The sequence below is a fragment of the Paenibacillus xylanexedens genome, from assembly GCF_001908275.1.
Taxonomy (GTDB): Bacteria; Bacillota; Bacilli; order Paenibacillales; family Paenibacillaceae; genus Paenibacillus; species Paenibacillus xylanexedens_A.
In genome coordinates this window covers 115,343-230,685 of sequence record NZ_CP018620.1, presented here as the reverse complement: position 1 = coordinate 230,685, position 115,343 = coordinate 115,343, and the positions used below count along the sequence as shown (strand labels likewise).

Annotated in this window: 80 protein-coding genes (2 of these 80 running past the window's edge); 60 read left to right on the top strand and 20 right to left on the bottom strand. The window is 47.9% G+C overall.

From position 1 onward, the window contains the following. On the bottom strand, positions 1 to 86 hold the start of the coding sequence (locus BS614_RS00835) for an FAD-dependent oxidoreductase (protein ID WP_074092613.1). Its footprint begins 1,459 nt before the window's first position; 86 of the gene's 1,545 nt are visible here — the first part of the coding sequence; it begins with the start codon at positions 84 to 86; its stop codon lies off the left edge, out of view. A gap of 369 nt (positions 87 to 455) precedes the next feature. Here BS614_RS00835 and BS614_RS00830 point away from each other — a divergent pair, with 369 nt between their 5' ends. Beyond that, positions 456 to 3,278, top strand: coding sequence for a glycoside hydrolase family 3 C-terminal domain-containing protein (locus BS614_RS00830; protein WP_074092612.1), 2,823 nt, complete (start codon positions 456 to 458; stop codon positions 3,276 to 3,278). A gap of 99 nt (positions 3,279 to 3,377) precedes the next feature. On the opposite strand, the gene BS614_RS00825 is transcribed toward BS614_RS00830, so the two are convergent. The 4 genes from BS614_RS00825 to BS614_RS00810 form a co-directional block, all read right to left on the bottom strand. Beyond that, on the bottom strand, positions 3,378 to 4,937 hold the full coding sequence (locus BS614_RS00825) for an IS1182 family transposase (protein WP_074092611.1): 1,560 nt from the start codon (positions 4,935 to 4,937) through the stop codon (positions 3,378 to 3,380). A gap of 176 nt (positions 4,938 to 5,113) precedes the next feature. Next, positions 5,114 to 5,953, bottom strand: coding sequence for a methyl-accepting chemotaxis protein (locus BS614_RS00820; RefSeq protein WP_074092610.1), 840 nt, complete (start codon positions 5,951 to 5,953; stop codon positions 5,114 to 5,116). Positions 5,954 to 6,169: 216 nt separating this feature from the next. Continuing rightward, on the bottom strand, positions 6,170 to 6,679 hold the full coding sequence (nrdG, locus tag BS614_RS00815) for an anaerobic ribonucleoside-triphosphate reductase activating protein (RefSeq protein ID WP_074092609.1): 510 nt from the start codon (positions 6,677 to 6,679) through the stop codon (positions 6,170 to 6,172). Beyond that, positions 6,676 to 8,637, bottom strand: a complete 1,962-nt coding sequence (locus BS614_RS00810) for an anaerobic ribonucleoside triphosphate reductase (protein WP_074092608.1) — start codon at positions 8,635 to 8,637, stop codon at positions 6,676 to 6,678. The genes nrdG and BS614_RS00810 overlap by 4 nt, the downstream gene beginning before the upstream one ends. 481 nt (positions 8,638 to 9,118) lie before the next feature. Here BS614_RS00810 and BS614_RS00805 point away from each other — a divergent pair, with 481 nt between their 5' ends. Together BS614_RS00805 and BS614_RS00800 are read left to right on the top strand one after the other, a co-directional pair. Then, positions 9,119 to 10,756: an ATP-binding response regulator gene (locus BS614_RS00805; RefSeq protein WP_074092607.1), complete on the top strand. Its 1,638-nt coding sequence runs from the start codon at positions 9,119 to 9,121 to the stop codon at positions 10,754 to 10,756. Between the two features lie 153 nt (positions 10,757 to 10,909). Further along, the gene (locus tag BS614_RS00800) at positions 10,910 to 11,848 is read left to right on the top strand and encodes an aldo/keto reductase family protein (protein ID WP_047840782.1); all 939 of its coding nucleotides are present in this window, start codon (positions 10,910 to 10,912) and stop codon (positions 11,846 to 11,848) included. A gap of 141 nt (positions 11,849 to 11,989) precedes the next feature. Here BS614_RS00800 and BS614_RS00795 read toward each other — a convergent pair whose 3' ends face one another. Beyond that, positions 11,990 to 13,102: a GGDEF domain-containing protein gene (locus tag BS614_RS00795; protein ID WP_074092606.1), complete on the bottom strand. Its 1,113-nt coding sequence runs from the start codon at positions 13,100 to 13,102 to the stop codon at positions 11,990 to 11,992. A gap of 272 nt (positions 13,103 to 13,374) precedes the next feature. Here BS614_RS00795 and BS614_RS00790 point away from each other — a divergent pair, with 272 nt between their 5' ends. The 21 genes from BS614_RS00790 to BS614_RS00695 all read left to right on the top strand — a co-directional run bounded on the left by BS614_RS00790 (position 13,375) and on the right by BS614_RS00695 (position 35,398). Beyond that, positions 13,375 to 13,770 (top strand): Fur family transcriptional regulator, encoded by a 396-nt coding sequence (locus BS614_RS00790; protein WP_036612807.1) that lies wholly within the window; start codon positions 13,375 to 13,377, stop codon positions 13,768 to 13,770. Next, positions 13,746 to 14,552: a winged helix-turn-helix transcriptional regulator gene (locus BS614_RS00785; protein ID WP_036612804.1), complete on the top strand. Its 807-nt coding sequence runs from the start codon at positions 13,746 to 13,748 to the stop codon at positions 14,550 to 14,552. Before BS614_RS00790 ends, BS614_RS00785 begins: the two co-directional genes overlap by 25 nt. A gap of 294 nt (positions 14,553 to 14,846) precedes the next feature. Beyond that, complete coding sequence (locus tag BS614_RS00780; protein ID WP_074092605.1) at positions 14,847 to 16,310, top strand: catalase; 1,464 nt, start codon at positions 14,847 to 14,849, stop codon at positions 16,308 to 16,310. Between the two features lie 208 nt (positions 16,311 to 16,518). Beyond that, entirely contained in the window at positions 16,519 to 16,935 is a 417-nt protein-coding gene (locus BS614_RS00775) for a BlaI/MecI/CopY family transcriptional regulator (RefSeq protein WP_036612800.1), read from the top strand. Between the two features lies 1 nt (position 16,936). Continuing rightward, positions 16,937 to 17,797, top strand: coding sequence for a M56 family metallopeptidase (locus BS614_RS00770; protein WP_074092604.1), 861 nt, complete (start codon positions 16,937 to 16,939; stop codon positions 17,795 to 17,797). Positions 17,798 to 17,847: 50 nt separating this feature from the next. Beyond that, complete coding sequence (locus BS614_RS00765; protein WP_210436958.1) at positions 17,848 to 18,261, top strand: DoxX family protein; 414 nt, start codon at positions 17,848 to 17,850, stop codon at positions 18,259 to 18,261. A gap of 198 nt (positions 18,262 to 18,459) precedes the next feature. Then, on the top strand, positions 18,460 to 19,161 hold the full coding sequence (locus BS614_RS00760; protein ID WP_074092602.1) for a pirin family protein: 702 nt from the start codon (positions 18,460 to 18,462) through the stop codon (positions 19,159 to 19,161). 44 nt (positions 19,162 to 19,205) lie between these two features. After that, entirely contained in the window at positions 19,206 to 19,541 is a 336-nt protein-coding gene (locus BS614_RS00755) for a hypothetical protein (RefSeq protein WP_036612792.1), read from the top strand. Between the two features lie 176 nt (positions 19,542 to 19,717). After that, positions 19,718 to 21,313 carry a spore germination protein gene (locus BS614_RS00750; protein WP_074092601.1) on the top strand — a complete coding sequence of 532 codons (1,596 nt, stop codon included), beginning with the start codon at positions 19,718 to 19,720 and terminating at the stop codon, positions 21,311 to 21,313. 4 nt (positions 21,314 to 21,317) lie between these two features. Beyond that, the gene (locus BS614_RS00745; protein WP_074092600.1) at positions 21,318 to 22,517 is read left to right on the top strand and encodes a Ger(x)C family spore germination protein; all 1,200 of its coding nucleotides are present in this window, start codon (positions 21,318 to 21,320) and stop codon (positions 22,515 to 22,517) included. Beyond that, complete coding sequence (locus BS614_RS00740; protein ID WP_017691831.1) at positions 22,510 to 22,731, top strand: hypothetical protein; 222 nt, start codon at positions 22,510 to 22,512, stop codon at positions 22,729 to 22,731. Before BS614_RS00745 ends, BS614_RS00740 begins: the two co-directional genes overlap by 8 nt. Positions 22,732 to 22,786: 55 nt before the next feature. Continuing rightward, a complete protein-coding gene (locus tag BS614_RS00735; protein WP_074092599.1) occupies positions 22,787 to 23,989 on the top strand; it encodes a GerAB/ArcD/ProY family transporter in 1,203 nt (400 codons plus the stop codon). Between the two features lie 130 nt (positions 23,990 to 24,119). Further along, positions 24,120 to 24,950, top strand: a complete 831-nt coding sequence (locus BS614_RS00730) for a uroporphyrinogen-III synthase (RefSeq protein WP_074092598.1) — start codon at positions 24,120 to 24,122, stop codon at positions 24,948 to 24,950. 205 nt (positions 24,951 to 25,155) lie between these two features. Further along, positions 25,156 to 26,655, top strand: coding sequence for a cobyrinic acid a,c-diamide synthase CobB (locus BS614_RS00725; RefSeq protein ID WP_244898242.1), 1,500 nt, complete (start codon positions 25,156 to 25,158; stop codon positions 26,653 to 26,655). A 178-nt stretch (positions 26,656 to 26,833) separates the two neighbouring features. Beyond that, complete coding sequence (locus BS614_RS00720; RefSeq protein WP_235193706.1) at positions 26,834 to 27,556, top strand: SDR family oxidoreductase; 723 nt, start codon at positions 26,834 to 26,836, stop codon at positions 27,554 to 27,556. Positions 27,557 to 27,598: 42 nt separating this feature from the next. Beyond that, entirely contained in the window at positions 27,599 to 28,237 is a 639-nt protein-coding gene (locus BS614_RS00715; RefSeq protein WP_074092596.1) for a ThuA domain-containing protein, read from the top strand. Positions 28,238 to 28,309: 72 nt separating this feature from the next. Beyond that, complete coding sequence (locus BS614_RS00710) at positions 28,310 to 28,690, top strand: phasin family protein (RefSeq protein WP_074092595.1); 381 nt, start codon at positions 28,310 to 28,312, stop codon at positions 28,688 to 28,690. Then, complete coding sequence (locus tag BS614_RS00705) at positions 28,691 to 30,361, top strand: ABC1 kinase family protein (RefSeq protein WP_074092594.1); 1,671 nt, start codon at positions 28,691 to 28,693, stop codon at positions 30,359 to 30,361. A 229-nt stretch (positions 30,362 to 30,590) separates the two neighbouring features. Continuing rightward, positions 30,591 to 30,719, top strand: coding sequence for a hypothetical protein (locus BS614_RS32315; RefSeq protein ID WP_280523081.1), 129 nt, complete (start codon positions 30,591 to 30,593; stop codon positions 30,717 to 30,719). Between the two features lie 157 nt (positions 30,720 to 30,876). Beyond that, the gene (locus tag BS614_RS00700) at positions 30,877 to 32,328 is read left to right on the top strand and encodes a SulP family inorganic anion transporter (RefSeq protein ID WP_074092593.1); all 1,452 of its coding nucleotides are present in this window, start codon (positions 30,877 to 30,879) and stop codon (positions 32,326 to 32,328) included. Between the two features lie 1,462 nt (positions 32,329 to 33,790). Then, a complete protein-coding gene (locus BS614_RS00695; protein WP_074092592.1) occupies positions 33,791 to 35,398 on the top strand; it encodes a DEAD/DEAH box helicase in 1,608 nt (535 codons plus the stop codon). Between the two features lie 492 nt (positions 35,399 to 35,890). Here the strand turns inward: BS614_RS00695 and BS614_RS00690 are convergent, their stop codons facing one another. Then, positions 35,891 to 36,823, bottom strand: a complete 933-nt coding sequence (locus BS614_RS00690; RefSeq protein ID WP_074092591.1) for a hypothetical protein — start codon at positions 36,821 to 36,823, stop codon at positions 35,891 to 35,893. Between the two features lie 408 nt (positions 36,824 to 37,231). Between BS614_RS00690 and BS614_RS00685 the strand changes: the two genes are divergently transcribed. The 10 genes from BS614_RS00685 (at position 37,232) to BS614_RS00640 (ending at position 55,701) form a co-directional block, all read left to right on the top strand. Next, positions 37,232 to 39,025 (top strand): vWA domain-containing protein, encoded by a 1,794-nt coding sequence (locus BS614_RS00685; RefSeq protein ID WP_074092590.1) that lies wholly within the window; start codon positions 37,232 to 37,234, stop codon positions 39,023 to 39,025. 298 nt (positions 39,026 to 39,323) lie between these two features. After that, positions 39,324 to 42,713, top strand: a complete 3,390-nt coding sequence (locus tag BS614_RS00680; RefSeq protein ID WP_074092589.1) for a tubulin-like doman-containing protein — start codon at positions 39,324 to 39,326, stop codon at positions 42,711 to 42,713. 1 nt (position 42,714) lies between these two features. Beyond that, positions 42,715 to 45,162, top strand: coding sequence for a transcription initiation factor TFIID (locus tag BS614_RS00675; RefSeq protein WP_084174343.1), 2,448 nt, complete (start codon positions 42,715 to 42,717; stop codon positions 45,160 to 45,162). 86 nt (positions 45,163 to 45,248) lie between these two features. Beyond that, on the top strand, positions 45,249 to 46,532 hold the full coding sequence (locus BS614_RS00670) for a vWA domain-containing protein (protein WP_074092588.1): 1,284 nt from the start codon (positions 45,249 to 45,251) through the stop codon (positions 46,530 to 46,532). 19 nt (positions 46,533 to 46,551) lie between these two features. Next, positions 46,552 to 47,199 carry a beta-mannanase gene (locus tag BS614_RS00665; protein WP_074092587.1) on the top strand — a complete coding sequence of 216 codons (648 nt, stop codon included), beginning with the start codon at positions 46,552 to 46,554 and terminating at the stop codon, positions 47,197 to 47,199. 90 nt (positions 47,200 to 47,289) lie between these two features. Beyond that, positions 47,290 to 48,549: a TRAFAC clade GTPase domain-containing protein gene (locus BS614_RS00660; protein WP_024632789.1), complete on the top strand. Its 1,260-nt coding sequence runs from the start codon at positions 47,290 to 47,292 to the stop codon at positions 48,547 to 48,549. Next, positions 48,546 to 51,758 carry a GAP1-N2 domain-containing protein gene (locus BS614_RS00655; RefSeq protein WP_157115997.1) on the top strand — a complete coding sequence of 1,071 codons (3,213 nt, stop codon included), beginning with the start codon at positions 48,546 to 48,548 and terminating at the stop codon, positions 51,756 to 51,758. Before BS614_RS00660 ends, BS614_RS00655 begins: the two co-directional genes overlap by 4 nt. Positions 51,759 to 52,250: 492 nt before the next feature. Further along, positions 52,251 to 53,135, top strand: a complete 885-nt coding sequence (locus BS614_RS00650; RefSeq protein ID WP_036667819.1) for an ABC transporter ATP-binding protein — start codon at positions 52,251 to 52,253, stop codon at positions 53,133 to 53,135. A gap of 239 nt (positions 53,136 to 53,374) precedes the next feature. Further along, entirely contained in the window at positions 53,375 to 53,854 is a 480-nt protein-coding gene (locus tag BS614_RS00645) for a glutathione peroxidase (RefSeq protein ID WP_047840764.1), read from the top strand. Between the two features lie 485 nt (positions 53,855 to 54,339). Next, positions 54,340 to 55,701 carry an FAD-dependent oxidoreductase gene (locus tag BS614_RS00640; RefSeq protein WP_074092585.1) on the top strand — a complete coding sequence of 454 codons (1,362 nt, stop codon included), beginning with the start codon at positions 54,340 to 54,342 and terminating at the stop codon, positions 55,699 to 55,701. A 268-nt stretch (positions 55,702 to 55,969) separates the two neighbouring features. Here BS614_RS00640 and BS614_RS00635 read toward each other — a convergent pair whose 3' ends face one another. Continuing rightward, positions 55,970 to 61,531, bottom strand: coding sequence for an S-layer homology domain-containing protein (locus BS614_RS00635; protein WP_074092584.1), 5,562 nt, complete (start codon positions 61,529 to 61,531; stop codon positions 55,970 to 55,972). A 378-nt stretch (positions 61,532 to 61,909) separates the two neighbouring features. Between BS614_RS00635 and BS614_RS00630 the strand changes: the two genes are divergently transcribed. From BS614_RS00630 to BS614_RS00585, 10 genes are all read left to right on the top strand, one after another. Next, positions 61,910 to 62,761: a formate/nitrite transporter family protein gene (locus tag BS614_RS00630; RefSeq protein WP_074092583.1), complete on the top strand. Its 852-nt coding sequence runs from the start codon at positions 61,910 to 61,912 to the stop codon at positions 62,759 to 62,761. A 425-nt stretch (positions 62,762 to 63,186) separates the two neighbouring features. After that, positions 63,187 to 65,250 carry a molybdopterin-containing oxidoreductase family protein gene (locus BS614_RS00625; RefSeq protein WP_157115996.1) on the top strand — a complete coding sequence of 688 codons (2,064 nt, stop codon included), beginning with the start codon at positions 63,187 to 63,189 and terminating at the stop codon, positions 65,248 to 65,250. 192 nt (positions 65,251 to 65,442) lie between these two features. Next, positions 65,443 to 66,666 carry an MFS transporter gene (locus tag BS614_RS00620; protein ID WP_036667966.1) on the top strand — a complete coding sequence of 408 codons (1,224 nt, stop codon included), beginning with the start codon at positions 65,443 to 65,445 and terminating at the stop codon, positions 66,664 to 66,666. Positions 66,667 to 66,951: 285 nt separating this feature from the next. Continuing rightward, on the top strand, positions 66,952 to 68,499 hold the full coding sequence (locus BS614_RS00615; protein ID WP_074092581.1) for a response regulator: 1,548 nt from the start codon (positions 66,952 to 66,954) through the stop codon (positions 68,497 to 68,499). Positions 68,500 to 68,831: 332 nt separating this feature from the next. Continuing rightward, the gene (locus BS614_RS00610; RefSeq protein ID WP_235193717.1) at positions 68,832 to 69,692 is read left to right on the top strand and encodes an ABC transporter permease; all 861 of its coding nucleotides are present in this window, start codon (positions 68,832 to 68,834) and stop codon (positions 69,690 to 69,692) included. 15 nt (positions 69,693 to 69,707) lie between these two features. After that, positions 69,708 to 70,577 carry a carbohydrate ABC transporter permease gene (locus BS614_RS00605; protein ID WP_074092580.1) on the top strand — a complete coding sequence of 290 codons (870 nt, stop codon included), beginning with the start codon at positions 69,708 to 69,710 and terminating at the stop codon, positions 70,575 to 70,577. Positions 70,578 to 70,604: 27 nt separating this feature from the next. Next, the gene (locus BS614_RS00600; RefSeq protein WP_074092579.1) at positions 70,605 to 72,254 is read left to right on the top strand and encodes a type 2 periplasmic-binding domain-containing protein; all 1,650 of its coding nucleotides are present in this window, start codon (positions 70,605 to 70,607) and stop codon (positions 72,252 to 72,254) included. Positions 72,255 to 72,346: 92 nt separating this feature from the next. Continuing rightward, positions 72,347 to 74,122 carry a sensor histidine kinase gene (locus tag BS614_RS00595; protein ID WP_074092578.1) on the top strand — a complete coding sequence of 592 codons (1,776 nt, stop codon included), beginning with the start codon at positions 72,347 to 72,349 and terminating at the stop codon, positions 74,120 to 74,122. Further along, positions 74,101 to 75,393 carry an ABC transporter substrate-binding protein gene (locus BS614_RS00590; protein WP_074092577.1) on the top strand — a complete coding sequence of 431 codons (1,293 nt, stop codon included), beginning with the start codon at positions 74,101 to 74,103 and terminating at the stop codon, positions 75,391 to 75,393. Before BS614_RS00595 ends, BS614_RS00590 begins: the two co-directional genes overlap by 22 nt. 196 nt (positions 75,394 to 75,589) lie before the next feature. Then, on the top strand, positions 75,590 to 77,170 hold the full coding sequence (locus tag BS614_RS00585; RefSeq protein WP_074092576.1) for a hypothetical protein: 1,581 nt from the start codon (positions 75,590 to 75,592) through the stop codon (positions 77,168 to 77,170). A 52-nt stretch (positions 77,171 to 77,222) separates the two neighbouring features. On the opposite strand, the gene BS614_RS00580 is transcribed toward BS614_RS00585, so the two are convergent. The 3 genes from BS614_RS00580 to BS614_RS00570 form a co-directional block, all read right to left on the bottom strand. Further along, on the bottom strand, positions 77,223 to 78,935 hold the full coding sequence (locus BS614_RS00580; RefSeq protein ID WP_074092575.1) for an ABC transporter ATP-binding protein: 1,713 nt from the start codon (positions 78,933 to 78,935) through the stop codon (positions 77,223 to 77,225). Positions 78,936 to 79,013: 78 nt separating this feature from the next. Then, positions 79,014 to 80,042 carry an ABC transporter substrate-binding protein gene (locus tag BS614_RS00575; protein WP_074092574.1) on the bottom strand — a complete coding sequence of 343 codons (1,029 nt, stop codon included), beginning with the start codon at positions 80,040 to 80,042 and terminating at the stop codon, positions 79,014 to 79,016. A gap of 110 nt (positions 80,043 to 80,152) precedes the next feature. Next, positions 80,153 to 81,799, bottom strand: a complete 1,647-nt coding sequence (locus tag BS614_RS00570; RefSeq protein ID WP_074092573.1) for an AraC family transcriptional regulator — start codon at positions 81,797 to 81,799, stop codon at positions 80,153 to 80,155. A gap of 720 nt (positions 81,800 to 82,519) precedes the next feature. Between BS614_RS00570 and BS614_RS00565 the strand changes: the two genes are divergently transcribed. Both BS614_RS00565 and BS614_RS00560 read left to right on the top strand, forming a co-directional pair. Further along, positions 82,520 to 83,509, top strand: coding sequence for a LacI family DNA-binding transcriptional regulator (locus tag BS614_RS00565; RefSeq protein ID WP_074092572.1), 990 nt, complete (start codon positions 82,520 to 82,522; stop codon positions 83,507 to 83,509). A 161-nt stretch (positions 83,510 to 83,670) separates the two neighbouring features. Then, positions 83,671 to 87,063, top strand: coding sequence for a GH36-type glycosyl hydrolase domain-containing protein (locus tag BS614_RS00560; protein ID WP_074092571.1), 3,393 nt, complete (start codon positions 83,671 to 83,673; stop codon positions 87,061 to 87,063). Between the two features lie 79 nt (positions 87,064 to 87,142). Here BS614_RS00560 and BS614_RS00555 read toward each other — a convergent pair whose 3' ends face one another. Further along, positions 87,143 to 88,342 carry a methyltransferase domain-containing protein gene (locus tag BS614_RS00555; RefSeq protein WP_074092570.1) on the bottom strand — a complete coding sequence of 400 codons (1,200 nt, stop codon included), beginning with the start codon at positions 88,340 to 88,342 and terminating at the stop codon, positions 87,143 to 87,145. A gap of 265 nt (positions 88,343 to 88,607) precedes the next feature. Here BS614_RS00555 and BS614_RS00550 point away from each other — a divergent pair, with 265 nt between their 5' ends. Beyond that, positions 88,608 to 89,108 (top strand): GNAT family N-acetyltransferase, encoded by a 501-nt coding sequence (locus BS614_RS00550; protein WP_074092569.1) that lies wholly within the window; start codon positions 88,608 to 88,610, stop codon positions 89,106 to 89,108. A gap of 27 nt (positions 89,109 to 89,135) precedes the next feature. After that, a complete protein-coding gene (locus BS614_RS00545) occupies positions 89,136 to 89,924 on the top strand; it encodes an SDR family oxidoreductase (RefSeq protein WP_074092568.1) in 789 nt (262 codons plus the stop codon). 113 nt (positions 89,925 to 90,037) lie between these two features. Here the strand turns inward: BS614_RS00545 and BS614_RS00540 are convergent, their stop codons facing one another. Together BS614_RS00540 and BS614_RS00535 are read right to left on the bottom strand one after the other, a co-directional pair. Continuing rightward, positions 90,038 to 90,586, bottom strand: a complete 549-nt coding sequence (locus BS614_RS00540) for a GNAT family N-acetyltransferase (protein WP_036612698.1) — start codon at positions 90,584 to 90,586, stop codon at positions 90,038 to 90,040. A 46-nt stretch (positions 90,587 to 90,632) separates the two neighbouring features. Continuing rightward, positions 90,633 to 90,839 carry a DUF2164 domain-containing protein gene (locus BS614_RS00535; RefSeq protein ID WP_235193716.1) on the bottom strand — a complete coding sequence of 69 codons (207 nt, stop codon included), beginning with the start codon at positions 90,837 to 90,839 and terminating at the stop codon, positions 90,633 to 90,635. Between the two features lie 499 nt (positions 90,840 to 91,338). Between BS614_RS00535 and BS614_RS00530 the strand changes: the two genes are divergently transcribed. Continuing rightward, positions 91,339 to 93,072 carry a glutamine--tRNA ligase/YqeY domain fusion protein gene (locus tag BS614_RS00530; RefSeq protein WP_074092566.1) on the top strand — a complete coding sequence of 578 codons (1,734 nt, stop codon included), beginning with the start codon at positions 91,339 to 91,341 and terminating at the stop codon, positions 93,070 to 93,072. A gap of 677 nt (positions 93,073 to 93,749) precedes the next feature. On the opposite strand, the gene BS614_RS00525 is transcribed toward BS614_RS00530, so the two are convergent. Next, positions 93,750 to 94,943: an MFS transporter gene (locus BS614_RS00525; RefSeq protein WP_036667790.1), complete on the bottom strand. Its 1,194-nt coding sequence runs from the start codon at positions 94,941 to 94,943 to the stop codon at positions 93,750 to 93,752. A 162-nt stretch (positions 94,944 to 95,105) separates the two neighbouring features. Here BS614_RS00525 and mobA point away from each other — a divergent pair, with 162 nt between their 5' ends. Beyond that, positions 95,106 to 95,735: a molybdenum cofactor guanylyltransferase gene (gene mobA / locus BS614_RS00520; RefSeq protein WP_167544359.1), complete on the top strand. Its 630-nt coding sequence runs from the start codon at positions 95,106 to 95,108 to the stop codon at positions 95,733 to 95,735. Here mobA and BS614_RS00515 read toward each other — a convergent pair. Next, positions 95,705 to 96,679: a helix-turn-helix domain-containing protein gene (locus tag BS614_RS00515; protein WP_342351884.1), complete on the bottom strand. Its 975-nt coding sequence runs from the start codon at positions 96,677 to 96,679 to the stop codon at positions 95,705 to 95,707. The two genes, mobA and BS614_RS00515, sit on opposite strands and share 31 nt — an antisense overlap. A gap of 245 nt (positions 96,680 to 96,924) precedes the next feature. Between BS614_RS00515 and BS614_RS00510 the strand changes: the two genes are divergently transcribed. The 6 genes from BS614_RS00510 to BS614_RS00485 all read left to right on the top strand — a co-directional run bounded on the left by BS614_RS00510 (position 96,925) and on the right by BS614_RS00485 (position 105,487). Next, positions 96,925 to 98,928 carry a beta-galactosidase gene (locus BS614_RS00510; protein ID WP_074092563.1) on the top strand — a complete coding sequence of 668 codons (2,004 nt, stop codon included), beginning with the start codon at positions 96,925 to 96,927 and terminating at the stop codon, positions 98,926 to 98,928. Between the two features lie 346 nt (positions 98,929 to 99,274). After that, positions 99,275 to 101,065, top strand: a complete 1,791-nt coding sequence (locus BS614_RS00505) for a sensor histidine kinase (protein ID WP_074092562.1) — start codon at positions 99,275 to 99,277, stop codon at positions 101,063 to 101,065. Then, on the top strand, positions 101,062 to 102,171 hold the full coding sequence (locus BS614_RS00500; RefSeq protein WP_244898241.1) for a response regulator: 1,110 nt from the start codon (positions 101,062 to 101,064) through the stop codon (positions 102,169 to 102,171). The genes BS614_RS00505 and BS614_RS00500 overlap by 4 nt, the downstream gene beginning before the upstream one ends. A gap of 147 nt (positions 102,172 to 102,318) precedes the next feature. Then, the gene (locus tag BS614_RS00495; protein WP_074092561.1) at positions 102,319 to 103,599 is read left to right on the top strand and encodes an ABC transporter substrate-binding protein; all 1,281 of its coding nucleotides are present in this window, start codon (positions 102,319 to 102,321) and stop codon (positions 103,597 to 103,599) included. Positions 103,600 to 103,778: 179 nt separating this feature from the next. After that, a complete protein-coding gene (locus tag BS614_RS00490; RefSeq protein ID WP_047840741.1) occupies positions 103,779 to 104,663 on the top strand; it encodes a carbohydrate ABC transporter permease in 885 nt (294 codons plus the stop codon). Then, a complete protein-coding gene (locus BS614_RS00485; protein ID WP_062836914.1) occupies positions 104,660 to 105,487 on the top strand; it encodes a carbohydrate ABC transporter permease in 828 nt (275 codons plus the stop codon). Before BS614_RS00490 ends, BS614_RS00485 begins: the two co-directional genes overlap by 4 nt. A gap of 159 nt (positions 105,488 to 105,646) precedes the next feature. On the opposite strand, the gene BS614_RS00480 is transcribed toward BS614_RS00485, so the two are convergent. Next, positions 105,647 to 107,140: an aminotransferase-like domain-containing protein gene (locus BS614_RS00480; protein WP_074092560.1), complete on the bottom strand. Its 1,494-nt coding sequence runs from the start codon at positions 107,138 to 107,140 to the stop codon at positions 105,647 to 105,649. 135 nt (positions 107,141 to 107,275) lie between these two features. On the opposite strand from BS614_RS00480, the gene BS614_RS00475 reads away from it, so the two are divergent. After that, positions 107,276 to 107,884, top strand: a complete 609-nt coding sequence (locus BS614_RS00475) for a LysE/ArgO family amino acid transporter (protein ID WP_074092559.1) — start codon at positions 107,276 to 107,278, stop codon at positions 107,882 to 107,884. A 213-nt stretch (positions 107,885 to 108,097) separates the two neighbouring features. On the opposite strand, the gene BS614_RS32310 is transcribed toward BS614_RS00475, so the two are convergent. From BS614_RS32310 to BS614_RS00460, 3 genes are all read right to left on the bottom strand, one after another. Further along, positions 108,098 to 108,934 carry a methyl-accepting chemotaxis protein gene (locus BS614_RS32310; protein WP_036612668.1) on the bottom strand — a complete coding sequence of 279 codons (837 nt, stop codon included), beginning with the start codon at positions 108,932 to 108,934 and terminating at the stop codon, positions 108,098 to 108,100. Positions 108,935 to 109,310: 376 nt separating this feature from the next. Further along, on the bottom strand, positions 109,311 to 110,312 hold the full coding sequence (moaA, locus tag BS614_RS00465) for a GTP 3',8-cyclase MoaA (RefSeq protein WP_074092558.1): 1,002 nt from the start codon (positions 110,310 to 110,312) through the stop codon (positions 109,311 to 109,313). 119 nt (positions 110,313 to 110,431) lie between these two features. Next, positions 110,432 to 112,657: a methyl-accepting chemotaxis protein gene (locus tag BS614_RS00460; RefSeq protein WP_342351883.1), complete on the bottom strand. Its 2,226-nt coding sequence runs from the start codon at positions 112,655 to 112,657 to the stop codon at positions 110,432 to 110,434. A 524-nt stretch (positions 112,658 to 113,181) separates the two neighbouring features. On the opposite strand from BS614_RS00460, the gene BS614_RS00455 reads away from it, so the two are divergent. The 3 genes in view from BS614_RS00455 to BS614_RS00445 are tightly spaced (each overlapping or abutting the next) and all read left to right on the top strand, a layout consistent with a single transcriptional unit that may run on beyond the window. Then, positions 113,182 to 114,006, top strand: coding sequence for an ABC transporter ATP-binding protein (locus tag BS614_RS00455; protein ID WP_074092556.1), 825 nt, complete (start codon positions 113,182 to 113,184; stop codon positions 114,004 to 114,006). Continuing rightward, complete coding sequence (locus tag BS614_RS00450) at positions 113,987 to 114,799, top strand: ABC transporter permease (RefSeq protein WP_074092555.1); 813 nt, start codon at positions 113,987 to 113,989, stop codon at positions 114,797 to 114,799. The genes BS614_RS00455 and BS614_RS00450 overlap by 20 nt, the downstream gene beginning before the upstream one ends. Beyond that, a protein-coding gene (locus BS614_RS00445; protein WP_244898240.1) for an ABC transporter permease crosses the window boundary here: on the top strand, positions 114,796 to 115,343 show its 5' portion. 391 nt of this gene lie beyond the right edge of the window; 548 of the gene's 939 nt are visible here — the first part of the coding sequence; its start codon is at positions 114,796 to 114,798; the stop codon falls past the right edge of the window. The genes BS614_RS00450 and BS614_RS00445 overlap by 4 nt, the downstream gene beginning before the upstream one ends.

Genomic DNA, 115,343 nt, shown 5'->3' with positions numbered 1-115,343 from the left:
GGATAGGCATCGAATTGATGCGTAGCACGCCACAGCGATTCGGGGACCGGGGGCAGACCCGTCTTGGGCTGCTGATTGTCGCTCATTTTTTTTCCTCCTTGATTATCTTCAATCTATCGCATGGAATGTTATTCAGCGCACATCGTTGTACTCTTATTCATGATTGCCAGACTATGCCAGGAAAAAACGGTGTTGTTCAGATTTTGCAGGGGGGATGTTCACAATTTCCTGCACAGAACCTCTATTTTTTTTGTTAAACATGCTATATGATAGGATTACCGAAATCGTTTTAGGTTTTGAAAAGGAGATCAAGTTTTACACCTGTAAACGTTTATTATAAAAGGATTAATTGATCCATCGGAAGAAAAATTTTATCCGAATTAACCCTCGTTTTTTCTTGAGATATGTATTCGCTATCATTTTAATTTACTACCGATAACCAAAGGAGATTCGATATGACGACCAACCAAACGAAATATCCGTTTCAAGATACAGCACTAGAATTAGACACCCGGGTGAAGGACCTTGTATCCCGCTTGAAGGAAGATGAAAAAATTGAATCCATGCTGCAATATCAGCCGGCAGTAGACCGCCTGGGTGTGCCTGCATATAAACATGGAACAGAAGCGGCACACGGCTTGGCCTGGCTTGGAGAAGCAACATCCTTCCCACAACCGGTGGGGCTTGCATGCACATGGGATGCGGATCTGATGAAAGAGATTGGCTCCGTGCTCGGAGACGAGGCGCGTGTATTTTATAAACGAAATCCGGCAGTGAACGGTCTTACGCTGTGGGCACCTACAGTGGATATGGAACGTGACCCGCGCTGGGGAAGGAATGAAGAGGCGTATGGTGAAGACCCGGAACTGACAGCCGAGCTGACAACAGCATTGGTCAAAGGAATTCAGGGCGACCATCCAAAGTATTACAAAGCGGTCGCTACCTTGAAGCATTTCCTCGCCAATAATAACGAAGTGGATCGCGGAAGTGGTTCGTCCAGCATTGATCCGCGCAATATGCGTGAATATTATCTGAAAGCGTTCGAGAAGCCGTTCAAAGAAGGCGGCGCACAGTCGATGATGACGGCGTACAACTCCATTAATGGTACACCAGCGTTGTTGCATCCTTTTGTGAACGAGATTGTCAAAGGTGAATGGGGCATGGATGGTTTCATTGTCAGTGATGCAGGCGATGTAATGGGCATCAAGAACGATCATAAATACTATGATTCCCACACACCAGGTACGGTAGAATCTGTGAAGGCAGGAATTGATAGCATCACCGATGATGCTGAGCTGTCCAAACAGGCACTACGTGAAGGATTGGCACAAGGCACACTCACGATGGATGACATCGACAAAGCGTTGTTTAATACGTTCCGTGTGCGTTTCCGTCTGGGCGAGTTCGATCCGGAAGAAGGCAACCCGTACGCTGCTATTGGTGAAGAGTCCATGATGACAGAGAAAGCAAAAGAACTGTCGCTCAGAGCCGCAAGAGAACAAGTGGTGTTGCTCAAAAACGACAAATACACGCTCCCGCTGGACAAAACAAGAGCTGGTAAAGTGGCTGTGATTGGTCAATTGGGCGGAACCGTCTATCGTGACTGGTATGCAGGCACCATGCCGTATAACGTATCCCCACTTGAGGCGATCCGTGGCAAAGTAGGCAGCGACAAAGTGGCGTTCAAGGATGGTAATGATCGCATTACGTTAACTTCCGTAGCCAATGGGAAGAAGATTGGACTGGCGGAAGGTGAGAAATCACCTGTCATTGCTTCGGGAGAAGCGGAGACATTTATGGTTTCCGACTGGGGCTTCGGAAGTTATACCTTGCAGGCGGAAAGCAACGGCAAATATCTGACCACAGATGAAGAGACCGTAACGGCTTCCGCTGATGAAGTATACGGCTGGTTCGTGAAGGAAGTATTCCACTTGTTGCCACAACAGGACGGAAGTGTAGGTCTGACCACTTGGAATGGCAAAACGGTGACTGCACCTAATGGTGGAAACGATGCATTCGTAGTGTCCGAAGAACTGAAGTCTTTCGGTGCTACAGAGACATTCAAGCAGGATATCATTGTAAATGGACTTGAGGAAGCGGTAGCAGCTGCCAAGGCTGCGGAAACGGCAATTGTCTTTGTTGGTAATAATCCGCTTGTAAATGGTAAAGAAGAAATTGACCGTCCAAGTCTGGATCTGGCTGAATCGCAGCAACGTCTGGTTGAGGCGGTCTATGCCGCGAACCCGAACACGGTTGTGGTCATCGTGGGTAGTTATCCGTTCACATCGAATTGGGTTCAGGAGAACATCCCGGCGGTATTGTATACTTCGCACGCAGGACAGGAACTGGGTAACGCAGTGGCTGACGTTTTGTATGGCGACTATGCGCCAGCAGGCCGTTTGAACATGACATGGGTACAATCGGCAGATCAACTGACCGACATCAAAGATTACGATATCATTCAATCCGGTCGCACGTATCAATATTTTGAAGGTAATGTATTGTATCCGTTTGGACATGGTCTGACGTATGCAACGTTTAAATACAGCAATTTGCAACTTAGCCCAACTCAAGTGGGTACAGAGGGCAACGTTACGGTAACTGTGGATGTGACTAATACCGGTTCAATGGCTAGCGACGAGGTTGTACAGTTGTATGTTCGTGCAGGCAAATCCCGGGTGAAACGTCCACTCAAAACGTTAAAAGGATTCCGTCGTCTTCATATCGAAGCGGGAGCTACAGCGAAAGTCAGCTTCACCTTGCCTGTTCAGGAACTGGCAATCTGGGATGTAACTCGTGATCGGTATGTCGTGGAAAGTGGAACTTACTCCATCATGGTTGCCAAGTCATCCTCTGATGTCCAACTGGTTGCAGACCTGACGGTAGAAGGAGAGACGATCCCTGCCCGTAATCTGGGTGTGGCTACTCGTGCCGAGAATTATGATGCTTACCTGGGTGTTGACCTGGATGAGAGCAAAGAGGGCGGAAGTGCTGTCCGTGTAGTTGGTGAGCAAGGATGGATTGCCTTTAAGGATGCCGATCTGGGTAGTGGGGCAGCAGCAATTGAAGCTCGTGTATCCGCAGAAAAAGCAGGCGCTGTGTTGGAAGTTCGACTCGGTTCACCAGACGGTACGCTCGCAGGTCGTGTGGAACTGGCACAAGGTGAAGCCCAGCAGTGGTCTACCGTGAAGGCGGAACTCACAGGTGCATCAGGTGCGCAGGATGTATACATTGTGCTGTCAGCAGGTGTGCGCATCAGTCACTTCGAGATCCGTTAGTCAAATAGCTCATGACAAGGGGCTGTCTCAAAAGCCCTTAAAAGCGTATCGGCAAAAAGAAATAACACTCGTAGGTTCAAAAAAGGACAAAGCAGAGGTTTATCTTGCTTTGTCCTTTTTGCGTTTTTCCGTCATTGCGGCTTTTTTAAGCAGATTGTGGGCAAGGCAAAGCCACCCGACCTCCAGACTTACTTTTTGCAAGCCACGAAGCAGGAATCTTCGGAATCCCCGGTTGTTTTTGATTTGTCCAAACACACTCTCTGGCTCCGTCATGCGCTGAACAGAAAGAGTGTATCCTTCCTCGCTCCGCAGTCGTTCTCGCATCTCGTTTTTTTGCCGCATATAGGTCAGACTGATCGCGATCTCCCGATTGCCTTTGGCTTTGGTGCATGTTGCTTTCAGAGGACATGCACTACAATCTTCACTTCGATAATGGCGGGTACGAATCGTGTAACCACTTTCCGTAATCGTCTCGCTTTCGTACCGAAAACGTAATATCTTCCCAGCCGCACAGGTCCATGTATCTTCCGTTTCGTTGTAGCTCCAGTTATCCACTTTGTTAATCGCTTGCTGAAAGGCCCTCGTTTTCTCCTTGTGGTACGTCCCATATTTGACGATCGCTTGGATGTTTTTCTCTTCGAAATAGCTGTAATTTTCTTCGCTTCCATATCCTGCATCCGCAATGACGGTCTTCGGTCTTTTGCCGAGCGTTTCTTCCAAATGATCGAGATGGGGCTTCAGACATTTCGTGTCTGTGGGTCGCTGGTGCACCGTGTAACCCAAAACAAACTGGTTTTCCGTTCCAATCTGCACATTGTACCCAGGCTTCAATTGACCATTTCGCATATGATCTTCTTTCATTCGCATGAACGTTGCGTCCGGATCGGTTTTGCTATAGCTATTCCGCTCCCCTGCGGTTTGGATTTGGTACTCATACTTTTGCAGCCGCGGTAGCAAGTCTTTGCGTAACTGGCGTACGGCTTTCTTTACGATTTTGTTTTTCGGTTTTTCTTGTAAAGATTTCTCCAGTTGCTGAACCGCTTTCTCCAACTTTTCTGCCGTGAGTGCGGAAGCTTCCCCGAGCTCAGGGAGGTCTGTACCCGAGTGGAGTGCATCTTCTTCACTTTCGGCCGCTTCGATGGCTTGGAACAGGGTATGTACTTTTTCTTGCAGTTTGGCCTGGTACTTGACGACAGCCTTTTTCCAGACGAAGGTGTACCGATTCGCATTCGCTTCAAGCTTGGTTCCGTCCAGAAAGTAGTGTTCCAAGGATACGTATTGCTCCTGAACAAGCAACTCCAGCACATGGGTAAACACCGTTTCCAGTACGTCTTTCATCCGCTCGGAACGGAAGCGATTGATGGTACGGAAATCCGGTTGTTGCCGCCCAGCGAGCCACATGAACATGATGTTTTCCCGAGCGGCCTTGGCGATTTTCCGGGAAGAATAGATGCGCTGAGTGTAGGCGTAGATGATGATTTTGGTGAGCATTTTGGGATGATAGCTATGGCGGCCTCCGCCAGGATACGCCGAGTAGAAAATGGAATCGCTCAGGCGATTGACTGCGTCATTTACAACACGAACGAGGTGATTTTCGGGGATATCTGTCTCCAAATCCATTGGCAAGAAAAGTTGATCCATGGTATATTGAATGTACAAAAGAAGCCCTCCTTAGAAATGGTTGCTCGACACTTTCATTTTACCAAGGAAAGGCTTCTTTTTGTTTTACAATTTGGAAAACAGGTCTGTCCCTAGCCATTTTTATGACTTATGAGACAGCCCCTTTGTTTGTTGTTTACTATGAGCCGTGCTTGTATTGTCCATTAAACGTATTTTTATTTACCGTCAAACGTAATCATTTTTTGCACAAATTGCTTCAATTGTTTGTTGGTTTCATTCAGTTGCTCAATTGTGCTCATAAAATTGTTCACGAGTTCAGCCTGCTCTTGGGAGCTTGCAGTGATCTCACCAAGTTCATTCTCCATGCCTTGAATGGATTGCCGAACCGAGAGAAGAGAATCTTCAATACGGGCCGTTGCTTCTTTGGTATCCACAGACAGTTTGCGAATTTCTTTGGCTACTACGCCGAAACCTGCACCTGCTTCACCTACACGAGCCGCTTCAATGGCTGCATTCAAGCCGAGCAGATTGGTTTGTTCGGAGATTTCACGAATGAAACTGGCGACCTGAGTGACATTGCCTGATTTCTGTACGGCTTGTTTGGAATTGTTCCGGATCTCTTCGGTTGTGGCACTGAGTTCCTCGGAGTGTGCAGCTACATGCTGTACACTGTCAATTAACTGGTTGGTCAGATTTTCGGTAGCATCCATGAGCTGTTGCAGCTGGTCCTGGTCATCCATACTGTAGAGCAGATTAAACAGGGCGATGACTTCACCTTGTTCATTTTTAATGGGAATAAAAGCCACGTCAAAAGGAACACCGAATAAATCTTTAGGGTAGTGATCGAATCGTTTGACTGTACCGCCGTTGAGATCAGCAAAATTTCGATTCCCATCCAATAGAGGGTCGCCGGGTTGATAATTCAGTTGCTTTAGCGATTCCCCTGCTGAGAAATATAGGAATTTCTCATGATCAATAACGGAGAGGGTTACATCCTGACGAATCGTATCTCGAAAGAAAGGCATACATGTAATTAATGCTTGAACAATATCCATATAAAAGATGATTCCTCCCTGGTTACCTTATGTAAACGGTTAAATTTTAAATGCTAATTTAATAACTACCTATATTATATATCGTCATGCAATAGAGAAGAAAATAGAGAGAATGGATAAAACCTATTTCTTAAAGAAGACCGCTATACGCCAACAAGACACGAGTCCGCTGGGGACCCGTGCCTTGTTAGTTGGTGAGGGGAATACAACCAATGTTTACAGCATACTGAGCTGCATTTTAACGATGGTTCGAGTGGCTAGTGTTGCACTGACATCAATCAAACGCTGATTCCGGCTGCCGCGGAAGGGAAGGGAGACATCACGCTCCGCTTCAACGTATCGACCGTCAATAATCACATCGCACAACCGGGCAAGCTCCGCTCTCGCAGGGTCGGTAATCAGTTCTTCATATTCGAATCCCGTGTAGGCCCATACCGTCAGATCAGGACGTGCAGCGCGGAGCTGCTGGACCCAAGACGTACATTCTGCTGCCGAGAAAAAGGGATCACCACCACACAACGTAACGCCATCCAGCAACGGATGGGTCGTCACTTCATGCAGAATCTGCTGCTGCCGCTCCTCTGTAAAGGGCTCACCCGCTCGAAAGCTCCATGAATCCGGACTGAAGCAGCCCGGACAGGCGTGACGACATCCGCTGATGAACAACACAGCACGCAGGCCTGTCCCTTCATTCACCGATTCCGGGATGTAACCATATAGATTCACCGATGCTTCACCCGATCCCGTACTTCGGCCTGCTTCGCAGCATTGAAGCGTACTTTGTAATCTCCGGTCAGATAGCCAGTTACGCGGCGTAACCGCTGGAAGTGTACATGATTCTCGTGGGCTTCACAGCCTGGGCATACATCCCCAATGACGCCTTCATAACCACATGCAGGGCAGCGATCAATCGGATGATTAATGGAGAAATAACCGATATCCTGCGCCAGTGCATACTGTACAATTCGCAGGAAAGCTGCGGTGTTGGCCCGAACGTTTCCGTCAAGCTCCACATAGGAGATTGCACCCGCATTACATAACGTGTGGAAAGGAGCCTCCAGTTCAATCTTCCGATATGCTGGAAGCGTGTGGTATACCGGGATATGGAATGAGTTCGTATAATACTCACGATCATTAACCCCGGCAATGAGGCCGTATCGTTCCCTGTCAATCTTCGTGAATTTGCCGGACAACCCTTCAGCAGGTGTGGCAAACAGTGTGATATTCAAGTTATGCTGCTCACTCATCCGATCACAGAACTCTCTCATGGTCCGAATAATGTTGAGCGCTTCGCGGTGTACATGAGGGTCCTGCCCATGATGGCGCCCATAGAGAGCTGTCATACATTCCGCGAGACCGATAAAACCAAGAGATAATGTTCCATGCTTTAAAAGCTCGGCAACCGGCTCGTTCGGGCCAAGCTGTTCTCCACCTTCCCATACACCCTCCCGCATCATGAAGTCCGATGCCTTGGCAGGCTGCAATGTCTGGATTCGGTAGCGGTGCAGCAGGCCGGAAGCGGCATTATGCATAACCGACTCCAAAGCAGTATAGAATCCGGCCCGGTCAGCGACAGCTCTGGCACCTTGGCAGATGCCAAACCGGATGCCGAGCTTAACGAGGTTAATGGTGTTGAAGGACAGGTTACCTTTACCACTTTGACGATTGCGACCAAATCGGTCAGCCAGTGTACGTGTGCGGCATCCCATAGTTGCGATGATTGTATCCGGATCTTCCGGATGATAGAAAGGCAGATTGAAAGAGGCATCCACATTGACAAAGTTAGGATACATCCGCCGGGATGAACAGGTGACTGCGAGCCGGAACAGATCATAGTTCGGCTCTCCTTGAGCCTGATTGATCCCCTGTTTACATTGGAAAATATGTTGAGGGAACACGGGAGTCTCCCCGTTGCCCAGGCCACGAATGGTTGCTTCCAGCAACGAGCGTGATACCAACCGTCCTTCCGCAGAAGTACATAATCCATAGTTCAGTGAAGTGAATGGAATCTGACCACCTGCCCGGCTGCTCATTGTATTCAAGTTATGAATCAGTGATTCAGCAGCTTGTCCTGTCTCCAGCTCAGTCTCTTCATAGGCGAAGGCATATGCGCGCGGGCACTGATTTTTCGCTTCGATGCTGTCCAGATAAAGCTGTTCATCCTCAAGCAGGGCATGCTCACCAAAGAGGCGTTGCCCTTTGCGGTAATGTTTGCGGAACGATCGTTGTACATAAGGGGCCAAATCCCAGTCAATCTTATTGGCCGATACACCGCCATATTGACTGTTCTGCTGGGATTGGAAGATGATCGCAACCAAGGCCATTGCAGACATGATCGTCTGAGGTGTGCGAACCGATCCGTTGCCTGTATTGAAACCCGCAGCAAGAAGACGGTCAAACGGGATAAAGATGCAGTTGGTTGTTCCAAGCGCATACTGATCCAGATCGTGTACATACAGATCCCCGTTCTCCACAGCTTGGGCAAGCTCTTCCGGCAACACATGACGCAGAGCATGCCACTTGGCGGTCTCCGAACCGAGCCTGCTCATCTTACCACTGAAGGAATCCCCGTTCAGATTCGCATTTTCCCTCAGCGTATCGGCGTCTTCTGCGCCAATAATTCGTCTTCCCAGGTCGGATAATGGATCGGATGCCGGTGGGGTGGCATACTCAAGCATGTTCATGTAAGGTTCCTCCTAAAATGATTTTGGTTATCATTCAATTCACGTTAGATACTATATGTAGATTCGTATTATCCATTTATAAACTATATGTGGTTTTTTGGGTGTGATAATGATCACACAGCTTACTGAACAAAATGGACTTTCCTTTAATTGCTGCGGATAAAGGTTCCCAAAGTCTGAGCGGAAGCGTATAATTTCTAGTTATTCTGCAAGTATAATATCCGAAGTCGGACAAGACGGACTTTAATCAAGCTGAAAAGGCGAGTTGCAATGAATTCGCGGTCGTTAAACCATCCGTTTAAGACCTGCTTTTGTCCGCAAATGGGCAATAGGCAGGGAGTATGATTCTCTTATACTTCTACGGTGTTAATCATATAAGTATAGATTGTGACAGCTATTCGGATTTTTGATGACCCCTGTACGTGATTAAACATTCTGAAATACAGATTTGAAAGTGCAGCTAAGATAAGAGGGGTGAATCATGGGGACGGCAGAAGGCATTACAAGAGGCTTCTATGAAGATATAAAGGAAGCTGCGGCCCATATCGTAGACGTATTAAGCGGTATATTGAAGGTCAATACCATCTTTGTTGCCACGAATGACGGGGTGACCAATGTCATTTTGGAGGCCTTTAATCGTACGGAAGAGTTAGTTGTTAAAGGCAGTGCACTTCCATTTACGGATTCATATTGCAGCCTGGTATTAAGAGACAACGGTAACGTGCTTACGATCCCGGATACATGTGAACATCCGATGACACGATCCATGGGCGTTACGAGCGGACTTGGCAATCGCTTCTTCGTGGGCGTGCCTATTATGAGAAGATCGGGCGAAACATTTGGTACCATCTGTCTGATGGATGATCCTGGTTATGTAATCAGCGAAACAGATATGAAGACACTGAAGGCAATGGCTGTATTCCTGGGTTATGTTGTTGATCTGGAAAGCACATTGCATGTTCAGGAGCTGAAATTGAGTGATTCGGAACAAATGCAAGAACAGCTCCAGGCAGAGAAAGAACGTGCCGAATCTGAGGCCATGACCAAAACACAGATGTTGAAATTGATGAATCACGAGATTCGCAATCCCTTGAACGGTATTTTGGGACTGACAGATCTGATACGCACACCAGATATGCCCGAGGAGCAGTCCGAATATGTGAATATGATTGAGACAAGCGGCAATATTCTGCTTTCCTTGCTGAATAATATGATGAATTTCAATATTAATGAAGCAGGTAAAACGGTTATACATGATGATCCGTTTGATCTGGTAGGTACCATTGAGAATACCGTGTATCTCTATACCGGGATTGCGACGGGCAAGAACATTGAGCTGGGATTAAATCTTGAACTGAATGTATCTCAAGTGTTCGTTGGTGATGAAGTCAAGATTGGACAGTTGCTTGCACACGTCATTCAGTATGCTCTCGATTCAACGCGTGAAGGTTCGGTTCTGATCACAGCAGTAGTGAACGGAGAAGAATTGGAGGAGACCGGTACACTTCTGCTCAAGGTGAAGTACACGGGTCAGATGTTATCGGACAAGAAGACACAAACCTTTAACAGCCAAGATGAAAATTTGAATATCCAAAAACTGATTGGAAGCAATCTGGGTTTAGCTGTAAGCCAGAATCTTGCCATTCTCATGCATGGCCGTATTCAGGTGAGCAGTGTGAAGGAAAATGAGACGGAATTCAACATCTCCCTTCCGTTGCGCAGATACTGGGAGTTACCTCAACTCGCAAGTGTTCAGCAGCGGTTAAAAGGGAAAAAGGTGTTGCTTGCCAAGGACCCTGACATTTTGCAAGGCGTCTCTTCCCTGATGCGTAGGTGGGAGATGGATGTACACATGACCTCAGGTCTGACAGTAGCGCATGATTGGATTAAGGAAGGATTCATGCCGGATGTAGCCGTGGTGGATATGGGGTTACTGGAAGGCGGTGCGGTCGATTTTGTACATGAACTGAAACAGCGACTGCAGAATTTGCCCGTCATTGTTCTTGTTCCTTATGGTATGCACATTGAATTGCATGAAGCAGAAGCCTTTGATGCTGTTCTGACCAAGCCGGTCAGACAGGCTGATCTGTTGAATGCATTGAGCATTACTTTGCCTTAAATCATGATCATAGATAAATCTTTATTCGGCGCACCTTATAGGTGCGCTTCTTTTCATTTTCCATTTTCTGAGCCAAAGCCCTTTTATTCCGAGCTGGTTACGTTACAATAGAAAGTGAACTTCATCTTTATAACCGACAGAGGAGGATGTACATTGGATTATCGCAGATTAGGTGGAAGCGGACTGAAAGTAAGCGAGATCAGCCTGGGAAGCTGGCTGACGTACGGAGGGTATGTGGAACGTGAGAATGCGGTGAAATCAATTGAAACTGCATTTGATGAAGGCATTAACTTTTTTGATACAGCGAATGTATACGAACGGGGTGCAGCAGAAGAACTGCTTGGGCAGACGCTCAAAGCATATTCCCGTGATTCTTATGTACTTGCAACCAAAGTATTTGGCAAAATGGGTGATGGTCCGAATGACCAGGGGTTGTCTCGCAAACATATCAAGGAGCAATGTGAAGCCAGCTTGAAGCGCCTGGGCGTTGAATATGTGGATATCTATTACTGCCATCGTTATCATACCGAAACACCAATTGAAGAAACACTCCGCGCGCTCGATGATCTGGTACGCCAAGGCAAGGTGTTATATGTAGGTGTCAGCCAGTGGACAGCGGCTCAGATGGAAGCTGCGTTGGGTACAGCAGATCGTCTGCTTCTGGATCGTATCGTGGTCAATCAGCCGGTGTACAACATGTTTGACCGTTATATCGAAAATGAGATTATCCCGCTCGGCGAGCGTAAAGGCATCGGACAAGTCGTATATTCCCCGCTTGCTCAAGGTCTATTGACCGGGAAATATACGTCCGTTTCCGATATCCCAGAGAATAGCCGTGCTGCCAAGCTAGGATGGGACGAAGGAAAGATCAATGCGGATCGTATCGGGAAAGTTCGTCAACTGATTGAAGTGGCGGACAAGCTGGATCTGAAGGTTGGTCAACTGGCCCTTGCCTGGATTCTGCGCCAGAACAATGTATCCAGTGCACTTGTAGGGGCGAGTCGTCCCGAGCAGGTAAAAGAGAACGCGGCTGCATCTGGCGTGAAGCTGGATGCTGCCATTGTCGAGGAGATTGAGAGCATCCTTGCTTAATCTCCTGTCAGCACACAAGCTGAGATGATATGTAATGATCCATAAAGCAAGGGATGTCCTGTGCGCCTGAATGGGCGAACGAGACATCCCTTTTTTTGGAGAACGTTGAGAGGTTAGGTTATTGAAAGGTTAGATCTTACTTTAAAGTGTAAGAGGCAAGGAACGAAAAGTTAAGGCGCACACACGATTACGCCCTGTATTCTTGGCTTCATATAAAGCACGGTCGGCCTGTTCGAAGAAATCATCATCGTCATGATCATCACAATGATCGGGATATACGGCTACACCAATGGAGATGGTTAGACGTGTCGTGTGCCCGTCGGGCAGAGCAAAATGGTATTTCTCTACAGCCTGCCGTATAGATTCGGCGGTAGCTACGGCCTGACGGTGTCCACAGTCGAGCAAGAGAATGGCGAATTCTTCCCCACCGTTTCGTGACACGATATCAGCAGAACGTGCATGCTCAACGAGCAGTTGTCCAAGTTGCTTCAGGACCGCATCGCCAGCGGAATGACCATAGGTGTCGTTTACCTTTTTGAATCGGTCAATATCAATGGCAAGCAAGGAAAGCTTCTGTTGGTAATCCCGCGCACGCTGGAGTTCCAGTTGAAGTGATTTTTCGAACTGTCGTCGATTGCTCAGGTTGGTAAGATGATCGGTAGATGCTCTTTTTTCCAATAGAAATAACATTTCATTGGATTTATTAATGAATTCTGCGATGAAATAGATAAATAATCCACCGGCAAAGGAAATGGCCATTTGTAACGGATATATCTTCATTAATGAATTCATGCTGTCCGTATTCAACATAAGGATGATAAAGATTAATGTCATGCCAAGCAGATTCATTGTAATTATTTTGGTCAGTCTGGACCAGGGAGCATAGGCGAAGTATACACCGGACAGTCCGATCAGAGTCATGACAAATCCTGCATCTATGGCAGAGGATGATATGCCGAACATCAAAATACGAAGGACCGAGATCAAGAGTCCCGTAACGACCGAAGCCAATCCTCCCATATATACCGCTGCGGTAACGATGGCCAGATGCCGTAGATCTACAATCGTAGTTTCGTTCAGAGGGAATGAATAGTTCATGAGTACTGTGCCATATATACCGAACAATAAGCCGCCGATCAACTGAACACGTAACGAGGGAAAAGGCAATCGGATACTATAGAACTTTGCGATGATCCCGGACACATACATAAACGTAATCATGACACAGATATTAATGAAAAAAGTGCTAAACAACCGACATTCCCCCTTTTTACGCACATCCCTATATTTTATCTGAAAAGTGGTGCTGTAGCGAACCATATTATCCCAAATTTATGAGGTGATTGCTGGGAAAGATGTTTTATTTGCATATACAGGATGTTAGAGTGATATTGACTTCAATATGCAATGAGATTTATACTTAATCTAAATCAAAATATATTCCTTCTTTTTGGGAAGACCATCATAAGTAGAAGATCAGTGTCTGATTTCATATAAAATGGATCAATAATAAAGGAGAAATGGTTGTGAGAACTTTAAATCTGACGATACAACGGCAAGCGGTCTATGATGTGGTGCGCCATTCAGAGGATCACCCGACAGCTGCTGATGTTATGAATCGACTCGTGGAACAAGGATATAATCTTGCTTATGGTACGGTGTATAATTCTCTTCGTTATCTGACGGACAAAGAATTGATACGGGAACTTAAACTCGGAGAGACAGCAAGCCGGTACGATGCCCGTATGGATGATCATCAGCACATTATGTGTGAAGTGTGTGGCAAAGTGGACGAGGTGATGACAGAGGTTCCTCCACAATGGATGAAACAGGTAGCTGAAGAAACCGGATATGCAATTGATCATGCTCATGTGGTCTTTGGAGGTGTCTGCGGGGAATGCAGAAACAAACGGATCAAGTAAAAATAAAACTGCCTGGCCGCCGTTTACCCCTAAGAGTTAAACCAGCCTTGTCTGACTCAACACCCCTTGTGGACAATTGTCCTGTTACACGGCGTGTTATTCTGATCAGCCCGATGCCGGGGCAGGTTCATGAACTGGTAAAGGCCTTAACGGATAGCTGCTTTGATGTACTGGTCTTCCATCGCTGGGAACCGGATCTGCATGAGCGTCTTGTCTTTGATCTGTTGATCTATGATCTGTCTGTGGCCGGAACTATCGATGCATTTGCCGGCATTAGCAGCCGATTGAATCGTGAGGCTGAGCATACAACCCCTTGTCTGTATCTGGTCGGTGAGAAGATGATTGGCAGTGCAAGTGGACCGATGCTTCAGGAGGAGTTGCTGGTGTGGCCTGCACGCCCGCAGGAAGCACTTTACCGAGTGCAGCGCATGATTGGCAACAGCCCTGCTCTGCCCAACCGTGGTTTTTTGCCTGAGGAAGGGCACCGTATCGGATTTAAAGATCTGTGGCTCGACCGTGAACGGATGAGTGTACAGCGCGATAATAACCGGATTCATCTAACCAAGACCGAATATGATCTGTTACTCAAGCTGATTGATGCCAAAGGTGCAGTCATTTCCCGTGAGGAAATGCTCAGCGATATCTGGGAGACGGACTTTACAGGTGGAAGTAATGTGGTCGATGTTCATATCAAAAGCTTGCGCAAAAAATTGGGCGATAATGCGTCTTCGCCGCAATATATTGTAACAGTAAGAGGAGTGGGCTACCGCCTGGCGGATTAGTCCGCTTTTTTTTTTTTTTTGCCCAAATTTTATCTTTCACTTCATGCTTTTTCGGGTACTACCTAATAGATAGGCAGATCAGAGTCATTCCCTAAAACATGTTCATAGTTCATTCATGAATGTTGAAGAACCTCATCTTAATCTCATGTGAACCTCATGCAAGAGCAGAGTGGGACATGTTAGAATCAATTTAACAGTTAGATCAAGTCTAAATGTATATTTAAACCGAAGCCGAATATGATTTTAATAGTAGATATATAACAGCCGTGAGACCCATTAGAGGAGGACGACATGATGACAGAACGTATGACAACCAATCAGGGAGCACCTGTAGGTGACAACCAGAATTCCCGCACAGCAGGCAGAAGAGGGCCGACACTGCTCGAAGACTACCATCTCATTGAGAAAATAGCCCACTTTGACCGTGAACGTATTCCAGAACGGGTGGTTCATGCAAGAGGAGCAGGTGCACATGGCGTATTCACGCTAGAGCAGAGTATGAAGGAGTATACAACAGCCGACTTCCTGCAAGATCCGGGGACGGAGACGGATGTGCTGGTTCGTTTTTCAACCGTTATTCATGGTACGGGATCACCAGAGACTGCAAGAGATCCACGTGGATTTTCCGTCAAATTTTACACACGGGAAGGCAACTATGATATTGTCGGTAATCATCTGCCCGTTTTCTTCATTCGTGATGCGTTGAAGTTCCCTGATATGGTGCATTCCTTGAAGCCGGCTCCGGATACAAATATTCAGGAACCTGCCCGATATTGGGACTTTATGACCCTCTCACCGGAATCAACACATATGATGACCTGGTTGTTCTCTGATCTGGGCACACCAGCAAGTTATCGGGAGATGGATGGTTTCAGCGTACATGCTTTCAAATGGATTAATGCACAGGGACAGGTCCACTATGTGAAATACAAATGGGAGTCTGCACAAGGCGTGCGAGGCTTCTCTCGTCAGGAAGCTGCTGAGGTACAAGGACAGGACTTTAATCATGCTACCCGGGACCTGCATGAACATATCAAGAACGGGCAATACCCGCAGTGGAAGTTACAGGTACAGCTCTTGAAGCCGGAGCAAATGGATGATTTTGCTTTTGATCCTCTCGATCCAACCAAAACATGGCCTGAAGATGTATTGCCGTTCCATACGGTGGGCACCATGACCCTGAATCGGAATCCGCAAAACTTCTTTGCTGAAGTGGAGCAGGCGGCCTTTTCTCCTAGTGCGCTTGTACCCGGAATTGAGCCTTCCGAAGACAAATTGTTGCAAGGACGCCTATTCTCCTATCCAGATACACAGCGTCACCGGCTTGGACCGAACTATTTGCAAATTCCGGTGAATTGCCCGTACGCACCCGTTCGTAATCATCAGCGTGATGGACTCATGAATGTGAATCAGGACCCATCTCCGGTGAACTATGAACCCAACAGTTCCGGAAACAGCCCGCAAGAAGATCCGGCATACCGGGACAGTCAGGTTCCGTTGCAAGGGCATGTTACACGCGAGAAAATCGAGAAGACGGATGATTATACGCAGTCAGGGGAGCTGTTCCGTTCATTTACTCCTGTAGAGCAGCAGCACTTGCTTGATAATCTGATCAATGACCTTAAGGGCGTATCTGTTGATATTCAAATGCGCGCCCTGTGCCACTTCTTCCGAGCGGATGGACAGCTTGGCGGACGTTTGGCTCATGGACTCGGCGTGGATATTTCTGCACATATGCCGTCACAGGATGGAAAATAAAGTACAGTTTGACCATGTTCTACAACATCATACGGACTGATATTCGTTGAAGACCGGGCAGAACCGCGAACGTGCGGAACTCCCGGTCTTTGGCCTTTTTTACTGAAATGGAAAACAAATTTACAAATCATTTACATAAAATAGCTGACATAGAGGTTGACTTCTCATTTGATGGCACTACAATGGGTAGTGTGAGGGGTGTCAGAAAATGAGAATACACAATTTCAAAGTGGGTGAGCGTGGGCTCAACCGATTTTTCGGTCCGCTGGAAGCCAAGATTATGGACATTTTATGGGCTCATCCTGGCAGTAGCATCCGTGAAGTGCAGACCGCACTTGAACAAGACAAAGACGTCAATTTTAATACAGTCATGACCGTGATGAACCGGCTCGTAGACAAGGGACTTCTCGGAAAGTCACAAAAGGGCAGAACATCTTTGTACCAACCGGTACAGAGCAAGGAGGAGTTTATGAACGACCAATCCAAGGAACTGTCACATGAGTTGGTGGATGAATTCGGAGCTTTGGCATTGAATCATATGCTGGATGCGCTGGACGAAGCAGATGCGGGTCTGATTGAACGCTTGGAACAGAAGATCAAACAATGGAAAAAGGATAGCGATTAAGATGTGGAAGACCCGCTCGAAACTTTTGTTTACCGTCGGGTTTGGCATTCCGTTACTCGTGTTCATGCAGATGTTCATGTACGCGATGTACAAAATTTTTGGCTGGGATATCCCGTTTAACCTGCTCTGGCTCTGCAATCATTGGATGAGTCGACTGGGTTGGTTATCCGTTGGACATTTCCTGCTGGCACTGGTATTGCTGACCTTTGCAGGAACAGGCTGGTTGCTAACGGTTCGTATGATGAAAACCAGAGCAGCCGTACGTAAGCTTCGCTCCATGGAAGTGCGTGCATTGTCTCGCGAACTGGAATCCAAGTATCACCATCTCGGACAGCCGGGATTCATTGTGGTGGACAAGCATTCTCCGGTTGCATTTACAATTGGTTTATGGAGGCCTTGTATCGTACTCTCCACGGGGCTTCTGACGATGCTGGATGCAGAAGAGGAGACTGCAGTTGTGTATCACGAAGTCCATCATCTGTGGCACCGTGACCCACTGAAGACGACACTGTTATCGGTATTTGCAATCATGATGCCGTATATTCCCGTATTGAAGCATACTTCGAAACATTACAATATCGTTAGAGAAATTTTGGCAGACAATGAGGCCATTGAGCGTACAGGTAATGTGGCAGGCATTGGCAGTGCTTTGCTCAAGCTGCTCCGTGCTTGTCCTGAACCTTGGGGGGCCAAAGAACTGACCGTTCAATCCTCATTTGCGGATACGTCGGTGAATGTCCGAATTTCACGTCTGCTGGACCCGGAACAGGACGTGACACTGAGGTTGCCACGTTATGCTGTTCTGATGTCGGCTACTGTTTTCCTGTTGCTGTCTATCTTGTTTGTTTGGTCCATCGGATAGATTAATTGGGCTAAATGTGAAGTCGAATATAATGAGGAAGGAAGATGAACATGAATAATAAAAGTGTAGAGATTGGATTATTTTTCTCAAGGATTATGATTGGTTTGATCTTTGTATTGCACGGCTGGAGTAAATTCGAAGGTGGAATCAGCGGTACGGTAGGTTTTTTCGAAAGCATTGGTATTCCCGGATTTCTTGCATCCGTTGTAGCCATCATTGAGTTGGTAGGTGGTGCAGCGATGATTCTGGGTCTGGGAACACGTGTGTTTGCTGCCCTGTTTGCCATCGTGATGGTTGGCGTTCTGTTTACAGCCAAAGTGGGTGAGCCGTTCCTGAGTGGTACCGAGTTAGATTACCTGCTACTTGCGGGTTCCCTGACACTGCTCTTCACAGGAAGCCGCCTCCTGGCCGTGGATTATCTGTTCTCCAGACAGGGGAACGCTCGCCAGAATGTGAGTGCTTGATTTAACTAACGATTGCTAAAAATAATGAAGTGCAGGATTAGTCCTGTAATGAGGTTCTTTATTGGCCAGGCCGGTTCGGGAATTGATTTGCGAACCGGGCTGATCAGTAGAGAACTTTTTTCGTTTGGACGACATGCCTATGGTTTGTTACAATGAGAATAAGTATGCTACTAAGAAAAAATAAGGAGGATGCATTTTATGATTAACGTCATTCCATCCGATGCCCGCTCCAGCTTCGATCGAGGCTGGCTCCGTGGTAGTCACAGCTTTTCTTTCGGAGAATACCAAGACCCGGAGAATACGGCGTTTGGACCGATGCGGGTAGCGAACGACGATGTGATTGCGCCTGGTCGCGGTTTTGGAGCTCACCCGCATAGTGATATGGAGATTGTATCGATCGTACTGAACGGCAAGTTGCGACATGAAGATAATCTGGGCAATGTAGCCGTTACAGGCTTTGGTGGTATCCAGCGGATGTCAGCAGGCAGTGGCATGATTCATACCGAACATAATGCATCCGATACCGAAGAAGTACGTTTGCTTCAGCTCTGGTTCATGCCACAGACAAGAGGGTTGGAGCCCTCCTATGAGACGACATCATTTGATCCAGCGGCATTGGCAGGAGCACTCGTGCCGATTGTATCCCCAGATGGGGGACCAAGAGTTGCGACCATTCATCAGGATATGACGATCTACCTTGGCCGATTAGCCAAAGACGAAACGTTAACCTTTAATCAGGATGCAGGCCGCCGAATGTACATTTTCTCCATCGAAGGCAAGCTGGGATTGGATGGAGAGTACCTGTTGAACGAAGGCGACACGGCTCGTGTGGAACAGCGGGATTCAATCGAACTGCAAGGAAACGAAGATACGTTCTATATGATTATTGATTTGCCGTAGATGGCTGATGAAATGAACTCCAAGATGAAGGAGGATATACACGTATGGCGCAACAGGAATGGTTTATGGTTAAACATGCGGTGACCGGACGAGGATTAGCTAATAGCAAAACAGATTCCCTGTCCTATCGGTTCCAACAGGAGGGTACAAGTTTCATATTTACCGTTACGGGTCTGGACGAGCAGATTGTGGAACAGATTATGGAGCTTAGACAGGAACTGAATGTATTTCGATTCGTCCAACGCAAGGATCAGCCCCTTTTGAAACACTGGTACTACGTAGATGGTGAACGGGTAGTATACGACAGGGAGAGCCACACGCTAAGCATCTATGCGAAGTCGGAGATTCGTTATGTGCCTGAAGATTATTTTGCGGATTAACTAAAAAATAGGTTGAACAGGATTTGGAATATTCAGGAAGGTCTCTGTTAAATACAGAGGCCTTTTTGCTGTCTGAACTCAGAGAATTTAATCGTAATTTTGCAAAAAAGACCACATAATTTCCAGCTGTCTGGCACAAGCTACCTTGTATAAAAACAAGAACGGAGGGGCGGCATATGGCGGACAAAACATCTGGGAAAGACAAGTCCCGACAACCCGAACGAGCTCCAGAAGAAAAAAAACATATCCCTCTGGGATTGCCGTCCCCACCTTTTATTCGGCAACCCATCAGCACAATACATGAAACTCAGATTAAAGCAGTGAAAGAGATCTTCTCCGATTGTTCTGATGTGGTTTTCCGCAACGTCATGATTACGCCGGAAGTCAAAGGACTTCTGGTTTATATTGAAGGCATTGTTAACTCGGCTGATATCCAGGAGCATATGCTGCGTCCGATTATTCGAGGTCTGGTGCAGCAGCGCACAGATGAACCTGATGTTCCACTGGATGATACAACCGTTGAGCTGACGCAGGTGAAGCGGGTTAAAACCTGGGCTGCTGCGACAGAAGGGGTACTGGCATCTTCCGCACTTCTGGTGGTCGATGGAAGAGATGAAGCTTGGATGTTCAACGTTAAAGGCGGCGTCAGACGTGGGGTGGAGGAGCCACAAACGGAGTCTGTGATTCGGGGACCACGGGAAGGATTCACCGAAACACTCCGTGTCAATACAGCTTTATTGCGATTCAAGCTCAAAACCCCCTCTCTCAAGATGGTGAGTATGACCCTCGGCACAGAAACCAAGACAGATATCGTTCTGACTTATATGGAGGATATTGCTGATCCGAAGTTGATCCGGGATGTGAAGAAACGCCTGGAAAAAATCAAAATCGATGGCATTCTGGAGTCAGGTTATATCGAGGAACTGATTGAAGACCACCCGTATTCTCCATTCCCGCAGATGCACTATTCCGAGCGTCCGGATACGGTGGCGGGCAATCTGCTGGAAGGGCGGTTTGCCATTATGGTAGACGGTACTCCCTTTGCGCTGATTGCTCCAGTCACGATGTGGCAGATGCTGCAGGCCAGTGAGGACTACTATGAACGATTCTTCATCAGTAATCTGGTGCGCTGGATTCGCTTTTTATTCGTAGCCATTGCTCTATTTCTACCAGCGCTATACATCTCGATAACGACATTTCATCAGGATATGTTACCTACCACGCTGATTCTGAGTATTGCCGGTGCACGGGAAGCGATCCCTTTTCCGGCTTTGGTGGAAGCCCTCATCATGGAGTTATCGTTCGAAGCCCTCCGTGAAGCGGGGGTCAGGTTACCGAAAACGGTAGGTCAGGCAGTTAGTATTCTCGGTGCGCTCGTGATCGGGCAGGCCGCAGTTCAGGCAGGGATTGTGTCCGCACCAATGGTTATTATCGTATCCATGACAGGTATAGCTTCCTTTACAATTCCGCGTTTTAACTTTGCGATCACCGTACGCCTATTGCGATTTCCGATCATGTTACTGGCGGGCATGCTCGGACTATACGGGATTGTAATCGGTTTGGTCCTGATTTCGGTGCATCTGACACAGATGACTTCGTTCGGGGTGCCTTACCTCTCCGGTCTTAGCCCGTACAGTAAAACAGATACCAAAGATATTCTCATTCGTGTGCCGTGGTGGAAAATGATCCATCGTCCTTCTACGGTTCAGGATAACCAGAAACGGATGAATGACAAGATCAATGGTTCGCCTGAAGCTGAGGAAGGATGGTGAACACATGTTTCTTATTCGTAAATTCCGCGCTGTGTTGATGTTACTGCTGTGTACCCTTTTCATAGCAGGATGCTGGGATCGTAAGGAGATTAATGATATTGCCTTTGTAATTGGAATTGCCATTGATAAGGAAGGGGAGAACTACAGATCCAGTCTGCAGATTGCGCTTCCCGGTCAATCCGGTTCTTCTGGCAGTACGGGAGGCGGCGGAGGTACAAGCGGGGACAAATCATGGTTCATGTTGTCCAACACGGCGAAGACGCTACGGGGGACTACACTTGAGGGCCAAAAAGCGCTATCTCGCAAGATTTATTATGCGCACCGCCGTACCATGCTCATTGGGGAAGATCTTGCCCGGGACGGCGTTGCCTCCATGCTCGATTTGTTTACACGTTACCCGCTTAACCGATTCTCAGCATTGCCAGTCGTCACAAAAGGTGAGGCATACGCCGTGATGGATACGGATGCACCTATAGAAAAATTCCCATCCGAGATGGTGAGAGAGCTGTGCTTTCTAAATATGCGTAATCCACGTTCACTCAAAACGTTTATAGATGCCATTCTTAGTGATGGTGTAGATCCGTTCCTGCCGGTTGCTTCGAAAGTGGAAAATGTCCCAAAAGATTGGAAGGATGCCAAAACAAATATCAAGCTGGATGGATTGGCTGTGTTCAAGAAAGACAAGCTGGTTGGCATGATTGACAAGGCTCCCGCCGATGCCCTGATCCTCGCTATGGGGGAAGCCAATGCGCCGGAAGTTATGGTCAAGGCTCCGCGAGGAGAAGGAGATATATTCATCAAGCTGAATGAGAACAATTCTTCGTTGCACCCCAGTGTCAAGAATGACAAGGTTACTGTGACCGTTCAATTGTACGCCAAAGGCGTGGTTGTAGATAACGAATCAAATTACGGTGATTTGCGTGAAAAAGAGATTTTAAAATTAAATGACGCGATCCACAAAAAAATAAAAGAGGATATCGTTGAAGGGGTTCGATTAATACAGCGAAAATATCATGCAGATATTCTCGGGATTGGTCGGTCGATCCATCAACACTTGCCTAAAGAGTGGGACAAAATGAAGGATCGATGGGATGACATCTATCCTGATGTTGAGGTGAACGTTATCCCCCACGTCATTATTGAAAATGTAGGGGTAGTCAATAAACCGATCGGTGTCGTTGAGGAGGATATCGTACATGATTAAACCACTTTTGTTCACCTATCTGGGGATGGTCATCGTTGTAATTGTGATGGACTTCAGACATCTGAAGCAGGCGGCGGTCATTAATCGCTGGTTATCCTATGGCCTCATTGCATTAGGGACAGGCCTATGGCTCTATGTAACCCATTTAAGTAAAACCTTTTTTGTAGCGGTATGGATCAGCCATGTCATCCAGCGATTCTTGCCGCTACCATAGATACGGGCTAGAAATGGTGCGGAGTACAGTTTGAATGATGGAAAGGAGGTATTGTATGAATCAAAGTGTGACTTCTCGACAGATTGTACTACTCGTGCTGCTACTCAGTATTACGGGCACGTTGATTCAACCCCATGCACAGGCCATTTTTTATGCGGAACAGCACGCTTATCTCTCGTATGTGCCAGTTATTTTCGTGATGATTATATCCATGTGGATGGTAAGTCGGATTCAGCGGAGATTTCCGAATCAGGATCTGTTTGAGGCCCTTGCTGACCGGTTCCCCTTTATGGGAAGGCTCGCAGGCGTGATGTACATTTTGTTTTTTTTCTTCATATTCGCAAGAGATATCCGATTAATTGGTGACTATGTAAGTATAACCTTGCTAGAGACAACGCCGATATCCATTGTGGTATTGTCACTCATGATTATGGCGGTATTTATCGTCAGAGGCGGGCTTGGTTCGTTGATCGGAATGTCAGAACTATATGTTACCCTGTTCCTGTTGAACTCTATCATTGTGCCTTTCATGCTTATTCAGCAGTTGAATATGGATAATCTGATGCCCTATTTTCATGTCGATACGGCAGGTGTAGGCAAAGGGAGTTGGTACATATTTTCTTTTTATGGGGAGATGATCGCCTTACCTTTTGTCGTTAAGGGCAGTGATTTTCGCTTCAAGCCTGTGTTATGGGGCATCATTATCTCGGGATTGGTGATGATGCTGATTATGGTGGAAACCATCACGTCGATTGGTGTGCCCATTGCCTCCAGACTAGTATACCCTTCGTATGAACTCGCAAGGCAGTTGCAAATTAGTGATTTTCTGGACCGGTTTGACCTGGCGCTTGCAGCGGCAACCTTGCCTACCATGATTACCAAAATTGCATTTGATCTGTACTTTGTCTGTTGGGGACTGAAGCGAATGATTCCGAAAGTTTCGGGAAAGGTCATGACAGGTCCGGTTGCATTGTTAGGCTTTGTTTGTGCATTCTGGTTTTTCAGAAACGCCATTCAGCTTTATCGATTTACCCGGGAATGGACATGGATCGCCATTGTATTTGAAGTGATGTTCCCTATTGTGCTGTTTCTTTTCCTTCGTCCTCGCAAAAAGGATAAAAAAGAATCTACCCAACAGAGATCGGGAGACCAGTCAAAGAAAGAGAAACCTGAGCCGGAACAAAAATCGGCTGATTTGGAGAAGGACGGAGAGAAAAGACGGAAAGATTCTCATGGCGGAGAACTCCAGCCTTCCTGATGCATTCCATCAAAAATCCTTATAGATGAACGGGCAAAAAGAGGGAAAGCACAGTTTCCCTTCACAGAAGTACCCTGTATACTGTAGTCAGACTGATGAACATTCGGCTGAACTAACGGGGGGAACATGAATGGCTCAACATTTGGCAGGTGTGCGTGTAGCATTGACAGGACCACGAAAATCGAAAGAAATGTCCATACTGGTTGAAAAAATGGGTGGAATCCCGCTTGTGCGACCGGCACAGGGGACCGTATTCCTGGATGATCGGAGTATCAGAGATGGGCTGGTATCCTGGATCTCAGACCCGCCAGACTGGACGGTTTTAACTACGGGTATGGGATTGGATGCATTGTTTGAAATGGCTGAGGATATGGAAGTGGCAGGCCAATTGTTGGATGTATTATCGGAATCCTCAATTGCGGCAAGGGGATACAAGACAGTGAATGCGCTCAAAAAGCGCAAGTTAACACCGCTGGTACGAGATGATGACGGTAGCACGGACGGGCTTATTCGAGAATTCGCCCCACATGATCTCGCAGGGAAAAAGGTTATGTTGCAGCTTCATGGGGAGACAGCTCCCAAACTCGTTGCATGGTTGGAAGAACAAGGTGCAATCGTCAGACAAGTGCTTCCTTACCGCCATGTACCGCCAGAAGAGGAAGAACTGGAACAGTTATTGAATGAAATTCTAAATTTCGAAGTAGATGCTGTTGCGTTCACAAGTGGGCCGCAGGTTAGATTTCTGACGCAATATGCGGCCTCCCAGGACAAGCTTGAGCCGATGCTTGCAGCCTTCAGACAAGGTGTAATTCCTGCGTCTGTAGGTAAAGTTACCGCAAACTCCATGCGTGAAGAAGGCATTGAGGCACTGGTCATTCCGGAGGAAGAGAAGATGGGAGCACTCATCGTTGAGCTTGGACGTTACTTTGCAGCAGGGCATGCGGCCAAGATTAGAGATTAGTGGCCTGCTTTTAGATCAGTTCGACAAAAGCTTTTGGCGTCGCTTCATGAATAAAGAGTGTGCATTAATCTTAACCGCATCGCTATATGATGCGGTTTTGTTTAGATTATAGAATTTATACGTTATAACTAAAACACGAATGTACATCCTTGATAGTGCTTCGATCAGAAGCTTTTCTTATCTAGAAGTAAAGGTGGATATGACGATGACCATTGCAGATCGTAACGCCAGACCCCGACTTATCATTGCAGGCACCGGAAGTGGTGCAGGAAAAACGACAGTAACCTTGGGGCTAATGAGAGCACTTGCTCAGCGTGGCTTGAGTGTACAAGGGTTCAAATGTGGCCCGGACTATATTGATCCGACATACCATACCGCCGTCACGGGCAGACCGTCACGTAATCTGGATGCATGGATGACATCGCCTGAATACGTGAGAGATACGTTCGAGAAGGCATCGGCGGGACATGATATTTCCATTATTGAAGGCGTTATGGGTCTCTACGATGGCAAAGATCCGCTCAGCAATACAGGCTCAACTGCAGAGATTGCTCTGGTCACGCAGACCCCTGTGATTCTGGTTGTGGACGTACGCAGCATGGCTCGCAGTGCGGCCGCGATTGTCCTGGGTTTTCAACAGCTGGAGCCTGAATTAAATATTGCCGGAGTGATCGTCAACCGGTGTGGAAGTGCGGGTCATTATACGATTGTGAAAAAAGCCATTGAGCAGATGTGCGGCATTCCGGTGGTTGGCTGGCTGAAGCGTGACGAGGACATGTCCATTCCGGAGAGACATTTGGGGCTGGTACCTGCCATTGAGCGTGGTGAACTGGAGCCGTTATTTCAGAGGGCTGCCGATGTGCTGATGGAAGGCACCGATCTGGATCTTCTTCTGGCTCTGGCGGCAAGCGCCCCGCCTTTGAATGCAGAAGAAGTGAGTCCTGCGGCTACTGCCCACGCTGATCCTGCTAATGCTGAATTAGGCCAAAGTTACGAGTCACTTTCCAACTCAGTGATCCACGTTAATAATCGACATGTATCATATGCGATGCAGCCTGTCATTGCCGTTGCGCGCGATGCGGCATTTAATTTCTATTATCCTGATAATCTGGAATTGCTCGAAGTAGCCGGGGCTCAATTACAATACTTCAGTCCGCTCGCTGGTGAAGGTATTCCAACAGATGTAGATAGCGTCTATTTGGGCGGCGGGTTTCCAGAGGAATTTGCAGCAGAGATTGCCGGTAACCAAAAGTTCTTGGAAGGACTTCGACGGGCAGCACAATCCAACATGCCTTTATTTGCCGAGTGTGGTGGTTACATGGTGCTTGGAGAAACGTTGACCGACCGAGAGGGAGTTACTTTCGACATGGCGGGCATTATCCCCGCACAGGTGCAGATGCAGAAGAAGCGCGCTGCGCTTGGCTACCGTGAAGCAAGTAGCGTTCGGGATTCCTTTTTGCTGAAAAAGGGTGAAGTACTTAGGGGTCATGAATTTCATTATTCGACAATGACCTATCGTGATGAAGAAACGATCCCTTATGCGTATGAGACCAAGGGGTTAAGTGGCTTGAAGCAAGAGGGATATGCCGCAGGCAACATCGTGGCGGGGTATACGCACGTTCATCTGGGCTCTTATCCGGCAGCCGCTCGAAGATGGGTGGAACATTGTTCAGCCTATCGGCAGGAGCGATATATACAGAGATAATAGCAGCTATTTATAGCTTGAATAGATAGCTGAATTCAATAAGCAAAATGGCTCTAATCTCACTTTTACCTCCTGAGTCTTTGGTCGTGAAGTTGGCGATCCCATTCTGAATTAAAGGTTTTCAGATGAATATGTGGAATGAATAAAAGACAGAATCATTATGCGAGGGAGGGACATCATGATGAGAACCGTATGTGTAACGGGAGCTGCCCGAGGATTGGGATTGGCTTTGACGGCACAGATGCTGAAGAGAGGGTACCTTGTGTATGCGGCCGGTCTGGACGTGGAAGATTCCGAGGGAATTCGTATGCTTGCAGAAGGATATCCTGACCATCTGCGCGCCATCGAACTGGATATCGCGGACGACCTGTCGGTAGCTCTGTTCACGGAGACATTGAAGCTGGATACGAATCATTTGGATATGCTGATCAATAATGCGGCTATACTAGGAAGTATTACGGATCATATCCGCGGGCCGTTGAATATGGCGGAGATGGCTGAAGTATTTAATGTGAACACCTTAGGTACACTGCGTGTGACTCATTCCCTGTTACCCCTCCTTCTTCAAGGACAGGTCAAGCTGATTGTTGATATCTCTTCCGAGGCTGGAAGTATAGAACAATGCAGTCGGGATGGGTGGTATGCCTATTGTATGTCCAAAGCTGCTTTGAACATGCAGGCCCGTCTTGTGCACAATGGTCTGAAGGATGAAGGCGGACAAGTGATGCTTGTGCATCCCGGTTGGGTACAGAGTTATATGAGGGGCGAATTGGATGTTGCTGCGGATCTCACGCCCGAGCAATCTGCACAGCATATTGCTGTACTTATCGACCGCCATGAACAGTTTAAAGGAGATCAGCCCGCATATGTGGACTACAAGGGAGAGAAGCTCCCCTGGTAGTTGATTGATACAGTGAGGTGAACAAGAAAGGAGATTGATTGAATGGATCATCGTAAAAAAGCATTACTACTTGGCGATTATACACATCCGGATTGGCACCCGCTTCAGGGGGTGGATGCGGAGATTAGCCGAATTTTCCATGATACTATGACTGTGCAGTGCAGTGAGAATCGGAATATGCTGCTGCAAGAAAATATAACCGGGTTTGATGTATGTATCTCATACATGGACGATTGGAAGGGTAAAGTCTCTCCACAGCAGACAGCAGGTTTGTTGTCCTATGTAAGTAATGGAGGTGGACTGGTCATTATACATAACGGCATTTCGCTCCAAAATCGTTATGAGCTCAAACAGATGATCGGTGCCAAGTTCCTGCATCATCCGGCGTATGCACCGCTTGAATTCACTGTAACGGCGGAAAGCCATCCCGTGACGGAGGGCATTTCGAATTTCACAATGGAAGAAGAGCCGTATCAGTTCGAATTTGGTTCTTTTGCCGAAACGAAAATATTGCTGGAATATCAATCCGAAGATGGACCAAAGCCTGCGGTTTGGGCTCATCGATATGGTGTTGGACGTATTGTTTATCTGATGCCGGGTCACCATGTACCGTCTTTTGCACACGAAACGTACCGCAAGTTACTGCTGCAAGCAGGCAAATGGGCTGCACGTTACGTCTGATCGGACTGACATTTTTGCATGCGGAGTGTAAGGGGTATAATATAGAGATCAACGAAGAGGAGGATGACAAAAATGAGCGATTTGTTCAAAAAGGCGATCTCGTTAGGGCTTGGTCTTACTGTCGTAAGCAAAGAAAAAATTGAGAAAACCGTGGATGATTTGGTCAAACGCGGGGAACTTGCACCCGGTGAATCCAAAGCTTTGGTTGAACGCCTGCTGGAACGGGGCGATGAAGAGCAAGGCCAGTTCAAGAGAGTGATTCAAGAACAGGTCAAGCGTGTGCTTCAGGAAGCTGGTGTGGCATCCGAAAGTGATGTAACCAGTCTGGAACAGCGCGTTGCCGTTCTGGAGAAAAAACTTGCCGAACTGGGCCACTCACTACAGCTTCAACCTGATGAATCCCCAGCTCCACTTGAAGTTCCTCCTCCTCTCAAAGGAAACGAGATCGAGTAGATGGCAGTGCGAATCAAACATGTCGGCAGATACCGTGAAATTGCCATGGCGCTAGTGCGTCATGGCTTCGGTTATATGGTCGAGGAGCTGGGTTTGTTCCAGCTGCTGGCTCTGCCCAGACGGTGGATGTCGCGTGAAGCACACACCACCAAAACGCTGAGTGAACGCATCAGGCTTGTGCTGCAGGAGCTGGGGCCAGCTTTCGTCAAGCTGGGGCAACTCGCAAGCACAAGGGCAGATCTGTTGCCTGAGTCTGTCATTCGTGAGTTGGTGAAGTTGCAGGATCAGGTCCCGCCGTTCTCTTCCGAGACGGCACGGGGTATTTTGGAACAGGAATTGGATACACCGCTGGAGGAGATCTTTTCCCGGTTCGAGGATACCCCTGTAGCTGCGGCCAGCATTGGACAGGTGCATCTGGGCAAACTTCAAAGCGGTGAATCGGTAGCCATCAAGATTCAGCGTCCCGGTATATCGCGTATTGTGCAGCGTGACCTGGATATCTTGCGTGAACTGACAGCCATGGCCGAGAAGCGCTGGGACTGGGTGAAGCAATATCAGATTCCGCAAATGGTCGAAGAATATGCTCAGGCACTGATGGCTGAGCTGGATTATACGGTCGAAGGCCGAAATACGGAAAAGATTGCACAGCAATACCAACAGGACAACAAGGTGAAAATCCCCACAATTTACTGGGATCAGACTTCATCACGCGTACTCACTATGGAATATATCGAAGGTATCAAACTTAATGATCGTGAAGAACTGGTCAGACGCGGCCATGATCTGAACAACATTGCCGAGCGGCTGGTGGATTCATTATTAAATCAGATTTTTATTCAGGGTTTCTTTCACGCTGACCCACATCCGGGCAATCTGATGGTATTGAAGGATGGACGTCTTGCTTTTATAGACTTCGGTATGGTGGGCAGTCTGAGCGACGAGATGAAACAGCAACTGGCTTCGCTTATTATTGGATTAATGCGCAAAGATACGGACAGTATGATCCGGGCAATTGAGAAATTGGGCATGATGCCTGATGACATGGATCTGCGTGGGCTTCATGTGGATTTGGACAAGTTGCGTAGCAAATATTACGATATTCCCTTTTCCAAGATCAGTGTGGGTCAGGCATTGAATGACTTGTTCGGCGTAGCCCAGAGGCACCGAGTTGTGATGCCTGCCGATATTCTGCTGCTCGGTAAGTCGTTGCTTACGATGGAAGGTGTAATTGAACATCTCGATCCTTCCCTGAGCATTGTAGATATGGCCGAGCCTTTTGGGCGGAAGCTGATCAAGGAACGTTTTAGCGCTGGAAGAATCAAGAATCGCTTGTTCCGCAGTGCGGCCGATATGGCCGAGAGTGTCATTGGTCTGCCAGGGCAGTTAAGGCAATTATCATCCATTATTAGCAAAGGCAAGCTGAGGCTGGAGATTAGTGTCCCTGAACTGGATGCACTCATGCGCAGAATGGACCAGATCAGCAATCGGCTGTCTTTCAGTATTGTGTTACTTGCCTTCTGTATCATTATGGTGGGCTTGATTATCGGTTCGTCGATCAGTCATCAGTCCACGATGCTGTGGGATATTCCGGTCATTGAGATTGGTTTCCTGGTGGCGATTTTGATGGTGGCTTTCCTGCTCTATTCGATATTCAAATCGGGAAGGTTCTAGCAACAGCATTACATCACAAGAATACCCGTAAAGAGACTTTCTTCAAAGGATCTTTGCGGGTTACTTTTTGTGAATAGAGAATTGGTGAGTAAATTATAGAAAGATTAAGATAATAGAAGAAAAGGTTCTGTTTTTTCGCCTTAACTGTATTAGTACATATCCGGTCCTGTGACTATAATAATAGGTCAGTACATTAACGGACCCGGTTTTTCTGAGAGGGGAAAACCTATTGGCATCAGGATCAGCTCCTGATGTGGCACGAGTAAAACAACTGAAGACAGTAATGGAACATCAGCGGTATACACTGGAACGGAAAAGACGTGAGCGCTCATTAACCCGTCAAGATTACACAGATTGATAATGATGCAGCTCAGGCAAGGGCATATGAATGATGCGGAGAGGAATCCGTTGTTTTGTGCTTTCCTGGGTAGTTGGTTAGTGTGAACGGCTTCCGTTACTCTTCAGTAGGATTGTCCATTATAAGGAATACACGTAGGAGGAACGGCAAAGAACATATGAATACTTTAAAACAACAATGGTTTGGCAACATTCGCGGAGACGTGCTGGCAGGCATTACGGTAGCGCTGGCGTTAATTCCGGAAGCCATTGCTTTCTCCATCATTGCCGGTGTCGATCCGATGGTCGGATTGTACGCTTCGATTACGATTGCGATTGTGATCTCGATTGCTGGTGGAAGACCAGGTATGATCTCGGCGGCAACCGGTGCCATGGCGGTACTGATGGTTGGACTCGTCAAGGATTATGGCGTGGAATATCTTTTTGCAGCGACGATATTGACGGGCATTATCCAGTTTCTACTGGGCATATTTAAGGTTGGACGGTTTATTACGTTTGTGCCTCATTCGGTACTGACCGGATTCGTGAATGCACTGGCTATACTGATCTTTATGGCGCAGTTAACCCACTTCACAGGAGCAAACTGGATCATGTATGCGATGGTAGCGGGCACGCTGGCGATCGTTTATATTTTGCCACGGTTTTTCAAAGGCGTTCCAGCTCCACTGATTGCAATCATCGTGATGACGATTATTACCTTGGTGTTTCATCTCGACGTAAGAACAGTCGGTGACATGGGAAATATAACGAGTACTCTGCCGATGTTCCATTTGCCGAATATTTCATGGACTTGGGATACACTGATGATTCTGCTCCCATATTCATTCACCATGGCACTGGTTGGATTGCTGGAATCTCTGCTGACGGCAACCATCGTGGATGAGATGACCGAGACCAAGAGCAGCAAGAACCGTGAAGTGCGTGGTCAGGGGATCGCAAATTTCGTGAACGGCTTGTTTGGCGGTATGGGCGGCTGTGCGATGATCGGGCAGTCGGTCATTAATGTGAAGTCTGGCGGACGTGGAAGATTATCGACGTTTACTGCGGGTGCGTTTCTCGCGATCCTGTTGCTGCTGTTTAGCGGTGTGGTGAAACAGGTGCCGATGGGTGCGCTCGTCGGTGTAATGTTTATGGTGTGTATCGGAACATTCGACTGGAGCTCCATCAAAAATATTGCTCGCGTACCGCGGGCGGAAGCCTTTGTCATGATCGTGACGGTGGCGATTGTGGTCTATACCCACGATCTGTCGATCGGGGTCATGGTCGGCGTTGTGCTCAGTGTGCTGCATTTTGGCTGGAAACAGACCAAGATCCACGTACAGGCGAGTCAGGAACAAGGGCAGAAGGTGTACCGGGTTCACGGACCATTCTTCTTTGGTTCTTCGTCCCGATTCGTGGATGAGTTCGATGCAGAGGCCGATCCGAAGGAAATCACGATTGATTTCGGAGGGTCACATATCTGGGATAACACTGCGGTTGTGGCTATTGGCAAAGTGAAGTTCAAATACGCAAAGCTTGGCAAAACCGTGCACCTGCGCGGGTTGAATGAGGAGAGCACTCGCATTCTTGAACGGAGTGGATTTGCCACAGCTGGAGGGCACCGTTTGTAACTTGTTCGGACGAAGGTTGTTGTCCAAAGGTGCAATGTCTAAACGTAGTTACGCAGACAAGGTGAAAAATGAACGGTTCACTAAATCTGGAATTAAGGATCTAAAACAAGCAATGAAGTTATCAAGGGCTACTGTCCTAAAATAATGGTGAGCAGACATGTGACAGCCCTATGTAGTAGATAACATAAAAAGATACTTTTTATCAGCGGCGCACGTTTTCCCAATGTAAGTTCGGGGAGAGGGCGTCGTTGTTTTTTTTATTAGAGTGTGTGGTGTGTACAGTGAAGAAGAGAACAGAAAAAGAACGAAGAAGTAGAAGTAGTAGTAGTAGTTCTAATGGTGGTAGTGGTAGTTCTAGTAGAAGTTGTAGTTGTAGTAAAAGTTGTAATTGGAGTAAAAGTAAGAGTATAGGTAGTGTTGATTGTTGCTGTTGCTGTTGCTGTTGTTGTTGTTGTTGTTGTTGTTGTTCCTGGTTCTAGTTTCTGTAGTAGATGTTCTGGTTCTAGTAGCTGTGTTATTGCTGTAACTGATGTTATTGTTCTTGAGCTTGTGTCCTTCCCTATGTGTAAATTCTAACGAACCTGGCAAGTCTTATATGGGGTTATTTCATGTTTTCGTTATTTTAACGAATCTCAGACATCTTATTTTGCTGATTACACCTACACTGATGCAGTTTCGCGGGTATTTCCGAGTAATAAGGTGACTGGAGTTCGTTAGAAAATCCAAACGGCTCTAATTGGCGTAATAGGGTGTCCTGGATTCGTTAGGATTAGTGGTACATAGGAGGTTTCATCGTAAGAGCTATTTTCGAACCGCGAGAAATCTTGAATCTTGATCTTAATGTACAGAGTTATGTAAGGTACCTTTCAATTCCTGAAACTTTCGCAAAATCGCTTCCTTTTGATCATTTTTTAGGATATCCTTCATAACAATTTATAGAATCATAGCAGCTATTTCAATCTCAACGATGTCACTAAACTATCTTGGGTTATGAACATAACGATCCATTACATCTTTCTCAAGGAGCACTATTAGACAGTGCAACCCGTTATAACCTCCGGCTGACCACGTGCAGTTCAATCCTCAATCCTCAATCCCATTCTACAGAGTCAGAGTCATACTTCGAGCTAGCGCTTTAGCTTACTCCACTCATCATCATTCTCAGAGGGGCTCCTATAGTTACTCTCAAAACCAACCTCAAACTCACTTGGTCGATACAAGTTAAGCTGATCTTGGGATTTTGTGCTACAAGTTGGGGGTGTAACGCTGTATCCCCTTTTGTTTTGCTTGACTAACGTGTAAACTACAGGGTATGGAGAAGAAGAGCAACGAGTGGATTGCTTTTTAAAAAATTCATTTCATAATCATGATTGATATAAGGAAAACTAGTCTTGATGGCAGATACTGATACTGAGTCATTATGAAATGGACTTATCTAAATGAATATACAGAGGTGTAACGATTGGCAAACTTTGAACAACTGGGCATTCGCCCGGAATGGTGCGAGATCCTGAAACATCAGGGCATCGCCGTGCCGACTCCGGTACAGGAGCGTTCGATTCCGGTACTGCTGGGTGGACGCGATATTATCGCTGAGGCACAGACAGGAACAGGGAAAACGCTGGCATTTTTGCTACCGATTATTCAGAAAATTAACGTATCCGACCGTTCGCCACAAGCGCTGATTATCGCGCCTACGCGTGAGCTTGCGCTGCAAATTACGGAAGAAGCGAAAAAGCTCACGGCAAACGACGATAAACTGCACGTGCTTGCCGTATACGGCGGGCAGGATGTGGACAAGCAACTGCGTAAATTGCAGAACGGTACCCAGATCGTTATTGGTACACCGGGTCGTCTGCTGGATCACCTGCGCCGTGGCACGCTGAAGCTGGATAATGTGAAAAAACTGGTGTTGGATGAAGCCGACCAAATGCTGCACATGGGCTTTCTGGACGATGTGGAGACGATTCTTAGCGAGCTACCACACAAACGTCAGACAATGCTGTTCTCAGCAACGATGCCTAAGGGCATTCGTAACCTGGCGAAGACCTACATGAAAGATCCGGAAGATGTGAAGGTATCTTCTCAATCTGTTATTCCGATCAAACAAATTCGCCAGCAAGTGCTGGAATGCACGGATCGTGGTAAATTAGAAGCGCTTCGCGGCATGATTGATACGTATCGCCCATACTTGGCGATTATTTTCTGCCGGACCAAGCGTCGTGCATCCAAGCTGAACCAAGATCTGCGTGAAGCAGGTTATGCAAGTGATGAACTTCATGGAGATCTGTCCCAATCCAAGCGTGAGAACGTAATGAAAGCGTTCCGCGATGCCAAACTGCAAGTGCTGGTTGCTACAGATGTAGCTGCACGTGGACTTGATGTTGAAGGTGTCACGCATGTATTTAACTACGATATGCCGCATGATGCGGAAAGTTATATCCACCGGATTGGTCGTACAGGCCGTGCAGGCGGTACAGGTCTTGCTGTAACGTTTGCAACAGAGCACGACAGACCGGAACTTGCACGTATTGAACAAGGGATCGACCAGAAGCTGTCCCGTATCCAGTGGACAAGCGAAGGTCCAATTGCTTCAACTGGAGCAGCTAGACGTTCCATCAACAGTCAAGGGGATGACGAACGTTCAGGCGGACGCTCTTCCGGAACTGGTAGTGCCCGTCGCGGTGCAGGCCGTAACGATCGCAGAGATGGCGGACGTGGGGGGCGTGGTTCCCGCGGTGGCGAAGGTGGCCGCAGTGAAGGCGGACGCAGTGGTGGTCGTAGCGGTGGCCGCAGCAGCGACAGCAGTCGCGGAGCAGCAGGTCAAGGTGGACGCGGTGCGGGTCGCAGTGGCGACGAGCGCAGCGCAGGTCGTGGTTCCGCGCGCAGCAGCGACAGCAGTCGTGGTGCAGCGGGTCAAGGCGGACGCGGTGCAGCTAGCAGCGGCTGGGCTGGCCGTAGTGCCGACAAGCGCACCTCCGGGCGCAGCAGCGAAGGCTCTCGCCGTCCGGAATCCGCAGGACGCGGACCGGCGAAGGGTGACCGTCGCGATTCTCGTCGCGGACGGTAAAGCCTTGGCGCAAGCGGCGATGCAGCCGCAATTGCGCAGGCAACATGCCATGCCACAGGGTTTGGCATGGCACATATGAGAGGGTTCGGGTACAGATGTACCGAACCTTCAGATCAAGGGTCGCGACGGAACCACGTCGCGGCCCTTTTTTCACCAGTACAGATGATCAATTCCGCTTATTCTTTTTGTCATCTGCGAGTGTCCGTTGGCGCGCCTGCTTGATCCATGGAAGATGCCATTTAGGTATTCACCATCTAGTTTTTCTTTTTTTTCGTGTACTGCGTATAGCATTTGGCAGACTGCCATAAAATTCAAAACACCTCATCCTAGACCTAAGGATGGGGTGTTTTTGGATTAATTCTTATATCATTAGAAGCATAACCTTCGATCTGTGGTGCTGACGCGCATGCAGGGGTGGACAAAATTGCATTCGTCTATATACAGGGAGTGAGTTTGCACTAAACTACGTTTTTCTTTCTCAAAATATTATCCCTACAGCTGAACATCTGCGTATTGATCCCGATATTTCTCGTTATACACCCGGCCTACCGACTCTGCCAGACCCCCGCGTGCCTTGCTTGGATAGCGTTCAATCGTGTGATAGAGCCGCATGAAGCGATCCTTGGGCATAAAGCGGGCGTAGCGGGTAATAAGACTAGGGAATAACTCAATATATTTGCTCTTGCGCACGGCAGCAGCAGCTACGGCTGTAAGTATCTGAATTCCATTGTGGAGCTGTAAAATGTTCACTTCATAGGTCGCGATATAACGAATCGCATCTTCCCGGATCAAATCCGGCTTAAGCCGAGCAATCTCACCGATATATTCAGCGAGCAGCCGTTCAAAGCTGCGTAACAGCAAGGGCTTGAGCTGCAGATCCATATCACTGCGCAGGACAAAGGATTGTAACAGCGCAAGCTGTTGCAGTCGAATCCGGTCATTGTAAACGAGTGAGCCGATCTCGCGGAGCATCTCATAGGCAAGTGCTTCATCCTGCTTTCGTGCTTCGGCGACCAGAGCCCAGTTGCGGTTAATACCCTGGCGGATGATTTCCTCATCCTGTTGCAACGTGCGCTTCAACTCGCGCTGCTGCTCTACCTCGAACGAACGTTTCTGCATGAAGATCAGTAAGGCCAGAAGCAGCAGGGAAACGCTGGCTGCCGCCATGGTCTGATCAATGGTTTCACCAAAATAGGTGGCAGCTGCACCGAACAATATCGTAATGAACAGGTCGCGTGCAATTCGACGTTTCACACGGGAAGTTGCCTTCGCTTGAACGGAATTGAGGGTACCCCGGCCACAGGCCGTGCACTCATCTTCCCATAGGCAGGTATACTGTCCACAACGTGAGCAGACTTGCAACTTTTCATAGGCATATGTCGTTCGTTGAAATGGTCTTATGGATACAACTAGTTTAGTACTCATGCTTAATCACGCTCACCATTCAGAATAGTGTAGAGGGTACGATCCGTGTCTTCGCGGGAAATTGGTTTCCTCCGATGAAGCTGGAGTGCAAAACCCTTTATAATGACAAAAAGAAACAATATGGCGAGGCATCCGTATGTAACCATAATCCGTTCCCTTCTATGGCTTGGTGAACAAGCGTTGTTATATTGCAGTTTGCTGGCAATAACTATATCATATTTCCATAGTTGGTACTTTTGTGCCAGTTCAAGGCATGAAATCGTCGATTTTTGTCAGTCATTACAAAACTGTAACTCAAGATAGGGGTGCTTTTCAGAATTTGTTAGTAGACTGTTAAGATTTCCTTAAGGCTTGACGCCTATAATAAACTATTCCCATTTTAATCTCAAACGTGAAGGAGTACACCCAATGCTGCGGACACGCAAAATACGCTGGCTCAGCGGAACGATGGTTCTGCTGGCAATTCTAACGCTACTGCTACCTCAAGCGTTGCTGCCACAAGCTGCAGCGGCTCAGGCACAGACGAGCGGAATCGATGCGGTACTTGTAGCCGATGTAAGTAACTCAATGAATACAAGTGACCGTGACAAGATCAGTAATGAAGCCATGAAAATGTTTATTGATATGCTGCCAGTCCAGGGGGACAAGGTAGGGATTGTCGCTTATACCGATCAGGTGGAGCGGGAAAAGGCTATGCTGGAGATTCAGTCCGATGCGGACAAGAGCAGCCTGAAAGATTTTATTGATCAGCTCGGCCGGGGGCCATATACCGATGTCTCTGTTGGTGTCGCCGAAGCCGTGAACATACTGAATCATGGTGCAGACCCATCCCACTCGCCGATGATCGTGCTGCTGGCGGATGGTAACAATGACTTTAACAAAACCAAAGGCCGTACACAGGCACAATCCGACGCTGATCTGGCAAAAGCCGTGAAGGAAGCACAGGATCAGGGCATTCCGGTGTATACGATTGGACTGAACGCGGATGGCAAGCTGAACAAGAATGCACTCGCAGATCTGGCCCAGCAGACCGGAGGCAAGTCATTCATTACCGATACACCGGATGATCTGCCACAGATTTTGAGTGAGATCTTCGCCGATCATGCCAAACTGAATGTGGTGAAGCTGCCCTCTGTAACGGGAAACGGCAGTTATCAGGAAGTTACCGTGAACGTGCCGAATGACAGTGTACTGGAAGCGAACATCTCGATCATGTCCTCGAAGCTGGTGGAAGTGCAATTGACGGACCCTTCCGGACAAGCCGTGGATCTGAACTCGGATGCAGCTAAGCTCTCGACGTCGAAGAGTTATTCACTCGTTAAGCTGTTGAAACCCCAAGAAGGAGACTGGAAACTTCGGGTAAAAGGGGCTCCGAAAGACAGCATCGATATCAACCTGTTGTTCAACTATGATCTTCAGCTCGTTGTGGACCCAATTAAGACCAAGTCCTATACCAAAGGGGACAAGGTTGATCTTGCAGCCAAACTGGAGAATGGCGGTCAGCCGCTTCAGGATAATGATCTGTATACAGATATGAAGGCCACGCTGGTTGTGAAAGATGTAGATACAGGTAAAAGCGAGGAACAACCGCTGGAAAACACAGGTTCTGGTTTTGCCGGAACGTTTGAAGTACCAGACAATCATAACTATGAATTACTCATCCGTGCGGAAGAAGACAGCTTCTACCGTGAAAGTGAGCCAATCACGATCAACGCGAGCGGAGCAGCCGGAAGTGGAACTCAACCGACAACGTCAGGCGGTGAACAGGACAAGCCGTTTCCTTGGTTACCTGTCATTCTGGGTGTTATAGCTCTGATTGTGGTCGGTGTTGGTGCCTGGTTCCTGATGGGCTGGCTGAAACGCAAAAACCGCGGATTTGTAGGTCAGATGGTTGTGGAGATTCGTGATGAGAACACGGGAGACAAGTCATATCCACAATATAAAAAGCTGGTATCCTTCCGCGGTAGATTTCATCTGCATCAGTTGTTGCAACTGGACCCTGAGCTGAAGGAAACCGAAAAATATGTATTTACGCCCAGCAATGGGGATCGAATTATAATCCGTAACACCGCAGGCGGTACGTTGGAGAAATCCGGTCGTGCAGTCGATGCAAGCTCAGGCGTTGAACTGAAGAACGGTGACCGACTGAGCATCCCGCTGCAACAGGCGGACAAAACGATTTTGATCGAGTATTTGGTGTGAAGGATTATAGCTAAATGAATGTAAGCTATATAAGTTGAACTAATCCATTTACACGAGAACGCAGAGGACAGAAAAAAGCTGGAGAAGCGAAAGCGTTCGCCTAAAAGCTTTCTGAAAGAAAGCTGCATCGGAAGCATACGCTATCCCCAGATTTTCACCGTTGAAAAAGAGAATCAAAAAATCTGGGGATAACAGCGATCGGAAGGTTGTTCTGTCATCGGAGTGGCAAGTGTAAATATTCTTTAGTTTGAATTATATAGATTGAAGCATACGTGCGTTAATCTAAGGAGGACATGGAATGAAACCGATTGTTAGAGAACATATTCAGCAACTTGATGTATCACTTGGCGGAGGTATTGTCAGTGAGAAGATCAGAGTTGATACAATTGATAACCCCATTTTGATTATTGGTCTGGGAGGAACGGGAATTGACGCACTGCTGCGTCTCAAATATCAGATCAACCGTCGTTTCAAGCTGCCACAAGACCCAGTATCCAAGAAAAAAATGGACAAGCCGGACAATGTGGAGTTTCTGGCTTTTGAGACAAACGAACAGGATCGTGCCAAAAAGTATAAAGGGATCGGACTTGATCCGATTAATGAATTCGTATTGCTGTCCAATGCCGAGATTGGCGGACTTCTACAGAACCGCAGCGTGCTGGAGCCGTACATTACGGACTGGCTGTCTCCTGAACTGAGCATCACGGACGGTATGAACGGCGCCGCAGGTGTACGTCAGGCTGGACGTCTGCTCCTGTTCACCAAGATTAATCAGGTCGTACAGGCCATCGATAAAAAGATCAAAACCTTATCCGTAGGTACCAACAAAAAACTGATGGTGTTCCTGCTGACAGGTCTGTCCGGCGGTACAGGCAGCGGCTGTTTCCTCGATATTTCCTATATCGTGCGCGGCATTATCGAACGGGATCACGGCTCTGCCGGGATTGACCGCGTCAATACGCTTGGATACCTGTTCACGCCAGACGTGAACCTGTCCAACAAAAGCTTAAGCGAACACACTCGCGAATACATTCGCAAGAATGGATATGCTGCGCTCAAAGAGCTGGATTATTGGATGAACGTGGATAGCCGCGGTGAGCGATTTACACAGAAGTACGGCAATATTTTAACCGTTAACTCACCACTGCCGCCATTTAACCTGTGTCATCTAATCTCTGCTACGAATACCGAAGGCAAATTGCTGGAGAACGCCTACGATTACTGCATGAACGTCACGGCCGAGAACATTACCAACTTCATGGCAAGTGAGGAGAAGCAGTCAGGTGAGGAGTTTGCGATCCATGACTATATCAGCAACATTCGCACCAACATTGCACAGATGAACAAGGTTTACCCGGCGAACTATGATTACAACATCATCGGTGCATCTTCGGCTGTCCTGCCGATTGAAGAGATGACCACTTATCTGGCGTATCGCATGTTCGATAAAATGAACACCATGTTCTCCAAGGCACCAAACCAGGAGGATACCGAGAAGTTTGCCCGCAAGCTGGGTATTGATCTCGAAAGTGTGGTCAAGTCCTTTGAAGCGCGCGTACCAGAGCCACTGCCTGGGTATCAGAACAGCGAGCGTTTATCCTATGGCAACGTGGTGAAATCACAGGTTGTGAATATGGATACCGAGCTGGAGCAGAACTTCCTGGCTCGTGCTCGTGAAGAATATATCAAGGCGAAGAAACAACTGCCTGGTGAGATTGCGGGTCAGTTCACCGAACAGATCCGGCGTATGTTTTTGCATCCCGAACAAGGTCCGTTCTATGTCTCCCGTCTGATTTATACGGAAAAAGGTTTCTGTGTACTGAAGATGATTCAGTCGTACATCGAAACGCTGCGTGAGAATGCCTTCCGCATTCCTCGTGATATTGAAGCAGCTCAGGAGCAGTCCGAAGAGAAACTGGGCGATGCGAAGAGTGCTTTTGTCTCCAAAGAGAAGAAAAAGAATGCTTATATTGAAGCAAAAATTCATGAGTACTGGCTGCACGCCGACGTGGAACGCAACGATCAGATGATCGAGTTCTATGAAGATCTGTATGAGTTGCTGAACCAGGAAAACAGCCGCATTTATAACGTATTTACCGAAACGCTGAATGCCCTTAGCTCGATATTCACGAAGAACGGTGACCTGCTGACACGTGGCGAAGAACAAGCCGATCACAAAGGCAACAAAACATATTACTGGAACGTTGTAAGTGTACCGGATATCGTCAGTGTGGTGGACGGGCTGTTGGATAAGCGTGATACAGATGATCTGATCCGTGACTTCTCTCGTGAATTGCTGGAAAACTCCAGCCAATGGGTGAAAGAAAACGAGATTGATATCGTCAGCTCCATCTCCGACTTCCTGAGTGAGAAATTCGGTGATCTGATTACCCGTTCCATGGAAGATTTCCTGGTGATCAAATACGGTCAGGATGAGTCAGTCGAGAAATTCGTGGAACGTTTCATTGCTGGCAAGTTGGATGATGAAGCCGTTCCGGTGTTCAATCTGAGCAACAGTACAGGCAGTCTGCATTTCCCTTCATGGGGATTTGTATCGGTGCCGGCACAGGCGCCAGGCATCCTGAAAGGGATTCGCAATTATCAGAACAATGCGGTAGGCAAATCTCATTTTACCGTTAAGGAAAGTGAAGTGCGTAACCGGATATTCTGGCTGAATACCCGCAACGGGGTACCACTCTTTGTGTATACTCCGCTCAAGGTATATGAGGAAAGTTATGAACGTACCATTTTGGACAAAGAAGGCATTGGTCGTCACTTGGTGCAAACGGAGAAAAATAACTGGACCTATCTGCCGTCTCCGATTCCAGAGAAATCATGGGGAGATGTGTATGAGAACGCCCGCGTGAAGCAGTATAACGCCCGTGTGCGTAACGAATTTGAGCAGGCGCTTGGATACAACATTGTGACAGCCAAATCCATTGATGAGAATACTAGCAATCGGTATGCGATTGTGACGACAGAAGCGTTTGATTTGTCCGCCAAACTGGGAGCCTACGATATGCGTCTCACGTCTACCACGCCGAACCTCGGCGAAGTGAAGCGGGCGGTGATCGAGCTAAAACGTCTGCAATCCGAAGGGTTGCCACGTGTGGGCGTTAAGGATATTTTCGGCAGTATTAATGAAGATATGGCCAAAGAAAACCTGGTACGCTCTCCGCAGCTGATCGCACGTGTACGTGAGGAATTGGCAAAGATGAATGCCATCTCCGCCAAAGTTGCGGAACTCGAAGGCATTCTTGCCCAGTACCAGGACGAAGAGCAATGGTATGACCGCTTCATCGAAGCGTTATATACTGACACCATCGTCAAAAAAGGTGCGCTCTACGTCTATGACCGTGACCCGGAAGAAGACGCATGGGAGCCGTTCGCTAACCTGATGAAGAGCCGTAACTTTGCCGAGTATGAAGTGTTTGGCAACTTCCGCGGTCTGGCAGAGAAGGATCGCATTACATTGCTGCGCAAAGCCTCCCGCCGCGATAACGATCTTACAGCTTCTGAGGATATCACCCCACTGCTGACAAAGCTGGATGATCTGGCTGCGCTGTTCATGGAATCGCGCGATCGTCTCGAATACGAGCGGGTAGAACTGGCTAACGGAGAAGACATCTATCAGTTCTACAGAACGATGTCGTCCAAGCTGAACGACATTCGCAGAAGGCTGAAATAAGATGGTGACCGGGATGGAGTTCAATTCGAACAATACCCTGAAGCGTGATCTGGAGAAGTATGCAGCACAGTATGCAATAGAGCAGGAGCGTCAAGGCAGCCTGGGTGATGGACGCAGCAGTATCCATTACCCGGCTTTGTTCCTTTTCGTGGGTGATCTGGTTGCACCTGCAGTGTCTGCTGTGCAGGAGATCAATCGGCTGAAATGGGATAACGGAGACGGTGTGGTCTACGTTCAGATTGGTACAGAAGATCAGAAAGAGCATCCGGGTGAAAAGAGGAATATTGGCTCGTCCGATGATGGGCAGGTGACTTGTCACCGCTTGCCTCTGTCCGCTGGGCAGACGGAGCGACCGTCCAAAACACGGCGCAAGGATGTACACCGCAGTTTCCACGAATCGGATCAGGCGCTCTTTGACCTGAATCGTACGCTTCGTCGGGTCAGTAACCGAATTGCCGAATATGGACGGTTATACTCGTCATTTGATCGGATTTACGTTACGGTGGTAACCAGAGCGGATGATCCGTTGAATGTATTGTTGCCAGAGCTCACCAAGCTGACGGAGACCATTTTGTCCCAAGCCTTCAAGTCGGTGCAGACGGATCTGCATGTGTTGGTCAGCGAGATGGAACAGGTGGATTCCTTCGGATATGCCAGCGCAGCAGGCCTCGCTTTTCTGCGGGAACTGGATTATATGCAGTCGCTGGACTACACGTTCAGCGGTAAACTGCTGGTCACGGAGGATGGGATCTCCATTCCCGTTGCACATCCCGCTTCGCCGTTGTTTGATCTGGTATATCTGTTGTCCGACAAAAATGAGCGTGGAACCGGCGTTCCCGGTGGCTGGATCGAAAATGCCGAGATCATCTGCCGCATCTGCCTGCTGAAGAACAGGAAGCAGGATGTGGATCACTCGGGTAGCGTTTCAAGCACGGGAGCGAACACGTACAACAATACATCTTTTAAAAACAATATTCGTACTACCTCTGATCAGCATGGTTATGCCAGCGCGGGTTTTGCCGAGATCAGGCGGCCAAACAAGCCGATTGCACTGGCGGTGTTATATCACATGTATCGGTATCTGCTCGCACGCATGCGGCAGGAGCCGGACTGGAGCATTAAGGACAAGCTCGCTTTCTTTGGACTGGACGCGGCCTCGGTGGAACGCAAAGTCGAAGGCCTGCTGCCCGATGAAGATCTGGTTAGTGGCATGAGTGGCATCATGACGCATAACGTTAGTTTCTCCGATCTGAAGCCGCTCTCCCTACGTGAAGCGGAGAGAGCGTTGTTTGGACAAGGAGCTGAAGCGTACTTCCGCGATAACGTTGTCCGTCTTGTCGAAGAGCGTGTGCGCGAGCGCAGCTCTAGCGGTTCCCTGCGCCGTCAGGCTGAACATTCCCGCGCGGAGCATCCAGAGGTTGGTTACTTCCAGTGGGCGGCTTGGAGTGACAGTGAGCCTGGTAGTGTACGTGAAGCGCTGCTCGGATTGATTCGGGATAAATCGATGCAGCTTGAATCGGCACGTGCTCTGCTGGAGCAACGTCAGCAAGAGCGAGTGGAAGATCAGTCCTTCAAACGAGCGTTGTTCCGTGATAAACAGAATGTGCGCAATCTGATTGACTGCATGCTGGAGCGAGTGTATGTACCAAAGGTAGAATTACTGCGACTGGAAAATGAATTACATCTACTGCGTATCTACGATACGGAGATGGAAGAACTTCATCGTTTTAGTCGTCACGTCACAGCAGTACTTGAAGCGCTGGAACGCACACTGCGAGAGACAGCTGCCCAAAGTATCGCTGCTGCCGATGAATACATCGGCCAGAACGTGATGGAGTACTACGGCAAAGTGACGGAAGAGCTAATCATCGACCTGGAAGCCAAACGCGGACGGGATGTATGGTTTGAGGACCGTTACATGGGAGACATGAACCGACTCGCCACAGAAGGTGATGATCGTCTGCTGAAACGTCTGATGGAGGTATGTCACTCGTTGCTGCTTACAGCCGAGCCGTTGCGATTGCCATTTGAAGAAGAGCTGTTGCAGCGGGCCAATGTAACGATTGCCTACGGAGACAAAGACGTATTGACCCGGGATGATCTGTTCCGCAGGTTGTACCACACGCTGGAGGATCAGGCGGTTGTTCGGGTACGGGTATTCGATTATACGCAGGAACATCGGTATGAAGAGAAGTATTTCTTTGGTGATCATCATAGTGCTTTCATGGACTATGCGGCACATGCCGAAGAGACGTCACGCATCTACAAACTGGGTGTGGTGTACGAAGAACGCAGCAGTGGTGTGGAGAAGCTGAATCTGATGGGCGGTTTCCATCTGGAGGATCTCATGGTGTATCGGAACGGCAAGGTATATTATCACTCGTACACGGAGAATGGCTATGAACTTCACCCCGCAGGTCTGGTGGAGAAGTTGTCACCCATTCGTTAAGACGTCTGACGGTGTCTTGACACCCAGCACCAATCTTGTATTAACTCAGCCTGCTTAGGGCTGGTATGGAAAGGATGCATGTGGACATGCAGCGAAAAATCAATCTTCTCCTGGTCCTGTTCAGCCTGATTGGCGGGGCAGTGGGCTTTGCGGCAGGAGAAATCATGCTGCGTCAATGGCTTGGGGAAATGCCTCGTCTTTTGCTGATGGGATTATACTTTGGCGTACTGGCGCTGAGCGTTGGATTGTTCTGTTTGATCGCAGAGATGATCTCACCCAAGCTGAATGGCGCTTCATGGAAGCTCCGGTATCTGGGACTGTCGTGGAAATTGCTTGTTCCGGCAACATTGGCTCTGTTATTTGTTGTTGGACTCGCCCTGCAATTGTTGTATCAGATCAATCCGGGCGGTGTGAAGCAAGTGAAAGACATCGTACTAATGATCGACAACTCGGGCAGCATGAATGATACAGATCCGGATAACGGACGTTTTGAAGCCGCCAAGACACTAATCAGCCAAATGGAGAGTGACAAACAGGTAGCTGTCATTACGTTTGATGACCAACCGCAGTTGTTACAGCCGTTTATTGCGCTGGATAGTGAAGCGGCCAAGAATGAGGTTTATAGCAAAATCGATGGCATTGTCACGACTTCGGGCGGCACCAATTTTGATGCCGTGCTGCGGGAAGGCATGGAGCAGATTCAGGGCAAACAGGACCCGAAACGCGGTACCGTCGTCATCTTGTTATCCGATGGCTTCAGTGAAGCGGACACGACCGATATTTTGTCCCAATATAACAACGAACAGATCTCTATTAATACAGTCGGCCTAAGCCTGGTGGACCCATCAGGTACGGATCTGCTGCGTAATATTGCTCAGCAAACGGGCGGCATGTACTATGATGTACCAGATTCCGGTGGTCTGAATCTGGCATTCCAGCAGATCTACGATACGATTGATGAACGGACGCTGGTAACGGAGCGTACAGGCATGATGGAGCACAGCGTTTATCTGGCGATTTGCCGTGTAGCAGCAGTATTACTGATTGGCGTGGCGCTGGGTGTGTCACTCGGACTCGTGTTTGATAACCGTCATCTCGCGCTCAGCTTTGGTATAGGCGGTGCGGTGTCGGGTCTACTGGCAGGGCTTCTGCTGGAGTGGGGACTCGACGGTTCGAACGTGGGGGATACATTCGTACGTCTTGGTGCGATGCTCATTTTGTCTGGCGTATTGACCCTCTTCTCCTGGATTGTTCCGATTAAGGAGAACACGCCGCGGAAGAGCAGGGGTCGTCGTGAAGCTGGCGGCGGAACTTCTTCTGCCGAAGGGTTTGGTCAGAGACCAAGAGATACACGCAGCAAAGGATTCTAACGTCGGGAGGTCAATGGAAATGCGGTTTACGGATGCAGACCCTTCGACACCCTTGATTCGAAAACTGACACTTGCGGTGGACGAAGGGCGTTGTACACTTCGCTGGCTCTGGCCGGAACGGGTAGAAGCTGTGTATGTGGAACGGCTGGAGCTGGATATGATGAGCGATGATCGTACCGGGGAAGAGCCTGCACAGGGCAAGCTGAAGCTGTACACGAGAGAGGAATATAAGGCGAGCAATGGTTACACGGATCGGATCACAGGTTTTGGTGCCATCAAGTACACCGTGTATGTGTGTCAGATGGAGGAAGAGGGACCTGTACTGATCCGTCAACGAGACGAGGACAACATGGTGATTGCAAGCGCAGGGAAGGCGGATATCCGCTTTTCCATTCGCTACAAGAGCGGTTTTTTTCAGAAACGAAAAAGTGTATTGATCACCGTCACAGCGGAAGTAGCTGTTCCAAAGGAAGCCCTCTGTTATGTTCGCAAACAGGGCGGGGTTCCGTTGAATAAGGAGGATGGTACGGTGTATCCTTTTGTGAGTGATTTTGCTCCCGGAAGAAATGAGATGCCGCCCGTTGAAGTTGCCAAGGATGATTATGTGCGATTATTCTTCACGGACGGACCGAAATATGGAGCCGCCTATCGGCTTATATCAGACTAGATAGTTGGACTAGCGATTGGAAGGTTACTCTGTCATCGTAGTGCAAGTGTAAATCACCTTAGTCTGACTGATCAGGGGAGGGGAGTGGCTATGAGCTTTTTTAGTCGGTTTTTGAAGAGACAACAGCCGGAGGAACGTCCGCTGTTTTACGATATTGTATGCCCTTATTGTTTCAGCAAGTTTTCACCGGAAGAGGTGGTGTTCCGCGCCGCCCATCACCGCGATGATGATGAGGACTACGCACTCGGGGAAGATGCGAAGTTGAATCGGTATCGCGAAAGGTTCGGACTCGACACGGTATTTGATATGGAGGCGGTATTGGCACCCCATGATGTACCGGAGGAACACCGTATTTATTCCGATAACATCGTGATGGGGCTGAACGATCGGTATGGTGTCGTTACGCGTCGCCGGTTGTGTCCGCAATGTCATAACGAGCTACCTGTTACGGCAGGTAAAGCACCGAGCAACATCATTTCCATTATTGGTGCGTCCCAGGTGGGTAAATCCGTCTACATGACTTCATTAATTCATACATTGCAGCATTATACAGCGGATCATTTTGACGCGGCTTGCATGCCACTGAATGCGGAGATCAGCCGCCGGTTCCGTGCGGATTATGAAGAACCGTTGTTCGAACGGGGCGACCTGCTGGATTCCACGCAGAAGGAAAAGTTGCAGGAGCCGTTTATCTTCCAGTTTGTGTTCAAGGACGAAGATAAAGCGCCGCTGACACTGGTGTTCTTTGACGTTGCGGGTGAAGGTATGGTGGAGCAGGATTATCTCGGACTTCATGGGCAGCACATCAAGAACTCGGCAGGAATTCTGTTTATGGTGGACCCGCTTCAGATTCGTTCGATTCGGGACAAAATCCGCATTAACCTCGGCAATGAGCCGGGAGAGTGGACACCACGATACGATGAACCACGTGACGTGGTACTGACGATGTTTGGAGATTTTATCGCATACCAGGACAAAGCCAAAACGAATATTCCAACGGCCGTTGTGCTCACCAAAAGCGACATGCTGCATTCCCTCAAGGATGAAGAGGGGGATTATATCAAATCCAACAGTAATGTCTTCCGCAACATGGTGCACCGCGATTGGTTCGACTTAACCGAGTTCGAGAATATCGACGGGGAGATCCGGCGTTTTATCGAGAAGGTGGATCGTCCGTTCAAGGGCACGATGGATGTGTACTTCAAGGATACAGCCTATTTCGCAGTCTCTGCGCTGGGTAGCAATCCGGTGGATATGAAATTGCAGGGTGTGGTTAGTCCGATTCGCGTGGATGAACCCTTCCTGTGGCTCCTGTACAAGCTGAAGTACATTGAGGGGAGAGTGGGATGATGCGTTCTTCCGTAACCCCGCCCATTGAACAACAGCTGTATACCCGAGAGCGGCGCGGGGTGTTTCGCACAACGGAGGGGTTTGATACGGTTGCGGCATCGCCGGGACTGGACCCTTCTTTTATCAAAAAAGTGCTTCACCCCTACTGTGTCTATGACGCTCCAGCGGAGCTAACAGGCCGTAGCGAGAAGGACGAGACGAAGTTTCCGGCTTCCATTCACCTGTTTCATCTGGAGAGTGGAGAGACGATTCTTGGGCAAAATGTGTACCAGTCTGCGGATTTCACCGGGCTGCGCAGTGCCTTTTTTGCACATAATTACGTCTTGTCTCCCGAACGTTCGGAAGAACAGATGAAACAAGGCGGCTGGCTGGATGCCGTGTTCGCCACGTCCTATGACATCGAACAAGGTACAGTTCTGCCGGCGCTTGCTGAATTGCCTATATCACCTAGGAGCGGACAGGGTGGGGCGACCGATGCTGGCGTAGGATCACCAACCCAAGTGCTGAGCGCTTTGAAAATGAACGAAGTGCTGTTCAAGCGCCTGCTCTATGCGGTAATGCAGTCTGTAGCGACACGCAGAAAAGTATACATTGCTTTGGACCTTCCCGCAGAGGAAGTGACCGCAGGGGCCAAAGGATTGTTATGTTTGCTGTACACGGCTTTACCCTACGCATTCCGGCGGCAGCTGGGATTCATGACGTTTGCCAAGGAGCCACAGGCCAAGAAGGGCATTCACGTCCAGTTTGTAGAGCGAGGAACGTTACGTCCGAAAGACCGTAATACGGAGAAGGATTTCACCTTTGATCTCGTATCCGGCAGAGTGACACATGCGGATGCATCTGTGGCGAAGTTACCTTATGCGGAGTTCGCCTGGGCCTTATTACAGGAACCTGGTGCGGCGGATGCGTTCTATACGTTTGCTGATGAGATGTTGTCTGGCATGGAACCTGGGCGGGAACTTTCCATTGAAGCCTATGGCGAACTTGCGGTGTTCTATGGTCTTGAACAAGGCATGGAAGACCTCTATCTGGATAACAAAAGTCACGTCCTGAGTGGCTTGCTGACCTATTTGAAGCCGGATGGTGGATTACAGCAACGTTCCCGTCTGAACGAGCTGTTCCTGACCTTGCTCAGCAGGGAACTGGACAGCGTGAAGCGTGAGAACGTACCCGAAGAAGACGTCGCAGCTCGCATTGGCGAATATTTCAGTGTTGCCGCGCCCGTGGTGCAATCCCGGATTGTGGACTATTTCATCTACGGTGTGAATAATGCTCGCGTCCAGAAGCGTATGCGTGCTGTGCAGGAATTGTATGCGGTGCTGGATCGGGATCCGCAGCTGAATCGGGCTTTCTTTGATAAAGTGCTGGCCAATGAATCTCTTACCAAGCTGTTGTTCGAGCCTTATCTGGACAATCAGCTGAAACGCACGGAATCGGCAGCGAACGTTGTGGAAGTGATAAGAAGATGGGTTACGTCCCATCCATCTGCGATCCACTACAGCTTCTTGCAGGAGCGCACAGCCAATGAGCTGCGTGAACGGTTATGTTCTGCGCCTAATCCGGTACAGTCTGCGAATGAAGCCCTCCAGCGTGTTAACATACTGGATCGGGTATCCGCTGATATCACCTATGATACAGGCATTACGGCACGAATTGGTCAATCTGGAGCTACAGCCCGCCCTAATCGCAAAGGGGGATCTCCGTCTGCCAGTCAAGATCCGGCATATCAGGAGGAGTTAACCCGCCTTGCAGACAAGCTTGCTTATGTCATTAACCTGTTTATGATTCAGGATCTGGATCTGGAACGGGTTAACCGTGAACAGCTATTAAGCATTGATATTTTGCAGCATGGTAATGAGGTTCGGGATTGGGCTGCACGTCAGGGCTCTGATGTATCTGCTCGAACGAACATGATGCTGGCTGCGAGAGTGTGGCTTAGTGTCGAGGGGAATGAAGAAGAGGCATTGGAGGCACTTTCCCTGGCAGAACGCAATGAACTTCAACGCTGGACGCGTCGCTGGCTTGCCGGAGAGCTGCAGGCTCATCCGGGGATTGCGGCATATGAAGCTTTGCCGATGGCTTTTTATCGGGGGGGAAGCGGTAGCAATCGGTTGGATTATCCTGGGCTGATTGAATTCATCCGTACCAATGCAAGTCGTGCTGAAGGGTTGTATCCATTCTTCGAATGGTCAGGAGATCATCGAATGTTTGTCCGGGGTTCCAATGCGCATAAAGGATATGCGGATGCCATCGTGACTTATTTCAAAGCCCATGACCGTGAAGCTTTCAAGTCGAAGTCAGCGTTCAAACCGTATTACGTGAGAGCCAGCAAGACAATGAAGCCGGTCTATGACCGTGCGAAGACGGAATTGTCCTCTCCACTGGTGCGGATGCTAACGGGTAAAAGGAAAAATCTGTTCGGATTAATCCTCTTGATCCTGGTTCTGGGTATTGCTGGCGGTACATATGCATGGATGAAAGACTCTGTGGAGCCGCCAGCGGCATCCCCTCCATCTACCCAGGAGCCTGTCATACCGGCTGAACCTGAGGTGCAGCTCGCGGAGCAGATTGCTTATATGATTCCTGCGAGTGACCAGGAGGGTACGGAATTACCTGCTCAACTGGTGATCCGTTTCAGGAATGATACGGGAAGCACTGAGTTTGGGCAAGGCAAACTTCAATTGACGATGAAGGATGATAGCACTCAGGAGTTGGATACTACAGGCAAGTGGGAGAGTTTTAATCGGAATGAGGAGCCAGATAACCAAGTTCCTTCCGATAGTAGTTCAGGAAGTACTTCCGAAGGGAGCACGGATGGCTCATCAGCGGGAAACGCGGGGAACACAGAGCAGACGGAGGATGGCGATCAGCAGGCCGATCCTTCAACATCGGGTGATTCCACTTCGGATCCTGCTACCGATACAACAACGGATACAGGGACGAATGCATCGTCTAATGCTGCGAGTGGAGAGACGGATCAAGTTACGGATGCAGATCAAGCTACAGGTTCGACATCACCTGACACATCTGTGTCCAATGAAGAGGATGCAAACACTCCCGCACAGATGTCTATTGGAGAGGTAGATCGTCTCTATCCGTATGGATTGCAGATCGATCTTCCAGCGAATATGGATGCGGAGAGCATTGTCAGTGTGAAGAGTACGCAGGGCAATATGACAGTGATCCAATTGATGCCGCAGCCTAATTAAGCTGTAAATCATATTATTTGAGCGTGTTGCATAGATTCATTAAGTGTCTTTTGATCCAATAATGAAAATGCTGACTTCATACCTTATTAAACGAGCGTATGTGAGATGACCTTGAACTTGAATTTCAAGGTCATCTTTTTTTATTTGATATGGCGGATACAGCCATTGCATGAAAAAAACTCACACATTCACAATTCGGACACAAAATTTGCGATTTAAGAGTTTGAAAGACAGTCAGAAGTGATAAAGTGCGCGGAATGAATGAGAAAAGATCTCATGTGTACTTGGGAAAAGAGAGGAATTTCTGCTACAGAAAGAGCAAATAAAGCACGAAAAGAGGAGAAAATTTGGTTTTTTATGTTGACAAATGATAATGATTATCAGTATCTTTAGTGTAGAAGATATTTGCGTCGGAAATCACAGAATTACAATTTCGTTTTTGTTGTCATAGCCGGATTACATAACCGGGATAAATGAGAGAGGGATGATCGCATGTTTCGTCTGGAGACGACCAAGCTGGATATCGCTTATGAGGAAAGACTAATTGTAGAGGATCTGAATATTCAGATTCCCCAAGGAAAAATTACAGCACTTGTTGGAGCCAATGGTTCAGGGAAGTCAACCATCCTGAAAACGATGGCACGTATTATGGCTCCAAAAGCAGGTAATGTATTGCTCGACGGGAAGTCCATCCATAAACAGTCCACGCGTGAAGTTGCCAAGCAACTTGCGATTTTGCCACAGAATCCAACAGCCCCTGAAGGTCTTACCGTTACTGAACTGGTATCGTATGGTCGCTTTCCTTATCAAAAAGGATTTGGCTCCATGCGTGCGGAAGATAAACGTATGATTGAATGGGCTATTGAAGTGACAGCCATGACTGAATTCCATGATCGTCCGATTGATCAATTGTCCGGTGGACAGCGTCAACGTGCATGGATTGCCATGGCACTTGCCCAAGAAACAGATATCCTTTTCCTGGACGAGCCGACTACGTTCCTGGATATGGCTCACCAGCTCGAAGTATTGCAATTACTGGAGCAACTGAATGCCACAGCCAACCGTACTATTGTTATGGTTGTGCATGACTTGAATCATGCTTCCCGCTACGCACATCACATGATTGGTATCAAAAAAGGTAAAGCCATCGCTCATGGTTCACCTGTAGAAGTTATGAATTCGGATGTACTTCGTGAAGTATTCAACATTGAAGCAGATATCGTGATCGATCCGCGTTCCGGTGTACCGCTCTGCTTGCCTTACGCTCTTGCAGGCGAACGCCAGCAATCGAAGACGCCAGAGCAGCTGGTTATGAACAGTGCGATGGTTCATGCTGGAGGACGGACAGAACCACGTGTTCAAGCGACAGGAAGTTAATACATTGGGCCATATGTGGTCCTTACATTATAGAATGAAGCCGCTGTGCGCTATTGCACGCGGCTCTTTTGCATTCATGGGGAATTTGCAACTCATGGGAGTAAAGGGGACGGGTAGACCCGGGATTTGGTAATCACATCGGATCAGGTCTATAATAATAAGACAGGCTGTGGGTCCATTGGTTATGCCAACGTGCTCGCAACAGCCCAAACCAACATATGTCATGGGAGGAATCAGTCATGTCCGTATATTCATATCAGGCGGTAACCACCGCGAACCAAGAAGTCTCACTGGATCTGTATCAAGGTAAAGTATTGGTCATTGCCAATACAGCCAGCAAGTGTGGGCTGACCCCGCAATACGGTGAATTGCAAAAGCTTTATGATCGTTATCGTGATCAAGGCTTGGTTGTACTGGGTTTCCCTTGTAACCAGTTTGGAGGGCAGGAGCCAGGTACAAGTGAGGAAGCGGAATCATTTTGCCAGATTAACTATGGTGTGAATTTCCCGGTGTTTGCCAAGGTAGATGTGAATGGTGAGGACACTCATCCTCTATTCCAATACCTGAAGGAGCAACAACCTGGCGTAGGTGAAACAAGCGACATCCAATGGAACTTCACCAAGTTCCTTGTTAACCGCGAAGGTGAAGTGGTAGGTCGTGTTGAACCGAAAGAATCTCCGGAGACAATGATTGCAGATATCGAGAAATTGCTCGGTTAATACATGAACGTTTGAGAAGCCTGTCCTTGCATGTGCAAGGATAGGCTTCTTTGATTATTTTATATACGCAGATTTATTCTCTTCACAGGTAGGAGTTGGCTCCATGAGATCAACCCTGTAATGAAAAGTGAAGCCATTTAATTTTTGTAAAAGTCAAACAAGAATGCAGAAGACGCCTCTAACTTTATACGTCCATACTGTGTCCATACAGGGAACGCGGAAGCCTTTGCATAGCATAAATCGACCCGAATCCGGGGACAATGAAATCAATACAATGAAGGGAAGAAAGGCTTAAATACAGGGAAATGACCTCCTTCGACAAACTTTTTTTGCTCAACCTATTGCAATGTGAAAAATATCACATTATAATGAGTGTATAAAGTGAAATAAATCACATACACAATTTCGAACAAGAAGTGAAATGTTTCACAACCATAACAACCTTATATTCAAACTCATTTATATATTTCGAGGAGGAACTTTTAATGAAAATCGCAGTTATCGGATGTACACACGCAGGGACCGCAGCCATCGTAAATACCGCCAAATTGTACCCGGATGCTACCATCACGGTGTATGAGCGCAATGACAATATCTCCTTCCTATCTTGTGGCATTGCGCTCTACGTAGGTGGGGTTGTGAAAGACCCTGACGGTTTGTTCTATTCTTCGCCTAATCAATTGGCAGAGCTTGGTGTTGAGACCAAGATGCTTCATGAAGTTACAGCAGTCGATGCCAAGGGTCATACCCTTCAGGCTAAAAACCTGCAAACCGGGGAAGAATTTGAAGATACGTTTGACAAACTGATCGTGACAACGGGTTCATGGCCTGTCGTTCCGAAGCTTGAAGGCATTGAGATGGACAACATTTTACTTTGCAAAAACTACAATCACTCCAACACGATTATTGAAAAAGCCAAAGATGCCAAACGTGTTACTGTTGTAGGTGCAGGGTATATCGGCGTTGAACTGGTGGAAGCCTTCCAAATGAACGGCAAGGAAGTTACCCTGATCGACAGTGTGGACCGAATTTTGAACAAATACCTGGATCCTGAGTTCACGGATGCGATTGAAGATACGTTGACTGGACGCGGCATTAAGCTGGCTCTTGGTCAAACGGTACAGAAGTTTACTGGTGAAAATGGCAAAGTGACTAAAGTGATCACGTCCAAAGGGGAGTTTGAAACCGATCTGGTTATTCTGTGCATTGGTTTCCGTCCAAATACTGAACTGCTCAAAGGTCAAGTGGATATGCTGCCAAACGGCGCAATCATCGTGGATAAATATATGCAAACGAGTCAAAAAGACGTCTTCGCTGCGGGTGACAGCTGTGCTATTCATTACAACCCAACAGGCAAAGCATCTTACATTCCACTGGCAACCAACGCCGTGCGGATGGGTACACTTGTAGCCCGTAACCTGGTTCGTCCTACGACACCGTATATGGGTACGCAGGGAACATCGGGTATCAAAATTTATGAGCAAAATATCGCGGGTACCGGGATGACTGAGATGTCTGCTGCTGACGAAGGCCTGATTGTTGAATCCGTGGTACTGGAAGACAGCTATCGTCCGGAGTTCATGCCAACGGCTGAGAAACTGTTGCTCAAAGTAGTATATGAGCAGGCTACTCGTCGAATCGTCGGAGCACAGGTGATGTCTCAGGTTGATCTGACTCAATCGATTAATACGATCTCGGTCTGCATCCAAAATAACATGACCGTAGATGAGCTGGCCTTCATCGACTTCTTCTTCCAACCACATTACAACAAACCATGGAACTTCCTGAACACGGCTGGTCTGCAAGCACTGCCTCCAATAGAAGTAAAAGCACCAGCAATGGTGTAATGAAGCAGAATAGATGGTTGAACAGAGAGCATGATATATAACAGGTCAAGAGAATGGATTACGAATCAAAAAAGATGATAATAAAGACGTGAAGAAGACTGGCGAATATATCGTCAGTCTTCTTCTTTTGTGTGTGGACTGTTGCTGTGCGTATTGCAGCTAGAGTAACTAAATAATATGAAAGTGTACATACCGCATAAGTTGGCAAAATAAATAAGATCGGCCCACTCTTATGAAGTGGGCCGATCTTCGAGCTAGCTCATAAATTTTAGATTAAATCGGATTTGCTCAATAGACGCTGAATCAAAGTCGCTACTTCTGCACGCGTAACATTGGCTTTTGCTGCAAGGGTACCATCACTACGTCCGCTGATGAGGCCTGCCTTGGCTGTCAGTGCAATGTTATCCTTCGCCCAGTTGCCGATATTAGCGCTATCCTTAAATGCGGAGAGAATCTCGTTAGCATCCAGATTAGCGTACTGGTCTGCAAGACCTGTCAACTTCATCGCTCTCGTGATTAATGTCATGGCCTGTTCCCGTGTAATTGTGTCATTTGGACGGAACGTACCATCCTCGAAACCGTTAATCAATTTGTAGGAAGCCGCAGTCTGAACTGCACTGGAATACCAATCCTTCGTAGTGACATCCCGGAATGGTTGTGGACCTTCACCCAGTTTGAGACCCAATCCACGTACGAGGATGGCTGCAAACTCAGCCCGTGTAATCGCTTTGTCTGGATTGAAGGTGGTATCGTTGACACCCTGAATGACCATCCGGGAACCCATATCGTTCACCGCATCTTTTGCCCAGTGTTTCTCCACATCCGCAAATGTCAGCGGGTTCCATACAATTCCGTACGTGCTGTTTGTCAAACTGTTAATCTCTGCATAAAATGTCCCTTGCTCCAAAACAACCTTGGTTGGTACATGTCGTACTGTACCGTCGGGCTCTATGACAATCCCGGTTGTGATTTTATTCGGATCGATATCGGCAGACAATGCAATTCTGCGTTCAACGTATGCGTTGAACTTCGTGATTTCAGTTGTTTGGCCGTTGTATTCACCAGATACGGTGAAATCAACAGGTGAAGCTATCAGTGTAAAATCACCTTGAGCTGCTGCATTCACTGCAACCTGATTCATGTTATCCGAAGAATTGGATATCGTAATACGAACCACGATATCTTCCAGTTTAAGATCGTTACCGAGACTTTTTGCAACAGCATCAATGTTAATCTCTGAAGCGGGGAGCGTATAACTCGCCTGATCTGTCTGGAGAACAAGCGTTGCCGACAGACGTTCCATACTTTTCACCGACTGACCGTTTAACTCGCCAATGATGACATTGGAGGATGATTTGACCGGAATGGTGACGATCGCCCGAGGGCCTTCAGCATCCAGCTTCGCCTGCAACCTCGCCGGATCCACGATTAGTACCGTGGTTTTAACACCACTTGCTTCCGTTGTTTTCATCTTCCCTGCATTTTCAGTTTTGCCGTTGACGATTATGATGACATCTTCGTTGCTTGCATTGTTAGTACTGTTGTTACCGTTATTTGTGTTCGGATTCGTGGTGCTGCTTCCCCCAGAAGGTGGAGAGACGACGGGAACATCAGGATTATAGGTCCCTGGTGCAGGCTCATTCGTTACTACAGATGAAGTCCATCCGAATTTTACAATCTTGCCTTCGACATCCACCTCAGCAATAGCGATTTTATCTCCGTTTGCTGCGTTGATTAAACCATTGTTCGGCCAGTTTTCGTAGCCTGTAGCTACATCACCAATAGATGGAATGTTGATATTTCCGTTACCTAAATTTTTGTAAACGAAGCGGTGTCCGTTAACCTGAATTGCAGGGGTTACTGTAATGAGTGTTTTGCCGTTATTTGTTGACCCGCTAGGGTCAACAGCGACCACGATCAGGTCAGTTGCAAGATTCGCTGTGAACTGAAGTGTTTTCTCCATTCCGGCTGGAACTGAACCACTCGCTGCCACACGCACCTTAACTGTATGTTCACCGCTGAGGTCAGGGGCGTTACTTCCGTTAAACAAGATATAGGCTCCATTGTCGATTTGATATTCCATGCAAGTGTCCAAACCGATAATGGTGTTGTTCTGGTCATCCGCAGTGACATTCGGTGCAACAGGGATCGATGCACTGGAACCTACAGTTACTGGTGTTTCTGATGATGCAAACGTAGAGGAGGTTGCTTTGGTACGCACATAATACGTACTTGGCTCCAATCCTGTAACGGTTGTGTTAGCGATAGCTGTCCATGAGCCGTTGATGTCTTTTTTGTATTCCATCTGATCGGTTACATTCGTAAGGGTTCCATCATGAGCACCGCTAAATGTTTCATCGGTCTTGCCGATGTCTGTTGGAGCCGCAGGACGCGATGGAATCAACAATGTTTGAGCTGAGCTATCCGTTGTTGTGATGCCGTTACCTGTTTTCACAATGGACAACGTAGTTCCGATCCAACCGTTGTCTATGGTGATATATCCTGAACCATCTGTAATAACGTTCGCTCCGTTGATAGAGTATGCTGTATTAGGCACAAGCCCAGTCAATTGCTCTTCCACATAATTAATTACAGCGGCTGGTGTTGCTTCTGGTGTTGCAGATGCCGAATCAATGGTCACTGGTGTTTCCAGTGATGCAAACGCAGCAGAGGTTGCTTTGGTACGCACATAATAACGATCTGGTGAGAGATCCGTAATTGTAGTGTTATCAATAGCTGTCCATGAGCCATTGACGTCTTTTTTGTACTCCATCTGATCTGTGACATTGGTGATCGTTCCATCACTCGCTCCATCAAAGGTTTCATCGGTCTTGTCGATTCCCGATGGAGTCGCAGGACGCGATGGAATGATCAATGTTTGAGCGGAACTATCCGTTGTTGTGATGCCGTTACCTGTTTTCACAATGGACAACGTAGTTCCGATCCAACCGTTGTCTATGGTGATATATCCTGAACCATCTGTAATAACGTTCGCTCCGTTGATAGAGTATGCTGTATTAGGCACAAGCCCAGTCAATTGCTCTTCCACATAATTAATTACAGCGGCTGGTGTTGCTTCTGGTGTTGCAGATGCCGAATCAATGGTCACCGGCGTTTCCAGTGATGCAAATGAAGAGGAGGTTGCTTTGGTACGCACATAATACGTACTTGGCTCCAATCCTGTAACAGTTGTGTTAGCGATAGTTGTCCATGCGCCGTTGATGTCTTTTTTGTATTCCATCTGATCTGTGACATTGGTAATCGTTCCATCCTGAGCGCCAATGGATGTTTCATCGGTCTTGCCAATGCCAGTTGGAGTTGCAGGACGAGATGGGATGACCAATGTTTGAGCTGAACTATCTGTAGTTGTTGTGCCGTTGCCTGTTTTCACGATAGACAACGTAGTTCCGATCCAACTGTTGTCGATAGCGATATGCCCTGAACCATCCGCGGAAGCATTCACTCCATTGATAGAATATGCAGCATTAGGAATAAATCCTGTCAATTGCTCATCTACATAGCCGATTTCAGCGGCTGGTGTCGATTCAGGTGTAGCTGTACGGTTCACCGTTACTGCATAATATTTCACAGTTGTGTTATCGGCCGCCGTCACCTTAATGTATGCAGTGGTACCTCCACCTGCGGTGAGCGGGATCGTTGAGTTGCCTGTAACTGCACCTGTGGTATAGTCACTGTTGCTGAATAACTCAATCTTGGCTTGATTGTCTGCAAGTACAAGATTGGCAAGTCCCAGTGTTGAGGTCGTGTCAGATACGTTAACTGTCCAGCTAACAGCTGTTCCAGATGTTGTTCCATCTCCGCCTCCTGGAGCACTGTCAGTCTGTCCAAGTACATTGGTTAGACCCGCGTTGTTGCTGCTCGGTGCAGCATCTCCGAGTACAATCCGTGCGTTGTCATTACCTGCAATATAGAACTTTCCGTCATGATAATAAACGGTGTTTAGCCCCTCGCCGCTTATACCTAATGTGTTCTCATCGTAAGAGGTCCAGTTTACTAGGTCAGAAGAAGAATACATCATGTACTTAAAGGTAGTTCCTTCTAAAATCCCTGTAGCTACATAGATGCCATCACCGTATGCAATTGATTTTAAGTAAACTGAATTGACATTATCAAGATTAGTTTTGGTCCAGTTCGTGCTGGCGTTCAGGACACCAGTCGTTTCCAGCACAATAGGTAACGAATAATCATCGGAGCCAACAATCACATATTTTCCATTCACATAGGTAATATCGTTTATCATGTAATAATTATTGAAAATCTCATTATCTGAGTCGATTATTTGATTCCAGTTCAATCCGTTCGTATCCGACTTCCAAATTACTCCGTAACCTGTAGCGATATATTCACCGTTTACATACTTCACATTATATATATCCCTGTCTGGCAGTTCGATATTTGTGCCCTTTGTCCAAGATAATCCGTCAATGGAGTTGAGCGTATCACCTGTATCAGTTACTGCAACAAAACCTCCACTTGCACCATAGGTCAGCGCTACCACTTTACCTGTTACACCTGCGGGAAGATCACTGAGTGTCCAATATTCACCATCGGTGGATACCCCGATTTTTTTACCCATGGCAACAAAAGTGTTATTCCCGTAAGCGACTTTGGAAAAGGCCTCCTTGGGCAGTAACTGGCTGGTTGTATTTAAATGCTCCCAGTCACTCGCGGAATGCAGTATAATGCTATCGGTTGCACTTGAGCCGGAAACGCCTACAATTACCCATGTGTTGCCATTGTAAGCTACACTCTGCAGATTAGCTGCGATCTTTTCCCATTCGGATTTGTCGGCAGTAACAACAAGGCTATTCGGAGCGGAGGTGACAAGGACCATACCCGTTCCATTTGAAGCTACAGATTGGATGGTCATATTGGTTACTGTAGGCTCCGAAGTCCAATTGACGCCGTTATCCGTGGATGAGTCCAGTTTACCTGCCTGGCCGAAACGATAAAGTGTCGCGCCATCTTGCAGTATGCCGAATATACCGTTATAGGAGGCGTCGGCTGTAAACGTTATTCCGTCACTACTGGAGTAGCCATTTGTTTGGCTTTCAAGCATGTGAAGCCTACCATTGTAGACAGCGAACTCTCCCAAACCATAGTTGCCTATGAACCCGTTCGTCCAGCTTGTCCCGTTACTGGAGTAAGCATATCCGCCTAACACGTTACCACCAACAACATATCTGCCAGAGATATAGGCCATGTCCGTCAAATTAAAGGAGGTGCTTATTGTGGTATTTGTCGGCCAAATTCTAGGCAGGGTACTCCATAATGTCCATGTCATCCCATCCGAGGATGAATAGATAATACCGATATCATCATTACGGTTAGTCGTAGGATGTTTACCGCCAACGGCATAAAACTGGTCGTTGATATAAACTACCTTTTGTAAAGTATTTCCGTCAATTACAGATGATTTATCAACCCATGTCTCGCCATCAGACGATACAATCAATCTGGCTTTCAGACGGGTATTGTTTTCCGTTCCAACTGCAACATATATATTGTTTTCATAAACGAGGCTATTCCAAGTTGTTTTTTCGTTAGACACGCCAATATTGACTACAGTCCAATTTAATCCATCTGTAGATTGTACAATGCGTCCCTTTCCACCCACTGCGGTATACTTCCCGTTAGCATAAACGACGTTTACCAGATTACGATCGACGTTGTTATTAAACGCGGATAAAATGTTCACATTTCCGTTAGTGGAAGCATGAGCTTGGGGAAGAAGGACATTGGGGAGAACCAGAGTGAATATCAAAGCATACATCATAACTGTTCTCCAGCGTAAAGATTGTTTGAACATGTTTAAACCTCCTAGTGTCCGTAGATTTGCTATGAAATGACCTACAGAACATCATTTTGATGACGTACACAACATGGAACTGTTCCTGACCCAAATCCATCCCTGCCCAACAGATGTACATTCAATATGTGTGCCTATTATACAAATTGATTCTGAACAATTTCTGAACAATTTCCTTCATATATATAAGTCTTCATACCAGTCGCATTTAAACGAAAATAACGCCTCTTAAATGCATCTTTATAATCAACATTGTGATAATTTGCACAAAGTTTCATGCAGTACCGAGATACAATTAGGATATGGTATTCAACGCATAACTAATGAATTTCAGATGGTTTTATCCAATGATAAACAATGAAGGAGAGGATGAATGATATGGCAGCAAAAACACCTCTTGAGGTTGCACAATATACGGCGCAAACAGGCATGAAGAAGGCTCAATATCCGGTGTCTTCTGTACTGGTGCTCAGTTTTCTGGCAGGGGCTTTTATTGCGCTGGGTTTTCTACTGGATATTCGGGTGATTGCATCTGCTCCTGCTGAGTGGGGAAGTCTGGTTAATCTGATTGGTGCAGCAGTGTTCCCGGTGGGACTAATCTTGGTGCTCATCGGTGGTGGCGAGTTGCTGACAGGTAACATGATGGCAGTTCCACTCGCGACGATTGCTCGAAAGTTATCCGTAGGTAACATGTTGAAAAATCTAACCTTAGTGACGATTGGTAACTTTGTTGGAGCTTTGTTTGTCGCATACGCGTTTGGACATGTGCTTGGTCTGACTGGAGAGGGTGTATATCTGTCTAAAGTGGTGGATATGGCTGGGCACAAGCTGCATGACGGCTTCCTGCAGGCTTTTATCTCCGGCATTGGCTGTAACTGGCTGGTCGCGCTGGCCGTGTGGCTATCTTATGCATCGGATACGATGAGTGGCAAGGTACTGGGTATTTGGTTCCCAACGATGGCGTTTGTGGCTATTGGATTCCAGCACGTTGTAGCCAATATGTTTCTCATCCCGGCGGCAATCTTTGAAGGACATTATTCGTGGGGTCAATATGTGATGAATTTCATTCCGGTATGGCTCGGGAATCTGACTGGTGGTGCTCTGTTTGTAGCTGCAGCCTATTGGGTGGTGTACCTGCGCCAAGCTGAGCCAAAAGTGAAGCCGGAGATAGCAACGTCGATCGAAGCTGTGGAGACAGAGGCTAGAGTGATGTTGAGCAAACAAGCATAGCGGGCACAGCGTAGCATGTGTGCACGTATTATAGAAGAGAAGACGATTCTGATCTTGCTCGGTTCATGGTGAATATGCTGTGATGGAGCAGGGCGGGATCGTTTTTTTGTATGAGGTCCTTGTTGGAGTTTAACGCAAAATAAATTCGCCATGACAAGGTTCGGGGGAACGAAACCTGTTCATGGCGAATTTCGGGAGTGGTCCATGATATGGCATGAGGAGGAAGTGGGGAAACACTAGCCTAATGCCTTATTTTTAATTTACCCCTGAATTCTGAAGTTGAATCAAACTCAAAAACATTTTTTGAAAATAATTTAAAGCCGCCATAGCGGCGAATATGAAGCAAAAAACATACTGTTCTCTTTACGCGATAACCTCGAAGAAGATATGATATAGGGATAGCTTTTATAGAGGGGAGCCTTACGATGATCGATCAGGAGAATGGTGTATTTGCGGCGGTGTGCCCGCTCGACTGTCCGGACACTTGTGGTCTGTTATTACATAAAGAGAACGGCAAAATTGTGAAGGTGGCAGGCAATCCGGATCATCCCATAACCAAGGGTGCCATTTGTAATAAAGTCAGAAATATGACCGAGCGGGTGTATCACCCCGAGCGTCTACAATTTCCGATGAAACGTGTAGGAGCCAAAGGCGAAGGCAAGTTCGAACGAATCAGTTGGGATGAAGCGATTCGCGAGATTACGACCAAATTCACTGCATTGTCCGAAACCTACGGCCCGGAGAGCATCCTGCCCTACAGCTTTTACGGTAACATGGGTATTCTCGGCGTAGACGGCATGGATCGGCGTTTCTTCAATGCGCTTGGTGCGAGTGTACTGGAGCAGACAATCTGTAACTCTGCTGGAAATACCGGCTGGAAATATACGATGGGCGCCAACCGGGGAACGGTGCCGGAAGATACGGAGCATGCGGATCTCATCCTGGTATGGGGTGGCAATATCGTCAGTACCAATATGCATCAGGTCGTTTTGGCGGAGAAAGCCCGTAAAAAAGGCGCCAAGATCGTCGTCATCGACGTTCATCGCAATCGTACCGCACAGTGGGGCGACTGGTTTATTCCGCTGTATCCGGGCACGGACAGTGCACTGGCGCTAGGATTAATGCATGTGCTGTTCGAACGGGGACTAACGGATGAAGCGTTTATGCAAAAGTATACGGTAGGTCATGAGGCACTACGTGATCATGTCCGCAGTTACACCCCTGAACGTGTTGCACGCATTACGGGCGTGCCGGAGGAAACCATTGTGGAGCTGGCCGAACTATATGGCAACGCACAGGCAGCCCATATTCACATCGGCAATGGTCTCCAGCACCATGATAATGGGGGGATGAACGTGCGTAGCGTTGCATGTCTGCCTGCCATTACAGGGCAATGGCTGAAGCAAGGCGGCGGTGCCGTTCGCACCAACAGCTACGCGAGCACGAATAGCGATGCGCTGGAACGTCCGGAGCTGCGGCAGAATCCAGAGCCGCGAGTAGTGAACATGAACCGGATTGGTGAAGTATTGCTGGAAGCAGAGCAGCCGATCCGGGCGATGATGGTTTACTGCAGCAATCCACTGGTGGTGGCACCGGATACCGAGCGGGTGGAGCGAGGTTTTGCACGGGAAGATTTATTCACGGTTGTGCATGATCTGTTCATGACGGATACCGCGAAATATGCAGATATCGTATTGCCAGCCACATCTTCATTTGAAGCGACGGACCTGTACGCCTCTTATTGGCATCAGTACGTTCATCTGCAAGAGCCGGTAATTGCACCGATCGGGGAGAGCAAGAGCAATGTGGAACTGTTCTCACTGCTTGGGCAGGCTATGGGGTACGATCCTGCAATCTTCGGAGAAACACCGGAACAGATGATTGAGGACGCACTTCAGGGCACAGGCAACCCCTACATGAATGGAGTCACGTTGGAGGGACTGAAGGAACATCGATTCCTGAAGCTGGATATGACGCCACATGCTGCATATCTGGATCAGCTGCCCACACCTTCAGGCAAAATCGAATTGTATTCCGAGACGATGGAACAGCGAGGGCTTCCGCCGCTCCCTACCTATAGTGCTCTGGTTGAAGGATACGATGGGGAGCATCCGGCTGGACCTGCCGATACGTATCCATTGATGTTCCTGTCGCCGCCAAACCATAATTTCCTGAACTCCACCTTTGGCAATTCAGCCAAACATCAACGTTTGGAAAAGATGCCTTTATTGCAGATACACCCCGAGGATGCCATCCGTAGAAACGTGGAGGATGGCGATGCAGTGGTCGTATGGAATGAACGCGGGCGCATCGAACTTACTGCCAAGGTGAGTGAAGCCATGTTGCCGGGAACCGTCATCAGCCAAGGCTTATGGTGGGATGGTGACGGCAAGAAGCAGCGGGCGAATTCACTGACGTCCAATCGGTTGTCGGACATGGGGAACGGGGCCACCTTCTTCTCGGCCACTGTTGAAGTGAAGCGTCAATGAGTGTGCTTGCAGCATGATTTTTTTGAGGTAAGATGAACAAAGGCTAGAATTTGAGCAGGATTATAGTGCAATAGATGTAACACTTCATAAAACCTTCGCTCTGGCTGGTTATGGTTATGCCGTCAGGGCAAAGGTCTATTTTTTATGGCTATTTGTATGTGCAGAGGTACTAAGGAGAATGAATTAACGATGATGAGATGGCTGGATAACTATCCAAAAGAAGTGAGAATATTTTTATTAGCAAGTCTGGTTAACGCAACAGGCAGTGCCTTGATGTGGCCGCTGACCACCATGTATGTGTTTGATGAACTTGGACGAACGATGGCAAATGCGGGTTTTGTGATCCTCATTCAGTCCCTGGGTGGCATCTTTGGACAATTGCTTGGAGGTTCATTGTACCATCGGGTGGGCGTGAAGAAGCTGATCATTGGTTCACTGGCGCTTAATGCGTTAGGTTTGTTTGCGTTGCCGTGGATTAGCGCGTATTGGGTCGTATTTATATGTGCGATGGGCTGGATTGGTCTGTTTAGTTCATTGTCGCTGCCAGCGATTCAGGCCTTTATTGGCTTCCGGTTTGCGGAGCGACGCGGTGAATTATTCAATATTATCTATGTGGCGAACAATATCGGGGTAGCGATTGGTACGGCGCTGAGTGGTTTTCTGGCTGACTTTTCCTATCATCTCAGCTTTGTACTGAACGGAGTGACCTCAGCCGGGTTTGCAATTTTCTTCTGGTATTATCTGTCACGGGTTGAACCGGATCAGGGGGAAGTACATCTGACCAAACGGAAAACCGTCCCCGATGGGCCGGGCGTCTGGGCATTGCTGGGTAATACCCGATTATATCTGTTCATGAGCTTGGGCGTGCTCTTCCTGTTATTTGGAAACTCCATCTGGAACACAGGTGTGTCCCCGTATATCATCTCTGAGGGTATGGAAAAAAGAATGTATGGTCTGCTCTGGACCCTGAACGGGGTGCTGATCTTTGTAGGCCAACCTTTTACCAGCTGGGTGAAACGGACCATGGCCCGTACCTCCACGGCTCAGATGACGGCGAGTGCAGTATTCTATGGCATGGCCTACATTGTGATGATTACCATGTACAGCTATCCGGGCATGGTGCTAGCAATGGTACTTGCGACGTTTGGAGAGATGTTGATCTCCCCTGCAACACCTGCGTTTATCTCGGAGCATGCGGGCAGGGCGGCGCCTTTTTACATCGGGATATCGGGTGGGATCGGTGCGGTTGGACGGGTTATCGGCCCCTATGCGATGGGGGTCATGTATGACAAACAGGGACTTATTCCGGTAGCGTGGCTGGCAACAGGCACAGCGGCGATTGCGGTACTTGGTTTTGTACTGCATGCGGTGTTGAACCGCAATCGTGAAGTGAAGGAGTATGGAATGGATACGTAATGTTGTACCGGAATTACTCCGTCCGTACCCATACCCTGATGATATTGTAAAATGAAGTGAGGGGCTAACCTTCACCCCAGTAGCGGGGTGAGGGTTGTTTTGTCTTTACAGAGACTAACTCCAATAGCTTGCCAGCGAATGATTTTCCCGATGAGATGAGCCAGGAATGTTCAGAAATCAGACTTGTTAGAGTGCATTCCCATGTCAATCAACGACCTCCCCTCTATTTGTGCATAATGCCCATATAATAGAATGGAACTGGTTAAAGGCAGGAGGATGCATACGATGTACAAGGTTTTGCTGGTTGATGATGAATTTATGATCTCGGACGGGATCTCCAGTGTGGTGAACTGGTCCCGATTAGGAACAGAACTGATCGGCATTGCTCAAGATGGATTGGAAGCGCTTGCTTTAATCGAGCGGCAACGCCCGGATATCATCATCTCGGACATCCGCATGCCGGGAATGGATGGGTTACAGCTGGTTGAAGCTGTGGCAGAGAAGTATCAGCATATCTCGTTTATCATGCTCACGGGTTTTACGGAGTTTGAATATGCGAAGACCGCCATGCAGTATGGGGTGAAGCACTATTTGCTCAAGCCCTGCAGTGAAGAGCATCTTGTACAGGCTATTAGTGAATTGGTCAGTGAGAAGCGGGAGTTGACCGATCAGGAGCGTTTTGTGCAGTCGATCCAATATAACCTGGAGCGTGTACTGCCGCATGCCAAGGAATACTTTCTGAAAGAGCTAGTCACGAACAGAACATACGGGGTCAAGGAATGGAAGTATTTCGAGGAATTATTCGATGTACAGTTTCAGGATCAACGTGTGCGGTTGCTGCTGGTAGAGATTGAGGGGGATCATGAGTATTTGCACTTGTTCGCGGTGAAGAACATTGCTGAGGATATTTTTCACAATCCCATCTTAAGTGCCACGGTTGGAAGGCATGTGCTACTAATCATGGAGGACAAATTGTCTGAAACGCAGTTGTTCCATAATATCGATGAGATTCGCGCCACATTTACCCGATATTACCATGATGATCTCACCATTGCGCTGAGCGAGCCAGGAGACCTTTCGCAGGCACGCCATTTGTACATACAGACGCTGGTGTATCTCAATTACCGCTTTTACCTCGGTGAGGGCAGTCTTATTATGGAGCGGGATATTTACTCTCCCGGAGAACGCATTCTTCCTGAATTCGAATACGATCCGGAGCGGATGGTTACTGCAATCAAGGCGGGACACTGGCAGGAAGTGGGATCAGCGCTGAACCGGATGTTTCAGATGCTTGCCAGCTTGCGATACGATATATCCCAAACGAAGTCCTATCTTATTCAGATGTTTATGGAGATGATTCGACTCAGTGGCTCTGCCGAGATGAAAAGGTATATGGACCAGTTGCCAGGCATGATTGAATCCAGCACCCTGCATTCTTTTCAACAGTTTCTGTTTGCTGTCGCTAAGGAAATCACCTTGCGCCGCTATGATCAACATCGCTCCAGACAATCGCAGATGGTAGGTAGTGTGAAAAAGCTGGTAGAGAAGCGCTACAGGGACGAGACACTGACACTCCAGTCCATCGCCGGGGAAATATACATGAATCCAGACTACATCGGCAAAATGTTCAAAAAAGAAACCGGTGAGAAATTTACGAACTATGTGTTAAGCTACCGCATCCGTAAAGCGTTGGAGCTTCTGGAGCAGGACGGGAACTATACCGTATCCTCTCTTGCCGAACAGACAGGATTTGGCGCCAACTGGCCGTATTTCAGCAAAATGTTCAAAAAATACACGGGATTCTCCCCTTCCGAGTATAAAAAAGTACCCTAGGACAGCGTCGCTGTGGCTTTTACATAGCTAATCTTTATATCCGATCTACATCTAATCTGTGATCGGGCCCTGTATGCCATTCATCGGCAGCAGGGTCTTTTTTTGTCGGACGGAACTCGGTTTTGAACATCCATTTATCGGAAATGAGCATGGGAAGAAAAGTCGCTCGCTTCTATCATTAGAAGTGTCATGTTAGTGAATGAACATCGAGAGTGGAGGTTGAGTGGATGGAGCTGAATCGAAGCCGGGGGATCGAACCTGGGCGTTTGAAGCCAGCTGGCAAATGGAGTTCGGTGAAAAAGGAACTTGTCCGCAACAGATACGTTTATCTGATGCTCGTTCCTGTGGTAGCCTACTATCTGATTTTCAGCTATGGGCCAATGTACGGGCTACTGATGGCATTTCAGGAATCCTACAACCCGATTAAAGGAATCTTGGCAGGCGAATGGGTCGGATTTGACAACTTCACCATGTTTTTTGAAAGTTATTATTTCTGGCGACTGATTAAGAACACACTGATTTTGAGTTTTTACAGTATTGTGTTTGGTTTCCCGGCTCCGATTCTACTAGCACTGCTGCTGAATGAAGTCCGGAAGAAGTGGTTCAGAGGTGCAGTACAGACCATCAGTTATATGCCGCATTTTATTTCGGTTGTCGTTGTGGTTGGAATGTTGAAAACGTTCTCATCTCTGGACGGTGGGTTATTTAACGTCATTCGTGACTTTTTTGATCTGCAGCCAATTATGTTTTTGGCGGAAAAGGATATGTTCCGTCCGATGTACATCCTTTCCAACATATGGCAGGGCGCAGGCTGGGCCTCGATTATCTTTTTGGCAGCACTAAGTGGTATTGATCCTCAGTTGTATGAAGCTTCCAAAATTGACGGCGCAGGCCGCTGGAGACAGCTGTTACATATTACACTGCCGGGCATCATGCCAACGATTGTGATCATGTTAATTCTGCGTATGGGGGCGGTCATGAACGCGGATTTTCAGAAAATATTGCTGATGCAAACGGCACCGACCTATGAGACATCGGATGTCATATCCACCTTTGTTTATCGATCCGGTATTTTGGAGGGGAACTATACGTATTCAACCGCCATCGGACTATTTAACGGCGTCATTAATTTCGCGCTGCTCATTATCGCAAATGCGATCAGCAGAAAGCTTAACTCAACCAGTCTATGGTAATCGGAAGGTGAAGCGATGAAACAATCTATAGGGGAACGACTTTTTGATGTATTTAATTCACTGCTGCTCTTGTTGATCATGGTTTTATGCTTGTACCCGATGCTGTACGTGTTCAATTCTTCAATCAGCGACCCGGACCAGATGTTGCGTTCCCGTTCACTGATGCTCATTCCTGAAGGTTTTCAGCTGGGAGCGTACAAGTCGGTATTTCAGGATACTCGCATCTATACGGGCTACATGAACACCTTGTTCTATGTTGTGGTGGGTACTGCCATCAATCTGCTCATGACTTCGCTGGCAGCCTATGGGTTATCACGTGGTGATCTGATGGGCAGAAAAACGCTGATGAAATTAATTACGTTCACGATGTTCTTCGGCGGGGGCATGATTCCGACGTTTCTGCTGATTCAGAATCTGGGCATGGTGGATACCCGTTTTGCGCTTATTATTCCGGGTGCCATCAGCACATTCTATTTCCTTATTATGAAAACAAACTTTGAGGGCATTCCGATCAGTCTGATCGAATCTGCGAAGCTTGATGGTGCCAATGACTTTCTGATTTTGTTCCGAATTGTACTGCCTTTGTCAAAGCCAATCCTGGCGGTCATGATGCTGTATTATGCGGTTGACCATTGGAATGATTATGTCGGACCGATGCTCTATCTACGCAGTCAGGAGTTATATCCGATCCAGATTATTATGCGTGATATTCTGATCAGCAGCAGTACAGAGGCCATGGGCGCTGGCGCCGATACCGGCTTTGCCATTGGGGAGAACATCAAATATGCAACCATCATTATCTCCACGCTGCCGATTATGCTAGTATATCCGTTCATCCAACGTTATTTTGTTCAGGGCGCTCTAATCGGTGCTGTGAAACAATAAAAAATGTATCCTATGGAGGCGAATTACGTGAAAAAAAGAATGGGGTCCATCCTGTTGTCATCGCTACTTACCATGTCTTTACTGGCGGGCTGTACGGGGGATAATGAACCAGGTAACGCAGAGCCAGCAGAAGGAACAGAACCTGCGGTTCAGGCATTAACCGAGATTCCGCTACCGATTACAAGTGAGCCATTTACCATTGATTACTGGCGCGCCAATGATGCCAAACTGACAGCTTCCTTGAACAATTTTGGCGATATGGCGGCTTATAAGGAAAAGGAGAAGCTAACAGGCATCAAAGTGAAGTTCACACATCCTCCGCTTGGACAACAACGTGACCAGTTCAATCTGTTGATCTCCACGAAAGAACTACCGGATGTCATTTATTATAACTGGGCGGATGCCGTTGGCGGACCGGAAAAAATGATCAAGGATGGTCGAATCATTCGATTGAACGAACTGATCGACAGTTATGCACCGAACATAAAGCGGATTATTGAATCCGATCCGGATGTGAAAAAACAGATTGCACTCGATGATGGCACAATCTATATGTTCCCGCTGCTGAAGCTGGATGCATTGAAGCTGAATGCCACTTCCGGTTTAATTATGCGCCAGGACTGGCTTGATAAACTAAATCTCAAAGTACCTACCAACATTGATGAGTGGTATACGGTGCTTAAGGCATTTAAGGAACAGGACCCTAACGGCAACGGCAAGCCAGATGAGCTACCATTCACCGGAAACTGGGGACCGGGCAACCTGACCAAGCTCCATGATTTTGCCGCGGCATTTGGTGTCATTGGTGGTTTCCAGATGAATGGAGACAAGGTGGAGTTTGGACCGATTCAGCCGGGCTACCGTGATTTCTTGGAGACCATGGCCAAGTGGTACAAAGAAGGGCTGATTGATCCCGAGATCATGACCAATGACGGTAAAGCTTTCGATTACAAGGTCACCAGCAATCTGGCAGGCGCATATCAGGGCGGTGTGTTCAGCGGCATGGGGAAATATTTCAATCTGATGAGAGATACGGATCCGAATTTTAACGTGACGGGTGTACCATGGCCTGTATCTCCGGATGGAACTTCGTATGCGACATTTAATCTGGACGCTAAAGTGTTGTCTTATGGTGAGGCTATTACGGCTTCCGCAGACGAAGACAAATTGAAATACATTGTACAGTGGATGGACTACAACTATAGCGAAGAGGGTAGTGATCTGTTCAACTTTGGTATCGAAAATGACAGCTATGTTCGTGACGGGGAAGGTGTCAAATTCACAGATACCATCATTGATAATCCGAACGGTCTGACGTATGACCAGGCACTGGCTTCCTATGCCCTATCCATTATGGACGGTCCGATCAATCAGGATAGTCGTTATCTGGATGCCTTATTATTTGACGACGGACAGCGTGCGGCGAATGCGGAATGGATGAAAGCAAGCTCAGCATTAACGCTTCCTCCAATTCGTTTGTCAACAGATGAGGTGACCACAAGTACATCCATCATGAGTCAGGTGAATACGTATTTGAATGAGACGATGACTGCCATTATTAGCGGACAGAAGCCGATCACCGAATTTGACAAGATGGCCGAAACAATCAAGAGCATGGACATTGACCGGGCGATTGAGGTTCATCAGGCGGCTTATGATCGATATCAGTCCAAATAATACGTGAGAAATCGAGCGCTAAAACTTTGGGAAAACCTTCCTGCATGTGATATACCTAGTAGTATCACGTGGTTCAAAGGAGCGCTTTGGTCATGACAGCCTACCGAAAACTGAGCATCAAAATGAAAATGTTTCTGATGATTATGTTCATGATGGCGTTTATCATCATCCTTGCGTTTGGGTCCTTGTATTATACGTACTCGGTGTATGACAAACAGCTGTTTGATAAGTCGTCCCGACTGCTGAATCTTTCTTCGTCTACAGTGGATGTTGAACTTCAAAAGTTGGAAGCGTTATCATTGAACATGATCTCCGATACGCAGATTCAAAGAGCCTTGAAGTCGTTGTTGGATGACGATAACGCATATTCAAGCTTTATTGAACGAAAAAAGATCACGGATCGGCTATGGGAGCATATTAGTGGGGCTGCACGATATGTGCAGTCCGTTCATCTGATTGATTCCAGGGGAAGAGTCAATAAATATGGTGAGACACTAACCGTATCTCAGGAAAAATATGATCGGATGATTGCGGCTGCGGAGCAGGCCAATGGTGCAGTTCGCTGGTTATACCCGGATGACGATGACCCGATGCTGGTTATGGTGCGTCAAGTGCGAGCCTATGAACCGATGACCCTGGAACCGGTAGGCATACTGTTTCTGCGTATTAATATCGAGCGACTTGTCGAGGAGTATGCGGGCATCGATAGCCAGGACAGTGACATTATTTTAAAAGCAGGCAGTGATGTGGTGTATCCTTATCGCCAGCTTCCAGAAGCGGTGTCCGCCGGACTGAATCCACTTCCAGGCAGTGGGGGATATGAGATCAAAAATCTGGATGGGAGGGAGATATTTCTTTCCCAGAAGAAATCCGCATACACCGACTGGGTGTATTATAATATGGCCTCTTATGATGAAATTTTTGAACGTATTATATGGTTGAAAAATATACTGATCGTCGTTTATCTTATCGCCATTCTGGTTGTTCTCGCGCTTGGTATGGTGTTCGCACGAAGTCTGACAAGGCCGATCAGGCAGCTCATCAGTCAGATGAAGGAGGTTCAGTATGGGGATCTGGAGAATATAGACGCCAATCTGTCCATTCCAACGCACCAGCACATGGATGAACTGGGGTTACTACAACGTACGTATCGACTGATGATTACACATATTAATACATTGATCAAAGAAAATTATGCAAGCCAGTTGGTCATTAAAGAAACGGAGTTCAAGGCGCTACAGGCGCAGATCAATCCTCACTTTCTGTATAATGCGCTGGATTCGATCCATTGGCTCGCCAAAAAGAACAGGCAGGAGCAAATCTCCAGTATGGTGCTGTCACTTGGGTATTTGCTGCGTTCCTCCATCAGCTTCAAACAAAATATTATTACCATTGCCGAAGAACTGGAGATCGTCAATCATTACATCACCATTCAGACCTACCGTTTCCGGCAACGGCTGGATTTCCGTATGGATGTGCCTGCTTCTTATCTGGGGTGTGCCATTCCCAAGTTGACCCTACAGCCCCTGTTGGAGAATGCCATTCAATACGGTTTGGAACCACAGGTTGGATCATGTCTGATTCGAGTGTATGCCGAGATATCCGGTGGCAAGCTGGCCCTTATCGTGGAGGATCACGGTCCCGGCATGGAACCCGAATATGTGGAACAGGTGCTGCGCGGTGAAGTGAAAACCAGAGGCACAGGTATTGGTCTACTGAATATCAGGGAGCGGGTGCATCTGGCTTTTGGCGAAGAATATGATGTTCTGCTGGAAAGCAAGCCGGGGCATGGAACGAGAGTAACGGTGCTGCTGCCACTCCCATCACTAGGTAAGGAGGAGAAGCTATGGGAAGATGGATGCGAATGATAGGCATGCTCTGCCTTATGCTGACTCTTCCTGGCTGCGTGAACCAGTTGGATCAAAGGCCAGGCATGATTGTGGAAGAAGAGCCGATAACGCTGCGCATCGCTTGGTGGGGTGGGGAGTTCCGCAACAATGCAACGATAGCCGTTATCGACCTGTATGAGAAGTTGAATCCACATGTGAACATTGAATACGAATATAGCAGTTTCAATGAATACTGGAGAAAACTTGCCCCACATGCAGCAGGCAATGCGTTGCCCGACATTATCCAGATGGACATCTCCTATCTGTCCCAGTACAGTTCGCTGCAACTGTTGGAAGACATGACGCCGTACATGCAAAGCGGGCTGATTGACACGACAGATATTGAGAAGGAACAGCTGGAGAGTGGTAGCCTGAATGGAAAAACCTATGGTCTCAGTTTAGGGGTTAACGCCATGCTCAGTATCTATGATCCGGAAGTATTAAAGGCCAATGATATTGAATTGCCAACGGATACGTGGACATGGGCGGATTTTGACCGGATGGGCGAGCAATTGCTCGGGAAAGGCATTTATCTGGGAACCTATTTCACGCCGGAACAGTTTTTCGCGTATTACTTGAGACAGTATGGTTCCAAGTTATACGCCGAGGATGGCAAGAGGCTGGGGTATGAGGATGATGGGCTATTTATTGAATACTTTGGCAGGATGCAGCAGCTCGCAGAGAAGAAGCTTATTTTTGCACCGGATATCTGGACATCAGACATTGGCCAACCCGATAACGACCCGTTTTATCTGGGAGAGGCTTTGTTTAGCTGGGGGTATTCCAACCAATTTATCAGCACCGCTCAGCGTTATGGCAAACCCTTAACCATCTCCCCAATGCCTGGGCCAAACAGCCAGGATGGATTGTTCTTGAAGCCAGGTATGTTTTTCTCCATGGCGGGTAATTCCAGACATAAGGAGGAGGCGGCCAAGTTTATCAGCTTTTTTGTGAATGATTTGGATGCCAATCTGCTGCTCAAAGGGGAGCGGGGTGTGCCCGTCTCATCCAGTGTCAAAGAGCGGATGAAGCTGGTGGTTGAACCGGAGCTGGCGCAGGTGTTTGATTATATTGATTGGGTTGCGGATAACAGCACTCAGATGGACCCGCCTGATCCCGTAGGTGCGCCAGAGGTCACTGCGGTATTACGTGAGTTGTATGATCTGCTGCTGTTTGGCAAAATTACGCCTGAGCAGGCGGCGGTGGAATTTCGTGAACGGGCGAATGCCATTCTGGGTGGGAAGTTATAAGAATGGACTAGATCATATATGTATTTAATGGGCTTGGGGCTGTTGTCGTTCACAAGCTCAACCTTCATTCTACTCGGGTGAGGGTTTTTGTTATAGAATGGTGTATATTTCCTCTAGTATAATAAAAATGGGTAGTCGTCTATCTGTAGATCAGATAGATTCTATCCATATATTATTGGATGAGGAGTGTCAGGACATGTCCATACATCAGATAGGTCACAAGGTGTCTTTTGCTGATATCAAAACGAAGTTGCCTCAGGAAAGTTGGATGTACACTCAGAATGAAGCGCACAACGGTGAATTTGAAGCCGAGGAAGTATGGTTACATTCTGGTGACCTTCATATCAGTGAACTGTTGTTGGATGAAGGACCTTTTTTGATCTTGGTTGAAGGAAATCTGACAGTGGATCGTTATATTGGAAATACAAGTTCCGACGCGGCCAGTTCAAATCTGGTTGTACTTGGGAATCTCATAACGCCCTATATGATCGTGGGTGGGCAGGAAATATATATTACAGGTAATCTCTATGTGGAGGATATGTTCTGGGGGGATTATAACCATGGAGAATTGACAGTGAGAGGGAATGTAGAAGGTGGATTGCTGGTAAGTACCGAGCAATATATGATTCAGGTTCAAGGACAGCGTAATGTGAAGCGTCAGCTTGAAGAATGGGAGGATCTCGGACCATGGCGGGGCTTTGACATGTTGGCGTTATTGGTTCCTGAATGTGTGATTGATGAAGATACAGAGCCGTTTCCTTGGCGAGAAGAAATGTTAAAGAGGCTGCAGCAAGGACGACCTGTAATCAACCGAAAGTACATTCATGCTGATGAATCAGAGCCAGATGTGCCGGATTGGTTCGAAGATCATCGTATTACCGCTGAGAACATAGAGCGTCTTACTCATCCATCTTTGTTGCCTGTAAGAGAGGAGGATGAGTTACTCAACAGCTATGAATTTTGGTTGAACGAGCAATTTTGCCGAGTATCGGTCTATGGAGATGAGCATACGGAGGGGTATTTCCGTAGTCTTTATTTTCAGGATGACCATAACTGTGCATTGTTGCTTAAGATGGAGCCATCAGATCAAGGTTCCAACTCTCCTGATAAATATATCCTACAACCGGGTAAACCTGTCTGGATGATCTCAGGTGCATATCGTTATCTTCATAATGAGAATTCGGAATGGAACGTATTTTCGGAGAACTCACCTGCTGATATTCAGCAGTTAAGCGAGCAAGGATGGAGCACCTTGTTGCAGTCTGTATCGAATTATCAGTATGCCCGTTCCTTAATTTCGCATCAACTGATCCGTGATTTATTAGCTTTGCCGATCGTGGAGCCATATGACGATTATTATGATGACGACCGGCATGGGCTGTGGATTGGAGACTTGTATTATGCATTTCGACAAGCAGGTCAGCTGAGTGATGGTGTTCCCCAGCCAGCTATGCTACGTATTGGAAGAGAGTATAAGGATACTCAAGGGGAGACGCAGGTGGAGAAATACTATTATACCCTGCACCAACATGAGGACGGCACGGAAAGTGTGTTGATCGAATACTCGGCTCAGAAGGACGCGGATGAGGAAGAAGAACCGGTGTTGCTTGAACTTCATTATATAGGCGGCTCTCAATTACTACATGCCGTTCAATTGCTCGAACGTGGATGCCAAGTGCTCATTCAAGCAAATGAGGATTTACTGAATGGGGAGCTGCCGTACGCTGCTGAATCATTTGCGAAGCGATTCTGGAAATCAAAAGGATACCTGAAATGAATAAAACAACCTTCACCTCTAGTTCTGAGGGAAGGTTGTTTTGTCGTTGTATTTACCCAAACTGGGCTTGATGTAGTCGGCTGTACGAGCCCTTACGTGCGAGCAGTTCTTCATGGCTTCCTTGTTCAGCGACACTGCCGTTCTCCACCACCACGATACGATCGGCGTGTCTAATGGTCGCCAGTCGATGGGCAATCACCAATGTCGTACGGCCTTGAGCCAGCTCGGACAAGGCCAGTTGAATGGCAGCTTCCGTTTCGGTATCGAGTGCGGAGGTAGCTTCATCCAGAATAAGGATTGGCGGGTTTTTCAGGATCATTCTTGCGATGGACAAACGTTGCTTCTGTCCGCCGGACAATTTCACGCCACGTTCACCAATCATGGTATCGAGTCCATCTGGCTGGGATTGTACCAGCTCTTCCAGTTGGGCCCGGCGAATGGCTTGCCAGATTTCTTCATCGGAAGCATTCAGTTTGCCGTATGCAATATTTTCACGAATCGTTCCGTCAAACAGGAAAATATCCTGCTGCACAATCCCGATATGGGAGCGCAGTGATTCCAGCGTCATGTCCTTCACCGGAATGCCATCGATGGAGATATGTCCCGCATTCACATCGTAGAAACGTGGGATCAGGCTGCATAACGTCGTTTTTCCTCCGCCCGAAGGTCCAACCAGAGCAACCGTCTGGCCTGCCTGAATATCCAGATTGACCTGAGACAGCGTAGGTTTGTGTTCTCCATAAGAAAAGGTAACGTTATGGAAGGTAATATCGCCTTTGACATTCGTAATCGGTTTCGCCTGAGGAGTATCTTCTACATCCGGTACAGCCTCAAGCAACTCCAGGTAACGTCTGAATCCGGCGATGCCTTTGGGATACGTCTCGATGACGGAGTTAATCTTCTCAATCGGTCCGAGGAAGACATTGGACAGCATTACAAAAGCGATGAACTCCCCGTAAGTCATACTGCCTTGAATAACAAACCAGGTTCCGCACACCAACACAAACAGCGATACAAATTTCATCAGGATAAAACTTAGTGAAGAGTTCCAGGCCATAATACGGTAGGTGATCAATTTGGTGAGTCTGAAACGTTCGTTGTTCTCAACGAAACGTCCTACTTCATGTTTTTCATTGGCAAAAGCTTGTACCACACGGATGCCGCTCACATTGTTCTCAACCCGTGCATTATAATCGGCGATATCCGCAAACATGCGCTTGAACGCCTTGGACATTTTGCGACTGAAATACAGCGACAGGTAGATCATCAGCGGCACGATGATGAACGTCATCACCGCAAGCTGCCAGTTGATCCCCAGCATAATCCCGAAAGCTCCGGCGAGTGTCATGAGGGCAATGAACAGGTCCTCGGGTCCGTGATGCGCAATCTCACCAATATCCATCAGATCGTTGGTCATGCGGGAGACCAGATGCCCGGTCTTATTGTTATCGAAGAAGCGGAAGGACTGCTTCTGAACACGCTGGAACAGTTCACGCCGCATATCGGATTCGATGTTAATGCCGAGCTTGTGGCCCCAATAGGTCACTGCATAATGGAAAAAGGAACTGAGCAGGTAGATGCCGAGCAACCCGACACACGCTGCTAAGATCATGGACCAATTGCCAGCCGGAAGCAGTTGATCGACCACCCGGTTAACGGCGAGTGGAAAGGCCAGCTCCAGCAGAGCGGCAGCGATGGCACAGGAGAAGTCCAAGATAAAGAGTCTTTTGTAAGGACGATAATAAGACATAAAACGGCGAAGCATATGTAAGTCCTCCTCGATATGACACAAATGCCCGAGCAGGATAATTAGCCTGTCCGGACACCTGTATTTATGTTTATGTTATTTACGGTTTTGCTCGGCACGTTCTACGATCATATCGGCGAATTCCTCAGCCTGACCTTGAATCGCAATCGGGTCGAAGTACCAGTAACGGTCTTCCAACAATTCGTACACCTGATTGTTTTTCACAGCCGGCAGGGATTGCCAGATGGAGTCACCTTGGTAATTTTTAGTGTTCTCTCCAACGGTTAAGAAGATATGATCCCCTGCATAATCACCAACAACTTCACGCGAAATTTCTTTCCATTGGGTATCACCCATCAGTTCTTTTTTGGTGATTTCGAGTGGGGCAAGTTGCAAAGCACTGTATACCGCTTGTCCTCCTCGACCAAAATTGTCTCCATATCCATAATAACTCTTGTCGGATACTTCAAGGATGGAGAAGGTTTCCTCTGGTTTGATGACTGTTTTCACCTTGGCACGAGCGGCTTCAATCCGTTCATCGTACGTTTTCAGCCATGCTTCGGCTTCTTCGGATTTGTTCATCAGCTCCCCGAATCCTCGGATTTCATCATGTACATTGGTGAATGTACCATATGGAATGACCACGGTCGGTGCGATTTTTTGATAACTCTCAATTTCGCTGGCCTGATCGGAGTAGGTAATGATCAGATCCGGGTTCAAGGCAATAACCTTCTCCATGGTTACCGCCGCCCGATCACCAATACTCTCTATGCCCGCCACCTGATCGGCATAGAACGGGTTTTCCAAATAATATTGAACAGCCCCAACGGGTTTCACACCCAGTGCGAGCAGATCACTTACGTACATATCTGTAACGATCCGTTTCGGTTCAGCCGGAATTTCGACATCCCCGCTTAATGACTTGTAGATTCGTGTAGCATTCGAATTGTCCGAACCGGACGCCGTGTCTGTGTTCGTCTCGGAAGAGGCTGTTGTTGTTTCGGTTCCCGCTGCCGATGTCTGTTCAGTGGCAGTCGAGCCTGTTCCGCTGCTACATGCAGCCAGAATCATAAGGATGGCGAGCATAAGCAGCAAGCCGGAAAAGCGTTTTTTTACAGCAAACATATTCTTGTTCCCCCTGTGTATAATCAATAATGATTATTATTCTCATTAATAACATAGAGGAAGATGTGATATTTGTACATGGACAACTATGATCACTACAGCATGGACAATTATGATGTCAGGTGACGCATAATATGCTGCAACTGCTCCATAACGGACAGGGGATCAAATCCATAGAACATGTCGGCATCAATCTCGTATACGCGTCCTTCACGAACGGCAGAGAGGGTGCCCCAGGATTCCTGATTCAGCAAATTATCCAGCATTTCTCGTTCGGTAGGTTCCTCAGGGAAGGCGACAAACATGTGATCTGCGGCATACAAGTGAATCTCGGACAACGGAACATGAACGTACCCCGTAAGTAACTGCCCATCCTGCTCCATACGTGACGGCGGAGTGAAGCCCAGCGATTGATACAGCACATGAGAAGCTCTGCCCCAGCCATGACCATAGATATAAGCCCCTTCATCTCCAATCATAAACATGCAAACGGCGGCCCCTCGTGTTCCTTCCATCTGTTGGTCCAACGTATGATTGGCTTCTTGCTCAAGTTGATGATATTGATCTAACAACGCTTGTGCATTGGACTCAAGCCCTGTAATTCGACCCAAAAGAAGAAGCTGCTCCTGCCAATCGAGTTCCTCAAAAGGCATCAGAATGGTCGGTGCGATCAGACGTAGTTCATCGGAAGCGGGATGCGGTGCATACCCGATAATGACATCAGGCTGAGCGTGTGCAATCAGATCCGTATGTTTAACCAGCTCATATTCGGAATGTTGCTCAAATTGCTCATGACCATCATGATCATGCGCACACATTTTTTCTTCCATCCAGCTTGCTACGGCGCCCATATGGGGAGTGTGGCCCAATGCCAGAAGTGAGGCCGTATAGTTGTAAGTCAAAGATACAATCTTTTTGGGCATTTTCCGGTAGTGTGTTGGTGCTGATCCAACCAACTGTTTGAATTTGCGGCTCAGATAGAAGGTGTCCCTGTAGCCTGTCAGTTGTGCAATCTCCTGTAGCGTAGGGTTCGCGGATAACAGATGTTCCTGAGCCATCCTGATTCTGAGACGAGTTACATATTCAACAAAAGTAAGACCTGTATGTTTCTTGAACTCCCTTGAAAAATGCTCAGGGCTCACATTTGCGTCCCGTGCCAATTGTTCGCGGGTTAACGGATGGGTATACATCTGATGGATATGTCTAAGCACGGCATCGAGCCAGGAGTGATCTTCATGAGCAGAATGAGCCGCATGATCCCGCAAAATATCCAGTAACTCATAGAAAAGCATATGTGGCCTGAAGGGGCTGGAATCACGGCCTGCCGTACTGGCTTGAACCAGCTCTACTGCCCTGTCGGTGAGAGTGCGACTCGCAATGGGAACTGGTATCCCGAACGGCCAGAACAGCTGTTCATTTTCAGTGGAATCAAAAGCAATAGCAATGCCCTGTACTGGCGACAGGGAGCCGCGCTTGTTCTCGTGCTGAAGCAGGCTTCCAGCTTGCCGAACCACTGCACAGCCTGCATTTAATGTCAGTTTACCCTCTGCACTGATCAGCCTGGCTTGGCCAGCAGTAATGACGTATAACACATGAAGAGTGCTCCACATCTCATCTATGCGGGAGAATGCCTCGCGGTCGTGAAGCTGCACCAGATGGCACAGCTTGAAGTGGGCAACAGGTACGGACTGAATCTTCTGCAAGGAAATGGGACGGGACAGCGATTTTTTATGATAAATAGGCTTGGAAATATTCATTAGATAACTGTCTCCTTACATAAGTCAGCAGGGGCATTATTCCTCTCATGCCCCTGGTGTACTGGCGTAATTCTCGGATCTCGACTATTATGCAGTATATACTATAAACGGAGTGACGTGGATGGACAGATTGAACAAATCAACTTTTTATATGAAAAATAGATAAAGTGGTTGAAATCGCTATCAACACCGACTATAATGAAAATGTCGAAACGTTTCAATCTGGCGTTTACTGCCAGTTTCATTGTATCAGGCACGAACTGTTTATAGAGCGCCAGATTGAAAGACGTGTCATGACCATCACTAATGGTATGGATTGGAACGGGACGCATTCAACCGTGGCCCCATAAGGATGGGAACGAGGATTTTTTTTGAGAACACCTCGAAACGTTTCGATTGACATCCATCGCTATGATATGTATAAAGATTAATAAACGATAATGAAGGATTTAGTGGTTGTTCTAACCATGTACCGTATAAAATGTGGGTAACCTTGAATTTGTTTTATATAAATTGAACTAACATTTACACAAAACGGAGAGGGCAGAAAGAACCTGTAGAAGCAAGGCGTTCGCCTTTATCCCCGGATTTTCACCCTTATAAAAGGGAAACAAAAAATCTGGGGATAACAGCGATCGGAAGGTTGTTCTGTCATCGGAGTGGTCAGTGTAAATATTCTGGAGTTCAATTTATATATAGTTTAGAAGGAGCGAACGTGGAATGGCAACGATTAAGGATGTGGCAAAGCTGGCAGGTGTAGCACTCTCGACTGCTTCCTATGCGCTGAGCGGGGATAGCAAGGTTAGTGCCAAGACCAAGGCTAAAGTGCTTGAGGCAGCACGAGAACTGAATTACCGCAAGAACGGCTTTGCCATGGACCTGAAGCGGAGCCGGACAAACACGATCGCTTTGATCCTGACCGATCTGTCGGGCCCGTATTACTCGGAGTTGATCCGTAGTGTACAGGATGTAGCCCTCGCGAACGGGTATGACCTGATTGCTTGCAGCTCCATGGGTGGACGGGACTCAACGGCAGTGCGATTTTTGCGTGAAAAAAGAGTAGATGGAGCCATCATTCTGGCGCATAACATCCATGATGATATTCTGGTGGAATCTGCCGGTCATCGTTTTCCGATCATTGTGATGGATCGTCAGCTGTCGAGTGACCATCTGGTCAACGTGCTGGTGGATGGAGAGCAGGGGGGTTACCTTGCTACCCGCCACCTGATTCAGGCAGGACATCAGAAGATTGCATATATCAGTGGCCCATCCAACTCGTATGACAACGCGCTCCGTTACCAAGGGTATCTGCGAGCGATGCGGGAAGCGGGACTTGAAGAAAAGTCCAAATGGCGTCTGAACGGTAACTTTGTGCGTGAGGGCGGATACAGTGCAACCAAAATGATGATCATGCAGGGCGATCTTCCCTCAGCGATATTTTACGGTAACGATGAGATGGCGATTGGTGGCCTGAAAGCATTGGAAGAGCGTGGTGTATCGGTTCCGAATGATATTTCCGTGATCGGTTTTGACGATATTCAGTTGTCGGAATATGTGCGTCCACCACTGACAACGATACGCCAGCCGAAGCATGAAGCCGGGTCGCTCGCCGGACATCTGTTATTCCAGATGCTCAATGGCGAAGCGGTTGACCCTTCATATACGTTAACGATTAATATGATCGAGCGTAGCTCTGTACGTTCGGTTTAGACCAAGTATGAACAACAAAGAACTGCCTGCATGCTGAAGTAAAAGTTTAATGATGGGGTTATCGTCCGGACGGGCTGTAAAAGGCTGGTTTGAAGAGGCCCCTATTCTTTTTCAGATTTATCGAAACGTTTCGATTTTAACTAATTCAAGGAGTGAACCTTATGACAACGATTATTAATGAACCGATCCGGTTAAGTGCCGGAGAGTTATCCTTTACCTTTTTGAACAGTGGCGATCTGTACCAGGCTACATCCGGTACAACGATGTTAAACCAGTTGCTCAGCAACCAGATTGATGGATCTTTGAACAACCTGTACCTGCGTGTACATGAGGGAGAGAATATCAGCTCGTTCCCGTTGCTCGGTGTACGTTCGAACAGCAAGGTGATTACAAGCAAGGCACAATCCAGCAACCAGTTGATCTGGGAGGGCACAGTCCAGCTGGAAGGTAGCGAAAAAGGCATTGGCTATCAGGTCGTATTTACGGCTACACCGCAAGGTGTATGGTTCTGGGATGTGAAGCTCACAGGACAACAACATAACGTAGATGTGGTATACGGACAGGATGTTGGGCTTGCAGATCCAGGTGCGGTACGCAGTAATGAAGCTTATCTGTCACAATACATTGACCATACGGTGTTTGAAGATGAAGCGAAAGGTTATGTCGTTTGTTCCCGTCAAAACCAGCCTCAGGGCGGTGCATTTCCATATATGCAACAAGGTTCCCTGACCAAAGCAGTCGGTTACTCCACAGATGGATTCCAATTCTTCGGTCTGTCATACAAGGAAACGAATCAACCGGAGAGCTTGAATCGCCAGACGCTGGCGAATGAGACGTATCAGTATGAATTTGCCTATACGGCATTGCAATCCGAACTGTTGAATCTGAACGGAGAAGCTCAGGTGGTCTTCTATGGACTGGCGAAGCCTAATCATGCCGAAGGAATCTCTGCACTGGAGTTCGGAGATGAAGTTACCGCAGCATGGAATGAAGTACAGGCTCTGACTGTAGAAAATGGTGACACGTTGGAACAGGTAAAACTGTCCTCCTTCCTGGGTGAACCGCTGGTTACGCTTGATCTGACGCAAGATGAGATTCATGATCTGTTCCCTGATCGTCATCAGGAAGAGCATAGCGGTGAGGAACTGTTATCCTTCTTCACAGGCAGCTATGAGCATATCGTTCTGAAAGCAAAAGAATTGCTCGTAGAGCGTCCGCACGGTCACATTCTGATGAGTGGTGGCAACGTGCAACTTGGGGCACAGGTTATTACGACGACATCGTATATGTACGGTATTTTCAACTCACAGCTCGTTATTGGTAACACCAATTTTAATAAAATGATCAGTAATGCCCGCAATGCATTGAATGTGCCGAAGACGGCTGGACAACGCATCTATGTGGAAATGGACGGACAATATCGTCTGTTGACGATGCCTTCCCTGTTCGAGATTGGCTTCAACTATGTACGTTGGATCTACAAAACCGAATCCGATACGATCATCGTGACGAACTATACAGGGGCACACACCACTGAAGTGAGCATGAACGTACGCTCCACAAGTGGCACGGCATACCGTTACCTGGTAACAAACCAGATTACGATGAATGTGAATGAGTACGAATATTCGCTGCATATGACGCAGGATGGCGATACTTTGATCTTCAAGGCTGATCCACAAGCGATTAGTGCAGGAACGTACCCAGATCTGCAATACCGCATGTCGGTGGATGGCGCAGCTGTGAATGTAGGGGACGAAACGTTGCTGGCAAGTGGTATCCGCAGTGGTTCGGCATCACTAGTTACGCTTAGTCTGGAAGCAAGTGCTGAATGGACGCTGAAGGTACAAGGGGTATTGGAAGGCCAAGCGGACAGCGGAGTGGTAGCAGGTTCAAGCCTGACATTTGAAGAGGAAGTGCAGGCATACCGCGAGTTCTTCGCAGGTGTGATGAACGGGTTCCGTTTGTCCCGTGGCGAAGGTCAGAGTGCAGAGGATCTGTTCAAAGTAAATGCGCTGGCTTGGTGGTACACCCACAATATGCTGGTTCACTACTCTGTGCCTCACGGTTTGGAGCAGTATGGCGGTGCGGCTTGGGGTACACGGGATGTGTGCCAAGGCCCGGTGGAGTACTTTATGGCAACGCAAAAATATGAGCAAGTTCGCGATATCATCAAAATGGTTTATACCCACCAATATGAAGATGATGGCAACTGGCCGCAATGGTTCATGTTTGATAAATACTTTGCAATTCAACAGGAAGAAAGTCATGGCGATATCATCGTATGGCCTTTGAAAGTATTGGCGGACTACCTGACAGCGACTCGCGACTATGCGATTCTGGATGAGAAAGTACCTTATACCGTCAAGCATAGCTTCGGGTTCACGGGAGAGACGGCAACTGTACTGGATCACGCGAAAAAAGAGATCGAATATATCCGTTCGCACTTCCTGCACGATACGTTCCTGTCTTCCTACGGAGATGGCGACTGGGATGATACGCTCCAACCAGCCAATGCACAGCTGAAGCAATACATGGTGAGCAGTTGGACTGTGGCATTGACGTATCAGTCCGTGAACGTGCTCTCGCAAGCGCTGAAATTCAAGGATGCGGACTTTGCACAGGAGCTTGACGTGCTGGCTCAAGGTATTCGTGAGGACTTTAACCGTTACATGCTGGGCACAGATGTGATTCCAGGCTTTGTATACATGGAAGAAGCAGACCAAGCGAAGCTGATGCTTCACCCAACGGACACAGAGACAGGCATTCAATATCGTCTGTTACCAATGACGCGCAGCATGATCGGTGAGTTGCTGAATGCGGAGCAAGCAGAATCGCATTATGCATTGATCCGTGAGCAGTTCCTGTGCCCAGATGGCGTGCGTCTGATGAATCGTCCGGCTCAATATGCTGGTGGTGTAAGCACACACTTCAAGCGTGCAGAGCAAGCGTCTAACTTCGGACGTGAGATTGGTTTGCAATATGTACACGCCCATATCCGTTACGTGGAAGCGATGGCGAAGCTCGGCAAGACAGATCAGGTGTGGAATGGTCTTGCGATGATCAACCCGGTTGGTATCGGCGAGGTTGTGCCTAACGCGGAGATTCGTCAAGCGAACTCGTACTTCAGTAGTTCGGACGGCAAGTTCAATACACGTTACGAGGCACAGGAGCATTTTGACCAGCTTCGTAAAGGGACTGTACAGGTGAAAGGCGGATGGAGAATCTATTCCAGCGGCCCTGGAATCTACATGAACCAGCTGATCTCCAACGCGCTTGGCATTCGTCAAGAGGGCGGCGATCTGGTCATTGACCCGGTGTTGCCAGCCGAGCTGAACGGCATGCAATTCGAATTTGAGTATGCTGGTGAGCCCGTAACGTTCATCTATCACTTGAACGAAGGTGCTGTGAGCCGTATAGCGGTGAACGGTAAGGATATTCGTACTGAGCGTACAGCGAACCGTTACCGTCAGGGCGGAGTAAGCATCTCACTGGATGAGTTCAGACAAGCACGCAGTGCAACTGAGCGTACGGTTGTTGATATTTATATGTAATTTCATAGCATGATGTATACCAAGGTCATCCTCCTTTAATCAAGGCGGGATGGCCTTTTTGGCATATGCTCATAATCCACTAGCGCAGTGGAACTGCCAACAACGTATGCAACAGCTCATTATGCCGCACATGCTTGGTTACGTAGCCCTGTTGCTCCAGCCAGCTGCATAGCTCACTCAGCAGAGGGAAGTGACGCTCGCACAGGGCGCGCAGCTGTTCCTCGTGTCCTGTGGTTTCTGCCTGTCGAATATAGGAATCACGGTGAGTCGCATCAACAAACATCAGATCCGTTAGACCGATACGTCCACGCGAGGTTAATACCCGCTGCATCTCCTGTAAAGCCAATAGTTGCTGATCTGGACTTAGATGATGGAAAGCAAAGCTGGATACAACAAAGTCGAAGGAATGATCAACAAAAGGCAGCGCCAGAAAATTACCAAGGTTCACATGCATCTCAGGATATTTGGTACGACATCTGCGCAGCATCTCCCGGGATTGGTCGATTGCAGTCATGTCTGCGCCGTGCTGTAGCAGTTTCCCAGCCAGATTACCTGTGCCTGTACCAATATCGAGTCCTTTCTCACCAAGGGAGGGAGAGATCCAATGAGCTGTCTGTTCGAGCGCTTCGTCATAGTTGTGATACAGATAAAAGGAAGACTGTACCGTATCATTGGAATCGCTCGGCGTGGAATGATCTGTATCCTGGTATGGATGTGCAACTTCATTCTCATCGCTTATAGGCGAGGTGTTGTCTGAATGGTGATTGTTCTCTGAATTGGGGTGTTCAGTAATGAGTCTGCTTTCTGCCTGCACTCGCTGATCGTGGATGGCTGCCTGCGTGTCATAATTCCACCGATCATGCCAGTTCTGCCGTGCTTCACGCAGGCGACGGGCACTGTCCGCGAGATCGTGCAGATGGCTGACATCCAACGGACCATCCTGACGATTCAGGTCAATCATGCGCTGGGTTGTATCCATCATACGTTTGAGCTCAATCCACTGGGCATACATGACGGCCTGTTGCAGTTCCAGATATTCTTCCAGCCGCTGCTGATTCCCTTGATCAATCTCTCCTATCGCATGTGTAATATCTTGTAGCGACATGCCAATCTCACGCAGTGCAGCAATGGTTTGAAGCCGCCAGATATCATTCTCCGTATAGGTACGATACCCATTACTGGACTGTTTGGCGGGCAGAATTAATCCTTTTTCTTCATAAAAACGAATGGCTCTCGCCGATATACCAAGCCTGCTTGCTGCCTCTTTGATATTCATCATGTATCCCCTCCTTATCGAACCAGTATAAACCATGACGTTACGGCAAGGTTAAGCGTTTATTTCATTTTTCGAAAAGGTTCAATACCGAGCGGAATTTTAGTCAAAGGTGTGGCTATGCTACAATAAAAGAACAAAAAACTTAAATAGTGAAGTAAACGAACAATGTCTTCCTATTCCTAAGTTTCTCAACGTTCTTGACTCTCTTAACTTTCCCGACGTTGTAACGTACAGCGTTGTCGACTATAGCACGAAAGGTTGAATCATTATGCTTACCAGCCATACATTTACGATTCGTCCATCCGAGATTAAAGATGCAGCCCAGCTAATGGAGTTGGATGCCCTGGTATGGGACAAATACACCTCTCCTGCGCCGATGCATTGGCGCTCCAGACAACAATATCTGCAGCATTGTCCGCCAGGCAGTCAATTGATTGCGGTGCAGGGAGAGCGGGTATGTGGTTATGTGGGCTTTAATCCAGCCACAGGTATGCCGGTCAACCGTCATGTCTACGAGATTCATATTGCAGTTCATCCTCATGATCGGCGTTGTGGCATTGCCACAGCGTTGATGGATGCCATCAAGCAGCATGCGGCCCAACAAGGCGTTCGTAAACTCAGGCTGCGCGTACTTTCCAGTAATCCGGGAGCGATTAAGTTTTATACACAGTGTGGATTTGTGACGGAAGGCAGGCTGGTGTCCGAGTTTTATATCGGAGGCAAGTATGTGGATGATATTCTTATGGGTTATTTTATCCAGACCAAATAGAGATGTAGCTGAGGAGGAGGAACAACGATGGATATGGGACTTCGGGGTAAAAAAGCACTGGTGCTGGCTTCCAGTCGCGGGCTGGGCAAAGCGGTAGCCGCTCAATTGACAGCAGAAGGTGCTGACGTCATGCTCGCCAGCCGAAGCGAAGAAAAGCTCGCAGCAGTGAAGCAGGAGCTTCTGGCGCTTGGTGGTGGTGGACGTGTAGAATATTGTGCAACCGATGTGACACGCAAGGAAGACATTGAGGCTCTGATTCACAAGACAGCAGAAATGTTTGGACAGATTGATATTCTGGTGAACAACTCGGGTGGCCCGCCATCGGGTTCATTTGAGTCACTGACGGATGAAGATTGGGAACGTGCATTTGAATTAAATGTACTCAGTTATGTAAGGCTGATTCGCGGTGCTCTTCCTTATATGAAAGAAAGTGGAGGACACATTGTCAATATCGCTTCAACTTCGGTGAAACAGCCGATTCCGGGTCTGGTGCTGTCCAACACGTTCCGTACCGGCGTGTTTGGATTGGCGAAGACGTTATCCCAAGAGCTGGCTCCATACGGAATTTTGATCAACACGGTGGCGCCGGGACGTATTGCAACAGACCGTATACGTGAGCTGGATGCAGCACGGGCTGAGCAGAATGGAATCAGTGAGGAAGAGGTATCTGACCAATTCCGTAAAGAGATTCCACTGGGCCGTTATGGTCAACCAGAGGAGTTTGCCAAAGCGGTTGTATTCCTGTTATCCGGAGCCAATACGTACATTACCGGAACCTCATTGATCGTGGATGGTGGTATGGTCCGAGCACTATAAAAGTCATTGAATACAATAAAATACCCTCTGTCACCACAATACGTGGAGATCGAGGGTATTCGTGTTGATCCATTATGTTGGGAGAGATCACTCCGATTTATTATGTAGGCGAATTAGCGCAAGAGTTCCCATTCATGCTGAAGCATGCCGTACACCGCATGGTTCACGTAACCTTTAGGCAGTTTCTCTGCCTGACGAATGACACCCTCGAGAACAAATCCGAGTCTTTCAGGGATAGCGCGACTCCGTTTGTTATTTGTTGCCGAGCGAATCTCGACGCGATTCAGATCGAGGGTCACCAGAGCATAATCAACCAGAACGCGACAAGCGCTTGTCATCAAGCCCTGACCCTCAAAACCTTTGCCAAGCCAATATCCGATGCTTACCGAGCGATTGGTCCAGTTAATCTCGTGGAATCCAATAACGCCGGCGAGATCCCCTTTTGACCATACTCCGGCGGTGAATCCGCCATTCTCGGCACCTTGTTTTAACGCGTTGGTAATGAAGTTCGAGGTGTGTTCCACTTCTGTCACATGATCCACCCATGGCAACCAATGTCTCAGTTGATCCCGCGAGCGATCCGTCAGTTCGAACAGCGGTTTGGTATGTTCCATGGCCAGTGGCCGGAGTTCGGTATATTCATCCAATGAATAGGTAAACATGAATGCAACCTTCTTTCTTTATTAGTATGGGTTTGTTTGTAGTGGATTAACGGGAAGTCTTGGGTAACTTTTGCTCCAGTGCAAACAGGTCTTCTTCCATTGAGGCCATGCGTTGATTGACCGTTGTTCGTGCGTCACGGAGTGCCTGATTATATATGTAGGGAGCGAGCTGTGTCATGAACAGGTCGAGGACACCCCAAGCGGCCAGATCACCCAGTTCTTCGCCACGTTCCTCTTCGAAATACGACTGGATGGTGCGAATGGCTTCATCCTGCTGTTCTTTGGTCAGTTTAAGCGAGTTCGTTGGAATGGGAAACCCTCCCTTTAATTTGTTTTTAGGGGTTGTTCAAAAAGTCCGCTTTTGATTACGAATAATGCCTTACGGCATCATCAGCATCGAAGTTGAAATTCAGCCGAAATGTCCGTTGCTCACGTAGTTTTCCTACGCTCCGCTACTCCATTTCTATCTTCATTCCATCTTCTCGGTACTGAAAACCAGACTTTTTGAACACGTACTTTTACTATCATGCTACATGATTCGAGCGAACCCGTCAAAATGGTTTAGGGCCTATTTATGCACGGCTAATCCTGACTTTGGTGCCGTTCTTTATTGAACTCCTCCCCCGTTAAAGGTATATTTAAATGAAACGCGTACGAAACTTTCCAAGAAAATAGATTTTTTCAGGAAATGACTTCGTTATTAAGGAATTATAGCCGGAATTGCTGCAATTCCCTAAGGCTCCAATCCATTCATGAAAGGTTTGATACCTGTGGACAATCGTACAACCCCACCTAACTTTATCAAAAATATTATTACCGAAGATCTCCGGTCTGGGAAAGTCCAGGAAGTTATTACCCGTTTTCCTCCGGAACCGAACGGTTATCTGCATATCGGCCATGCCAAGGCGATCTGGATTAACTTTACGCTGGGCGGCGAATTTGGCGGCAAAACGAATCTGCGCTTTGATGACACGAATCCGGTCAAGGAAGATGTAGAGTACGTTCAATCGATTCAGGAAGACGTGAAATGGCTCGGATACGAGTGGAACGAGAAACGTTTTGCCTCGGATTATTTTGACGAGATGTACAACCGTGCTGTCTTGTTGATTAAAAAAGGTAAAGCCTACATCGACGACCAAAGCGCCGACGAAATCCGTGAAATGCGCGGAACGCTGACGGAGCCGGGTAAGAACAGCCCGTACCGTGATCGTTCGGTGGAAGAGAATCTCGACCTGTTCACACGTATGCGTGCAGGCGAATTCAAGAACGGGGAGAAAGTGCTGCGTGCCAAGATCGATATGTCTGCACCGAATATCAACCTGCGCGATCCGGTTATTTACCGGATTTCTCATGCACATCATCATAACACGGGCGACAAATGGTGTATCTATCCAATGTACGCTTTTGCTCACCCGCTTGAAGATGCAATTGAAGGTGTAACGCATTCCCTCTGTTCCTTGGAGTTTGAGGATCAACGTCCATTCTACGATTGGGTTATTGCAGAGTGTGAGATGGAGAACCAACCGCATCAATATGAATTTGGTCGCCTGAATCTGTCCCAGATGGTAACAAGCAAGCGGAAGCTGAAACTGCTCGTAGATGAAGGACATGTGGATGGATGGGATGATCCGCGCATGCCAACGATTTCAGGTCTGCGCCGCCGGGGTTATACACCGGAAGCTATTCGTGATTTTGTATATGAGACAGGCATTTCCAAAAACTATGGAGTTATCGACCTGCAAACGTTGGAGCACTTTGTACGTGAAGACTTGAAACTGAAAGCTCCGCGTACGATGGCTGTCCTGCACCCGCTCAAAGTGGTCATCACCAACTATCCTGAAGGACAAGTAGAATGGCTTGAAGCAGAGAACAATGTGGAGAACCCGGAGATGGGTAATCGCCAAATTCCGTTCTCCCGTGAGATTTATATTGAACAAGACGATTTCATGGAGAATCCGCCGAACAAATACTTCCGTTTGTTCCCTGGCAACGAAGTTCGTCTGAAACATGCATACTTCATCAAATGTAACGATGTGATCAAGGATGCGGAAGGCAATGTGACTGAGATTCATTGTACCTATGATGTGGAGACAAAGAGCGGCAGTGGCTTCACTGGCCGTAAAGTCAAAGGAACAATCCACTGGGTAGAGGCGACTCAAGCGGTACCTGCTGAATTCCGTCTTTATGAGCCGTTGATCCTGGATGAAGCACCGGAAGCAGAGGTGGAAGTGGCAGTAGCTGGGGCTGAAGCTGAGGTTGTGGAAGAGCAACCGGAGAAAACGTTCCTGGATCAATTGAACCCGAACTCCCTTGAGATTGTTAATGGGTATGTGGAGCAAGAGATGAAGGAAGCGAACGCTCAGGATAAATTCCAATTCTTCCGTCATGGTTACTTTAGTGTAGATCCAAAACACTCCGAGCCAGGACGTCCGGTATTTAACCGGGTCGTATCCCTGAAAAGCTCATTCCAACTGCCGAAGGCATAAGGCCGCTGGAAGAAATTTATGGCCTGTTCATCAGAGTGCTGGTAAGCAGCCAAGTTATAAGTTAAAGGGAGGGCATCTTTCGTCATGATCATGGCGAAGGATGCCCTTTTGTTTTTCTTGATCTAGCCAGGCCCAGTTTTAGACTTAGTAATACAATTTCGCATGAACATGAACATGAACATGAACATGAACATGAGCTGAGGTCTTAGATGTGCGTATGAGGCAAGAATCTAACGAACCGAAGACACGTTATTCAAGTGTATTTGGACATTCCAGCAACGTAATGAATCGTAGACACCTTATTTCCTCATTTGGCTTGTCTTTTTGGGTTTTTAGCGTCTTTGATGCGAAATAAGGTGGCTGAGGTTCTTTAGCTTTAGAATTAAGTGAAATTGCTGCAAATAAGGCGTCTAAGGTTCGTTTGGAGCAACAAACCTTAGACGCCTTTTCTCTTTACTGCACCTATGCTTAATCTTTTGTCTGAATGTTTGAACGTTTTATTTACACTATAACGGAGAGGACAGAAGAAAGCTGGAGAAGCGGAGCGGTCGCCTTTATCACCAGATTTTTACCCTTTGAAAAGGGAATCAAAAAAATCCGGGGATAACAGCGATCGAAAGATTCTTCTGTCCTCGTAGTGTTCCAGTGGAAATCCTTCAACTTTTTCAAACAAAAGATTATCTGTCCTCATCCATATTACCCATCTCCGTCAATACAACTGGCTGATAGCCGTTACGTCGATTCGATAACCACATGATGCTAAATCCGACAGCGCCGATGAGCGAGAAGAATACGCCAATGCTATACATGATTTCTGCACCGAAGCTCTGGAACAACCAGCCGCCGAACAGACCGGCAATGACGCCGGAGAGACCGCCCCAGGCCATTGTGTAGACCGCTTGACCGGAGGAACGATAAGGTCTTGGAATGAACAGCATGGTCAGTTGCGTACCCACATAGAAGTACCCACCAAACGTAATGGAGTGCATCAATTGAATGAATACAATCTCCAGTGGGTTGTTAGCCAGTGCCATGAGCTGCCAGCGAAGTGCAAACAGCACACTGATCAGAATGAGAGATGCCAGGAGCATGCTCATTTTGCGTTTGAGTAAGCGATCGAGCAGCAGGAATACGCCGACTTCGAGAATGGATGAGGTGAAGATGGCCCAGCCGACCATCTGTTTGTCACCACCCATTTCTACTATGTATAGTGACATAAACGTACTGTTCATGGCATTAGGCACCGATACGAGTACACCCAGGCCGATAAATGCCATAAAATACGGATTGAACATGACTTTGCCAAACCGCCGAAAAGTAACCACCGGTGTATCCGAAGCGATCGGCTGTCTGGGTAGAAATACGGATAATACAAAGGCGGTGGCAATCATGCACGCAAATATAATGGATACACTGCCGATGCCAAAACGGTCAATGAGCGGTCCGGCTGCGACGGCAGTCAGCGCCCAACCGAGTGAACCCCAGAGCCGGAATGATCCAAATTTCTGGGTTGTACCATCGATATATCCGAGAATCAGGCTATTAGTTTGAGCAAATAATGGACTTTGAAAAAAATAAAAGAAAATCATGGCTACATAGATCCATGTATACGTGGGCGCATAGAACACACCCTGGGCGAGCACAAATGTGCCTCCCATCATAATCATCAGAATGATGCGAATGTTGCGAGATTTATCGCTCCAGAAACCCCAGAACGGGTTGGCAAACAAGGATACAAAGGGTCCAATCGCCATCAGACTGCCAATCTCCAGTTTGGTCATACCAATCTCTTGCAGATACAACTGCAGGAATCCGGCAAAGATCGAGATGGCTCCATATATGAAAAAGTTATATAGTTTCAGAGAAACCAATGAGGGATTGCCTCTTGAAGGTGCAGGTCTGTCCAATTAAGCCATTCCTTTCAAATGCATATTGTTCAATGTATCATTTGTTGAAAGGGGATTCAATGCATAGCGAACGTTTTGAAATTGATGCAGTCAAACACATATCGTGATCTGAGGGAGGATACCAACATGAACACGCGTGAATGGACAGGCATCATATTGGCAGGAGGGTTATCCAGTCGCATGGGAACCAACAAGGCCATGCTGGAACTGAACGGTTCCGTTGTCCTGCAACAAGTCACAAATGCCATGAGACCCGCAGTATCCCGTATCATCGTGGCTGCCGGACCCAATGTGACAACCTACGGTGCAATGGGCTACGATTGCGTTCAGGATCACTATCCGGGGAAGGGGCCACTCGCGGGTCTTCACGCGGCCCTGGAAGCTTCCGATACAGACTGGAATCTGGTATGCGCCTGCGATATGCCGCTCCTGCAAACGTCTTTCTTTGATGGAATAAAAAAACTGGTCGAATCGCATGACTCTTATTCTGCTATCGTGCCGCGCGTGTATGGACGTGTCCATCCACTTGCAGGGGCTTACCACAGACGAGTGCTCCCTGATCTCGAGCAGCGTCTGATACAGGATCATCTTCGGGTCATGCGATGGCTTGAAGAGATCGGTTGCTGTTATGTCGAAACGGAAGAGCTTGAGAGAGCGGGCGTTCATCAAGTAGCGATGCAAATGAGTAATATGAACACGCCGGAAGAGTACGAACGTATCCGTAATCAAGATTCTGGACTCGATTCCGATCTGTAGGATACAGGATCACTTGATGCATCTGCATGATGATTGCGATATTGCAGCGGGCTTTGGCCTGTCCAACGTTTGAATTGTCTGCTGAAATGGGACAGATGGGTGTAACCGAGCTTCCACGCAATTTCCCCGAGCGACAGCTCTGGCTGTTCGATCAGGACTTTGGCCTCCTGCAACTTTAGGCTGGACAGGTAAGCCCTGGGGGAACGCCCGTACACCTTGCGAAAGACCTGTAGACCATATCCCGGGCTGATGCCAAACGAGGATATAATTTGCTCTACTTTGACCGTGGATACACTGCTTTCCTTGGTTCGAAGCTGGGCATGGAATGCCTGCTTGATCGCCTCCGCTATAGCTCCCGCATAATGCATGGCTGTTGGCGCTGGTGCATGTGAAGCAGCAACGGAAGTGGTGAACTCCGGTTCATTGTCAGCAGCTTGGGACAACAGGGCGAACAGTTCAAACATGCGGGTCTGCATGATCATTTTATCAGTGGACGTGTAGGCTTCAGATACGTTAATCATCCCCATCCAGCTCTCCAGCACAACGCGTATTTTCCTATTATCAGCCGTACCTGCTGCGTAGATTCGGCTGTGCTGTGACATCAGCTTCAGGGTGAAGACCGGATCATCCACATTAAAATGAGCGCTAAAATAAGTCATGCCTTCCGTGGATACACATTGATTTGTATGTTTGAACCCGGGAGGAATGAGAAGAATGGAACCTTCCTCCACGGTATAGGTATAACCATGAATCACACTCTCCTGCGTACCTTCGATGATCAACATAATCTCAAAGCCCGGATGTGATTCCTCGGGCATCGCCCATCCATAGGGTACTTGTTGGCTGTGCGCACCATAGAATTTGATGTTACAGTCGATAATAGGCAGCCAGTGGGCCAACGTATGGTGAGGCATTTCTCGGAGCTGTGATCGGATATCCATCATATTCACCTCGGAAAAGGGTAAAAACAACTTGCCTTATACAATCGGCACCCGTAGTATACTTCATTATAATCAGTTTAACGCAAGCATGGATAATCCATGGAATACATCAGCGTTTGAAGTGGTTGCTGAACAATCCAAGTTCTTCAACCGACATTAATGTAAACGCTACCATTATGGATTGGAATATGTCAACTCTTGCACACGTCAAGATCATTATATTTTCCACCTAAAAAGGAGATTAAATCATGGACAAATTATTATATGGCGTAGCTTACTATGATGAATATATGCCTTACGAAAGATTGGACAAGGACATTCAGATGATGAAGGATGCAGGGATCAACGTGGTCCGTATTGCAGAATCAACCTGGAGTACCCATGAACCGCAGAATGGCGTATTTGACTTCTCTTCCGTGGATCGTGTGCTCAATGCCATGCATGAGGCGGGGATTCAGGTCATCGTTGGCACACCAACGTATGCTGTTCCAACATGGATGGTCAAGGAACATCCGGACGTGCTAGCTACCACTTCAAAGGGACCTGGAAAATACGGCGCAAGACAAATCATGGATATTACACATCCAACCTATCTATTCTATGCCGAGCGGATCATCCGCAAGCTGATCTCTCGGGTAAGCACACATCCAGCGGTAATCGGTTATCAGACAGATAACGAGACGAAGCATTACAATACGGCCGGAGATAATGTACAACTGCAATTCGTCAAATACATGCGGAATAAGTTCAGCTCCCTGGATGAACTCAACAAGGAATTTGGCCTCGACTATTGGAGTAATCGAATCAATAGCTGGGAAGACTTCCCGTCTGTTGTAGGAACGATCAACGGTAGTCTAGGAGCTGAGTTTGCCAAGTTCCAGCGGCAGCTGGTAACCAACTTTTTGGCTTGGCAAGTGGGGATCGTGAATGAATACAAACAGGACGGACAGTTTGTTACCCAGAATTTTGACTTTGATTGGCGTGGATATTCCTACGGCATTCAAGGGGATGTGGACCATTTTGCCGCATCGAAACCTTTTGACATCACCAGTGTGGACATCTACCATCCTTCCCAGGATGATCTGACCGGCATTGAGATTTCATTCGGCGGGGATGTGGCGCGTTCGACCAAACAATCGAATTATCTGGTACTGGAGACCGAAGCGCAGGCTTTCTGGCATTGGGTTCCCTATCCGGGACAGCTGCGTTTGCAAGCATTCAGTCATCTGGCATCAGGAGCGAACATGGTCGCTTACTGGCACTGGCACTCGTTGCACAATTCGTTTGAGACGTACTGGAAAGGATTGCTCAGTCATGAATTTGAACCGAATCCGGTGTACAACGAAGCGAAGACCATTGGCAGGGATTTTGCAAGACTGAGTCCTAAGCTTGTGAATCTGAAGAAAAAGAATCGGGTAGCTGTGCTGTTCAGCAATGAGGCGCTCACATCCATCAAGTGGTTTGGTTTTAACTTCACCAGTGACAAGAACTACAATGACGTGGTGCGTTGGATGTACGATGAATTGTATAAAATGAACATTGGCTGTGACCTCATCGACCCATCGGTTGAGAGTTATGCGGAGTATGACGTGCTCGTTGTACCTGCTCTGTATGCTGCTTCGGATGCATTGCTGGAAAAATTGAATCAATTCGTACAGGATGGCGGACATATCGTCTATTCGTTCAAAAGCGGATTCACAAATGAGCATATCAAGGTACGCTCTACCCGCCAGCCCGGCCTGATTAGTGAGGCATGCGGGATCAGTTATAACCTTTTTGTAGAGCCAAAACATGTCTCGCTGCGGGATGATCCATTTGGAGTTGGTGAAGAACAGAACAAGATTCATACCTGGATGGAGTTAATTACGCCGACAACGGCTGAAGTACTCGCTTGGTATGATCATCCACATTGGGGTGAATATGCGGCAATTACCCAGAATGCCTATGGAAAAGGCAAAGCAACCTATGTTGGCTGTTACACCAGTTCTGCGGTGATCCGTAAGGTGTTGGAACGTGTCATGAAAGAAGTGGGCGTATGGGGAGCTGATCAGGAGCTGGCTTTTCCTATTATTGTGAAGACAGGTGTGAACGATCAAGGGAACACGATCCGCTACTATTTCAATTATGCGGATGAGGCAACATCCTTCGTGAATGCTTATGGGGAAGGGACTGAACTTCTGGCAGGAACTCCGATTGCTGCGGGAGAGAAGATCGAATTGGAGCCATGGGGAATACGGATTATCGAACAATAATAGGAAATAATAAATATAGGTATATAAGTTGAATTCAACATGTACACGTTAACGGAGAGGCAGAAATAACCTGAGGAAGCGGAGCTAAAAGCTTTCTGAAAGAAAGCTGCATCGGAAGCATACACCTCGCCTTTATCAACGGATTTTCCCCTTCGAAAAGGGAATCAAAAAAATCCGGTGATAACAGCGATCAGAAGGTTGTTCTGACCACGTAGTGATCTCGTGTAACCATTCATTCTATTGTATAACGTGATATTTTAACATTTCCAAACGAATATAAAGACCAAAGCGCCCTCAGCTTCCATGCTGGGGCGTTTGTCTATTTTAGCTCAGGAGTGGATGCGCTGTGTTTACCGAATGTTATCGGAAGCTGATAGATCCTTTCAAACGCAGCATTCGCAATAAATTGATTCTTACCATGACGCTGCTGGCCGTTCTGCCCGTCATTGCCATGACCGCTATGGCTGCTGAGAATACCCGCTCTTCCATGGAAGAGGAGATTATGGAGACCAACCGAGCCAATATGAACTGGGCCTCCATCTATCTGGGTGAACAGTTCGCGCGCATGAACAACATTATCTATTCGATTCAGATCAGTGACGAATTGCATCAATATCTGGCGTTGAACGAGGAAGCGCCGGCGGCCAGTCGATTCGATGAACAGAAGGCCATGTTCAATATGCTGAACAGTGTATACTATTCTGCTGGCAATTATGTATTTGGCGTTGAACTGTACCTGAAGGAATTGGACACCTTGTTCACCTTCAACTCCATGGATTCTCGCATCAAAGCGGTATCGGAAATACCGGAAGGATATCATGAGCTTTTTGCACAACATAAAGATTTTACGATTATCAATGATCCGGACGATCCGCAAAAGTTTCACATGACCCGCAGCATGAACCGCTTCGAGGATCAGGCACAGATCGGGGCCATCAGTCTGGAGGTCAAGTGGGCTGAGTTCAACCAGACCCTGGAGCTGCTGGATAGCCGGGGTGACTATGCGGTATACATTGCTGACAGCACGGGCAGTCCGGTCTATCAGCCAAACCAAGATATTCAGCCTTCAGCGGAAGCACTGGAGAAATTGGCAGGCACAAAAGAAAGTTCGGGGTTTATCCGTACAGCCAAGGAGTACGTATTCTTTCATTCCATTGAGCCGTCAGGACTGCGTGTGATCAAGATTGTACCTGCCCATGTTGTTAACGAAAGCGCCTTGGAAACGATGAAATACGGATTGGTTGTGGGTGGCCTGGCCACTGTCATATCTGTGGGACTAGCTGCGCTGGTGGCCTGGCGCACATCAAAGCCCATTGTCCGACTGGCAAATTCCATGAAGGGTATTCAACTGATCAAGGACAGGGAAGTGGTGCGAAGTGGCCGGGTAGATGAGATTGGTCTGCTGGAGAAAAATCTGCACGGCATGGCTAGTCGTATTCGGGAACATATTCGCGACAACTACCTGATGAATCTGGAGAAGCAGACGGCCGAGCTCAAAGCACTGCAATCCCAGATCCATCCGCATTTCCTGCAAAATACGTTGCAGATGATTGGCGGCATGGTCTACTCGCAAAAACCGGCAGACAGTTACAAGGTCATTCGAGCCTTAAGCGAGATGTTTCGTTATATTGTGCGAGCGCCGGATGGACTGGTGCCCCTGCAGTCTGAACTCGATCAGTTGGAGCATTATATGCTGATTCAGAAGCAACGTTTTGCCGGCAGGCTTGAATATACACTGGAGATTACCGGAGAACTTCGGGCGTGTTATATCCCCAAGTTGTCTTTGCAACCCATTGTGGAGAATGCATTTTTGCATGGTCTGGAGAAGAAACAGGGCGAATGGAAGCTGGGCATTGAGGTTGTCTGTGAACCTTCAGATGTAACCATTCGAATTTGTGATAACGGCGTGGGTATGGATGCTGAGAAACTAACGGAGATGCAGTCCAGACTGGAGCGGCTTACCCGGCAGGCTGATCGGGTGTGGAGTTCAGGTACAAGTATTGGACTGGTCAATGCGGCCTCACGAATGGTAATGCATTTTGGACCTGAATATGGGATGAGCATAGAAAGTGAATACGGACAGGGGACAAGCGTTACGGTACGAAACCCCTGCAATACAGGAGGCGAAGCCTTGTGAACAAGGAACTGTACAGAGTGCTGTTGGTGGATGATGAACCGTGGAACCGGGATATTTTGCGCAACCTGGGAGATTGGAATGAACTCGGCATGACCGTTGCAGGTGAGGCAGAGGATGGTGAGCAGGCCATACAACTGGTCAAGCAGCATCAGCCTCACATTATCATTACGGACATGCGCATGCCCGGTACAGACGGTGTGGAACTGTTACAGACGCTGAGCGGACAGTACCCACAGATCAAGGTGATCGTGGTGAGCGGATATGACGACTTCAATTATGCAAAACATGCGATCCGCCATCGGGCTGCAGATTATCTGCTCAAACCGGTGAATCCGGATGAACTGAATGGTGTACTTGCTAAATGTGCAAAAGAGTTGGAAAAGGTTGAATCAGCACCTGAATCGTGGGAATCGTACCCATCTTCGTTCGCAGGTGAGTTCTCCCTGTTTCAGCAGCAGGCCCGCCTGCGGTTTAATGACCTGAACGGTCAGAGTCTGCGTGAGTGGTTCCAGCAATTACAGCAGAAGCTGGAACAATGCGAGATTAACAGACCTCGGCAGCTTGGCAGGGTGGCTCATGAATTACAGGCTTTGTTAGATGAACTGTGCGTCTCCAATGGCTTGTACGAGCGGCCCGAAGCAACGGCGCTACCTCCTGCGGCTGCACTGGCTTCCATCGAATCCACGATCGCATGGATTTCGACTCCGTACTATCAGGCTTTGGAGCAGCTCATTGCGCAGCGTAAGTTCAAGAATAAGCTGAACCTGAATGAGGTGAAGCAATACATTGAGCAGCACTGTATGGAGATGATTACGCTGGAGCAGCTCGCTCAGATCTTTTTTGTCAGCAAGGAATATCTCAGCAAGGTATTCAAGAAAGAGTATGAGGTGAATGTGACCGACTATGTTGTCCAGTTACGTATGACGAGAGCGAAAGAATGGGTGATGGATGAACAGATTCCGTTCAAGCATGTTGCCGAGATGGCGGGTTATGAAGATGTGTCCTACTTCTATCGAGTGTTCAAGAAGCATTTCGGAGTTTCACCTGGGGAGATGCGGAAGGGACAGGCTCGTATATCAGGTAAATCAGGCAGTAGTACGGAATGAGACGTTCGAGAGAGCATTTGCGGCAGGATTAAGGTTTAAAATAATCCAATACACAAGTCTAATTTTGTCCAATGAAGCGCTTTCATTTTCTGATATATAATGATCCTATGAAAGACAAACCAGTTACACACCGGGAGGTCATAAGAGATGAAAGTATGGAAAAGCGTAGCAAGTACAGTACTGGTCAGTGTTCTGCTCGCAGGTTGCGGTTCCAATGCAGGAACGGACAATGGGCAGGAGGAATTGGCATCAGGCAGCACGGTATCACTCAAAGTGTTCGTTGCACAACCTCGGCTGAAAGAACATTACGATAAATATATAGAACAGTTCAAAGCCAAGGAGAAAGCAGAGAAAAACATTGAGGTGAACGTGCAACTGGAGATGCCGCCAGCGGACAATGCACCTCAGATTCTGAAGACTCGCCTCGCCTCCAATGATGCACCGGATGTGTTCGCCCTGCATGCAGTCAATGAGATTCCACCATTCAGCAAAGCTGGTTATCTGGAAGACCTGTCGGGCCAACCTTTTGTCGATAAGCTGCTGGATTCGGTTAAACCTTCCATAACGAATGCGGAGGGTAAAATCGTAGCTATTCCATTGGAAACAGTATCATGGGGCTATTTGTACAATAAAGATATTTTTGAAGAGCAAGGGCTGGAAGTGCCAACGACGTTAACAGAAATGAAAGCGGTCGTGGAGAAACTCAAAGCAGCCAACATTACACCGTTTGAACTATCCTACAAAGAAGCCTGGATTCCGCAATTATTTCTGCCACTTACCGTGGGTGCATTAACTCAGTCTGAGCACAAAGACTTCGTGGAGAAGATGAATCAGGATCAGGGCTCCTTCTCCGATATGAAAGCATTGTTTGATATCTTTGATCTCGTCAATGCCAATGGAACGGACAAAGCGCTGGAAGTGGGCGGAGATGATGGTTCAGCAGCCTTCGCATCAGGAAGCGCCGCGATGTGGATTCAAGGACCATGGTTTGCCGAAACCATCCTGAAGTCCAACCCGGACTTGAACTTTGGTGTAGCACCAATGCCGATCAATGACAATCCGGATGATACCAAAATCAATCTGAGCACCTCCACTTCACTGGCAGTATCGTCATCTAGCAAAAACAAAGAAGTGGCACTCGATTTCGTGAACTACATTCTCGATGACAAGGATTCAAGTGCATTCTTCGAAGCACTCAAGTTCAATCCGATTGCCAAGATCCATGACTTCAAGAGCTTCCCGTGGGTAGACGATGCCCAGAAATATGTGAGTGAAGGTAAAGCTTATGAGGACCCATCCCTCCCTCAAGCGGTGAAAGACGAGTCAGGCAAAGCGTTGCAAGGCTACTACTCTGGGCAATTAAATCAACAGCAGGTTATCGATGCGCTCGACAAGGCGTGGAAATCCTACAACAAAGTCAACAAGTAAGGAGCTGTGAGGAATGGAGTATCCGCTTTTGTTGGCAAATCTCAACGGTCTGAGAGTTTTGTCAACAAATGAGCGGTACTTTGTTTCGTCGCAGTCTCCAAGCAGATGATACGGCAGGCAGAACGTTCTTCGTTCCCTCGTTTACAATCATCCGCTTCGAGTGAAAAGGGGGAGAACCAATGGCTACGAATGTGTTCAAGAAGTATCTGTCACTGCTCGCGTTCACTGCGCCTGCCTTTGTCATCTATGCGATTTTCCTGCTGTATCCCACGTTCAGTGGCATGTTCTATAGTCTGACGGATTGGAACGGACTCAATCAGGATTACAGCTTTATCGGTCTGGGCAACTTTGTGGAATTGTTCAAAGAAGATCCCGACTTTCTGAATTCCCTGTGGTTCACGATGAAATATGTAATATTTATGCTGATTCTGCAAAATGGAATTGCCTTGTTACTCGCCGTGTTGATTGAGTCACGGACGCGTAGCAAAGGGCTTTTCCGGACGCTGTTCTTCATGCCTAACATGATCAGTACAATCATCAGTGCTTTCATGTGGACATTCATCTTCTCTCAGGTGCTGCCACAGCTCGCAGAGAAACTGGCTTTCTCGTTCCTCGACCAGCAATGGCTGGGTGATCCGAAGTTTTCATTTTACTCCATTCTGATCGTATCGCTCTGGAACGGTGTAGGGTATATGATGATCATCTATCTGGCTGCTCTCCAGGGTGTACCGAAAAGTCTCAAAGAAGCGGCTGTTATTGATGGGGCCAACGCATTCCAGGTACTGCGCAATGTGGTGTTGCCAATGATTACTCATGCCGTGACCATCTGTTTCTTCCTGACGCTGAACGGAGCATTCAAAGTGTTTGAAGTGGTGTATGGACTGACTGGTGGTGGACCGGGCCGGGCCACGCAGGTGATCACGATGAATATCTATGAAGAAGCGTTCTCCAACAACTTCAGATATGGCTATGCGAGTGCCAAATCGGTTGTGCTGTTCATCATCGTACTCATCTTTACACTCATCCAGATCACCGTCATGAAGAAGAAAGAGGTGGAAGCATGAGGATGCAACGACTGAACAGTTATCTGATTCGACTGCTGCTGATTCTGGGCTCTCTCGTCGCTATGCTGCCGATCTACATGGCCGTGGTGAACTCTTTCAAAACACAAGGTGAGATGTTCCAATCCTTTATCGCGCTGCCAACAACGTTGCACTGGGAGAATTATTCGGACGCGTTTAACAAAATCAATCTGTTGGGCAGTTCGATGAACTCGGCGATTGTATCCTTTCTGGGGATCGGGGGAATCGTCTTCTGTGCCTCACTTGCGGGATACAAGTTGTCACGTACCTCAGGCCGCTTGAGCAACCTGATCTTCTTCCTGTTTGTTGCATCCATGCTGGTACCGTTCCACTCAATCATGATTCCGCTGACACGGGTAGCCAAAGGCATGGGGGTGCAAGGAAGCACGTACGGATTGGCCCTGATCTATATCGGGCTTGGTGTGAACATGGCAATCTTCCTCTATCACGGGTTTGTGAAGTCCATTCCGCGTGAATTGGAGGAGTCGGCTCAGATTGACGGATGTAATGAGTTCCAGACGTTCTTCCAGATTATCTTCCCGCTGCTGCTTCCGATCACAGTCACCATCGCAATTCTGGACTTCCTGTGGATCTGGAATGACTTCTTGCTGCCACTGCTCATGTTGACCGATGTGAATCGTTATACGCTGATTCTGTCCACGAACATGCTGTTTGGTGAATATAACAAGGAATGGCCGTTGATTCTGTCCTCCCTGGTACTGACTGCGATTCCAGTTATTCTGATCTATGCGTTCTTCCAGAAGTTTATCATGGAGGGGATTGCGGAGGGTGCGGTCAAAGGGTAAAACATTCAAAGGTATCCCGCAGCGCAGCTGGTATTTGCCCGTACTGGTATTCGGACAAACTTACGAAACTTACGCGAATAGCCTTGATCTGAAGGACATGGTCCTTCCAGGTCAAGGCTGTTTTTTTGTGGTGAAATCAGGAAACAGTATTCGTCGAAGTCAGGAGCTAGAGTCTATAAGTCTGTGGACGGCCTCTGCCAGGCATTGTAGTCCACGTTCCATCTCATCAGGGGAAGCATAGGCGTAAGACAGCCGAATGTGACTTGCGTCCAAGCGGTCATACAGATAGCCCGGGTGGATTAGTACATTTTGCTCCAGACAGGTATGGAACAATTGGCGGATAGAGAGAGGGGATACGGTGAATTGCAGCCAGATGTAAAATCCACCAGCGGGTATTTCCCACTCCGCAATACCATGAAAGTGACGTTGAAGCAGCTCCAGCATGGTATCTCTGCGTCTGCGTAGTTCAGGGCGAAGGCGTTCCATATGTCCAGCGTGATGTCCTTCTGCGAACCACAGGGCAGAAGCTTCTTGGGCGAGTGAACTGGTACCATAATCGGTCTGCATCTTGATATCGGCGAGACGGCGAATGACCGGCTCTGGCCCAACCAGCCATCCGAGGCGCAGTCCAGGACTGACTGCCTTTGACAGGGTGCCCATATGCAGCACCCGTCCTTCCTGGTCACGCGCCTTCAGCGATGACGGAGGAGGTTTATCCAACCACAGATCACTGTAAGCGGCATCCTCCAGTATGGAGATGCCTAATGTTCGAGCGGTGTACATGAGTTCTTCCCGGCGGTGATCACTCATGACAGAGCCAGTGGGATTGTGAAAGCTCGGGATCGTATAGAGAAGCGAGATGTGATCTTGATCTTTGACATGCTGCGCCGCGTCCTCCAGACGTGCAATGTGTACGCCTTCGTTATCCATCGGGATACCACTCATTTTCAACCCTGCTGACTGAAAGGCGTGAATCGAATAGAGATACGACGGTTTTTCCAGCAGAACCGCTGATCCGCGAGGGAGCAGTCCGACCGAAATCAAATGCAGTGCCTGAAGAGAACCCGATACGATCAGTATGGAATCTGGAGAGGCTTGAATGCCAGTAGCCTGCAAATGGACGGACAAAGCCTCACGAAGCTCCAGGCTTCCTTGAGGTTCCAGGTAGTTGAGTGTACGAGAACGCTGGGACAGGGAGTGTAGAATATCGCTAAAAGCATCCTGAGGCATCAGCTCCGGGGCAAGCTCCCCTGTACCGAGCCGTATGATGCCAGGCCTGAATTCAGCCTGATTAATCTGCTGGATCTCGGGCAGGTTGGGATAATACCAGCCCTCCTCAATGGCTTCATTCCAGTTGGGCGTCGCTCCATGAGCTATGCCATGCCAACCGGAGCCGGAAATATAAGTTCCCCCGCCATGTCTGCCTTCAATCAGACCAGCGGCGGCCAGATTATCAAGGGCAGTGACCAATGTACTGCGGTTTACGCCCATGGACTCAGCCCATATTCGCTGTGAGGGGAGACGATATCCTGCTGACCATTCGCCCGTTGTGATTTTCTGCCGAACATAGGCTTCAATCTGGCGATACAAGGGCAAGTCGAGAGAGGGATTCGGCTTCCACCCCATGTTTAGCCGAGAATCAGAACGTTCCATAACTGGCAGAGTCACCTCCGTTTATCTTTGTAACAAACACTATATCATTTGGTTGGGTCTGATGCCATCCAAGTGGTTGGTTACGTAGGCCATCATCTGTCCTACTATGGAGGACAGAGATAAGGGGGAAGAACAATGGAGGTTGTTATTCATGCAGTGGTTCTGGCGTTTGGCCTGATCTTGCCACTGGGTGTGCAGAATGTATTTATTTTTAACCAAGGCATGAGACAAAGACGTTACATTGATGCTCTGCCTGTTGTAATAACGGCAGGGGTCAGTGATACGCTGTTGATCGGGGCAGCCGTTGGAGGGGTGTCGCTCATTTTGCTGCAATGGCCATTGCTAGCGAATGTGATGTATGCAGTAGGAAGCTTGTTTCTGCTATATATGGCATGGAGTATTTGGAGGTCGTCCGAATCTGTGGAAGGTTCGCAAACGGTAATGTCAGCAGGGCGACAGATTGCGTTTGCCGCATCGGTATCTTTACTCAATCCTCATGCTCTGCTGGATATGGTTGCCGTGATTGGCACCAGTTCACTTCAGTATGAAGGGGTGGAGCGCATTTATTTTGCCCTAACAGCCGCGGCTGTATCGTGGATATGGTTCTTGGGACTTGCAGGCGCAGGCAGGGTGATTGGCAGAACGGATCGAACTGGACGCATCAGTCTGGTGTTTAATCGGTTCTCCGCTGTGGTCATGGTTGGGCTTGCGTGTATGATGCTGTGGAAGCTCATCTATTCATAGAAGGACCGTGATGCGGCTGGCACAACTTGTTAAAATAAAAAAACTCCCCGTGACGTTAATCGCACGGAGAGTTCAATGTGGATGCTGAATTTGGTAATCAGCATAGCCTGTTGAATTAGTTATTGAGTAGGAATATGTAGTGCTCGATAATGCATCGGTATTGCGTCTCTTATATATGGTTAGTCATTTGAGTTAAGCTCATCGTAATCGGATCTATTCCGCCTTCAGCAACATGGATTCAATAAACACTTTCAGATCACGGCTTACACTGTTCAACTGATCAATGACCTCGCTGAACTCGGTTACCAGCACCGCTTGTTGATTGCTAGACTGTGAGATGGATGTGATCTCCTGCTCCATCTGCTGAATGGAATGCTGAACATCCTTCAAGGAACGTTCGATATTCACCGTAGCTTCTTTGGTACCTGTAGAAAGTTTACGCACTTCAGATGCAACGACGCTGAATCCGGCGCCTGCTTCACCTGCTCGGGCCGCTTCGATGGCTGCATTCAGGCCGAGCAGATTGGTCTGTTCTGAGATTTCACGGATGAATGCGGCGACTTTGTTCACTTCGCCTGAGTTCTGCACAGCCATGCGGGTATTATCCAAAATCTGCGTGGAAGATGCCGTCAATTGCTCGGATTGGGCGGCTACCGTCTGCACCATATCTGTTAATTTTCCGCTGATACCGCCGATCAATTCAGTGAAGTACTCCAGTTTTTCCTCGTTCTGAAGAGAGAAACCAATGGCAAGTGTGCCCACGATATTTCCTTGTTCATCCCGAAGTGGGGTGGCCGCCGAGTTGATTGATGTGCCATAGAATTTCGCATCAATACGGTTCGCTGAAGTTTCCCCATGTATAAGTGCCCGGCGTAGTGTAGGGTCATCGAGGGAAACGGGGTCTCCAGCCTTGATGCCCAGATCGAGTTCGTTGCTGGGAACATAATACCAGAACTTCTCCGTGTCGGTTACCGCAATCATGATATCGTGTTCTTTCAGCATAATTTTAAAATATGGACTTGCTGCAACGAGTGCTTCAACGATGTTCAATAAGGTTCAGCTCCTATAATGTATATGTATCATCTAGATGTATTGTATACATCGTCAGAATGAGGTTGATCTTGAAGACCCAACAAGGGCATAACGTATATTAATTAAATTTTCAACAATTGAAACAGGGGAATTGGAGTTTTTCAGAAATTTATGAAAATATAACGAAAAAGCAGACAAGAACATCATGTTCTTGTCTGCTTGGGGTATTCGCCTATTCCTTGTGACACGCTCCACTTCACGTTATGAATGCTGATTCACGTAAGGGGTCACTGCGCCAGCGTTACCTCTTCCGTTGTGTGAAGAGGTCATCCTGACGGTACAGATATATATCCATATGCAGGAATACGCGGTTGAGTTATATTGCGTACTGTTGTTATCCGCCAATCTGGGACATGCGGCGTACCGTCGGCGTGTGCGATTGCATTTTTTGTTCCAAAGCCAGAGCCATCTCATGATTCTTTGGTTTCGTACCCAGCGCTTTGAGGAAAAGTGCCGCCATGGCATGCGGATCATCCACGAAGCGGCGAACATTATACTCATCGGACCAGTAGAGGCAGGCTTTGATATGTCCGTCAGCGGTCAACCGAAGTCGGTTGCAGTTGTCACAGAAGTGATCGCTCACGGGATGAATCAATCCAAATGTGCCTTCGGAGCCCGCAATTTTCATATTGCGTGATGGGCCATTGCCCGCAGGGCCTGTTGTATTTTCTACCGTCCAGCCTGCTTCAGCACATACATCAGTCACGGCTTCCAGCGGCAAATAAGATTTGCGCCATGAATCCGAAGCCTGTCCAATCGGCATATATTCAATAAAACGCACATGAAGAGGTTGATCAATCGTCATAGCAATAAAATCCTTGATCTCATCATCGTTGATACCCTTCATCAGCACAACATTCAGCTTGATCGGAGCAAGGCCAGCAGCTGTTGCAGCTTCAATGCCTTTCAGCACCTTGTTCACATCTCCACCGCGGGTAATCATGGAGAAGCGATCAGCGCGCAGGGAATCCAGACTGATGTTAATCCGGTTTAACCCAGCATCTTTCAACGCCTGAGCTTGTTTGTCCAGTAGAAGAGCATTGGTAGTCAGGGCAATATCGTCAATCCCGTCAATTGCGGAGATCATGCTGACGAGCTTGTGCAGATCCTTCCGTACCAACGGTTCGCCCCCGGTGAGTCGGACTTTGCGCATGCCCATCGGAGCAAGCACCTTCAGCACCTGTGCGATCTCTTCGTAGCTCATAATCTCATCATGTGGAGCAAACTCCATACCCTCTGCGGGCATGCAATACACACAGCGTAAATTACAGCGGTCCGTAACAGAAATACGGATGTAGTCATGTATCCGGCCAAATGAATCCTGAAGCAGTTCCATGCAGACCACCCTTTCATCGGTTCAGATTGGAAATCTTCTATTATAAATGATACGACAATTTCAAAAGGAACAGTTGCATCAAATTTTAGCTATTTCTCCAATCCGCGTCAACGATGACGTCAGATGACAGCATTTTTGGCGGGGTGATTCAGATGGAATTGTCCCACGAGTTGTTGCAGAAAGACCGTAATGGCTTCCACATTATGCGAAGAATGCTGAACCTGCAACATATCACGGATCAGCTCCATCATCTCTGCTTCTACCTCAGCAGATGTCGCCCGATTTTGATGGCTGATTGCAGCAATATTCTCCATCAGCATGACCACTTGATCCACGACTTGTGTGCGTTCAGGTTCTTCAGCGGTAGCATTTTGCAGAAGTTGCGAAGCGGCCTGAACCAGTGTTGTTCCTTCAGCCAGTACCTGATCACCCTCTGTGATTAATTGAGATGCCGCTCCTGCTGCCGTTGAGATTCGGTCCAGAATCTGATGAATATTTTCAGTTGAAGAGCGGGATAACTCGGCTAGCTTGCGGATTTCCCCTGCCACGACCGAGAACCCTTGGCCATGTTCGCCTACGCGTGCGGCTTCAATTGTAGCATTCAGAGCCAGCAGGTTGGTCTGAGCTGAAATTTCATCAATGACAGCCAGTGCACGGTAAATCTCTTTCATGGTATCCATGAAGGACAGGATGGTACGGTTAGTATCGGATACCGCTCCTGAGATTTGGGTCATTTTGTCGCCGATTCGTTCCACTTCCTGCTGGGCCACGCTGATCTGTTCGGTAGCAGAGGTCTCCAGTTGTTGCAGCGTTATGCGCATGTGATCAGCAGCGATCTTGGCCTGGTCAAGATCTTCCAGTTGGGTACGAATGGCCTGAATCATCGAACCAAGCTTGTGGTTCACACGTTCAGTCGTGCCTTGGGTTGTCTCTGTTGAGGTTCGCATCTGATACTGGTTGTCCATAACGTCTACCGTGGCAAGTTGTACCTTCAGCATAATGCCTTCGAGAGAATCAATCATGTTGTTGATCCACTTCGCCAGTTCACCTGATTCATCTTGGGCAAAAGCAGACGTGTTCAGGCGCTGGGTCAGATCACCCCTGCCTTCGGCGTTAATTCGAATAAATCGGCTGATGCGACGCAAGTCTTCATGAACTCGTTGATATTGGCTACGATGCAGCTGTAATGCAGTGAAGAATCCAAATAACACGTTAAAAGCGGCCATTGCTGTCGCGCTCCAACCACTACCAGTGAAGGCATAGACAAGAGCTGCTCCTGCAACGCCTGACAAAAGCGTGAAGAGACTGTGTTGCTTGAACTGGCGCCAGCCGATGCTTCGTATCCGATACACTTCCTCCAGATCCCCTTCACACATCATGCCCCAGCGATCAGGACAGTGTGGCAGCTGGAAGGTGATACCTTTGCCGATCACAGAAATATGGCGATAATCCGAGTAGCCGGGAAAGGCTACAAACAGATTGGAACCATTCTGAATGGTGTTTGCTACTCCGGGGTGTAGTTCTCCGGTCGACGGATCAGTGAACATGAGTTCCAGTTCGGTATGCTCCTTGACGGAAACGATACCCCATTCGGTGGTGACGCCATCTTTGAGATTTTCTCCATGTGTAAAGGTACGGTCTTCGAATCGACTTCGGGATAAGGCGGTGCCGGGTTGCAGATGGGGCCGTAATATCGACTCAGCCATAAAGAGGTAATTGTCACCGGAATCGGGATAGATATGACCTGATTCTCGTTGGATCAGGTCACCGAGTACATCCCCGGGAACACGGCTGCATAATGAACCGACATATCGACCTTCCTGCAGGATTGGGGAGATAAACAGCAAGGTGACATCATCGTGAAAAGCGGACGAGCGTGGACCAATATCCAACGTCAGTGGATCGGAATATGGGCCATACAAACACTTTTTCCCATGAATATCTGCTCGGGAGTACTTCAATCCTGGTCCAATCAAAGCTTCGTAATCTTCATAGATCTGTCCAATATGTTTCTTATATGTAGAGAGTACCACCTGATTCTGTTCGTTCAGCATGAATAGCTCCGTACTGTCTACGGCTCGAATATAACTGGATTGAAACCATGCATCTAGTTTGCTTAGTTGCTGTGAACCTTGTAATACATCCTGTAATTGGACCGACTGTATCTGTTGAAGCAAACGATCCAGGTGATTCCATTGTTCATCTGCCCAGTCCATCATAAGCTGCCGTCTCGTTTCGGCAATCCCCTCAAAAATCTGTTCCACATCTTCCTTTATATGTGCGTTCAACCGATACGATCGCCACAGCGGCAATCCTTTTCTCCATCCCAGCCAATCAAACATCATGACCACCCCGATTTCTGGATTTGAAAGCTTCGTTCTACTGATCCTTGGATAGACCTATATATGTGATTTTCAAAGTGATATGTGACAGAGGAATCCAACCTGCGTGGTGATTAATCCGAATAGTGATACCGCCTTCATCATTCAGGAGCGTTGACTCACGTGGAGGTGGAAGTCCTTGTACGTCTATTCAATCTTTATACAAGAAAATGAGCAAAAATACGAGGGCATATGTCATATTTTCCGAATATTTAATCAATAAATACAAATGATCGTGCGCTTGTTGTTAGGTGAAATGTATGTTAGCTATCTATGAAGAAAACTCACATATATGTATCTGAGAATCCATTTCATTTTACATTGTGTAACATGAACAGGCCCATACTCAAAACACACTGTATAATGTAATCCCCGCCCAAAGCGATATAGTATTATCTAACAAGCAAAACCTGTTACGTTTGTGTATATAAACCTCCCATTCAGCCTTGGTGTGCAATGAAAACAACTTCCCACAAAGGAGAATGCCCATGTCCTCCATATCCTCAGCGACAGTCCCCGAAGCCTGCCATATTGATGTAGATCATGTGTCCGTTGTTTTTGGTACAGGTACACAACAAGTGACTGCCTTGTCGGATGTTACATTCCAGATCCAGTCCAATGAGTTTGTCTCCCTGCTGGGCCCTTCCGGCTGTGGCAAGTCGACCTTGCTCCGGCTGGTAGGTGATTTGCTTCAGCCCACCTCAGGCACCGTACGCATTGCAGGTCAGGAGCCTGAGCGGGCTCGACTACAGCGACAGTTCGGCATTGTCTTTCAGACACCCGCCTTGTTCGATTGGCGCACCGTTCGTCACAATGTGGAATTGCCTTTGGAGCTGCTCGGCACCCGCCGTAAGGAGTGCCGCCGCATTAGCGGTGAACTGCTTGAAATGGTAGGGTTAACCCGCTTCGCAGACCATTATCCATGGCAACTCAGTGGAGGAATGCAGCAACGTGTATCCATTGCACGTGCGCTTGCGCTTGATCCGCCATTGCTGCTCATGGATGAACCCTTTTCCGCCTTGGACGAATTCACCAAAGAAAAACTTCAATTGGAGCTGCTTGAGATCAAGCGCTCAACAGGCAAGACCTTCCTCTTTGTCACACACAGCATCCCCGAAGCCGTATTTCTGTCCGACCGGATCATCGTGCTCTCGGCACATCCGGGGCAAGTACATTCCATTCATTCCGTCAATCTGCCTTCCGAACGTCATAGTGAACTGAGAGAAACGGAAGCCTTCTACCACATGATCACAACCATTCGCAATTGCTTCTACGAGGAGCGTGATGAATCTCATGTCTCTGCGGTTCTTTAAGCCAGGATATCGATCCTGGGTCGTCATCTGGATTATGGCCGTATTGGTACTGTGGGAAGCAGCCGCCTGGATGCTCCAATTGTTCCTGTCACCCCAGCAGGCGGCGTCTCGCCTTCCTTATCTGCATGATGTCCTTGTAGCCTTGTTTCGTTACTCGGGTACGCTGGCAGAGCAGGGGGCTGTCACGTTTGGCAATGCCGCCATTGGTTTTGCAGGGGGAACGTTGCTTGGTCTGGGTCTGGCTCTACTCATGAGTGGGGCTATCTGGCTGGAGCGCACGTTATCGCCATATGTTGTCTCCTCACAGATGGTTCCGGTTATTGGTCTCGCACCAATCGTGTACGGCATCATTCACAACGCGGAGTGGGCGCGGATTGTTATGGCGGCGTATGTTACTTTCTTCCCGATCATCATCCATACATTAAAAGGATTGAAAAGTGCAGCACCAGAGCATCTGGAACTTATGCGTTCCTGTGGAGCTTCACTGACTGCACGATATATCAAATGTCTGCTACCCTCAGCACTGCCGGGACTATTTTCTGGTATGAAAATAGCCGCTCCGCTGGCGGTGACCTCCTCCATCGTTGTGGAATTGATGGGCGCCCCCGACGGGCTCGGCGTCCTGATGGTCAGTTCGTTATATTACGGCCATGCCCAAGTTGGCATGTTCTGGGCCACCATCATGCTTAGCATTGGCATTGGCCTGATCTCGTATCTGGCCATCAGTCTGGCTGAACGTTGGCTAACCCCTTGGCAGCCTGAATTCAGGGCCAAAGGAGGCGATGCCACATGAGTGAAGGTAGAGTTTTGCAACGGAAGCGTGATGAAGGTGTGGCTATTGCTACTGTAACTGGCGCGGCTACGCCCCTCTCTGGTTCACAGATGACGACTGTTCCAGGTTCGGAAATTCATGGACAACAGGGACAAGCCGAAAAGGTCAGATCAGGCCCTGGCGTTCGCGGACGATCGGTTGCACTGAGTATGCTTCCTTGGGGTGCGGGTGGGTTGTTTCTCACCCTCTGGCAGCTCAGGTTGTTTCATTGGATATTCTCGCTGGAAAGCTACCAACTGCCCGTGCCTTCCGCGATTGCGGTATCCATTCAGGAAAATGCCAATATGCTCTTTCGATATGCGATGTACAGCGGAACCGAAATGCTGGGTGGCTTCCTGCTCGGCTCCCTGTTGGGTGCTCTGGCGGCAGCGGGCGCATCATTCTTCCCAACAAGCGGTAGGGCGGCGGTTACGGTTTTGTCTGCACTGAACGCCGTTCCGATCGTGGCTCTTGCCCCGATTATGAACAATTGGTTCGGAGACGGGATCTGGTCGCGTATTGCAGT

Coding starts and splice junctions, on each gene's coding strand:
- BS614_RS00730 (WP_074092598.1), top strand. CDS start 24,120: ATGGCTCAACATTTGGCAGGTGTGCGTGTAGCATTGACAGGACCACGA.
- BS614_RS00760 (WP_074092602.1), top strand. CDS start 18,460: ATGATTAACGTCATTCCATCCGATGCCCGCTCCAGCTTCGATCGAGGC.
- moaA (WP_074092558.1), bottom strand. CDS start 110,312: ATGGAACTGCTTCAGGATTCATTTGGCCGGATACATGACTACATCCGT.
- BS614_RS00670 (WP_074092588.1), top strand. CDS start 45,249: ATGCAGCGAAAAATCAATCTTCTCCTGGTCCTGTTCAGCCTGATTGGC.
- BS614_RS00510 (WP_074092563.1), top strand. CDS start 96,925: ATGGACAAATTATTATATGGCGTAGCTTACTATGATGAATATATGCCT.
- BS614_RS00650 (WP_036667819.1), top strand. CDS start 52,251: ATGTTTCGTCTGGAGACGACCAAGCTGGATATCGCTTATGAGGAAAGA.
- BS614_RS00450 (WP_074092555.1), top strand. CDS start 113,987: ATGTCTCTGCGGTTCTTTAAGCCAGGATATCGATCCTGGGTCGTCATC.
- BS614_RS00565 (WP_074092572.1), top strand. CDS start 82,520: ATGGCAACGATTAAGGATGTGGCAAAGCTGGCAGGTGTAGCACTCTCG.
- BS614_RS00785 (WP_036612804.1), top strand. CDS start 13,746: ATGCAGAAACAAACGGATCAAGTAAAAATAAAACTGCCTGGCCGCCGT.
- BS614_RS00735 (WP_074092599.1), top strand. CDS start 22,787: ATGAATCAAAGTGTGACTTCTCGACAGATTGTACTACTCGTGCTGCTA.
- BS614_RS00580 (WP_074092575.1), bottom strand. CDS start 78,935: ATGCTTCGCCGTTTTATGTCTTATTATCGTCCTTACAAAAGACTCTTT.
- BS614_RS00515 (WP_342351884.1), bottom strand. CDS start 96,679: ATGATGGATATCCGATCACAGCTCCGAGAAATGCCTCACCATACGTTG.
- BS614_RS00615 (WP_074092581.1), top strand. CDS start 66,952: ATGTACAAGGTTTTGCTGGTTGATGATGAATTTATGATCTCGGACGGG.
- BS614_RS00820 (WP_074092610.1), bottom strand. CDS start 5,953: ATGGATATTGTTCAAGCATTAATTACATGTATGCCTTTCTTTCGAGAT.
- BS614_RS00630 (WP_074092583.1), top strand. CDS start 61,910: ATGGCAGCAAAAACACCTCTTGAGGTTGCACAATATACGGCGCAAACA.
- BS614_RS00705 (WP_074092594.1), top strand. CDS start 28,691: ATGGCAGTGCGAATCAAACATGTCGGCAGATACCGTGAAATTGCCATG.
- BS614_RS00810 (WP_074092608.1), bottom strand. CDS start 8,637: ATGAACATGCTTGAGTATGCCACCCCACCGGCATCCGATCCATTATCC.
- BS614_RS00575 (WP_074092574.1), bottom strand. CDS start 80,042: ATGTTTGCTGTAAAAAAACGCTTTTCCGGCTTGCTGCTTATGCTCGCC.
- BS614_RS00645 (WP_047840764.1), top strand. CDS start 53,375: ATGTCCGTATATTCATATCAGGCGGTAACCACCGCGAACCAAGAAGTC.
- BS614_RS00715 (WP_074092596.1), top strand. CDS start 27,599: ATGGATCATCGTAAAAAAGCATTACTACTTGGCGATTATACACATCCG.
- BS614_RS00530 (WP_074092566.1), top strand. CDS start 91,339: ATGAAAGGTTTGATACCTGTGGACAATCGTACAACCCCACCTAACTTT.
- BS614_RS00685 (WP_074092590.1), top strand. CDS start 37,232: ATGCTGCGGACACGCAAAATACGCTGGCTCAGCGGAACGATGGTTCTG.
- BS614_RS00745 (WP_074092600.1), top strand. CDS start 21,318: ATGTTTCTTATTCGTAAATTCCGCGCTGTGTTGATGTTACTGCTGTGT.
- BS614_RS00830 (WP_074092612.1), top strand. CDS start 456: ATGACGACCAACCAAACGAAATATCCGTTTCAAGATACAGCACTAGAA.
- BS614_RS00665 (WP_074092587.1), top strand. CDS start 46,552: ATGCGGTTTACGGATGCAGACCCTTCGACACCCTTGATTCGAAAACTG.
- BS614_RS00585 (WP_074092576.1), top strand. CDS start 75,590: ATGTCCATACATCAGATAGGTCACAAGGTGTCTTTTGCTGATATCAAA.
- BS614_RS00545 (WP_074092568.1), top strand. CDS start 89,136: ATGGATATGGGACTTCGGGGTAAAAAAGCACTGGTGCTGGCTTCCAGT.
- BS614_RS00490 (WP_047840741.1), top strand. CDS start 103,779: ATGGCTACGAATGTGTTCAAGAAGTATCTGTCACTGCTCGCGTTCACT.
- BS614_RS00485 (WP_062836914.1), top strand. CDS start 104,660: ATGAGGATGCAACGACTGAACAGTTATCTGATTCGACTGCTGCTGATT.
- BS614_RS00640 (WP_074092585.1), top strand. CDS start 54,340: ATGAAAATCGCAGTTATCGGATGTACACACGCAGGGACCGCAGCCATC.
- BS614_RS00460 (WP_342351883.1), bottom strand. CDS start 112,657: ATGATGTTTGATTGGCTGGGATGGAGAAAAGGATTGCCGCTGTGGCGA.
- BS614_RS00750 (WP_074092601.1), top strand. CDS start 19,718: ATGGCGGACAAAACATCTGGGAAAGACAAGTCCCGACAACCCGAACGA.
- BS614_RS00550 (WP_074092569.1), top strand. CDS start 88,608: ATGCTTACCAGCCATACATTTACGATTCGTCCATCCGAGATTAAAGAT.
- BS614_RS00710 (WP_074092595.1), top strand. CDS start 28,310: ATGAGCGATTTGTTCAAAAAGGCGATCTCGTTAGGGCTTGGTCTTACT.
- BS614_RS00595 (WP_074092578.1), top strand. CDS start 72,347: ATGACAGCCTACCGAAAACTGAGCATCAAAATGAAAATGTTTCTGATG.
- BS614_RS00610 (WP_235193717.1), top strand. CDS start 68,832: ATGCTCGTTCCTGTGGTAGCCTACTATCTGATTTTCAGCTATGGGCCA.
- BS614_RS00560 (WP_074092571.1), top strand. CDS start 83,671: ATGACAACGATTATTAATGAACCGATCCGGTTAAGTGCCGGAGAGTTA.
- BS614_RS00495 (WP_074092561.1), top strand. CDS start 102,319: ATGAAAGTATGGAAAAGCGTAGCAAGTACAGTACTGGTCAGTGTTCTG.
- BS614_RS00725 (WP_244898242.1), top strand. CDS start 25,156: ATGACCATTGCAGATCGTAACGCCAGACCCCGACTTATCATTGCAGGC.
- BS614_RS00625 (WP_157115996.1), top strand. CDS start 63,187: ATGATCGATCAGGAGAATGGTGTATTTGCGGCGGTGTGCCCGCTCGAC.
- BS614_RS00660 (WP_024632789.1), top strand. CDS start 47,290: ATGAGCTTTTTTAGTCGGTTTTTGAAGAGACAACAGCCGGAGGAACGT.
- BS614_RS00570 (WP_074092573.1), bottom strand. CDS start 81,799: ATGAATATTTCCAAGCCTATTTATCATAAAAAATCGCTGTCCCGTCCC.
- BS614_RS00590 (WP_074092577.1), top strand. CDS start 74,101: ATGGGAAGATGGATGCGAATGATAGGCATGCTCTGCCTTATGCTGACT.
- BS614_RS00480 (WP_074092560.1), bottom strand. CDS start 107,140: ATGGAACGTTCTGATTCTCGGCTAAACATGGGGTGGAAGCCGAATCCC.
- BS614_RS00635 (WP_074092584.1), bottom strand. CDS start 61,531: ATGTTCAAACAATCTTTACGCTGGAGAACAGTTATGATGTATGCTTTG.
- BS614_RS00755 (WP_036612792.1), top strand. CDS start 19,206: ATGGCGCAACAGGAATGGTTTATGGTTAAACATGCGGTGACCGGACGA.
- mobA (WP_167544359.1), top strand. CDS start 95,106: ATGAACACGCGTGAATGGACAGGCATCATATTGGCAGGAGGGTTATCC.
- BS614_RS00720 (WP_235193706.1), top strand. CDS start 26,834: ATGATGAGAACCGTATGTGTAACGGGAGCTGCCCGAGGATTGGGATTG.
- BS614_RS00780 (WP_074092605.1), top strand. CDS start 14,847: ATGACAGAACGTATGACAACCAATCAGGGAGCACCTGTAGGTGACAAC.
- BS614_RS00605 (WP_074092580.1), top strand. CDS start 69,708: ATGAAACAATCTATAGGGGAACGACTTTTTGATGTATTTAATTCACTG.
- BS614_RS00455 (WP_074092556.1), top strand. CDS start 113,182: ATGTCCTCCATATCCTCAGCGACAGTCCCCGAAGCCTGCCATATTGAT.
- BS614_RS00740 (WP_017691831.1), top strand. CDS start 22,510: ATGATTAAACCACTTTTGTTCACCTATCTGGGGATGGTCATCGTTGTA.
- BS614_RS00540 (WP_036612698.1), bottom strand. CDS start 90,586: ATGTTTACCTATTCATTGGATGAATATACCGAACTCCGGCCACTGGCC.
- BS614_RS00555 (WP_074092570.1), bottom strand. CDS start 88,342: ATGATGAATATCAAAGAGGCAGCAAGCAGGCTTGGTATATCGGCGAGA.
- BS614_RS00680 (WP_074092589.1), top strand. CDS start 39,324: ATGAAACCGATTGTTAGAGAACATATTCAGCAACTTGATGTATCACTT.
- BS614_RS00765 (WP_210436958.1), top strand. CDS start 17,848: ATGAATAATAAAAGTGTAGAGATTGGATTATTTTTCTCAAGGATTATG.
- BS614_RS00655 (WP_157115997.1), top strand. CDS start 48,546: ATGATGCGTTCTTCCGTAACCCCGCCCATTGAACAACAGCTGTATACC.
- BS614_RS00675 (WP_084174343.1), top strand. CDS start 42,715: ATGGTGACCGGGATGGAGTTCAATTCGAACAATACCCTGAAGCGTGAT.
- BS614_RS00770 (WP_074092604.1), top strand. CDS start 16,937: ATGTGGAAGACCCGCTCGAAACTTTTGTTTACCGTCGGGTTTGGCATT.
- BS614_RS00775 (WP_036612800.1), top strand. CDS start 16,519: ATGAGAATACACAATTTCAAAGTGGGTGAGCGTGGGCTCAACCGATTT.
- BS614_RS00475 (WP_074092559.1), top strand. CDS start 107,276: ATGGAGGTTGTTATTCATGCAGTGGTTCTGGCGTTTGGCCTGATCTTG.
- BS614_RS00805 (WP_074092607.1), top strand. CDS start 9,119: ATGGGGACGGCAGAAGGCATTACAAGAGGCTTCTATGAAGATATAAAG.
- BS614_RS00690 (WP_074092591.1), bottom strand. CDS start 36,823: ATGAGTACTAAACTAGTTGTATCCATAAGACCATTTCAACGAACGACA.
- BS614_RS00620 (WP_036667966.1), top strand. CDS start 65,443: ATGAGATGGCTGGATAACTATCCAAAAGAAGTGAGAATATTTTTATTA.
- BS614_RS00700 (WP_074092593.1), top strand. CDS start 30,877: ATGAATACTTTAAAACAACAATGGTTTGGCAACATTCGCGGAGACGTG.